Below are 111,690 nucleotides of genomic sequence, written 5' to 3'. Positions count from 1 at the left end.
CGCGCCGAGCGCGCACACCCGTGGTTGAGCCCCAAGCGCTCGTCGGGTAGATGTCGGCAAAGCTCAGCGTCGTTCTGGCCAGGCTGTGATCAGCCGCCGGAGTGCATGTCTTCGGCCTCGGGGACGCAATCGTCGTCCGGGTCGTCGAGCCAGCCGTGCGGGAGCGTCACCTTGCCCGGCGAGCCCTGCCGCCCGCGCGGTCCGGTCGCGGCGCTCGGGAACGGGGCGTCGTGGTCCAGCTGCGCGATCAGGTCGTCGAGCTGGTTCAGGCTCGTCACCATCGCGAAGCCGCGGCGGAGTTCGGAGCCGACCGGGAAGCCCATCAGGTACCAGGCCATGTGCTTGCGGATGTCGCGCATGGCCTTGTCCGGACCGTCGTGCTCGATCAGCAGCTCCGTGTGCCGCCGCAGGACGCGCGCGACTTCGCCGAGGTTCGGTCCCTCCGGAATCTCGCGACCTTGGAAGGCGGCTTCCAGCTCGCCGAACAGCCACGGCCGGCCGAGGCAGCCGCGTCCGACGACCACCCCGTCGCAGCCGGTCTCGGCGACCATGCGGAGTGCGTCGTCCGCGCTGAAGATGTCGCCGTTGCCCAGCACCGGGATGCTGGTGACCGCCTCTTTCAGCGCCGCGATCTTCGACCAGTCGGCCTGACCGGAGTAGCGCTGCGCGGCCGTGCGCGCGTGCAAGCTGACAGCAGCCGCACCCTCGGCTTCGGCGATGCGCCCGGCGTCGAGGAAGGTCTGGTGGTCATCGTCGATGCCGACGCGGAACTTCACGGTGAACGGAACACCGCCCTCAGCCGCCGCCTTCGCAGACTCGCGCACGATGTCCGCGAACAGCCGCCGCTTGAACGGCAACGCCGCGCCGCCGCCCTTCCGCGTCACCTTCGCGACGGGACAGCCGAAGTTCGAATCCACGTGGTCCGCGAGCCCCTCGCCGACGATGATCCGAACCGCTTCGGCCATCGTCTTCGGGTCGACCCCGTACAGCTGCATGGACCTCGGTTTTTCGTTCTCGCCGAAGGTCATCATGTGCATCGTGCCGGGATGCCGCTCGACGACCGCGCGGGCGGTGATCATCTCGCACACGTAGATGCCAGCGCCGTACTCCTGGCAGAGCTGCCGGAACGCCACGTTGGTGATGCCCGCCATCGGAGCGAGCACGACGGGAGGATCGACCTGGTAGGGGCCGATCTTCAACGTAGGCGCGCTCAACGTGGCAGTCACTCTTCCATTGTCGCCCGTGACGTACGGCACACGCATCCGGGCAGGTCGGTGGCCGCGAGACCATCTCGTGTCCAGCCTTTGAGTAGTGCTACGGATCCGATCATCGTGCCGTTTCGCCCAGGCTGTCCGGTATGACCACGGAAGCTGCAACGCTCCACCGCCTGGCCGGCGAACTGGACGACCTCGGCCGCCGCCTGACCCACGTAGGCGCGGAACTCCGGGCGGTGCGCCCCCAGCCCGAGCCGGCCACCGACCAGCCCGACGAGGCGCCCGCTCTGGACGCGCCCGCGGACTCCCAGCCGACGACGGGCCAACCGGGCGGCCACGCCGAGTCGGCAGCGCGGACCGGGGAGGCGTCAACGGCGGACTACCCGCCTGGCGGTACTCAGCCCGTCAGCTTCGACTCTCCGGCCATGCCAGCCGTCGGCTCCGACCACGCGGCCGCAGCAGCCGTCGGCTCTGACCAGGCGGCCGCGCCGGGCCATGCCGACAAGGCAGTCTCTTCCGCCGCACCGGACCAGACCGCCACTGCGCCGGATCAGGCTGCCGCCGCGCCGGACCAGACTGCCGCGCCGGACCAGGCCGCCACACCGGGCGTGCCGTCCGCGTCAGGTCGCCCTGCCGAGTCGAGCCCGTTTGCCGAACCTGGCAATGCTGCCGTGTCGGGACACCCCGCCGGACCTGGCCAACCTCCTGCGCCTGGCCACAGCTATCCCGCTGCCCCTGGCCACTCGCCCGCCCCGGGCTACCAAGCTGCGCAGGGCCCGTACGCGTACCCGGCCTACTCGGCCGCACACGGGGTGCCGTACTACCCGCGCCCGGGCTACTACCCGTACAACCCTTACGCAGCCCCGTATTCCGCCCAGCCGATGTCCGGCGCGACCCACCCGTCGCCGCCGCGCCCCGGGACCGGGCAACCCGCCGCTGGCGATGCCGGAGCCGAACAGTTCGCCGCCCAACCGGGCCACGGACAGCCCACCGCCGACCAGTCCGCCCAAGGACACCCGCAGGCAACCGCCCAACAGCCGCCGTATGGCCAGCTGCCATACGGACAGCCGCCCTACATCCCGCCTCCGACGCTTCGTGAGCGACTCGGCCGCGAAGGCGCGGGTTCGCGCCTTCTGGCGTGGGTTGGCGGTGCCGTGACGTTGCTCGGGGTCGTTCTGCTGCTGATCTTGGCCATCCAGCGCGGCTGGCTCGCTCCGTTGCCGCGAGTGGCGGTCGGCGCTGCGTTCGGTGGGATCCTGGTCGGCGCGGGTGCTTGGCTGCACCGCAAGCCGGCGGCGCGCACGGGAGCATTCGCCCTTGTCGCCACTGGGATCGCGACGCTCTACCTCGACACTGTCGCTGCCACCTCCTTGTACGATTTCCTGCCGGTTCCCGCCGGACTCGCGGTCGGCTTGGCGATCGCGGTGGGCGGACTTGTGCTTGCGGTCAAATGGGATTCCTCTCTCCTGGCGATTGCCGTGGTGGGAGGATGCGGAGTGTGTGCGCCCCTGATCACCCGGGGCTTCACCGATGAACTCGTGACGTTCCTTCTTATGATCCAGATCGCGACCGTCCCTGTCCAGCTTCGACGGTCATGGTGGCCCCTTTCGTTTACTGCGGCCATTCCTCCCTTGACAACGGCGTTGATCGGTACCGGACTGCGCACGTTGCCGGTGTGGGCAGTTATCGCCGCTGGCGTGGTCAGCGCGGCGGCAGCACTGGTTTCGTTGCGGCGCAATGACAATGAGCCTTACTCGCTGTCCGTCCTGGCTGTTTCCCCGCTGCCGATCCTGGTCGCCGCGCTGATGCTGCACCGGCCGGAATCTGTGCTTCTCGCGGGCGGAACGGCGGTCGTGCTCATCGCGACCTGGATCATCGTTCGAGGGAATTCCGGTACTGTCGCAGGGATCGCTGGTCTTGTCGCCGCGATGCAGGCGACCGTCACGCAGTTCGATGGCGGAGCTGTCCTGCTTGGCGAGGCAGTTGCGCTCGCGTTCGCGGCGAAGTTCACTCGAAACCGTTTCGCGCTAGGCGGTTCTCTCGTCTTCGCGGTGATCGGCGGACTGTTCACGCTCGGGTCGGACGTGACACCGGCGCTGCTGATCCTCCCGAATTGGCATCCGCGAGATCTTCTCCTGACCGCGCTGGTCTCGGCTGTCCTTCTGCTCGCTGCCGCGATTGCGTTGCCGTGGGCGGCAATTCAGCTCAACGTGGTGAAGTCGGCCAGTCTCGCGCCTTGGCTGCCTGCCGGATTGTGCGCGCTCTACGGCGCTGCTGGGCTGGTGCTCACCGCGTCCATGCTCGTAGCCCCTGGTCGTGGTGGATTCCTGGTTGGCCACACGCTCGTCACGGTTTCCTGGACGGTGGTGGCGTTCGTCCTTCTCCTGCGCGGGATCAAGGTGGTCGCGTTGCGGATCACCGGACTGGTGCTGGTGGCCGCTGCCGTCGCGAAGCTCGTGTTGTTCGACCTTGCCACTCTGGACGGGTTGGCTCGCGTGGGCGCGTTCCTCGGTGCCGGTGTGATCCTGCTTGTGGCGGGTGCCCGGTACGCGCGGGTTGTCGCGTCGCGCTGAACTTGCGAGAAGTCCCCCGATCCGGGGAAACGAGATTGACTTCGGATCGGGGTTTTCCTTGTGCGGCAACAAAACTGAGCCGTGTCGGGAAGCGGCTTGAGACGGCTCGCGAAGGTCGGCGGGGCAGAACTGTCGGTGGCTCGTGGTTACCTGGGAAACCTACCGAGGAGGTATCCGACCATGACCTACACCCACGACCCGAAACTCATTGAACGCGCGGGCGAATCCGTCGCCTGGCTCACCACGGTGACTCCCAGCGGACGCCCCGCGCCGCGGCCGGTTTGGTTCGTGCTCGACGGCGAGGACATCGTGGTCTTCAGTCGGCCGGGCACGGCCAAACTCCGGCATCTCGCCGCCAATCCGGAGGTGAGTTTTCACCTGAACAGCGACGAACACGGCGGGAGCATCATCGTCGTCAACGGACGTGCGCAGGTCGACGAGGCCAAGGCCTCCGAAGCACCTGGCTACCTGGCGAAGTACCAGCGGCATTACGCCGGCATCGGGTTCGCCGATCCAGCTGCCTTCGACGCCGACTACTCCGTGCGGATCCGGATCGTTCCGGAGAAGTCCTGGGGGTTCTGAGGGCAGCTCCTGTTTTAGAAGCCGACGTCGAGGCAGGCCAGCCGTCCACCCGCGGTGCCGGCGTGCCCGGGGTTGGTGTGGGTGTGGGTTTCGTGGATCACCACGGACTTCGCCCGTCGTCCGTCGAATGTCCAGTCCACAACGGAGGTTGCATGACCGATGCCTGAGCGGTTGGTGGTGAAGTCGAGCCAGATCTCGTTGCGCGGGTTGGCGTAGGCCGGATCCACCGAAGGCTTCACCGGGTCCGGCACGTGCTGGAAGTGTCCGCCCGCGGCGTCACCGGTGGCGCCGCAGGAGTTGACGTGCGCGTGTGCACCGTATTCGTGCTGCGGCAGGAGGCCGCTGATCACCAGCACGGTGGTGGTGCCGACGCGGCCGGCGGACAGGGCGGAGACGTGCGCCTTGGCACCGACGGGCACGAGATCCGGACGGTAGGTGACGGCATGGCTGCCCGGTACGTACGCCGCGAATGTGCCGTGGGCAGCAGTGAAGTGCAGAGGAGAGTCCGTCGCTGGAGTGGCTGCGGCGGAGGTGGCCGAGAGGCTCGTGACGGAGAGACCAGCGGCGAAGGCCGCGGAAAGGAGTTTAGGGAGGAAACGCATGAAACTTCTCTAACCAGTCGGCGCGTGCCGTGCCATGTTCTCCACTCGAACATGTGGAGGTTGCCCGGATCTCGGGACGGCTTTCCTCGGGCGTGAGGTGCGTGGGGTTGCCGGGTGGGACAGCGTCGGGATCAGCCGGATTCAGACTCTGTCCGGACCGGGTGAGTGCAGGTCAGGCGTGGGCCAGGCCGGGTGCGGAGTGCTGTCTGGATGCACCGCGGTGAGGTCAAGCCTGGTGCTGATGCTCGTCGCGGTGAGGCTCTGAGGCGCGCTGGTGCGGTTCGAGGCACGCTCCGCGTACGAGAGCGGCTAGCGAGCCGGTGGAGTTGGGAGGTCGTTGCGGTGGACGTGAAGGTCGTCCGGCTGGCGTGGTGAGTTTTCGGGCCTTGATGCGGTGGGTACTTGGCAGCGTGGCAGCGTCGGACTTGCCCGGCGGTGCTTTGGCGAGCACCGGTGGAGCCTGACATGCCTGACGACCCGAACAGCGCCATGGGGTTTGACGGCCGTCGTGCGGACGACCACGAGTCGGCGGGTGCCAGCGGACCGGCCGAGGTCAGTGAGCCGTCGGAGAGCGGTCGACCGGCGGACGCCAGCGGGCAGGCTGGCAGCGGCGGGTCAACTGGCGGCGGATCAGGCGACGGCGGACCGACCGGCGGCGGATCGGACGGCGGCGGACCCACCGGCGGCGGGCTGGCGGGCAGCGGCGGACCGGTGCAATCCAGCGGGCGCGCTCAGGCTGGTGAATCGGCGCAGGTCGCCGGATCGCCGCAGCCCAGTGAGTCGGCGCAGGCCACCGGTCAGGCGGAGGCTCCCCGGCTGGGACAACCCGGCGGGTCGCCGCGACCCAGCGGACCGGCCGAGGTTTCCGGACTGCCGCAATCCGGCGGGGCACCGCGACCCAGTCGACCGGCCGAGGCTTCCGGACTGCCGCAACCCGGTGAGTCGGCGCAACCCGGCGGACTGGCGAAGGCGACCGGTCCGGCGCAGGCCACCGGGCCAGCGGACGTCGACGGATCGGCGGACGTCGGCGACGACGTCGAGCACACCGGCGAGACGCGGAACCAGATGTTGCAGCGCAACGTCGGCGAGCTGCTGCAGGAGCTGCGGGTCGCGCAGGCGGGCGTGCAGATCCTGTTCGGGTTCCTGCTGTCGGTGGTCTTCACGGGCCGGTTTCACGACGCCAGCGGGTTCGAGAAGACGCTGCACCTGCTCGCGGTGTTGCTGACCGTCGCAGCGACGGCGTTGCTGATCGCGCCTGCGGCGTGGCACCGGATGCTGTTCCGGACTGGGCGGCGGGAGCAGATCCTGCGGGTCGGCAACCGGGTCGTGCTTGTTGGGTTCGGGTGTCTTGCCGCGGCGATCACGGTGACTGTCGCGCTGATCGCGAAGGTCTCTTTCGGACCGGTTGCGATGGGGCTCGTCGGCGGGATGGCGATCTTGCTGTTCGGGCTGCTCTGGTTTGCGGTGCCGGGCATGCTGGTCGGCGACCAAAGGCGACGCGACGGTCACTGAGCGGAACCAGCGCAGCCTTCCGTTTGTCCTGCGCAGGACAGAAACGCCGGGGACATGGAGCTGTTCATCGAGCCGTCGGCAATTGTTGCCGTAGCGGTCGGGACCGGCCCGTAGCTTCCTGCTCGTGACTGACTCTTCACGGCGGAACTTCCTGCGCGGTGCCGGAATTCTCGGCGCTGGTGCGGCGGTGTCCGCGCTTCCTGGCCTGAACGGGATCGCCGCGGCTGATCCCAGTGTCGCTCGGCGGCCGGACGGTGACAGCCCGCGGTTCACGATCGCGGTCATGCCGGACACCCAGTACCTGTTTGACGAGGACCGGGGCGACTCGACGCCGGTGGACGCCTCGTTGTCGTACCTGCTGCGCCACGGGCACGACGACAACGTTGTCTTCCTCGCGCACCTCGGCGATCTCACGCAGAACGGGCAGGCCCGGGAGTTCGCTGGCATCAGCCGGTCGTTCCAGGTGCTCGACCGGTTCCGGTTTCCGTACAGCACTCTCGCGGGCAACCACGACATCGACGGCTCCACCGACGACCAGCGCGGGCGGACGCCCTACCTCGACGCGTTCGGGCCGCAGCGGCAGCGGAATTCGCCGACGTTCCGCGGCTCCTCAAAGGACGGCTACAACACCTACCACGTGTTCCGGGCCGCCGGCCGGGAATGGCTGGTGCTTGCTATGGACTGGCGTCCGTCATCGGGCGGGTTCGCGTGGGCTAAGCAGGTTCTCGCGCAGCACCCGAAGATGCCCGCGATCCTGACGATCCACGAGCTGGTCAACTCCGACGAGCAGGGCAAGGCGTTCCTGTCGGACTTCGGCAAGCAGGTCTGGGACGAGTTCGTCAACGAAAGCGACCAGATCTTCCTGACCCTCAACGGTCACTACTGGCCGCCGAGCCGGCTGGTGAAGCGCAACGCCGCCGGCCACGACGTGCATCTGCACCTCACGAACTACCAGGACCGCTACTACGGCGGCAGCGGCATGATCCGGCTGTATCAGTTCGACGTCGCCCGCGGCGTGATCGACGTCCGCACCTTCTCGCCGTGGCTCGACGGACGGCGCGACCTCACCGAACTCGAGCGTATCGAGGCCGAACGCAGCACCGACGTCGACTACTTCAGCATCGATATCGACTTCGACAAGCGGTTCGCCGGTTTCGCGCCCGTTCCGGTGCCGCCGGCCCGTCCGGTGAAACCGCAGCTCGTGCCGGGGACCGTCGCGTACTGGCGGTTCGAGGGCGGCCGCGCGGGGGCTCCGGTTCCGGACAACGCGCTGATCAAGGACCTCACCGGCCGCGGCAACGATCTGCGCAGGGCTACCGTGCCGGGCAGCGGGCCTGACGCGTTGACTTACTCGGCGGATTTCTCGCCCCGCCAGCCGTCGCGGGCGAGCCTTCGCTTCGACGGCGCGCGCAACCCTGGCCGCGGCGCGTACCTCCAGACCGTCGACAGCGCGCCGATGAACAGCCTGACCTTTCAGCGCGGCTACACCGTCGAAGCGTTCATCCGGCTGCCCGAAGATTTCCGCGACGGCACCCACGGCTGGTGCGGCATCTTCGCGCGCCTCGGCAACGGCGGCGCGGCCGGGAAGTCCGGCGACGACCCCAACGAATCGGCCGCGACGTTCAGCGTCTCGGACGGTGCAGAACTGCAGTGGGCGGTGTTCCCGTTGAACCAGAACGGGATTTCGACCAACTGGGGCCACGAGCTGCCGTTGGCGAAGTGGTGGCACGTCGCGGTCGTCAACGACGGACGGCGCAGCACACTCTACGTCGACGGCTGCCCGCTGCTGCGCAACCCCAAGACTCCGGCGATCGGCCTCGCGAACCCGGGCGGCAGCTGGCTGGTCGGCGCGTCGTCGTACCGGGGCAAGGTGGAGCGCAGCTTCTACGGCGAGATCGGCGAGGCCCGCGTGGTCGACCGGGCGCTGGCGCCGCGGGAATTTCTGCTGGGCTGATAAGCGGTGCCGATTGGCTGCTCGGCAATTGCGGAGGGTGCTGGCCGGGGACTGGATCCGCGACCGGCTTGCCGGCGGTGTGACGATCGGGAATCTCTGACGCGTTATTCCGATTGCGCGGTGGGCACATTCTGCCAGTGCGGCCGTTCGGGGGTATTGGCGAAACTGACGGCTTCCGCCAGTCGGTCTAATCGGGGGACGGGGTAATAGTCATTTTGAAGTAGTATCGGAACGGTCGGAATTCGTTCAGGGTGGGTGCTGGATCCGGGAATTTCGCCGAGGGCGGTGCTGTGCCGGTGAGCGGGACGAGGCATGCCGCGGGCGAGCGTTCCCTTGCCGGGGACTGGGGCAGGGAACGGCGGTGTGCGGGGCAGCGGCAGCGCTGGACCGTTGCCTGGGCTGGGGCTCCTGGACCAGCGGCGATGCTGGGTCGGAGTTCCGTTGCCTGGTTGGCCCGGATGCCGGTGACTTGTGCCGGGTTCGGCGTGGATGCTGATCGGTGGCTCGGAACTCGTTGCCAGGTGCTGGTGGCGTGGTTGGAGTTCGTTGCCGGGATCAGCACGGGTGCTGGAACCGGTGGTCGAGCCGGACCGTTGTCGGGACCGGCTGCGTTGCCGGAACTGGTCAGGCCCGCTTCGCCCGTTGGGCAGCGTCGTTGCTGGAACGGGGAAGCCCGTGCTGGCCAGCGCCGTTGCTGGGCCAGCAGTGGAACCGTGCCGGACTGGCGTTTCGGCCGTAGCCGGGTGCCAGGGCGGATGGTTCGGGTGGAGCTCGTTGCCGGGACTGACGTTCGTGCCGGGATTCCGAAACCGGGGCCAGCGCTGATGCTGGCACCGGGACTCCGGTGTCCAACGCCTGGATGTTCCGCCTTGGTCAGTTTCGGAATCGGCCAAGCGAGGCCGGGACACGCGCCGCGAACGGGGAGCGTGCCGCGGAACCGAGGTGGCCCAGTCCAAGGAGCAGCCGGTCCAGTCCAGGGGCCAGCCTGAACCGGTCCGACGGGGGCGACCGCGCTGGCCCAAGGGCTCCAAGGAGCCCAAGGGCATCGCCCGAGCAACCCGATCCGGATACGCCAACCCGCGAGTCAAGGTCAAAAGCCCAGCTCAAGGGCCCAGTCGGCGTCTGGCCCAGTCGCCGCCGCGCCGGAGGCGTGAGCGGCACCTCAGACCGAGAACCCCACCGAGAACTCAGCCTGAGCACGCCAGCCCATGAACCTAGCCAGCACCCAGCCGCGAAACCCGACCGCGGACCCAGCCGCGAAACCCAGCCCAGCACCCAGCCGCGAAACCGTGGATCAGGCGGTGAGCCGTCCCCACGAATAGTCCTGTTTCGCGAGCTTCAGGTACACGAACAGCTCCGTCGAGACGACGCCCGCGATGGGCCGTACCTCGTCGCCGAGTACGGACAGGAGGTGGTCGTCGTCGCGGCAGAGCAGTTCTGCCAGCAGGTCGAAGCGGCCTGAGCAGAGGGCCACCTGGTGTACGTCGGCGACCTTGGCCAGCTGCTGGGCCACTTCGCGGGCGTCTCCGTCCACCGTGATGCCGACCATCGCCCTTCGGGTCAGGTCGACGTGTTCTGGTGAGGTCACGGCGACTATCTGCACCATTTCCTCTCGCAGCAGCCGTTGTACTCGCTGCCGCACCGCGCCCTCCGAAAGACCCACCGCCTTGGCCAGTGCGGTGAAGGACGCCCTGCCGTCTTCCTGTAACAGCGTGATGAGCGTCCGGTCGGTCCCGTCTAGCGCTCTCGGAGCACGCGGTTCCTCGATTTTCGTACGGTTTTCGTCACCCATGCCGTCCCTCCCTGTGTTTCGGCATGTGATTCGTCAGACGCGCAGCGTATCGGCAGGAGCCGGAGAGCAGGAGACCCTTTCCCGTTTTCTTCTCCAGATGGCGGACATGCGGGCCCCGTTCTGGCTCCGGCAAACAGCGGGTACGGTCGCGAACCGCCGATCTTGAGGAGGAATATTCCAATGACCGAAGCCGTCGCCGCGCCTGTGGTGCCGGCCAAGGGGCTCCGTTCGAACGCGCTGGGCATGGTGTCCTCGACGGTGATCGGGATGTCTTCGACCGCCCCGGCCTACTCGATCGCCGCGACGCTCGGGTTCATCGTGCTCGCCGGAACGGGGTTCAAAGCCGCCGCGTTCGTGCTCCTGTCGTTCGTGCCGGTGCTGTTCGTCGCTTTCGCCTTCCGGGAACTGAATGCGGCCGAACCCGACTGCGGCACCAACTTCACCTGGGCCACCCGGGCGTTCGGCAGCCGCGTGGGCTGGATGACCGGCTGGGTCGTCCTGGTGGAGCAGTTGCTGGTGATGTCCAGTCAATCCGCGCTGACCGGCCGGTACACGCTGCTGCTGTTTGGTCTAGACGACCTCGCGAACAACCGCGCGGTGACGACCGCTATCGGATGTGCGTGGCTGCTCGCGCTCTGCTGGCTCTGCTACCGCGGCATCGAGGTGTCCGCGCGGGCGCAGTGGATCCTCCTCGGCATCGAACTCGCCGTCCTGGTGATCTTTTCCGTCGTAGCGCTCGCGCGCGTCTACAGCGGCACTGCGGGCCCGCAAGCGACCACGCCGCGGTGGGACTGGCTGTGGCCGAGCGGAGTGAGCGTCGGGACGGCGGTGTCGGCGGTGCTGCTCGCGGTCTTCATCTACTGGGGCTGGGAGAGTTCGCTTTCGGTGAACGAGGAATCGGCTGATCCGCGGCACGCGCCGGGCCGGGCGGCGATCCTGTCGACCGTGCTGCTGGTGCTCAACTACCTGCTGGTGACCGTCGCTGCGCTGGCTTTCGCGGGCGTCGGCGAGCACGGGATCGGGCTGGCCAACGAGGCGAACGCCGAGGACGTGCTCGCCGGGCTGGGCGGTGCGGTGTTCGGGACGTCCGGGTTCGGCAAGGTCATGGGGGTGCTGCTGATCGTGTCGGTGCTGACCAGCGGCGCGGCCACGAGCCAGGCGACGATCATGCCCGCCGCGCGCACCACGCTGTCGATGGCCAGCCACGGCGCGCTGCCCAAGGTGTTCGGCCGCGTGCATCCGAAGTACCAGACGCCGTCGGTGACCACCTGGGCGTTCGGGCTGGTGTCGCTCGCCTTATACGTGCTGCTGGCGTTGTGGAGCCGGAACGTGCTCGCGGATTCGGTCGACGCGGTCGGGCTCACGATCGCGATCGAGTTCACTGTGACGGCGCTCGCGTGCGTGTGGGTGTTTCGCCGGACGCTGTGGTCGAGCGTGCGCAATTTCCTGCTTCGCGGCTTACTGCCCTTCGTCGGCGGCGTGTTCTTCCTGGCGGTACTGGTGCTCGCGGCGATCGCGTACGCGAAGCCTGACGCCGGAGAGACCACTGTGTTCGGCATCGGCGGCGTCGCGGTGATCGGTGTCGTGGCGATCCTCGTGGGCTTTCCGTTGATGTTCGCCGTGCAACGCGCCTGCCGTGACTTCTTCGCCGGTCGACGTCTGACGCGCGGCGCCGTTGCCCGCGGCGGTCAGACCATCGAAAGCTAGCAGCGGCGAAGCAGGTCTTCTTCGGTTTCGCGGCGTACGAGGAGCGTTGCGTGCCCGTCGCGGACGCCGACGAGCGGTGGGCGGCCGACGAGGTTGTAGTTCGATGCCAGCGAGTGGTGGTACGCGCCGGTGCACGGCACGGCCAGCAGATCGCCGACATGGATGTCGTCGGGTAGACAGACGTCCGCCAGCACGTCGCCGGACTCGCAGTGTCGTCCGACCACTGTCATCGGCGTACGCGCGGCCTTCGTGCGACGGCCGACGAGACGCGCGGTGTAGCGCGCGCCGTACAGCGCAGGGCGCGGGTTGTCGCTCATGCCGCCGTCGACAGCGACGAAGGTGCGCGCGCCGCGCTTCACGGCGCACACGCGGTAGACGGTGATTCCGGCGGGTCCGACGATCGCGCGGCCGGGCTCGATTGTCAGGCGTGGCAAGGGGAAGTCGTGTGATGAGCATTCGTAGCTCAGTGCGACGCGGAGGCGGCGTGCGTACCCGTCGAGGTCGAAGGACGCTTCGCGGTCGGCGTACGGCACCGCGTGGCCACCGCCGAGATCCAAGTCGCGCAACGTGATTCCGTACTGGTCGCGGATGCGGACGAGCACTTCGACCATCCGTCGCGCGGCTTCCTCGTAACGGTCTACACGGGACACTTGCGAGCCGATGTGGCAGTGCAGTCCGGTCAGTTGCAGGCTTCGCTGCGAAAGCACTGCTGCGACAGCGCGGTCGACGTTGTCGCGTACGTCGGGGCGTAGCGAGAAGCCGAACTTCTGTCCTTCTGTGCCGGTCGTGATCGCGGCGTGCGTGTCGCCGCTGACGCCGGGCGTGACGCGGATAAGGACGCGTTGTGCGCCATGCGCGAGCGCGCCGAGCTGTTCGACTTCGTCGAGAGAGTCGAGGATGATTCGACCGACGCCGTACTGCAGCGCGGCTTTGAAGTCTTCCGGGGTCTTCGCGTTGCCGTGCAACAGAATGCGCTCCGCGGGAAAACCGACAGCGCGCGCGACGGCGATCTCTCCAGCGGAGCACGTGTCGAGCGACAGTCCTTCTTCAGCGACCCAACGCAACACTGCTCGCGTACAGAGCGCCTTGCTCGCGAAGGCGACGTCGGCCTCCGGCAGCGCACGGCGGTATGCGCGGGCCGTTTCGCGCACCTGTTCCTCGTCGAGGAGGTAGGCGGGCGTACCGAAGCGCGCGGCCAGGTGGCTGACGGGCGCGCCGGCGAAGAGCAGTTCACCGCCTTCGCCGAGCTTCGTGCCTTGCGGCCAGAGTCCCGGTTCCAGATGGTCGGCGGCCTCGCAGCCGAGACTCGGGAGCAGCTCGCTGAGCGTCACGGTTACCTCCGGTCGATGTCGATCGCGGCGAACATCGCCAGCACACTGCGCCGAGCCCGGACCGGAACGTCCCGGAAACGGGCCCCTGACGGTCCGGACGGCCGTGCTGACGGGTTCTTAACGCACGAGTAACTTCCGCCACACCCCGGTTGAGCTGGGCTTTGCTGAGTTATCCGGGGATCCGCCGTCTTATCGGACATGGTTGAACAGATGACGGACTTCGCGAGCGAGACCGAGGCGTACCGGCACGAGCTGCGGGTGCACTGCTACCGGATGCTGGGCTCGTTCGACGAGGCGGAAGACCTGGTCCAGGAGACTCTGCTGCGCGCGTGGCGCGGCCGTTCGACGTACGCGGGCCGCGCGAGCCTGCGGGCGTGGCTGTACCGGATCGCGACCAACGCGTGTCTCGATCACCTCGAAGCGCACCCGCGCGAGCTGCCGATGCTCGATCTGCCCGTTGCGCACGACTCCGACCTCGCGCCGCGTCCCGACGTCGCGGTTCCCTGGCTGCAGCCTGCGCCCGACAGTGCGCTTCAGCCGGACACTGTCGTCGTTGCGCTTGAGACGGTGGAGTTGGCGTTCCTCGCCGCCATTCAGCATCTTTCGCCGCGACAGCGTGCTGCGTTGGTGCTTCGCGACGTACTCGGCTGGTCCGCGCGTGAGACGGCTTCAGCGCTCGGTACGACGCCTGCGTCGGTGAACAGCAATGTGTTGCGCGCGCGGGCCGAGTTGCAGGAGCACCTGCCTACGCGACGTACGGAGTGGGCGTCTGCGGCCAGGAGCGATGAGGAACGCGCTGTTGTCGCGAAGTACGTCAAAGCGCTCGTAGAGCACGACGGAGCGGCCTTCGCTGAACTGCTGCGCGAAGACGTGCGTTGCAGTCACGCTCCCGGCGCTGGCGGGCACATGGGGTCGGAACCGACTTGGTACGCGGGGCGGGACACCGTGCTCGCGGGCTGGGCACCGGCATTGCGTGGTGGCGACGCTGCCGAGTTCCGTGTTGTCGAGACCCGCGCGAACGGTCTGCCCGCGCTCGCCACGTACGCGCGCACAGTCGGCGAGTTCCGGGCCTTCGGCCTGGTGACGCTGCGGCTCGACGGCGGCCGTGTCGCGGAGGTGACCACCTTCGGCTCGGAAGTCTTCCCGGCTTTCGACCTCCCGCCTGCGCTCGCCTGAGACGTTACGAAAGTCCCCACGCGGAGAGGATTCCGAACAGCTGGTCACGTTCGCCCGAGGTCAGCAGCCTGCTCGGCGGTCGTACGTCGGGGCGGCACAGGCTGAGCTGCGAGAGGGCGTCCTTGACCACGCTGACGTTGTTGGCGTTCCCGTGCGCGGCGCGCATCTCCTCGAACGGACGGATGCGGTCCCAGATTTCCATCGCGCCGTCGAAGTCATGGTTGCGGAGACGGCGGAACAGGTCGAGCGAGATCTGCGGCGCGACGTTCACCAAGCCGGAGGTGAAGCCCGTCGCGCCGACTGCGAAGTACCCAGGGGCGGACAGTTCGGCGAGACCGGCGATCCACACGAAGCGCTCGTACCCCGCGTCGCGCGCGACAGTGCGGAAGCGCACCGGGTCCGGCACCGCGTACTTCACGCCGATTACGTTCGGCGCGACGTCGGCGAGCTGTGCCAGGTCCGCGCCCTCGATGGCTGGGTTGCGCACGTACAGGACAACCCCGAGTTCGGGCACTTCGTTCGCGATCGCGCGGTGGTAGTCGATCCAGCCCGCGCGCGATACGTACGGGTGCACGGGCTGGTGGATCATCACCATGTCCGCTCCGGAAGCGCGCGCGTGCTTCGCGGCCTTCACGGCTGTACGCACGTCATGGCCGACGCCTGCGAGGACGCTCGCCTCGCGCGCGGCCTTCGTGGTGACTTCGAGACACTGTCGCGTTTCTTGCTCTTCGAGCGCGTAGAACTCGCCGGTGTTGCCGTTCGGCGTGACGACCTCGATGCCGCTCAGCACGAGCCGTTCGACTAGCCGCTCGTACGTCTCGGCGTCCACGTCCCCGGCCGCGGTGAAGGGAGTCACCGGGATCGCCACCACGCCGGCGAGCCGCTGTCGCTGTTTCTCGAACGCCACGAGCAGATCCGATCTGATATATGATGTCTCGACAGTCGGAGGGTAACACGAGGTGGCCAGGACGATCGTCCTGATCTTTGGGATATGCGTCCTAGATCGGCGCTGAAGAGCGGTCGGGCCTGGCAAAACTAGGTACCGCTGGCCGATGACCGGATTACCGCGCGTGGGGAACCTGGAACCTGCCGCTGCGCACCCGCGAGGTGCCGGGGTCGGGTCGGTGGAGCAACGAGTCGAGGTCGCCGACGTGCGGCTGCCGCTCGCCTCATCTCGCATCACGTACACGTTCCGGCAAGCCTCGACCGACCGCGAGTTCGTCTTCCTTGCGCAAGCAGCCTGAGTCGGCACGCCCCCAGCGAAAGGGGGCGTGCCGAAACCCTCAGCGCAGGGCGTCCAATGCGAACGCCGTGTACATGGCCACCCCGGCGGCCATCGCCGGTTCGTGGAACTTCACCCGGTTCGAGTGGTTGTCCTCGGTGGTCGCCGGGTCCGCTCCCGGCTCGCGGGCGCCGATGAACGCGAACGCGCCCGGAATCCGTTGCAGGACATACGAGAAGTCTTCCGCGCCCATGATCGGCGTGGTCAGCTCCTCGACGTTGTCCTCGCCCAGCACGTCCGCACCCAGCGACAACACCTCGGCCGCCACCGCCGGGTCGTTGACCGTCGTCGGGTAGCCCGGGTCCACGCCGGCCGACACGCGGCAGCCGTGTGCCGCTCCGACCGCCTCGCACACCTTCGGCAGTTCCTCGCGGATGAAGGACCGCGTCGACTCCGACAGGGTGCGAATGGTCCCCTCGAGCACCGCCGTCTCCGGGATGATGTTCGTTGTCGTCCCGGCCTGGATGCGGGTCACCGAGACCACCGCCGGGTCGAAGACGCTGATCCGGCGCGTGACCATCGTCTGGATCGCGCTGACCATCGCCGCCGCGGCGGGGACGGGGTCGATCGCGTCGTGCGGGGCGGAACCGTGGCCGCCGCGGCCGGTGACCTCGACGCTGAACGTGTCGGCCGACGCCATCATCGGCCCGCCGCGGACCTGCAGGACGCCGCTCGGGCTGTTGGCGATCGTGTGCAGGCCGAAGGCTCGCGTGACGCGCGTGCCCGCCGCGTCCAGCACTCCCTCGTGGATCATGTGCCGCGCGCCGTGCATGCCCTCCTCGCCGGGCTGGAACATGAACACGATCGAGCCGGCCAGGTCGTCGACCCGCTCGGAGAGCAGCCGCGCCGCGGAGGCGAGCATCGCGACGTGCGTGTCGTGTCCGCAGGCGTGCATCGAACCGTCGATCTCGGACGAGAACTCCAGGCCGGTGTCCTCGGTGAGCGGCAGCGCGTCCATGTCCGCCCGCAGCAGCACGGCCGGGCCGGGACGGGCGCCGCGCAGGACGCCGGTGAGCGACGTCGTGGAGCGGCCGTCGGTGAGTTCGATCGGCAGGTCGGCCAGCGCGGCGCGGATCGCCGCCTGGGTGCGCGGCAGCTGCAAGCCCTGTTCGGGATGCCGGTGCACAGCGCGGCGAAGCTCGACAGTGCGGTCCTGGAGCTGCCGTGCGGCGTCGAGCAGCCCGGCGTGCCGGTTGCCGGGCAGGGTGGGGAGGTCGGTGGGTCCGGTCATGGCTCGATAGTGGCACCTCGCACGCTTCGGGCGCACCGTGCGTGCGTTCGCCAGCGAGGCGGAATACGGTGTGCGCATGGCGGTGCAAGAGCCGGTCACGGGCTTCGCGATAGCTGTGGTCCGTGAAGACGGTCGGTGGCGGTGCAGTGCGCTCGATTCTTCGGCGCTCACGGAACTGGATGCGGCGATCACCGAGCTGGGCAAGCTCCGGTCGACCGGGGCGGCGTTCGGCCTGCTGGCCGTCGACGACGAGTTCTTCGTGATCGTCCGGCCGAGCCCGAGGGGACCGTCGCTGCTGCTGTCGGACGCCGCCGCGGCGCTCGACTACGACATCGCGGCGGACGTCCTCGACGTCCTGCGCGTCGACCCGCCCGACGAGGACGACGACGCCGTCTGGCCCGAGGGCGACCTCGAGATCCTGGCCGACCTCGGCCTGCCCGGCGGCGAACTGGAGGTGATCGTCGGGGAGGTCGACCTCTACCCGGACGAACAGCTCCAGATGATCGCCCAGCGGTGCGGGTTCGAGGCCGAGTTCTCGAAACTGCTGGACCAGCTCTGAGACGGCCGGACGACACCGAGGCCGTGCGGGCCGCGCTGGACGCGGCTCGCGCCCCCGGTGCCGACGTGCCCATCGGCGCGGTCGTCTTCGACCCCGACGGGCGCCCCCTGGCCGCGGCCCGCAACGCACGGGTCGAGCTGGCTGACCCCACCGCGCACGCGGAGATCCTCGCGCTGCGCGCGGCGGCCCGCGAGTTCGGCGACGGCTGGCGGCTGGAGGGCTGCACGCTCGCGGTCACGCTGGAGCCCTGCACGATGTGCGCCGGCGCGCTCGTGCTCGCCCGCGTCGAGCGGTTGGTGTTCGGGGCTTGGGAGCCCAAGACGGGCGCGGTGTCGTCGCTGTGGGACGTCGTGCGCGACCGCCGCCTCAACCACCGTCCGGAAGTCCACGGCGGAGTGCTCGAAAGCGACTGCGCCGCCCTGCTCGAGGCGTACTTCGCGGACCGCCGGCTGGGGGCCGAGTAGACCCCGCCGCAAGCCGCGAAGAGGGTCCGGTATTGTTCTCGGCGGTGGCGTGTCCGAGCGGCCGAAGGAGCACGACTCGAAATCGTGTGACGGTTAATCCCGTCCGTGGGTTCAAATCCCACCGCCACCGCTCTTCACGAACGAACCCCGACCGGGCACTCCGGCCGGGGTTCGTTCGTTTGACCCTCCGGTAGCTGGTCCCCGTACCGGAGGTGGCGCTTTGTACATCTATGCCCGGCGTCGTTCGCTCACGTTCAGCGGCAAGCAGGTGACGATCAAGGCCGCGATCAAAGACGGCCTGTTCGGCGCGGACAAGAGGCACAGCTTCACCGTCAGCCGGATCAGCGGGGTCAGCAACACCGAACCCGGCGCGTTCAGCCCGGGGTGTCTCAAGTTCAAGGTGACCGGCGCGTCGACGGCGGTGATCGAGAACCCGGCTACCGGCGGCGACAAGGCCGATCTGTGCACGTTCTACTACAGCTCCTCCGACCGGAAGAAGGTGCGGGAGCTGGTCGCGGCCGTCAAAGCGGCGATGGCGAAGTAGCGTGGACACATGAGCGAGGAGCTTCCGCCGGTCGGCAAGACCGCGGTTGGGGTTGCTGGGCTTCGGGCGTTGGAGAGCGGGCGGCCGGATCGGCTGTTCGACGATCCCTACGCGGGCGCGTTCTTCCACGCCGGCCGCGCGATCTTCGAGGGCCGGGAACGTCACCACGAGCTGGGGATGGTGTTCGCGCACCAGGTCGCGATCCGCACCCGGTTCTTCGACGACTTCGTCTCCGGCGGGACCCAGACGGTGCTTCTCGCGGCCGGTCTCGACGCTCGCGCGTTCCGGCTCGACTGGCCCGACGGGGCGCGCGTGTTCGAGGTCGACCTGCCGGACGTGCTCGCGTTCAAGGAAACCGTGCTGTCCAAAAAAGGCGCGCGGCCTCGGTGCCAGCGCAAGACGGTTCCGGTGGATCTGCGCGACGACTGGGTCACTGCCTTGAAAAACAACGGATTCGACCCGGATCAGCCGACCGTCTGGCTCGCTGAGGGGCTCCTCGTCTACCTCAGCCGGGACGAGGCGGAGCGGATGCTCACGGCGGTCACCGAGCTGTCCGCGCCGGGCAGCCGGGTTTCGTTCGAACACCGGCCGGACGGTGATCAGGACGGGCTGCTGGAGCGGGCGCGTCAATTCGGCAGCGAGGTGACGGCGCTTTGGCGCGGCGGTCTCGCGGGGGACGCTCCGAAGTGGCTCGCCGAGCACGGCTGGCGGCCGGAAACCGTTACGGTCGCGGAACTTTCCGTCCAATATGGACGCGAGCCGCTGCACCATACGCGCGGCGGATTCGTGACCGCGACCCGTTAATTCTCTTCCTGCAACACCGGTGTGCCGAAAGCGTCGAGGAAAGTCGTTGCCTCTCCTATGGTTGCGACGCCGCGCGCGACCGCTTCCGCGATGGTCCCGCATGCCTCCCGCACCGCCGGCTCCGCGGATCGGTCGCCCGCCAGCAGCGCGACGGCCGCTGGGGTCACTCCTTCGGCGATCAGCATGACTCGCGCCGCCGTCTGATCTGCCAGCCGGTCAAGCAAATCCGCCAGATCCAGGCCGACTGACGCTGTCCGTGCGGCAGCCTCGGCGGCCTGCCGGTAGTGCGCGTCCAGTTCGTCCGCACTGCCCCGGAACTGCGCGGCCGGTTCGCCGCCCCATTTGCGTTCCGCGCTGTGCGCCCCGCGTTCGAACTCCAGCCGGGCCATCACCAACACGTCGCGGCCGCCCGACAGCGTGCGCGCGGATTCGCGGATCGTCTGCGGGGAACAGTCGATCTGACGCAATGCGGCGACCGGGTCCGGTGCGCTGATCGCGGCGGCCGCGGCACTCAAGGAAGCCAGCCCGGCGGCCGCGTTTTCCAGCGCCGGGTGAAGGAACGGCATCAACTCAGCAGCGCCGTCGCGATCGTCGGGCGGTGGTGGTGGCCGCGGGCGGCCATCCGCAGCTGGCCGGCGAGGTCGGACGTCGCGTCGCCGAGCATGCGCGCGTCGACGTCCCGCGCGGCGAGCGCGGCCTCCCACCGGGCGGCGATTTCCCGCGCGGGCGCGGAAATGCCCCACGGCGTCGATTCGAGACGGGCTTCGGCGAACCGGCCCGCGGCACGGTCCGCGTCGGCAGCCGCTCGATCGAGCGCGTCCGCGGCGGCGTTGAGCCGCTCGCTCGTCGAACCTGCCATCGGGACCTCCGCTTCCGGGAGAGCGCGAACCGCGGCCCGTCACCCTCTCCAGAGATCTAACCCCATCGAGGCCGCCCGGGTCACTCGGCCGGGCGTGCGACGATTCCACATCGTGGAGATCCTTGACCCACGCAACCGAACCCGGCCAGAATTGGAGTCATGCCAGAGAACCGGGTAGTGCCGCAAGCCGGCCGTGCCCCGGCGCGGTCGGACGGCGAGGGCGTGGCCGCTCTCCTGAGGCGTCGCGGTCGTCTCGGCTCTCCTCCCGCGTAGGCGATTTTCCGCTGCTGTAGCCGAATTCACCTATTCTTCCGGGAGTACCCCCATGTCTGTAGACCTGCCTGCCCGCCTGCGCTCGTCCGTCACCCCGGACGACGGGATCCTCGAAGGACCGCGCGTGTTGCGCCGCCTTCCGGACGGAGTCGAAGAACGTCCCTACGAGCTTTTCACCCTGCGTCCGCTCGGACGGGTGATCGGCGCGGAAATCTCCGGAGTGGACCTCGGTGCACCCGTGTCGCCGCGGTTGCGTGCCGAGCTGAACCGCGCGTTGCTGGAGTGGAAGGTGCTGTTCTTCCGCGACCAGCGCATCACGTCGCAGCAGCAGCGCGCGTTCGCCGCGAACTGGGGCGAACTGGAGACCAACCCGTTCATCGCGCGCGGAGATTCCGATCAGGTCGTGCGGTTCACCCGCACCGCCGGGATGCCCGGGTACGAAAACATCTGGCACACCGACGTCACCTGGCGGCCGAATCCGGCGCTCGGTTCGGTGTTGCGGCTGGTCGAGGTCCCGCCGATCGGCGGCGACACGATGTGGGCCGACATGGCCGCCGCCTACGACAACCTGCCCGCCGACGTCCGCGAGCGGATCGACGGCCTCACCGCGGTGCACGATTTCGTCCCCGGTTTCGACCGGTTCACCGACCCGGACCTGCTGGCCCAGTGGCAGGACGCGTACCCGCCGGTCGAGCACCCGGTGGTGCGGACCCATCCGGAGACCGGACGGCGGACGTTGTTCGTGAACCAGGCGTTCACCACGCACATCACCGGCCTCGACCGCGCCGAAAGCGACCGGCTGCTGCGGTATCTGTTCCTCCAGGCGCACACGCCGGAGTTCCAGGTGCGGTTCCGCTGGCAGCCGGATTCGGTGGCGTTCTGGGACAACCGCGCGACCCAGCACTACGCGGTCAACGACTACCACCCGCACGTCCGGATCGCCGAGCGCGTCGCGATCGTCGGGGACCGGCCGTACTGACCGCTCACGACACCCCGGTGAGCACGGTGTCGACAAGTCGCTCGAGATAGGCGGCGTCGGCGGATTTCGCGCGGATCAGGGTGTGGAACCAGAGGTTTCCGCCCAGCAGATCCATGATCATCTCCGAATCCGCGGCGTCGGCGAGTTCGCCTCGGTCGTGCGCCCGGTCGAAGACGGCCTGCTCGCGGCCGAGGCGGTCGGCGAAGAACCGTCCGGCGGCCTCGGCGGTGGCGGGCCGGTCCGGCAGCGCGGAGACGACGGCCGTGATGACGCGCCGGTTCGCCGGATCGGACAGCAGGCGGTGGATCTGCTTCGCCAGTTCGAGGAGATCGCCGCGCAGGGAACCGGTGTCGGGAATCGCGAAGGCGAGTTCCGGGGCCTGCACGAGTGCGTCCGCGAGGACCTCGTCCTTGGTCGCCCACGTGCGGTAGATCGTCGTTTTGTGCACCCCGGCCCGCGCGGCGACCGCTTCGATCGTCAGTGCGTCGTAACCGCGTTCGGCCAGCAGCGCGAGGGTCGCGGAGAAGATGGCGTCCGCCTTGCGCGGGCGGGTGGCGGTCCGATCCATGGCTCAATCCTAGCCAGGTTTGCAACGGTGCGTTGCATTTGGTAGACCGGTGCCATGCAACGGTCCGTTGCATTCCTGGGTGGAAGGCGGAGACATGAGCGACGTGCTCCCGGTGGTTTTCGTGCACGGCATCCGGTTGTCCGGGGCGTGCTGGCAGCAGCAGAAACGCCTGGCCCGCGGTCGAGTCGCCGCGCCGGACCTGCCTGGGCACGGCACGCGGCGCGGGGAGAGGTTCACTCTCGACGGTGCGGTCGACGCGGTCGCCGAGGCCATCGACGAGGTCGGCGGCCGCGCGGTTCTGGTGGGCCATTCGCTCGGCGGCTACGTCTCGATCGCGACCGCGGCCCGGCATCCGGAGCGGGTCGTTTCGCTGGTGGGAGCCGGATGTTCGCTCCAGCCGAGTTCGGTGCTGCGCGGCGGATTCCGGTTCGCACGCCGTGGGCTGGCGACTGCCGTAGACGACGGCGCTTCCTTCAGCGCATGGCTGCTCCGCCGGGTTCTCCCCGCGGAAGTCGCCGAGCCGGTCATCGCCGCGGGAATCGCTTCCGAAGTCATCCCGGACGTGATGGAGGCGGCCGCCGGGATGGACCCGCTCGCCGACCTCGCCCGGTACCCGGGGCGGGTACTGCTGCTGAACGGCCGCCACGACCACTTCCGCCTCGGCGAGCGGCGGTTTTTGGCTGCGTGCCAGGACGGGGCGCTGCAGATCGTGCCGGGGGCGGGCCACTACCTGCCGCTCACCCACGGCGAGAGTTGCGCGCGGGCGGTCGACGGCGTCGCGACGGCCCTCGTCAGCGGTTAATGCTCGCGAGTGGCGAGGCGGGCCGCCTTCCTCCCCCTCCCGCGCTCCCCTGCGCGGTCAAGGCGGCGCCTCGCCACTCGCGAGGCTTCCCCGGGGCAAATCCGTGGAGCCGCGGTCGCGGGCGAAGCGGAAAGTCCCGCGCCCGCGGCTGTTTTCCCGGGTGGTGACACCTGCGCACTCGACGACGGTCAACCCCCACGTGACCGTGTCGCCTCCCCCGCGAGGTGCTACCCGTGAGCGGCGGGGCGGCCCGAAAGTGGTCTGGGCCACAGTTTCCGCGCTCATCGGTAAGGTACTCCCGCCCGGTACCAGTCGACCCCGGGCTTGAGCTGCATTTAAGGCAGATGCGCCGTCCGGGTGACGGCGGGACCAGCGGTCTAGCCGCGAAGTCCTTCGACTGTTGCGAAGCCGTCACTGACTGTCACCTTGGTGCCGCGGCGAGCGGACAGCTCCACGAACCGCTGCAGTGCCGTGTCGGCGTCGTCTCCCGTCAACGGTACGCATTCGTTGTCTTCGTCGCGGCGGATCGGCACTAATTCGACCCGCATCTGCTCGCCGACGACGCAGCCGGCGAGCAGGCCGTCGCGGTGGCGGTCCCGCATGGCGGGCCAGTCGAAGACGAGGTTGCCGAGGCTGTAGAGGATCGGGCGGCCGCGATACACCTCGGCTGGCTGCACTGTGTGCGGTCCGTGCCCGACGACCAGGTCGGCGCCGGCGTCGATGATCGCGTGTGCGTAGGTCACCTGGTATTCGGCCAGCTCGTCGCCGGGGAGGCCCCAGTGCATCGACACCACGACATGGTCGGCCTCGGCGCGGGCGCGGCGGATGTCGGCGAGCAGCAGTTCCAGGTCGCGGCGGACCGGCGTGGTGTGCACGATCGGCGGGCGGCCGGGGACGTCCAGGACGCGCGGATCCGGTTGGTACGACGTGTAAGCGCCCGCCGCGGCGACACCCGGCGAGTCCTCCGTCGCTTCCTGCCCGACGGGCCAGCACAGCGACGTGTAGGCGAGGAACGCGATCCGGCCGCCGGGTCGTTCGAGGACCGCCGGCGCGTGCGCCTCGGCGAGGTTCGAGCCCGCGCCGCAATGCGCGATTCCGGCGCGGTCCAGCACGGCGAGGCTCGCCATCGCCGCGGCCGGCGGGTAGGTGACGTTGTTGGCGACGGACACGACGTCGATCTCGGCGGCGGTCAGCGCGGCGACCATCTCCGGCGGCGAGTGCCGCCAGTTCGGTTTGTGCGGGATGTCCATACCGGTCGAGCCGGACAGCGGTCCTTCGAGATTCACGAACCGCACGTCGGCGCCGGTGAGCAGCGAGGTCAACGGGTCGAACGCCGTTTCCGGCTTCGCGCGGCCCTGCAGGTTGACGTCTCCGCCGAGTACGAGCGTGATCATTGCGTCAACCCGTCCAAAGGAGGAAATCCCTCCAGCTCGTTACGAATCGTTGCCCTTTCGTCTTCCTCTGCTTCGCTTGTTCGGGGGACGATGCCTCGACCGTTGACATGCAGAGGGGACTCAGGGTGACCATATCCCGTCGTCCCGCCGGGGGCCGCAGCGCCGGTGGGGCAAGACTGACCAGAGGCGCGGTTGCCGTCTCCGCAGCTGCTCTCGCGCTGGGCGGACTGGCCGCGCCCGCTTCGGCGGCGCCAAGCGCGGACGCCCTGATCGCCGAGGTCTACGGCGGTGGCGGCAATTCCGGCGCCACGCTGACCAACGACTTCATCGAGCTGGCCAACCACGGCGGCGCGCCGGTCGCGCTCGACGGGTACAGCGTCCAGTACCTGCCCTCTTCGGCAAGCGCGTCGAGCAAGTGGCAGGTCACGCCGCTCGCCGGGTCCGTCGCGCCGAAGGGCCGCTACCTCGTCGCGGAGGGGAAGGGGAACGGCGGCACGGTCGCGCTGCCGACGCCCGACGCGACCGGGGGCATCGCGATGTCCGCGACCGCGGGGACGGTCGCGCTCGTGTCCGACAGCGCGCCGCTGACCTGCAAGACCGCCGCGGATTGCCTGGCGGACAGCCGCGTCAAGGACCTCGTCGGCTTCGGCGATGCCGTTGTCCGCGAGGGAAACCCGGCCGCCGCGGCGTCGAACACGACCTCGGTCGCGCGTGCCGCGACCCTCGCCGACACCGACGACAACAGCGCGGACTTCGCCGTCGGCGATCCGACGCCTACCAACACCAAGGGCGAGACCACCGGCACGCAGCCGGGCGAACCGGGTGTTCCGGCGAAGATCCACGACATCCAGGGCACGACGCGGATTTCGCCGTTCAAGGACAAGCAGGTCGAGGACGTCACCGGCGTCGTCACCGCGGTGCGGAGCTTCGGCTCGGCGCGCGGGTTCTGGATCACCGACCCGCATCCCGACAGCGACCCGCGCACCAGCGAGGGCCTGTTCGTGTTCACCGGATCGACGACCCCGGCGGTGGCGGTCGGCGACGCGGTCACCGCGCAGGGCAAGGTCAAGGAGTACTACCCGGACGCGCCCGCGACCTCGAACTACCAGTCGCTCACCGAGCTGACGAGTGCACAGTGGACGGTCGGCTCCTCGGGCAATCCGCTGCCCGCCCCGACCGTGCTGACGCCGGACCAGGTGCCGGATGTGCTGGCTCCCAACGCGGGCGGCAACATCGAACCGTTGCCGCTCGAACCGTCTAAGTACGCGCTGGACTTCTGGGAATCGCACGAAAGCGAGATCGTCCAGGTTTCCGACGCACGCGTGGTCGGCCCAAGCAACAAGTACGGCGAGCTTTACGTGACCACGAAGCCGCAGCAGAACCCGACTCCGCGCGGCGGCACGGTTTACCTTGGCTACGACAAGATCAACACCGGCGTGTTGAAGGTACAGTCGATCATCCCGTCCGCGCAGCAGGCGACGCCGAAGGTCAACACCGGCGACGTGCTCACCGGCGTCACCTCCGGTCCGGTGGAGTACAGCAATTTCGGCGGGTACACGCTGTTCGCGTCGAAGCTGGGTGCGGCCAAGGACAACAAGCTGCAGAAGGAAACCACACGCAAGCAGCGTCCGGGCGAGCTCGCGGTGGCGACGTACAACGTCGAGAACCTCGCACCGTCCGATTCGGACACCAAGTACACGCAGCTCGCGCACGGCATCGTCGACAACCTCGCGACGCCGGACATCGTTACCCTGGAAGAAATCCAGGACAACAGCGGTGCGACGGACGACGGAACCGTCGACGCCGACGCGACGCTGAAGAAGTTCACCGACGCGATCGTCGCCGCCGGCGGCCCGCAGTACCAGTGGCGGCAGATCGACCCGGTGAACGACGAGGACGGCGGACAACCGGGCGGCAACATCCGCGTCGGCTTCCTGTTCAACCCGTCGCGAGTGTCCTTTGTGGATCGTCCGGGCGGCAGCCCGACGTCTTCGGTCGGCGTGGTTTCCGACCACGGCAAGGCGCACCTGACGCAGTCGCCGGGCCGGGTCGACCCGGGCAACGACGCGTGGGAGGACAGCCGCAAGCCGCTGGCGGGCGAGTTCGTGTTCCGCGGACGCACGGTTTTCGTGCTGGCCAACCACTTCAACTCCAAGGGCGGCGACCAGCCGACACACGGCCGCTACCAGCCGCCGACGCGCAGCTCCGAGGTGCAGCGGCAGAAGCAGGCGACGGTGCTGCAGGGATTCGTCTCGCAACTGCTGAACGCGGACCCGCGGGCGAACGTCGTGGTGGCTGGCGACCTGAACGACTACCAGTTCTCGCCCGCGCTGGCGAAGCTGACGTCGGGTGGGTTGTTGAAGGACCTGATCTCGACGCTGCCGCCGGCTGAGCGGTACAGCTATGTGTACGAGGGTCAGTCGCAGGTGCTGGACCATATTCTGGCGTCGGCCGCGCCGCGTGGGGTGGATTATGACGTGGTGCATGTGAATGCCGAGTTCGCTGACCAGGCTAGCGATCATGACCCGCAGGTGGTGCGGTTCCGGCCTTCGGCGGGGAATCCGTTCGCGGATTTCGCGAATGATGTGCTGGACCAGCTTGACCGGTGGTTCCACCGGACGGCGTAGGTAGTTGGCTGTGAGGGGAGTCCTGGTTCCGTCAGGGTTCCCCTCACGGCTTTTTTGGCTGGGTGGATTGCGAGCTTCGGCGATCTTGGGAAGATCCTGGGGCGGCGCTTTTGCCGCGAAGGTCTTCACCGTCAGAGTGACCCGGCCTCGCGTGCGACACCTCCTGGGGCGGGTGCACGCGGCCCCAAGCCGACCTCCTGACTTCGGGGTCGACCTGGTGATCCGGACCGTGAGTGGCGCGCCTCCCACGCCGTTTGAAGCTAGCCGAGCCGTCCCGACTCTGGCCCGGAGAACGGACTGGCCGATTGGGTTTCAGTCGAAGCTGAACACCCCCCGGCCTTTCACCAGCCAAGGGCACCAACCCCTTGCGGCTTAACGCTTCGCCCGCCAGCCAAGCCCCAGCACCGCCTGTACCAGTTCCTGATAACTCGGCTTGACCTCTTCCAAATACCGGTCCAAATACTGCGGCCGAGCAGTAGTCACCGGCTGCGGGTCGTCCAGCGCCTCCACAAAACTCAGCCGCGAAACGTTGTGCAGCGCCATCTTCCACCACCGGTTGGCGCGCTCTCGGGTTTTCTCCTCCCGATCCTGCGCGGCAGCCACCGCCGCGTGTGCGTCTGCCAGTTGGCGTTCGATTTCGTCCGCTCGGGCCAGTTCCCACGCGCGCAGGCTGTCCGCCGAACCGCGGGCCAAGCCGACGATTTCCTTGTACCGCATTGCCGGGCTGGTGTTTCCCTCGGTCACGGCGTGCCTCCCGCGGTCGGCTCGGTTTCTGGGCGCTGGAACGGGATGATGACTTCCGGTGCCCCGTGCGTGGTGCGGTCGAAGAACAACGCCCGGCCCGGTCGCGGCGACCAGTGCACGACCTGACCCGCGGCGAACGGCGACAGGTCATTGCCCTGGACGTCCAACGCGGCCCAGGTTCCGATGTCGTCCGTGCCGCCGAAGCCGAGCGTGTCCTTGAGTCGCGCGATGCTGCGCCACCAGCCGATGGTGTGCACACCGTGTGAGGGACCGTTTTTGAGCAGCGTGCGCAGGTGGTCCAGGCCGCTCTTCAGTTGACCGACGGCCTTGGCTTCCAGCGAAGGCAGCGCAGCGTCCACTCCGTACAGCAGCAGGATGCGCGGCTTGGTAGTGGAAAGCGATTCGACGATCGCTTCCAGTTCGGTGGAAAGGTCTTCGGTGAGCGTCGCGATGTGCCCCTCGGCTTCCAGGCGGCTCTTCAAGTCCAGCACCGCCGGGGAACTGGCCACGATGGGGCAATGCAAGAGAAACTCGACCTGGCCGAGTTCCATTTGCCGGGAAAGCGATCGAGCTGCGGAGTCCATAATGGACAACGCCTCCGCGGTCGCGCCGCCGAGCACAGCGATGTTCCGGCCGGGCACCCGGGGAAGTTCGACACCGCACGCGGCTTCGGTGACATCGATCGACTGGCCGAGGATCGCCCGCGGCTGCGGGCTCGGCTTGAGTTCCACATAGGCCGGGAACTGTTCCAGCACCGGCGAATGCGCACCGTCGAACAGTCGTGGCCGGGTGAAGCGGCCGGCGTAGAGTTCCCACAGTTTTTGCTGCAGGTTCACGAAAACGTTGCGAGTGCTCGAATCCGGGACGTGCGCGAGCTGGTTGCCGTGCGCGACACCGGAATCGTGGTTGATCACCGCGTGCCACTTGGGTGCGGATACGGCCGCGTTGTTCGTTTCCGCGAGCACCCGGCGCGCCTTCGGCATCGCGATGCGCAGCGTGCACTGCTCGAAGACCGCGGGTTTGCCCCAGAACGCCTCGATCCCGGCGACGTCCTGGCTGGCCAGCACCAGGTGGATGCCCTGCGATCGCCCGCGCCGGGCGATGTCTTCCAGCAATTGCGTGGCCTGCGCGGTGACCTGGTCGCGGCCGGCGAAGAGGTACTGGAATTCGTCGATCACCGCGACGATCCGCGGCCAGTGCCCGCCCGGATCCTGTTCCCGCAGGTCGGCCAGGTTGGTGACCTCATGCTCCTTGGCCGCGGCGGAACGGCGGCGCAGTTCGTCGGCGAGAAAACGCAGCAGCGCCAACCCGAATTCGCGGTCGGTGTTGACGTTGACGCCGACCAGTTTCGCGTGCGGCAGCCAGCTGGAGTCCTTGCGCCCGGGCGCGAGACCGGCGAACGAGACGCCTTCCTTGAAGTCCAGCAGGTACAACGCCAGCTCGTCCGGCGTATAACGCGCGGCGAGACTGCCCAGCAACGCGTACAGGAAGTTCGTTTTCCCGGAACCGCTCGGGCCGCCGATGAGCGCGTGCGGGCTCGCGTCGCCGATCACTACCTCGACGGCTTCGCCCTCGTGGAACCCGATCGGCGCGCGCAGTTCCCGCGCGGAACTTTCCTGGCCGATCTCGGCGGGCATCAGATCGGCGAACGACCGCGGGCCGCCCTGTTTCGAGATCAGCGCTTCGGCGATCCGGTTCGCCGCGCGGATGACCTGCCCGGACGGCATCGGCGGATCCAGGTCAACGACCAGGTCGCTGCCGGTCATGCTGCTGACCGCGCGGCGTTCGTCCAGCAGGCTCAGCGTTTCGATCGACGCGCTCACCGCGGTGGGCACGTCGACCAGGATCAGGCAGATCCCCGCCGCGAGCGCGCCGCTGGCCACGCGTTTGAGGTCGCGCGCGCGTTCCGCGTCGAGGGTTTCGCCGTTGCCGTACAGCACCGCGATCCGGTACGGCTCCAACCGCTGGTTGGTGGCTTTTCGCAGTTCCCGCAACGAGGTGTGGCCCGCCTGCATGCCGGTGGCGTGGATCCGGCGGATGTGCCCGGCGAGTTCGTCGAGCAGGTCCTCCAGCCGCGTCGGGTCGTAGAGCGACAGTGCGCTGGTGCGGCTGAGCGGGTACAGGTCCGGCAGGATCGCGGTGAGCTGCCCGACGTCCCACAGGTGGATTTTCACCGCGCCGGGCTCGAACGCCGACAGCACGCGCATCAGCAGGCCCTGCACGATCCCGTCCACCACCGGCCGCGTTTTCGGCGCGGACGTGATGGCCAGGTGGGATTCGTCCAGCAGCGGCACGGCGACGTCGAACGTGCGCGAGATGTCGCGTCCGGCCGCGGTGGCCGAACCGACCCGCCACAGCCCGGGCGCGGTGACGCCAGGATTCGTGCCGACGCGGCCGAGCCATTCGCTCGGCGGCCGCCCGGCCGGGCCCGGCGCGTGCGCGGCGACGAGGTCGCGCAGTTCGCCGGGACCGGCGCTCCAGTCGGTGTAGAAGGCGGCGCGGGTGCCGCCGAGCGCGGCGAACACCTCGTGCGCCGCCGGATGCCGGGCCCACTCCGTCTGCTGCACCGGGTCGGCGTGGTCCATGCCGACCCGGACGATCTCCTGTTCCAGCGTCAGCCGCGCCACCTCGGCCTCGGCCATTTCGCGCGCGCCCGCCGCGGCCCCGAGCACGAGCCCGATCTGGTGCCGGACCCGGTCGAGGGCGGTTTGCACACGGTTGCGTTGCTCGGCTGACTTGCTGGCCATCTCATCCCTACAGGCGTGACTGGTAGCCGCCCACTAATTCGTCGGCGGCGGCTAAACGGGTGAGGAGGTGCTCGAGTGCCTCGTCGGCCTGCGCCAACTGCTGCGGCAGCCACGGATCTGCCTTGGCTTGCGCGTCGACGAGTGCGCGCCGGGCGTCGCCGAGCAGAGCTTGCGCCCGCTCGGCATGCGCCCGTCCGTCGCCGACCCCCGCTCGCGCGGCGGTGAGCAACTGGTGGATTTCGGCGAGCCCCGACATCGGCGTTAAAGCCGCGCCGAGTAGGAATCGGCCGACGAGATGCCGGCCTGGATGGTGCTCTGCATGCCGGTGATCCCTTGCAGCGCTTCGGCGAGCAGGCCGTGCGCCTGGTTCACCTCGTGCTGGCTGCTGCCCTGGGTGGCTTGGGACAGCGACAGTTGTGCTTCTTCGAGCGCCTGCGCTGCCTGCTGCAGCGCGGCGATGCTCGCGGACGCCTTCTCGTTCGCGAGCGCGATACCAGCGCGGATCTCTTCCACTCCGGCCATGGGGGCGGGCTCCTCGGTGCGTCGTGGGCTGAAACGACCACATACAAACTTAGCGTGATCAGGTGTCTTCGGTAAGTAAGTGGGAACGGGAGAATCGACAAAGCCCCGGACGCGGTCGGCAGTCCGGGGCCTGTCGGGCGTCGGCTCATCGGGTGCGCACGCGGGGCCCGAAACCCGCGTTTCAGCCTTCTGACCTGCGGGTTATCGGGATGGGTGCGCCGGCCAACGCCCAGGTCAAAACGGTATTCGTGACACCGGGAAACCTCTCCGGACGGCTGCGATGAAGTCTGCGGCGAAGCCTAGCGGGTAGGACCGTTCGGCCGATCCCAGCCCCTGCCGCGGTTGCGGACAGCGACGGCCCGCCGCCCGGTTCAGCGAGCGCCTGCCGGATTCGGGTCGTCGCCGAGGTAAGTGCCGTAGCCCTCGACGACGAGCGGACCGTCGAAGACCAGGACCTCGTTGACCAGTCCGCCCTTCTGGTTGCGGTAGTTGATGACGAGCGCGCCGAGCCCGACGTAGACGCCGACGACCTCGAAGCGGAGATCGGGAATCCGGCGGAGCCCTTCGGCCCAGTACGCGCGCAGCGCCGCTTTGCCGCGGAGCACGCCGTCGCCGCCGATCACCTGGACCGCGACCGGGGACCGGAAGGTCACGTCGTCGGCGAAGTGGGTCATCAGGGTGTCGAGATCGTGGGCGTTCCAAGCCTTTGCCCAGTGGTCGGCGAACTCTTGCGCGGCGCTGTGGTCCATGAACGAAGTCTGCCAGCGTCCGAGGGGTGGGACGGCGCGCCGTCAGCGGATTCCCTGGCGCGTCAGATCGGCCGCGATCCCGTCCAGGACACCGGAAAGCCCGGACGCGAACAGTTCGTCCAGGTCCCACGGCTCGGCCATCGACCGCATCGCGCTGCCGAGCCGCGGGTAGTCGGCGAAGCTCGGGTTGTGCGCCGGTGCGCCGCGGCGTTCGGCCTCAACGTCGCTGACGTAGGTGAGCGCCACGCCTTGCACGTACGAGGCGAACAGGAACATGTACCGGAACGCGTCGGCTGGGTCGAGATCGAGGCCGTCGAAGGAGGCGAACGCGTGCTCGCTGCCCGCGGAAAGGGCGGGGCTGTCGTGGGTTCGGGTCGTCACCAGCACTTTCGCCAGGATCCACGGGTGCCGGTGGTAGAGGTCCCAGTCGAGGAAGGCGGCGCGCTCGAGCCCGTCGCGCCAGTCGCGCGGCGGGGTTTCCGGCAGCGGGACCTCGGTGAGTGCCGCCTCGACCATCAACGCCACCAGGTCGTCTTTGGACGCGACATGTCGGTAAAGCGCCATGGTTCCGGCGCCGAGTTCGGCGGCCACCCGGCGCATCGACAAGGCTTCGAGCCCCTCGGCGTCCGCGACCGCGATCCCCGCCCGGACGATCCGGTCGACGGTCAGGTGGCCGCGGTCTTCCTCGGACTCCGCCTTGCGCGCCCGGTACGCCTTCGCCTGGCAGGCCCTTGAGCAGTACTGCCGCGGGCGGCCCCGGTCCGGAGCGGCGAGCGGCTTTCCGCAGGACCCGCACTTCACTCGAGACACCTCTTTTCGTCACACGCCAACCGGCCGTGCGGAAAGTCTAACCCGCCGGTCAGGCGCGCGGTAAAGGTGCTGGATAAAAGACTTTGAAGCGCGACGGCGAGCATGCGTACTTTGTACGCATGCTCGAAGAAACCACCCCCGCGAAAGCCGGTCCACGGGAATGGGCCGGACTGGCCGTCCTGCTGCTGCCGTGCGTGCTGGCGTCGATGGACATGTCAGTGATGTTCGTGGCCATGCCGTCGTTGACCGCCGATCTGGAGCCGAGCGGTTCGCAGCTGCTGTGGATCATGGACTCGTACGGCTTCCTGCTGGCCGGCCTGCTCATCACGATGGGCACGCTCGGCGACCGGATCGGCCGCCGCCGGTTGCTGCTCGCCGGAGCGGCCGCGTTCGGCGGCGCGTCAGTACTCGCCGCCGTCGCCACCACACCGACCACACTCATCGTCGCTCGGATGCTGCTCGGCATCGCCGGTGCGACGCTCGCGCCGTCCACACTCGCGTTGATCCGCGGCATGTTCCACGACGCCCGGCAGCGCGCGACCGCCGTCGGCCTCTGGACGGCAGGGTTCGCGGGCGGCGCCGTACTGGGCCCGATCATCGGCGGCCTGCTGCTCCAGCACTTCCACTGGGGTTCGGTGTTCCTGATCAATGTGCCGGTGATGGTTCTCCTGCTGGCACTCGGTCCGCTGCTGCTGCCGGAACACCGGATGCCCGCGGCGGGTCGGTTCGACCTGCTCGGCGCGGTGCTGTCGATCGTTTCCGTGCTCGGAATCGTCTACGGCGTCAAGCAAATCGCCGCTCACGGTTTCGACTGGCTGTCGATCGCCAGCTGCGTCGCCGGTCTCGCTGTCGGCGTGGCTTTCGTACGCCGCCAGCGCACCGCCGCGCGTCCGCTGATCGATCTCGCGCTGGTGCGGTCGCGGGCGTTCGCGGTGCCGTTGCTGATCGATCTGCTGGCGACTTTCGCGCTGGTCGGCTTCAACCTGTTCACCTGGCAGTACCTCCAGGTCGTGCGGGGGATGAGCCCGCTGGAGTCGGCGCTGTGGTCGCTGCCGACCTTCGCCGTGATGCCGGTGGGGATCGGGGTGGCCGCCACCTTGGCCGGCCGGATCGGCAAACCGCGGGTGATGACGATCGGCCTGCTCGTGGCCGCGGCGGGGTTCGTCCTGCTGACGCTGCCGCCGCCCGGGATCGGGTACTTCATCGCGGCGCTCACGGTGGTGTCGCTGGGCATCGCCGGAGTCGCGGCGGTGGTGACGGACGTGATCCTGTCCGCCGCGCCTCCGGAGCGAGCCGGGATGGCGTCGGCGATGGCGGAGACGTCAGCGGAGTTCGGCGGCGCGATGGGCATCGCCCTGCTGGGCAGCATCGGCGCGGCCGTCTACCGCGCGGCGATGCCGTCCGATTCCGGGAAAACCTTGGAGTCCGCGGCAAAGCTCCCACCGGGCGACGCACTGCGCGAGGCGGCTTTCGCGGCCTTCAGCACGGAAACCCGAGTGGCGGCGGGGGTGTGCGCGGCGCTGACCGCCGGTGCGGCTTTGGTGATCGCTCGCACTCGCTGAACGACGAAGGTCCCGGCCGCACTGCGGACGGGACCTTCGTGGTGTTGCAGCGGAGGATACAGGATTCGAACCTGCGAGGGCGTGAACCCAACACGCTTTCCAAGCGTGCGCCTTAGGCCGCTCGGCCAATCCTCCGTGGGGAAGAATACCGGATGGTCCTCCGGCGTTGCGCAGGTGGTCCGACCTGCGGCGACGGGCTCAGGCCGGGACGACGTCGGCGACCACGATGGTGATGTTGTCCGGGCCGCCGCCCTCGTTGGCCAGTGCGATGAGGCGGGGGACGATTTCCTCGGGGGTGCCGTCGGAGAGGACGTCCTGGATGGCCGGTTCGCTGGCGCCCGCGGTGAGGCCGTCGGAGCAGAGCAGGTAGCGGTCGCCTGCTTGCGGGGTGAACTCCCAGACGTCCGGTTCGGCCGAGCCGGTGCTCAGGAGCGCCTTCATCAGCATCGAGCCGCGCGGGTGGTGGTCGGCGTCGGCGGCGCTGATGGTGCCGTCTTCGACCAGGGCCTGTGCCAGGGTGTGGTCGCGCGTGATGCGCTGCAGTTCGCCGTCGCGCAGGAGGTAGCCGCGGGAGTCGCCGACGTGCGCCGCGGCGAAGTGGGTGCCGTCGAACAGCAGCGTGGTCAGCGTGGTGCCCATGCCGTGCGTCGCGGGGGTTTCCTCGGCGACCTGCGCGAGCTGCCCGGCGACCCGGCGGACGCCGTCGGAGAGCAGGTTCGACAGGTTGTGCGCGGTGAGGTCGAGCGTGCGCAGCTCCGCGTCCAGCGAGGCCAGCACGCTGACCGCGGTCGAGCTGGCCACCTCGCCGTGCGGCTGGCCGCCGATCCCGTCGGCCACCACGAGCATCCGCCCGCTGGCGTAGACGGAGTCCTCGTTGTTGGTGCGTCGTCGCCCTTGGTCCGAGCCTGCGGAGTAGCGCAGGATGAACCGGGTCTGCTCGGTGGCCATGCCCCCATAAAACCATTGGTTGACTGAGTTAACAAGCAAAACGATGGAAACCGCTGTCGTCGGCTATCGTGCTCGACATGGCAGACGACGCGGCGGTGAGTGCGGCCGACATCGCGCGCCTGGCGGGCGTGCGCCGGGCGGCGGTGAGCAACTGGCGGCGGCGCCATGACGATTTTCCCAAACCGGTGGGCGGCACGGCGTCCAGCCCGTTGTTTTCGCTTCCGGAGGTCCAGGCGTGGCTGCGCGGGCGCGGTCGTCCGTTCGAGCTGGCGCCGATCGACGAAGCTTGGCAACGGCTGCGTGCGCTCGGCGACGACCTCGACCTCGGCGCGCGGTTGGCGGCGGTCGGCGAGTACCTCGCGGACGACGCTGCGGGACCGGACGACCCGGGGCTGCTGGCGCTGATCTCCCAGCTCGCCTCGAGCGAAGGCGCGGCGGAGACGTTCGAGCAGCTCTGCGACCGTTTCTTCGAAGCACACGCCCGCCGGCTCTCCACGACGCCGACCGCGTACGCCGACCTGATGGTGCGGCTGACCGGCGCGAAGGGGGCCACGGTGCTCGACCCGGCGTGCGGGTTCGGGTCGCTGTTGCTGGCCGCCGCGGCGACCCGGGCGCGAGGGCAGGACGTCGACCCGGACACCGCGCGGATCGCGGGCATCCGGCTGCGGCTGCACGGCGCGGACACCGAGGTGCACACCTCGGACGCGTTGCGCGCGGACGCTTTCGCGGACCGGCTGGCCGACGTGGTGCTGTGCGATCCGCCGTTCAACGAGCGCGGCTGGGGGCATGAGGAACTCGTCGGCGACGCGCGCTGGGAGTACGGGCTGCCGCCGCGGGGCGAGTCGGAACTGGCATGGGTGCAGCACTGCCTCGCGCACGTCAAACCCGGTGGCGCGGTCGCGGTGCTGATGCCGGGAGCGGCGGCCGGACGGCGGAGCGGGAAACGCATCCGGGCCAATCTGCTTCGGGCGGGCGCGTTGCGCGCGGTGTGCACGCTCGCGCCGGGCACCGATCTCTGGCTGCTCACGCGACCGGAGCCGGAGCAGCGCGCGCCGGCGACGGTGCTGATCGCCGACACCACCGCGGACGACGTCGAGCAGGTGTGGCAGGACTTCCTGGCCGATCCGGACAACGGCGAACGCATCATCGACGTGCTCGACGACGACGTCGACCTGAGCCCGTCCGGCCGCCCCGGCGAGAGCGATTCCGGGGAGGCCTTCCTTGCTGCGCAACGGGTTTTCGGGCAGATCGGGATTGAGCTGCCCAAGCTGGAACCGGCGTCCGGCGAAACGGCGCACACGACCGTCGGCGAGCTGGTGAAGGCCGCCGCACTGCGGATCACGCACGCGCCGCCGCGTACCGCTGACGGCGACGAACCCGTGCTGACCACCGACGACGTCCTGATCGGCGGCCCGCCGACCGGGCACGCCGCGCCGGATCCGGCGGCGGTGCTCGCCCACGAGGGCGACGTGGTCGCGTCGGTCACCGGCGCGGTGATCGTCCACAGTGGAGCGCCGGTGCGGCTCGGGCCCGCGCTTTCCCGTTATCGCGTGGATCCGGAGCGGCTCGACGCGCAGTTCCTCGCCGGATGCCTGCGCGCCGCGGACTTCCCGGTGCACAGCGCGTCGACCCGGATCGATGCGCGGCGGCTGAAGGTGCCGCGGCATCCGCTCGAAACGCAGCGTGCGTACGGCGTCGCTTTCCGCGCGCTCGCGGACTTCGACCGGGCACTGCGGCAAACCGCGGAAATCGGCCGCGACCTGGTGCGGCTAGGCTTTGCCGCACTCGCCGAAGGACGGCTGAAGCCCGGTGGCGGGTGAGCGCTGTGAGGGGGCCCATGCTGATCGCGGACCGCTACGAGGTCGACGATCTGCCGCTCGGGCGGGGCGGCATGGGTTCAGTGCACCGCGGGCTCGACCGACGGCTCGGCAGGCAGGTCGCGATCAAGCTGCTTCGGCTTCCTGGCGGCGACGAAGAGCTGGAAGAACGCTTCGCCCGGGAAGCGCGGATCCTCGCGACGCTCGACCATCCCGGCGCGCCCACGCTCTACGACTTCGGCGCTCATGACGACCGGTTGTTCCAGGTCATGCAGTTCGTCGAAGGCGTGACGCTGGACGATCTGCTCGCCGAACACGGCCCGCTGCCGGTGTCCTGGGCGGCGGCGATCGCGGCGCAAGCGGCCGCGGTCCTGGCGGCGGCGCACGCTCGCGCGGTCTGTCACCGTGACCTCAAGCCGGCCAACCTGATGCTCTGCCCGGACGGCAGTGTGAAGGTGATGGACTTCGGGCTCGCTGTGTTGCGCGAAGCCGACACTGCTCGCTTCACGCGCGCGGGGCAGCTGCTGGGGACGCCGTCGTACATGGCTCCGGAGCAGATCCAGCGTGGGCACGCGGAGCCGCGAAGCGACCTGTACGCGCTCGGCTGCGTACTGCACGAGATGCTCACCGGCCGTCCGGTCTTCACCGGGCCGACGGCGTACGCGGTCTTCGACAAGCAGGTGAAGGAACCAGCGCCGGTCGTTCCCGGTGTGCCTCGGGAGTTGAACGCGCTTCTCGCTGCGACGCTCGCGAAGGATCCTTCGGTGCGGCCGTCTGGGGCGGAGGTGCTGTACGCGCATCTTGTGCCTTTCGCGCGGGACTTGCCGCCGTTGCCGGGGTTCCTGCACCCGGCGACGGTGTTGAGTCCTTCGCGGATGTACGCGCGCATGGTGGGCCTTAGCGGCGAGCGCTGATGCTCGTCGGCGTCTGTTCCGAGAGCGGCAGACCGCGCTTCTGAATGCGGTAGTAGGTGAAGGCGTTCTGTACGCCGATGCTGACACCAATCGTGAGCATGATCGTCGAGGACGTCACGGTGTTGCTGACGCCGAGCGCGGCTCCGATGAAGGAGAAGGCGACGCGTACGCCGATGGTCGCGAACCACAGCACCAGCGTGAGCGGAGTGCCCTTCACGAACGTCGTGCCTTCGCGCGCACTGAGGACCGAAGTGGAGCTTCGCAGGACGCCCAGCAGCCCGAGGACCACGACGTCGCCAGCCAGCAGCGCGTACTCCGTCGCGGTCGCGCTTTGCAACGCGGTGGCGGCGGAGAACACGCCGATCGCGGTCAGGATGAACGGGAGCGTCAGCAGACGCTTGCGGCTGAGGAGCGTGCCGCGCCACTGCCGGTAGACGACCCGGTACAGGACGAGCGCTGCGATCGCGGCGTAGAGAACGATGGTGAGCGGGCCGAGGTTCATGCTTCCAGTCTCGCCGGAATCGATGCGGGTTTCGTCGGCGTACGGGCTGGGGCCAGGTGGATCCGCGGCTCAACCCCGGGGTGGAGAAGCCGGATCGTGACCATTGCCGAGCAACCACGAAGGGGTGACGGTCGTCTATTCGGGTGATACGGGTCCTGCCGAATGCGACCCGACCGAACGCGGGGGTACCGGATCGTGAAGAGGGTTCTGGTGGGGATGGCGGCGCTGGCCGCGGTTTTCGGGCTCGTGGCGTGCTCCGGCAGTACGGCCGGATCGGCTGCCGGCGGCGGCGCGGTGCCCGCGGCGGCGAGCGTGCCCGTCTCGTCCTCCAGCGCGCCGACCAGCAGTTCTGCCCCGGCGACCAGCAGCAGCCCGGCGAGCACCAGCGCGAAGCCGACTCCGAAACCGACGCCGAAGCCCGCTCCCAAGCCGAAGGCCGACCCGGAGCCGAGCACCGCCGACGTCCCGTGCGCCGCGGCCGCCGCCGCTTCGGGCACCAGCGCCTGCGTGGACATTTCCGCGCACCGCGCCTGGCTGCTGCAGGACGGCAAGGTGGTCTACGGCCCCGTCTCGATGCTGCCCGGACGCAAGGGGCACGCGACCCCGACCGGCACGTTCCACGTGCTGTCCAAGGAAAAGCTGCACCTGAGCAAGCAGTTCGACAACGCGCCGATGCCGAACTCGGTCTTCTTCTACCCGGGCGACGCGTTCCACACCGGCAGCCTGAAGGTGTACTCGCACGGCTGCATCCACCTGTCGGCGACGTCGTCGCTGCGGTTCTTCAACACCCTGCACATTGGCGACGTGGTCCAGGTCGTGCCCTGACCGAACGCGTCACGGTCGAATAAATATCACCCGATAGAGGCAACTTCGTCCCCCTTCTGAGCGATTACCGGTCGCTGAGAAAGGGGTCCCGAATGGCCTGGCGCAAGCTCCGTTCCCTGGTGGTGGCCGCATTAGCGGTCGTCGCTGTCCCCACCGCGGTCACCGCCGTCGCCCCGGCGGCAGCAGCCGATACCCCGGCGCTGCCGCCGGGGTTCGTTGTGCGGGACCTGCCCACCGGGCTCGGGCAGTACGAGTTCACCGACTTCGCCTGGCTGCCTGACGACAGCGTGCTGGCGCTCGGCAAGTCCGGCGTCGTCAACTGGGTCCCGGCCGCGGGCAGCGGCGCGCCGAAGCGGATCGCGACCTTCCCGGTCGAGACGCAGGGCGACATGGGCCTCACGAGCATCGCGCTCGCGCCCGACTACAGCACCTCGCACCAGGTTTACCTGAACCGCTCGGTCTCGCTCGGCAACGGCCAGTACACGATGCGCGCCGCGAAGTTCACCGTGCAGCTCGACGGCGCGGGACATCCGTCCGGGCTGACCGGCGAGAAGGTGATTTTCGACCTGCCCGGCAGTCCGTATTACATCCACGGCCTCGACACGGTTTACCCCGCGCCGGACGGCACGCTCTGGTACTCCGTCGGAGACAACGGCGACGCGGGCAAGACCAACCCGGTCGCCTTCGTCGCGCAGGACCTCGATTCGCCGTTCGGCAAGATCCTGCACCTCACCGCGGACGGCAAGGGCGTGCCGAGCAATCCGTACTACAACGCCGCCGCGCCGGATTCCGCTCGCAGCAAGGTGTTCGCGAGCGGATTCCGCAACCCGTTCCGGTTCAGTCTCGACCCGAAGAGCGGGCTGCCCGTGGTCGGCGATGTCGGCTGGTACACGTGGGAAGAGGTGGACGTCGTGCAGCCGGGCGCGAATCTCGCCTGGCCTTGCTACGAGGGGAACCACTCGACGCCGGGCTATTCGGCTGACGCGCGTTGTGCCGTGGCGGTGAACACCCCGCCATTGTGGGACTACCAGCACGGCACCGGTCCGGCGCAGGGCAACAGTGTCACCGGCGGGATTGTGTATGGCGGCACGACTTATCCGGCCGCTTACCAGGGTGCGTACTTCTTCGGGGACTACGCGGGGCAGAAGATCTGGACGCTGCGGTACGACGCGCAGGGCAAGCTCACGCAGGCGCCCACGAGTCCCGCGCCGTTCCAGAACGTCGGCGGGGTTACCCGAATTTCCGCTGCGCCCAACGGGGACATCGTCTTCACTGACCTCAACTCCGGCGTACTGCGGCGGTTGAGCTACTCGACGAACAACGCTCCGCCAGTGGCGAAGGCTACTTCCTCGACGGATCCGGATACCCGCACAGTTTCTTTTGCTGCCAACGATTCGACTGACGCTGACGGCGACCCGCTCACCTATTCCTGGGACTTCGGCGACGGCAGCACCGGCACCGGGGTTCAGACCAGCCATCAGTACGGGGACGGCGCTTCATTCACCGCGACGTTGACGGTTTCGGATCCGCTCGGCGGGGTCGGGACCGCGAAGATCGCTGTCGCCCCGGGCAATCATTCGCCAGTGCTGGATTTGTCCGCGCCGGACAAGACTTTTGCGGTGGGTGAGCAGGTTTCGTTGTCCGCCAAGGCGACCGATGCGGAGGATGGCGAGCTCCCCGTCACGTGGACGTCGTTGATTCGGCACTGTCCGGATCTCGGCGCCTGCCACGTGCATCCCAGTGACGGTGCGACGGGGCCGACGTTGACGGTTCCGTTTACCGATCACACGGACTCGCGGATGGAATTCACCGCGACGGTCACGGACAGCGCCGGGGTGCAGGCGAGCAAGACGTATGTCGCATACCCGCGCCAGCATCGGTTGACGTTGGTGGGCACGCAGCCGGCCGCGTTGAGCATCCCGAGCGAGGGCGGCGTCAGCAGTGCGATGGTCACTGAGGGTGCGACGTTTGACGTGACTGCTGCGTTGATTGGCACCGACGGGGTTTCCAAGTTCACCGGTTGGCAGGGAGGTCCGGCTACCTCTTCGTGGTCGATCACCGTCGGCGCTGGTGATATGACGCTGACCGCCAACTACCTGACGGCGATCGATCAGCGGTATGCGGCGGAGCCGGAGTTGCGGAGTTCGATCGGCGCGCCAACGGGTCCTGAGGTCGTTGACGGGCCGGTGCGGTATCGGCCGTATGCGAACGGGCGGTTGTACTGGTCCGCGGCTACCGGGGTGCACGAGATCGGCGGGGAGATCCTGGCCCGCTATCTCGCGATCGGCGGGCATCAGGTGTACGGACCGCCGACGACCGACGAGACCCGGACCGCGGACGGGGTGGGCCGGTACAACCATTTGATCGGCACGCCGGGAAGCCAGGCCGCGGCTATTTTCTGGACGCCGTCCACCGGAGCGCATTCGGTCCAGGGGCAGATTCTGGTCAAGTGGGCCGCTCTCGGCTGGGAACGCGGGGTGGGGTATCCGACCACCGACGAATCCGGGACTCCCGACGGGGTCGGGCGGTACAACCACTTCACCAGTGGCTCGATTTATTGGACGCCTACCGGTGGCGCGCATCAGATCGGCGGGGCGATTCGGGACAAGTGGGCTTCGTTGGGTTGGGAGCGGGGTCTTGGTTACCCGACTACGGACGAGTCCGCGACGCCGGACGGAGTGGGGCGGTACAACCACTTCACGGTGGGCGGGTCGATCTACTGGACGCCGTCTACCGGGGCTCATCAGATTGGTGGGGCTATCCGGGACAAGTGGGCTTCGTTGGGCTGGGAGCGAGGGCTTGGCTACCCGACCACGGATGAGTCCGCGACGCCGGACCGGGTTGGCCGGTACAACCACTTCACGGTGGGCGGGTCGATCTACTGGACGCCGTCCACTGGGGCGCACCAGATCGGCGGCGCTATCCGGGACAAGTGGGCTGCTCTCGGCTGGGAGCGAGGGCTCGGTTACCCGACTACCGATGAAACCGGTACGCCTAACGGGATCGCCCGCTACAACCACTTCAACGGCGGTGGGTCGATCTACTGGAGCCCGCGTACCGGGGCGCACATGGTGCAAGGGGAGATTCGCAAGCGGTGGGCCGCTCTGGGCTGGGAGTGGGGTTATTTGGGGTTGCCTACCTCGGATGAGTATCCGATCAGCGGCGGTGCCCGAAGCGATTTCCAGGGCGGTTATGTGATTTACCGGTATGGAGTGACCACGAATTACCGGTGGTGAGTCGGCTCGGAGCTGCCGTCGGTGTCCTCGCCGGCGGTAGCTCCGCACCGGAGTTTCTTGTTACTGTGTCCGCAGGTCGTGACTGGCGTGTGAAGATGGATCACCATCGGGGAGCGACCTCGTCCACGTGACGTCGTGCCGTACGCCTGGGCTCTTGTGGGATCGAGATCCGGGAGACACGGCGATGGTTCAAGCTCTGGCTTTTTCGGAAGCGTCCTGGCACCGGCCGCGGCTGGTGGGAATCGTGAACGTCACCGCGGACTCGTTCTCCGACGGCGGCAGATTCCTGACCCCGGCGAACGCACTCGCGCATGCCCGCCGATTGCTGGCGGCGGGCGCGGACGTCGTCGAACTCGGCCCGGCGGCCAGTCATCCGGGCGCCGAGCCGGTGACCGCCGACGAGGAGATCCGGCGGCTGGACCTGGTCCTCGACCACCTGGTCGCCGACGGCGTCCCGGTGTCGGTCGACTCGTTCCAGCCCCGGACCCATCTGTTCGCCGCTTCTCGCGGTGCCGCGTTTCTCAACGACATCCAGGGATTTCCGGACCCTGAACGGTATGCGGAGCTGGCCGGTACCGGATGCCGCCTCGTCGTCATGCACTCGGTGCAGCGGCGGGGGCCCGCGACCAAAGTACGCACCGATCCGCAGGCAGTGCTGACGGCGCTGGAGCAGTTCTTCGACGAGCGGCTGGCCGCGCTCGAAGCGGCGGGCATCGAGCGCGAACGGCTGATCATCGATCCCGGGCTCGGCTATTTTCTCGGTGCCACGCCGGAACCGTCGCTGGCTGTCCTGGCGGCACTCCGCGCGATCCGGACCCGGTTCGACGTCCCGATCATGGTCTCGCCGTCCCGGAAGTCATTTCTGCGCGCGATCACCGGACGCGAGCTGTCGGAGATCGGCCCGGCCAGCCTCGCCGCGGAGCTTTATGCCGCCAGCCACAGCGTCGATTTCATCCGGACGCACGACGTCGCAGCGCTTCGGGACGCGCTCACCGTCTTCACCGCTTTGGACCAGTACGCAGGAGCCAGCCGATGACGCGCCTCGACACTGCTCGGATCCGGGCTGCTCGCCAGCGGATCGATCCCGCTTTCCTCGACTCTCCGCTGTTCCGTTGCGAAGCGCTGGAACGCGACCTCGGCTGTGCGGTGAGCATCAAGCTCGAAACAGCGAACCCGGTCCGCAGTTTCAAGGCGCGCGGCACCGAAGTCGTCGCCAGCGCGCTCGCCGACAACCATGCCTCCGCTGTCGTGTGCGCGAGCGCGGGAAATCTCGGCCAAGCCCTCGCCTGGTCCGGCCGCGGCCGGGGACTCGACGTGACCGTGGTGGCCTCCCGCTTCGCACCCGCCGCCAAGCTCGAGCGGATCCGTGCGCTGGACGCCCGGCTGGAACTGGTGGACGGCGACATCGAGACGGCACGCGACCGAGCAGCGGCCATCGCACGGCACGACGGCATCCGGCTGGTCGAAGACAGCCTGGACCTCGAGACCTGCGAAGGCGCGGCAACCATCGGCCTGGAACTGGTGGACACCCTGCCCGCGTTCGATGCCGTACTGATCGCTTTGGGCGGCGGGGCACTGGCAACCGGCGTGGGACACGTGCTCAAGGAGCGCGCGCCCGAGGTCGAGGTGATCTGCGTCCAGCCACTGGGCGCACCGGCGATGACGCGCTCCTGGCATCAGCAGAGCGTCGTCTCAACCGACTCGACCGACACCATCGCCGACGGCGTCGCTGGCCGCTTTCCTATCCCCGCAGTGCTGAATGACCTCCTTCTTGTCGCCGACGACGCCGTGCTGGTTCAGGAGGCGTCGATCATTGCTGGCATGCGGATGTTGTTCGAGCGCGCTGGACTCGTCGTCGAACCCTCAGCCGCGCTCGGCGTGGCCGCGATCCTCGAAAACCGAGACCGCTTCGCTGGACGGCACGTAGTCACGATTGTCTGCGGAAGCAACGTCGATGAAGCCGCTTACCGCCGCTGGATCGGGGCGGCTCCCGAGCACGGGTCTTGACGGTTTTCCGGAGACGGTTTCCGTGGCCGCGAAGGGATTCTGTGACGGCATAGTGGTGCGTGAAACACCCGTTGCGGCAGATTTCGTTGCCGCACAACCTAATCCGCAGCAGCTCGGCAATCTAAGCCGAGGCCGCCGCGACGCAGAACTCGCTCCCCTCCGGATCCGTCATCACCACATGCGCCCCTCGAATTCCGCCAGAATCTCCCGCCCGCCGACCCCAGGCGTCCAGCCTCGGCTTTGATCCAGGATCGCTAGCCGGGGCCCGGCCCACTTGCGGCGGAGGAGGTTCGTCGACATAACCGAGTGCCGTTTTCCAGAAACCCGCGAGGAGTTGTGCGTTGGTGCAGTCCAGGGTGAGATCGATGGTGGCAGTCATGCCGAAAAGCTACTGCGCACCACCGACAAAAACTCAGGCCAGATCAGCCGGACGGGTGCCGGTGGAGGCGAGCGGCAGGCCCAGCGCCACCCGTTCGGTCAGCCAGCTGCCCGGGCGGTAGCGGGGATCCCCGGTGCCGCGCAGAAGGCCGTTCAGGATGCGCAGGACCTTTTCCGGGCCGACCAGATCGCCCCACTCCAGGGGGCCGCGGGGGTAGCCCAGGCCAAGGCGCACCGCGGTGTCGATGTCGGCGGGGGCCGCCAGACCCTGGTCGGCGATGTAGCAAGCCGTGTTGATGATCGAGGCCAGGAGGCGTTGCGCGATGGGGGCGGCACCGTCGCGGACGACCGTCACCGGGGTTCCGGTGGCGGCCAGGGCGCCCCAGGCGGCGCGGCCGTAGTGCGGGTCCAGTCCAGGGTGGACGGACATGGTGAAGCGCGATTCGTAGCCGAGGGCGTCGATTCCGACGACGCGCGCGGCGGGCAGTTCCAGTTGCCGCGCAGCGTCCACAGTGGACTCTCCGCGCAGGGTCACCAGGAGAACCGTGTCGGGGTAGGCGTCCGGGACGACGTCGACGCCCGCTGCGGACAGGAGGCGGCCGAGGCGTTCGTCGGCGGCGTAGACCGGCATGGTCGGGGCGGGCGGAGCGGTGGGCTCCGGCGGGACCTCTTGTTTTCCGTCGACATAGCGGTAGAAGCCTTCGCCGGTTTTGCGGCCGAAGAGTCCGGCGGCGACGCGCGGGCGGGTGAGCCACGACGGGCGCAGGCGCGGTTCGGAGTGGAAGCCGCTCCAGATGCTTTCCAGCACCGCGTGCGAGACGTCCAAACCGGTGAGGTCCAGCAGTTCGAACGGGCCGAGTTTGAGGCCGAGGACGTCGCGCGCGATGCGGTCGATCTCGGCGGGAGCGGCGAGGGATTCGGAAAGGACCTGCAGCGCCTCGGTGTTCAGGCCGCGGCCCGCGTGGTTGACGAGGAAGCCGGGGGCGTCCTTCGCCAGCACCGGCTCGTGGCCCCAGCCGCGGACGAGTTCGAGGGCTTCGCCGGGCAGCCAGCCGGCGGTGCGCGCGCCGGGGATGACCTCGACCAGGCGCATGAGCGGGACCGGGTTGAAGAAGTGCAGGCCGATCATCCGCGTGGGGTCAGCGAGCCCGGCGGCGATTTCGGTGACCGACAGCGAGCTGGTGTTGGTCGCGAAGATCGTTTCGGGGCCGCAGATCTTCTCGAGACCGGCGAAGAGCGTCTGCTTCGTGTCGAGGTCTTCGCGGACGGCTTCGATCACCAGGTCCACCCCGTCGGCGGGGGCGAGCGGGCCGTCGACCGGGACGAGGCGTTCCTTCGCCGCGCGGCCGTTCTCCTCGCTCAGCTTCTCCTTGGCGACCAGCCGGTCGACCATCGCGCCGACGTGGTCGATCGCCGCGGCGACCGCTTCCGGCTGCACGTCCGCGAGTTCCACGGTGACCCCGCCGGTCGCGGCGAGCTGGACGATGCCGCGTCCCATCACCCCGGTGCCGATCACGCGGATCCTGCCGACCCGTCCGGCCCATCCCGTCACGTCGAACCTGCCTTTCGCTTTGGCGCCACGGCGAACTTACCCCGGACTACAGACCGACGAAGTCCGCCATCTGCCCGACGAGGTGCTCGAAGTACGCGTCCGCCGGGTCGACGCTGCCGACGTACTGGCCGAACAGCTCGAAATTGAGCGCGCCGAACAGCTGGGTCCAGGCTGCGATGGCGCGCATGACGACCTCGGCCGGCGCGTCGAGGTCGAGGATCCGGCTGAGCTGGTCGGCCTGCGCGCGCAGCTCCTCCGACATCGGCGCGGTGACCGCCGGCTCGTGCGGATGGGCGTCGCGCAGCACCGCGACCAGCGCGAAGGCCACTCGCCCGGCGGGGCCGACGGTGTCCTGCGGAGCTTGGTACCCGGGGATCGGCGACCCGTAGATGAGCGCGTATTCGTGCGGGTTCGCGCGGGCCCAGTCGCGGGTCGCGCGCCAGATGGCCCGCCAGCGTTCGCGCGGGTCGCCGGTGTGCGGGTCGGCCTGTTCGGCGGCCTCGCCGACGGCGTTGTACGCGTCGACGATCAGCGCGGTGAGCAGGTGATCGCGGCTCGGGAAGTACCGGTACAGCGCCGACGAGACCATCCCCAGCTCACGGGAGACCGCACGCAGGGAAAGCCCGTGCGCGCCGACGTCGGCCAGCTGACGGCGGGCCTCGTCCTTGATCTCGCGGGTCAGCTCGGCACGGACCCGCTCGCGGGCGGTCCGGGGTGCGGCAGTCATGCGATCAGTGTGCCTCGAAAGAGAGCGCTGCGCAAAATCGAGAGCACTGCTCTTGACGCGAGACGATCCATGGGTGTTCACTGTTCACAACAGAGAGCACCGCTCTCGCAACCTGAGGAGGACCCCATGACCAGCACCCGCTACCTGGAACCGGGCAAGGCGACCGCAGCGTTCAACGGCTGCGTCCGCTGGCTCACCAAGCGCGGCTTCAGCGTGTGGGGCAGCCGGGTGCTGGGCGTCCGCGGCCGCAAGTCGGGCGAACTGCGCGAGGTGCCGGTGAACCTGCTGCCGTTCGAGGGCAAGCAGTACCTGGTGGCCGCACGCGGCGAAACCCAGTGGGTGCGGAACCTGCGCGCCGCGGGCGAGGGCCAGCTGACCGTCGGACGCCGCACTGAGACGTTCACCTACCGCGAACTGCCCGACGAGGAAAAGCCCGCCATTCTGCGCCCGTACCTCAAGCGCTGGGCATTCGAGGTCGGCACGTTCTTCGAGGGCGTGGACGCGAAGGCGCCGGAGGAGAAGCTGCTCGAGATCGCGCCCGGCTACCCGGTGTTCGAGATCTTCACCCGGTGATCAGCGCACGCGTTTCCGGAACGTGGTGGCCGCGACGAGAACCACGCCGACGAGAAACGCGACCAGCCCGATCAGGAACCAGAGCTTCTGGCCGGTCATGAAACTGCCGGTCAGCACCCCGACGCCCTGCAGCACCCACACCGCGCCGACGAGCACCAGCACCACACCGCACGCCAGCGTGATCCACCGCTTCACGACCATCTCCTAGCTAGACGGAATCCCTTGAGGAGTGTCTCAAGGTTCCCCCTCGCGACCCGCCCAGCCCAGCCGGGATGCGCCAAATGAGGACCGGTCGACGATCCGCGCTCCGGCGGGGAAGGTACGTGAGGGGAACCCTGAGGGAATCAGATTCCCTCAGGGTTCCCCTCACGTACGTCGGCGAAAGCGCAGACCCGGCCTACCCCCGCCGACGAGGCTGCCCATTCCCAAACTGCTGCGCCTCCCCCAGCGAAGTAGCAGTAGCCGTAGCCCCCTGCACCTTCGCCACCACAGTCACGTTGTCCCCAGACTTAGGCGACCCGCTCTTCTCCGTAGAAGAATCCAACGTATAGCTCTGCTTATAACCATCCTTGCTAGTCAAAGTCACCGAAGTAGCACTGAGCTCGGTAATCGTCCCAGTCTGCAGCCGCTCAGTCACATACCCGCCAGCCGAATCCGCCACCACGAAATCGCCGTGCAGCGCATCCCGCAGCGCGGCCATCCCGCCCATGCCCCCGCGACCGGCGAACCCGCCGGGTCCGCCCGGTCCGCCCGGTCCGCCGAACCCGCCCGGCCCTTGCTGCGCGGTCGCGTTATTGCCGCTGGTCCCCGCCCAGATCGCCAGTCCACCACCGACCGCGATCACCACCGCGACGCCCGCCGCGATCGCGGTTTTCCGGCCGGACCACGCCTTGCCCTGGCCGCTGCCGCCGGATACGGGGGCAGGCTGCTCTCCCCAGGTCGCGCCCTCTGCTGGATCGGTCGTCATGGTCTCCTCCGGAACGTTCGCGCTTGTCTTTCCGAGCGTCGGGGCGGCCGCTGTGCGGAAGCTGTGCCGGACGTGGGGGACACCTGTGCACCCAGGCGGGGGAACGGCGCACAGGAAACACACAGCCGGCGCACAGGCCGACCTGAAGACGGGGCCCGAAGATGGCACCATGAGCAGTGTGAACGCCGCGTCTGCCGGCCGGGGCAAGGCCGAACTGCGCCGCGCGGACGGCAGCCCGGTCCGCGTGCTGGTCGTCGACGACGAGTCGACGCTGGCCGAACTCGTGTCCATGGCCCTGCGGATGGAGGGCTGGGAGGTGCGCAGCGCGGGCACCGGCGCCGAGGCGGTGCGCGTCGGCCGCGATTTCCGGCCGGACGCCGTGGTGCTCGACGTGATGCTGCCCGATTTCGACGGCCTCGAGGTGCTGCGCCGGATGCGCGCCGAAACGCCGTATCTGCCGGTTCTTTTCCTTACCGCCAAGGACGCGGTGGAGGACCGGATCGCCGGGCTCACCGCCGGCGGCGACGATTACGTGACCAAACCGTTCAGCCTGGAAGAAGTGGCGCTGCGGCTGCGCGCGCTGCTGCGCCGGGCGGGCGGGGTTTCCGGATCGACCGGCTCGCAGCTGGTGGTCGGCGATCTGACCCTGGACGAGGACAGTCGCGAGGTGCACCGGGGCGGCGATCTGGTGCCGCTCACCGCGACCGAGTTCGAATTGCTCCGCTACCTGATGCGCAATCCGCGCCGGGTGCTGTCGAAGGCACAGATCCTCGACCGCGTGTGGAGCTACGATTTCGGCGGCCAGGCGAATATCGTCGAGCTGTACATTTCCTACCTCCGCAAGAAAATCGACGCCGATCGGGAACCGATGATCCACACCATGCGCGGCGCCGGGTATGTCCTCAAACCCGCCGCGGGCTGAGCGCCGCCGTCCGTGGTCGTTGCGCCGCAGGCTGATCGTTCAGCTGGCGGCGCTGCTCGCGCTGGTCTGCCTGGTCGTCGGCGTAGTCACCGAGTTCGCGTTGAACAGCTTTCTCGTCGGACAGCTCGACGGGCAGCTGTCGGCGGCGAGCGACCGCGGGTTCCGGCACGGCGTTCCGCGACCGCCGATCAACGGTTCCGGCAAGCTGCCGCCGGATCCGCTGCGCGTGCTCGGCCAGCCCGAGGGGACGCTCAGCCTGGTCGTCCACGACGGCAAGGTCAACGGGCAGGTGATCGGCCCGTTCGGCCTCGTCCCGCTGACCCCGGAGCAGGACCGGGTCCTGCTCGTGCTCGCGCCGAACGGCCAGAGCCGCACGGTCGAACTTCCCGGGAGTCTCAAGAAATACCGCGTGGTCGCGACGTATTCGCCGCGCGGCGAGTTCACCGTGATCGGGCTGCCGATGAGCCGGGTCTCGGAAACGTTGTGGCGGCTGGGATTCATCTTCGGCGGCGTCGCGCTCGGCGGGATTCTCGTCGCCGGGTTCGCCGGTGCGGTCACGATCCGGCGCACCATGGCTCCGCTGGACCGGCTCGCCGCCACCGCTTCCCGGGTGTCCGAACTGCCGCTGGACCGCGGCGAGGTCGCGTTGTCCGAGCGAGTGCCCGAAGTGGACACTGACCCGCGCACCGAGGTCGGCAAGGTCGGTTCGGCGATCAACCGGATGCTCGGCCACATCGCCGAAGCGCTCGCCGCCCGCCATGCCAGCGAAAGCCGGGTGCGGCAGTTCGTCGCGGACGCGAGCCACGAATTGCGCACACCGCTCGCCGCGATTCGCGGATATGCCGAACTGACCCGGCGCGGCAGCGAACAGGTGCCGCCGGACATCGCGTTCGCGATGAGCCGGGTGGAATCCGAATCGGCGCGGATGACGACGCTGGTGGAGGATTTGCTGCTGCTCGCCCGGCTCGATTCCGGGCGTCCGGTCGTGCACGAGCCGGTCGATTTGTCCCGGCTGGTCGCGGACGCGGTCGCCGATTCGCACGTAGCCGGTCCGGAACACAAGTGGCTGCTGGAACTTCCCGGCGAACCGATCGCGGTGCTCGGCGATGCCGGGCAACTGCACCAGGTCGTGCTGAACCTCCTCGGCAACGCCCGCACGCACACGCCCGCGGGCACCACGGTGACCACCGCACTGTCCACTAGGGACGGATGGGTCACTTTGTCCGTTGTGGACGATGGGCCGGGAATTCCGCCGGAAATCCTGCCCGAGGTGTTCGAGCGGTTCGCGCGCGGCGACAATTCGCGTTCGCGCGCCGCCGGAAGCACTGGGCTGGGGCTGGCAATTGTCGCCGCGGTCGTGGCCGCGCATTCCGGACGGGTGATGGTGAACAGCGGTCCGGGGCGGACCGAATTCGTGGCCTCGTTCCCGCAATTGCGTGACGGTGCCAACACTCCTTAGCGAGCGATTCACAGCCCGCGCACAGCCCGGGCCGTGAGAATGACGGGCATGACGACTGCCGTCGCGCCGCGCTGGGTGCGCCCCGCCGTCGCGGTGCTGCTGCTGGGCACCGCCGCGTTGTATCTCACGAATGTCGCGATTTCCGGCTGGGGCAATGACTTCTACGCGATGGCCGTGCAAGCGGGCACGTGGGACTGGAAAGCATGGTTCTTCGGTTCGCTCGACCCGGGCAATGTGGTCACCGTCGACAAACCGCCGCTTTCCCTGTGGGTGATGGGATTGTCCGGGCGGATCTTCGGCTTCTCCAGCTGGAGCATGCTGGTGCCGGACGCGCTCGCCGGCGTCGGCTCGGTCGGCCTGCTGTACCTGGCGGTGCGGCGGCTTTCCGGTCCGGTCGCCGGATTGCTGGCCGGGGCGTTGCTCGCGCTCACCCCGGTCGCCGCGCTGATGTTCCGGTTCAACAACCCGGACGCGTTCCTGGTGCTGCTGCTCGTCGCGGGCGGGTATTTCCTGGTGCGGGCGCTGGAAACGGCGAGCACGAAATGGCTGCTGTTGTCGGGTGTCGCGATCGGTTTCGGATTCCTCGACAAGATGTTGCAGGCATTCCTGGTGTTGCCTGCCTTCGTGCTCGCCTACACGGTTGCCGCGCCGACTTCCTTGGGACGGCGGATGTGGCAATTGCTCGCCGCCGCCGGTGCGGTGGCGGTTTCCGCGGGTTGGTGGGTGCTCGCGGTGGCGTTGTGGCCGGTCGCGGATCGACCGTACATCAGCGGGTCGACGAACAACAGCGTGCTGGAATTGGCCTTCGGGTACAACGGGCTCGGCCGGATTTTCGGTCAGTCGCACGGCGGGGTCACCCGGCCGAAGATGCCGGAGTTTTCCGGTGCCGGACACGGTTTCGGCGGTCAGACGGGCCTGAATCGCTTGTTCACCGAGCAATTCGGCGGCGAAGCGTCCTGGCTGCTGCCAGCCGCCTTGATCGGACTCGTGGCCGGGTTGTGGTTCACCCGGCGTGCGCCGCGTACTGACCGGACTCGGGCCGCGCTGCTGCTGTGGGGTGCCTGGACAGTGCTCAGCGTCCTCGTCTTCAGTTATATGAGCGGGATCATCCACCCGTACTACACGGTCGCGCTCGCTCCGGGAATCGCTGCCACCGTGGCGATTTCCGCTACCGAACTGTGGCGTGGCCGTGCTTATCTCGCGCCGCGGGCGGTGCTCGCGGTGATGCTGGCGGCGACGGTCGCGTGGAGTTTTGTTCTCCTGCATCGGACTCCGAGCTGGCAGCCATGGGTGCGGTACTCCGTGCTGGTGCTGGGCGTCTTGGGCGTTTTCGCGTTGCTGATCGGGACTGCGCGTCGGACAGTCGCGCTGCTGGCACTCGTGGCTGCCCTGCTGGGGATGGCCTCATTCACGGTAGCTACCGCGTCGACGGCGCATACCGGCGGAAGTCCGGCATCCGGGCCGCAGCACAAGGGCCGCATCGGTTTCGGCGGACCGCAACAGTCCAATGTGGAACTGAATCGGCTGCTGGAGTCCACGACGACGAAGTGGGCCGCCGCGGAAACCGGTGCGATGCAGGCTGCTGGGCTCGCGTTGGGCAGCGGCAAACCGGTGCTCGCCGTCGGCGGGTTCAGCGGTGGCGACCCCGCGCCGACCCTCGCACAATTCCAGCAGTACGTGGCGAGCGGCGAGATCCACTACTTCGTCGTCGGAGCGCGCAACGGCCGCGGCGGCCCAGGTGGCAGCCGCGGCACGTCCGGGAGGATCACCGCCTGGGTCGAGCAGCACTTCCACCCCACCACGGTCGGCGGCGCGAAGGTTTACGACCTCACGCAAAAGTGACCGAGGTATTGGCTCCGCACAACACAAAACACGGCAACTCGGCCGGGACGCGACCGGCCAGCCAGGCGGCCAGCGGGGCCGCGGCGGCCGGTTCGACGACGAGCCGGAAGTCACGCCACAGCAGGTCGCGTGCGGCGAGGAGCTCGGCGTCGGACACCAGCACGGACGTGACGCCTGGCGAGTTGAGGATGCCGAACGCCAGCTCGCCGACGCGGGTCGCGCCGAGCGCGGAGGCGGCGACCGAGTCGATGGTGACGTCCACCGGCTCGCCCGCGGCGAGGGCGGCGTGCAGTGCCTGGCAGTGCTCCGGCTCCACCGCGAACACCTGACGGCCGTCCGCGGCCAGCGTCGCACCGGACGCCAGTCCACCGCCGCCCACTGCGACGGCAATGGCATCGACGTCCGGTGCGTCGGCCACGATCTCCGCGGTCGCGGTTCCTTGTCCGGCGATGACGTCGGCGTCGTCGTACGCGTGCAGGTAGCGGGTGCCGGGTTCTTCTGCGACGGCCAGCGCGGCTGCGGCGGCCTCGCTGTACGCCGCGCCGTTCCGGATGAGCTTCGCGCCGGCCGCTTCGATGCCGGCGGCCTTCGCTTCGGGCACGGACTCCGGCACGTAGACGACAGCGGGAATGCCCAGCGCCTGCGCGGCGGTGGCGACGCCAAGGCCGTGATTGCCGCCCGACGCCGTGACCACGCGCTTCGGCTTGGGCCCGTTGAGCAGGGCGTTCACCGCGCCGCGGAGTTTGAACGAACCAGACCGCTGGAGCTGCTCCAGCTTGAGCACGAGGGGACGGCCGTCGATTTCGGTGCGTAACAGCGATGTCCACCGGACGTGTGGTCGAAGGCGGAGATGGGCAGCGGCGACGTCGGCGGCGACAGGTGCGGTGCGCATATCGGCCATTCTGCTCCCGGTCCTGCTCGCTCGCGTGCCGCTCGCCGGGAAAACCCCAGCGTGTCAGGGCGCGACACGGTGCAAGAGGGCATTGTCCATCCCTTGCCGATCTCGCTAAGCTCTGCGCAGACGTGGGGTGTCCGACCATGTGCGTACCGCGACGAGTACTACTGAGAGTAGTAGCGTCCTGCGGGTGTCCCCGTTCGGTGCACTCCACGCCTCGGTCTCGTCGGGACTCCTCGGGAACGGAAGGTGACGTGGATGCGCGACGGCTCGCCCCGGTCGCGGGAATCCGCTGCGCGGCTGCTTGACCGCCTCGGGATCCGCACCGTGCAGGCGCGAGTGACCGTGCTGGTCGTGGCTCCGCTGGTCCTGGTCTTGGCAGCGGCGGTTCCGCTCGTGGTTGCCCAGGTCACCGCCGCGTCGGCAGCCGCGACCGCTTCGGACACCGCCGCGCGAGGGCAGCGGGTGGGCGGCCTGGTCGGGCAGTTGCAGCGGGAAAGCCTGCTCACGGCCGCTTTTGTCGCTGACCCTTCGGCCACCAACTCGGCGCTCGTCCGGCAGCAGCAGACGGTCGACAGCGCTGCGCACGGCGTCGCGGACAGCCTGGTCAGCCCCGGTGGTGAACTGGCGAAACTGCGACAGAAGGCGCTCAATCGTCAGATTTCCGTAGCTGATGTCGCTTCTGGCTACGATTCCATGTCCGTCGGGCTGATCGACGCGCTGGGACTGGCCACTTCGGACAGCTCCGGGGCAAGGACGCTCGACGCCCTGCTGCGCGCGGACGAACAGCGAGCGGCCCGGGCAAGCGCGCTGATCGCGTCCGCCGGAGCTGACCGCGCAGGTCAGCGCGCTGCCGTCTACGGAGAACAGTTCGCCCGGCTGGCGGGGAAGCCGGACGCGGCACAGGTCGACGCGGTCGAGGCCGGAGCGACGGCCCAGCAGCTTGACCGGCTGGCCGCGGCACCGCGGCAGGACCGGCAGTTTGTGTCCGATGTGGTCACTGCCGGTACTCAGCTCGCCGATCAGCGCGACGCGATGGAGACCCGGATCGCCGACGCGATTGCCGCCGCGGCCTCCGCGAAAGCGTCCAGCGCGACCCGGACGGCCTTCATCGTCGGCGGTGCCGCGATTGTCCTTTTCGGACTGGTTGCCGCGTTGTCCGTGCTGGCCGCGCGCTCCATTGCCCGGCCGCTGCGGCGGCTGAGCGGCCAAGCCCGTTCGACCGCCGACCTGGCCGCGCCTGAATTGGTTCAGGCTGCCGAACCGGGATCGGGTCCGCCGCAACCGTTGCTGCCCGCGCTCGAGGCGGACACCGGCGGCGAACTGGCCGAGCTGGCCGAGGCGTTCAACCGGCTCCGCGGCACCGCGGTGGAAGCGGTGACCGAGCAGGCGAACTCGCGCCGCGCCGGGGTGCAGCTGCTGGTCGGGGCCGCCAAGCGCACGCAGAATCTGGTCGCGGGCCAGCGCACGGCGATCGAGGAATTGACGCGCGGCGCCGACGATCCGGTGCTGCTCGCCGGGCTGCACCGCGTGGGGCACGCGGCCCTCCGGCTGCGGCGCACTGCGGACGATCTGCTTGTGGTGACGGGAAATCGCGACGAGACCCGGGTCGGCGGTCCGATCGAACTGGCCACCGCGTTGCGTTCGGCCGCCGCGGAAATCGACGACGAATCCCGGATCCGGCTCGGCGAACCGGCGGAGGCGCTGCTCGCGCCGTCGCTGGGGATCGACCTGGTGCTGCTGTTCGCCGAACTGCTGGAAAACGCCGCCGCGTTCTCCCCGCCGGAGTCGCTGGTGGAGATTTCGACGGAGTTCCAGTCGTCGGGCGACCTGCTGGTGCGCATCGCCGATCACGGCGTCGGGCTGTCCGCGGACCGGTTGGCGCAGGAGAACCGCCGCCTCGCCGAACCGGTCGACGAGGCGTCCGGCCAGCAGCTCGGACTGGCCGTGGTCGGACGGCTCGCGCAGCGGCATTCGCTGCGGGTCGAACTGGAGTCCACTCCGGACGGTGGCGTGACGGCGAAGGTCTCGGTGCCGCAGGCACTGTTCACCCGCGACGTCGATTTCCGGCGCGGGCCTGGGCTTTTCGAGCCGGGGCAGGTACCCGACCCGCGTCCGGTCCTGCTGCCCGCGCCCGCGATCGCCGCGTTGTCCACGCCGACTCCGGCCGGATTCCGGTGGTTCACCGACCCGCCGGAGCCGGAAGCCGACGAGCCGGCGCAGGACGAGGCTCCGAAGTGGCCGGAAGCGGAGCCGGAATTCGCTTCCCGCGCCGGAACGCTGGAACTTCCCGACGAGCCCGAAGAGTCCACAGAGGACGTTCCGGACACCGCGGACCCGTCTCCGACGCACCAGTTCACCGTGGTGCAGCCGGAATCCCGCGACGGCGTCTTCCGCCGCGTCCCCGGCGCGCAGCTGGCTCCCGGGCTCAAGCTGCCGCAGATCGTCCGCACCCCGTTGCCGCGCCGCGAATTGCGCGATCCGGCCGCCGAGCGGGCCACCTTCGACTCGTTTTCCGACGGCGTCGCCAAAGCACAGCAAGTCACCGCCCAGCAGGCCGATCAAGGAGGATCATGACCGTTCCCGCCGCCGCGCAGAACTTCAACTGGCTGGTCAACCGCTTCGCGCTGCACACCGCGGGCGCGATCGCCGCGCTCGCGGTGTCCGCGGACGGGCTGCTGATCGCCGCGTCGCAGGACCTCGACCGCGCGGACGCCGACCGGCTCGCGGCGACCTGCTCGGCGATGCTCGCGCTGGCACAGAGCGTGTCCGAAAGCCATCCGCTCGGTGATCCGGACAAGGTCGTGGTCGAGCTGGAACGCGGCTACCTCGTGGTCTGCACCATCAGCATCGGCTGCTCGCTCGGCGTGCTGGCCAACAAGCAGGCCAGCCTCGGCACGATCGCCTACGAGATGGCGATGTTCGCCAACCGCGCGTCCGAAGTCCTTACCCCCGCGCTGGTCGAGGAGTTGAAGAACACCGCGTTCGCCTGACCCGTGAAGATCCTCGTGCTTGGCCCGGCCGGAGCCGGGAAAACGACGGCGGTGCACGCCGTTTCGGAGATCGCGCCGGTGCGCACCGACGCCGGCGACACCACCGCGGCGCTCGACTTCGGCAGGCTCGGCGAGGGCGAGCGGCGCCGCTACCTGTTCGGCGCGCCGGGTCAGGCCCGGTTCTGGTTCCGCTGGCCCGATCTCGTACGGGGCGCGGACGCGGCGCTCGTGGTGGTCGACCCGCGGCGGATCGCGGACGCCTACCCGGTGCTCGACGCGGTCGAAGGGCTGCGGCTGCCGTTCGTGGTCGGGGTGAACTGCTTCGACGGCCTGCTCACGCGTCCGCTGCACGACGTGCGCTGGGCGTTGACCGTGCGCGACGGCATTCCGGTGCATCCGTTCGACGCCCGCGACCCGGCGTCCGTGCGAGAGGTGCTCGACCTCGTCGAGGCCGCCGTGGTGCGGGGGTCGGAGGCGCGGCAACCGAGTCCGCTATAGTCGTCTGCGGGGACCCCCCGTGGCGTCCACCCTGTGAACTTCCCCAGGGCCGGAAGGCAGCAAGGATAAGCGGGCTCTGGCGGGTACGGGGGGAACCCGCTTTTTTTATGCCTTAAAACAGGCCCAGTACGTCGTCCGGCGGCGTTGGCGAGGGCAGCGCTTCCGCGTCGAAGACCGGTGCGGCCTTCCCCCGCAGCTGCCGCAGCTCATCGCCGTGCACCACCCGCGCCGGATACGGCGAGGACGCTGCGCGCCGGGTCAGCTCCGCGGTCGGCAGGTCGAGCCGCGAGGCGGCCAGCACGAGATTCCCGAACCGGCGGCCGCGCAGCACGCTGGGCTCGGCCAGCAGGACGACGTGCGGAAACACCTCCGCCAGCGTCGCGAGGAACCGGCGGGCGAACGGCAGGCCGGGGCCGTCGGAGATGTTCGCCAGCATCGTGGCTCCCGGCCGGAGCACGCGGGCCACCTCGGTGACGAACTCGACCGTCGCCAAGCCGCTTGCCAGCGTCGCGCGCTCGAAGGCGTCGAGCACGATCAGGTCCGCCGTCGCGTCGTGCCTGCTGCGCACGCCCGTGCGGCCGTCCTCGATCCGTACCCGCAGCTTCGGGACGCTGCGCAGGTCGAGCTGTTCGCGGACCAGGTCGATCAGCGGCTCGTCGGCGTCGAAGACCAGCTGCCGCGAACCCGGTCGCGTCGCGGCGACGTAGCGCGGCAGGGAGCAGCCCGCGCCGCCGACGTGCAGCGCGTCGAGCGGGCCGGGCGGGAGGAAGTCGACCAGGTCGCCGAGCCGGCGCACGTAGTCGAACTCGAGATTCGTCGGGTCGTCCAGGTCGACGTAGGACTGTGCCACCCCGCCCACCGAAAGCATCCACGCGTTGGGCCGATCGGCGTCGCGCAGCAGCTCGGCGGTCCCGAACCGCACCGGATAAGTGCCCGGCCGCGGGCCGCTCGGCGCACGGCCGCGACCGGAACGGGAGGGGCTCACCGTGCTCACTGTAGTCTCGGGCTCGTGGCTCTCGCGCTGTACCGGAAGTACCGTCCGGCGACCTTCGCCGAGGTCGTCGGCCAGGAGCATGTGACCGAACCGCTGCGCACGGCGCTGGCCGCCGGGCGCATCAACCACGCGTACCTGTTCTCCGGGCCGCGCGGCTGCGGCAAGACGTCGAGTGCGCGGATCATGGCGCGCTCGCTCAACTGCGCCAAAGGCCCGACCCCGGATCCGTGCGGCGAGTGCAACTCGTGCCGCGCGCTCGCGCCGGAAGGCCCTGGCAGCGTCGACGTCACCGAACTCGACGCGGCCAGCCACGGCGGTGTGGACGACGCCCGCGAACTGCGGGACAAGGCGTTCTACGCGCCCGCCGAATCGCGCTATCGCGTGTTCATCATCGACGAGGCGCACATGGTCACCACGCAGGGCTTCAACGCCCTGCTGAAGATCGTCGAAGAACCGCCTGAGCACCTGATCTTCATCTTCGCCACCACCGAGCCGGACAAGGTGCTCACCACTATCCGCTCGCGCACGCACCACTACCCGTTCCGGCTGATCCCGCCGAGCTCGATGCGGGAGCTGCTGGAACGCAACGTCGCCGCCGAGGGCGCTACGGTCGAACCGGCGGTGTACCCGCTGGTGATCCGGGCCGGCGGCGGTTCGGCGCGTGATACGCAGTCGGTGCTCGACCAGCTGCTCGCCGGGGCCGGTCCGGAAGGCGTCACGTATCCGCGGGCGGTGGCGCTGTTGGGCGTTACGGACACCGCGCTGATCGACGCGGTGATCGACGGGCTCGCGAACGACAACCCGGCCGAAGTGTTCGGCACCGTCGAGAAACTCGCCGACGCCGGACACGACCCGCGCCGCTTCGCCACCGACCTGCTCGACCGCCTGCGGGACCTGCTGCTGATGCGCGCCGTCCCGGAAGCGGGCGAACGCGGCCTGGTCAACGCGCCGGACGACGAGCTGAAGCGGATGACCGAGCAGGCGGAGAAGCTCGGCCCGGCCACGCTGTCCCGCTACGCCGACATCGTCCACAGTGGACTTCTCGAGATGCGCGGCGCGACGTCGCCGCGGCTCGTGCTCGAACTGCTCTGCGCGCGGATGCTGCTGCCGTCGGTCACCGAGGCGGAGAAAGCCTTGCTGGCGCGGATCGAACGGCTCGAGCGGCGGCCCGCTGGTGCGCCTGCTCCCGCCGCGGCCCCTGCTGCTCCCGCGCCCGCTCCGGCGGCCGCCGCTGCTCCGGCGGAGGCGCCGGCTCGGTTCCAACGGCCTTCGCAGCGTCCGGCGCAGGAAGCTCCCGCCGCACGTCCGGCGGCGGAGGCTCGTCCGGCGGCCGAAGAACCGGCGCGTCCGGCGCGTCCGGAGGTCAGCCGTCCGGCTCCCGTCGAACCGCCGGCCGCGGCTGCTCCCGCACCGGAGGCCCCGCCCGCTCCGCCTGCTGAGGAGGCCCCGTCCGCGGGCGGAATCGACGCGGCCAAGGTGCGCGAGAAGTGGCCGCAACTGCTGGCGTCGCTGCGTAAATTCACCGGCGGTCGCGCGCTCGAAGCCATGCTCACGCAGGCGACGGTCGCCGAGGTCGACGGTTCGGCGGTCACGCTGACGCACAAGTCCGAACCGCTCGCCCGGCGGCTGAGCGACCAGGGCAACGCGAGCAAGATCGCGGCCGGGCTGAGCGAGGTGCTCGGCGGTGAATGGCAGGTCCGCTGCGTGCACGGCGCGGCCCCGGCGGCCGCTCCGGCGCGGCAGGCTCCCCGGCAGCAACCGGCGGCACCGGCTCCGGAGCGGTCGTTCACGCGTCCGTCCGCGGCCGCGCAAGCCCCTTCGGCAGCGCCGCCTGCCCCGCCGAAGCCCGCGGCGGAAGCGCCGAGCCGTCCGCGCGTCACCACGAGCGAACCGGACATCCCGCTCCCGCCCGAGCCCACGGACGAGGACGACGACATCTACTCCGAGGACTCCAGCCCGGTCCCGCCGCCTCCGCCGCCGCCCGCGGAGGAGGACCCGGAGCAGATCGCACGGAAGCTGCTCTCGGATCACCTCGGCGCGCGTCCGCTGGACTGACGCCCTTGTGAGTGGCGATGCCGGTTAGAACCGGCATCGCCACTCACAAGGCCTGTCTCACGAGACCAGCCGCACACTCACCGGATGCTGGGTCGGCGGCGTCTGCACGGTCACGGTCCGGGTCGCGGCGTCCCAGGTCCAGCCTCCGCTGCGCCGACCGTCCACGTACACCGCGGCTGGCTTGGCGGCATTGGTGAACCGGACCGTCCAAGCGCGTTGCGAGGCACCGATCGCGAGCATTGCCGAGTGGGCATTTTCGGTGTAGCGCAAGGCAGTCGAGGACCGCTCTTCCTGGAGAGTGAACGCGCCGTTGTGGCCGCCAGCCACCGTGACGGTCGCGGCGGTCAGCGGATCGTGCGCGTCACCGGCGACATTTCCGCTGCGGGTGACCATGATCCCGCCCGAGCGCATGAACACCGGCATCGTGTCCCAGCCCGTCGTGATCTGCGCGCTGGTGCCGCCGCGGTAGGTCTTGCCGGTGAAGTAGTCCGTCCAGTCGCTGCCCGGCGGGAACCAGACGCTCGTGGTCGCGGTGGTACCCGGGCTGGTCGCCGGAGCCACGAGGACGTCCGGGCCGTACAGGTATTCCCCGCCTGCCTGCGCGTACGCCTCCTGCTGATCCGGATATTGCAGGTACAGCGGTCGCACGATCGGCATTCCGGTCGCGGTCGCCTGCTGCGCGAGCGAGTAGGTGTACGGCACGAGATTTTCGCGCAGGTTCAGGAATTTCGTCGCTGACGCGTCCGCGGCGGCTCCGTACTGCCAGGGCAGCCGGTCGCTGTGGTTCGAGTGCAGCCGGTCGATCGGCTGGAACGTGCCGAGTTGCACCCAGCGCGCGTACAGATCATCCGGCAGTTTGGTGCTGCCCGGTTCCGTGCCCGGCTGCTGCAACCCGCCGGTGTGGCCGCCGATGTCGTGGCTCACCGAAGCGAGCCCGGTCGCCGCGGATTCACCGGGGGTGTAGCCGACCTCGAAGGCCAGCGTTGCCCAGTCGGAAATGGTGTCGCCGGTGAAGTGCAGCGTGGTGCGCTTGTCCGCCCATGGACCGGTCGGCACGGCGGTCGGCGAGCTGTATCCGCCGGCTTGCAGCGAGCCGTACGCGCGGGAGAACGCGAAGCCGCCGTGCTGTGCGTACTGCTGGTTGATCCACGCGTCCGGGGTGACGCCGGCGAGGCTGGATTTCGAGGCGTCGCAACACCAATCGAGCCACCAGACGTCGTTGCCCTGCTGTTCCATCGGCCGGTGCAGGTCGAAGTAGGCCCGCAGCTGGTCGGGGTCGCCGAAATCGAAGACGTAGCAGTCTTTTCCGCAGCTGGGCTGAAGTTTGCCCTTCGCGGTCGCCTGCGCGGCCGGGAACCGCGGGTCGTCGCCGCGGATGCTCGGGTGGATGTTCAGCGACGTGTGCAGGCCCTGGTCGTGCGCCCACTGGAAGAACGCCTTCGGATCGGGGAAGCGGGTCGGGTCGATTTCCCAGCCGTTCCACCGGTCCGGCGATTTGAAGTCGGTGTCGACGACGAGCATGTCGAGCGGCACCTGCTGCTCGCGGAACTTCGGCACGATCGTCTGCTGGAAGTCAGCGGCGGTGCGGTCGTAGTACTCGGAATACCAGACGCCGTAAGCCCAGTGGGGCAGCAGCAGCGACGGTCCGGTCAGCTGGGCCAGTTCCTGGAGCGCTTGGCCGTAGTCCTGGCCGTACGCGAAGACGTAACCGTCCTGGTAGTTCTCGCTGTTAGGGCGCTGGGTGACGACTTTGGTGCGCGGGTCGTACAGCGCCGATGCGGTGTCGTCCAGGAGCGACCAGCCGTCCTGGTAAAGGATTCCGGGTGCGGTGACCGCGGTTCCGTCGACGCCGTCGAGTCCGCGTCGGTATCCGCCGAGCGGCGCGTGCGGGGCGAGCAACACCGAATGCGCGGCGGTGACGGCGACGGTGTCGAGGTTGACGTGGCAGTTCGAGTCCGGACAGGACAGTGTGACGATGTTGGTGCCAGCCTTGAGCTGTACCGGGATTGCCTTGGTGCGCCACGAATTCCAGCTGCTGGTCGACGCCAAGCTCAGGTTAGTGGCGGTGCCACCGGCTTGAAGCGTCAACGAGGTTGGCTGGGTTTGGCCGGAAACGGCGGTTGCGTCGGCGTAGCGCAGCTGCAGGTCGTAGGCACCGTCGGCGGGGACGCCGGTGATCGTCAGCGCGTCCGAAGCGCCGGATCGCTCCATGCCAGCGAGGAAGGCCTTGCCGGAGTGTCCGTCGTGGTCGCTGGCCGGGTGTGCGCCGCCGGACAGCGCGCCCTGCTCGGCCTCGCAGAGGACGCCGAACGTACACGGTGTCGGCGCGGGCGGCACGGGTTGCGGGTATTCGGCACCGGTGTTGACCAGGGCGAGGCTGTCGATGTTGACGTTGCCCGAGTCGCCGGTGCCGCGCTTGACGGTCACCTGATGCTGTCCTGCCGGCAGCGTGATCGGCACGGTCGCGACGGCCCAGGTGTCCCAGTCCGCGGTCGCCGGAAGGGTGATGACCCGCGCGTTCGCACCGTCCACGAGGACGCTGAGCGTGCGGGCGGTGTGCTGTCCGTCGCCGCCGGTTCCGTTGGCGTAGCGCAGATCCAGCTGGTGATCACCGGGAGCGGTGGCGCGGAAGGCCAGGCTGTCGCCGGGATTGATGAAGCCCGCCGCGAAACCGTCACCGGTGTAGCCGCGGTGGTCGGTAGCCGTGCCTGGCCCGTTGAGCTGCAGATGTTCGGCCTCGCAGAGGGCGCCGAAAGCGCAGACCGGCGTCAGCTTGCCCGCCCACGGCCGTGCGGTGACGTCCTGGCTGCCGGTTCGCAACTGGACGGTGAGGTTGTCGTCGGAGAACGCGCCCGAGTCGAGCTTGTAGCGCAGTTGGACGGCGCTGGTCCGGATGGTCAGCCAGCCGTCGCGTTTCGTTGCGGTGTAAGGGGTTTTGGAGAAACTGCCGCGGCCGATCGCGTTGAACGTGCCCGCGTCGACGAACTTGGCGTCACCCGCGTATTCGGTGCGGATGAGTGTCGGCGACAGGACTTCGAACCGCGCTGGCCCGGCGGTCACTGACTGTGGAGCGGCCTCGGCGACTCCCGTCGACACGAGAGTGCCCGCCATGGCTGCCACGGCGAACAGCCGTACCAGTCGTCCTCGGAGTGAAGTTGCCACCGGCGCCTCCTCGAAAGGTCCCCAGCGACGGTAAGTCGGGACCGATCAAGAAAGAAGACGGTGTCCGGTGTTCTGTCCGCTCAGTAGCCCTTTCGGCTCTCTGCGTCAGGCACCGGCCAGGTACGCCTCGATCGCCTTCGCGATGGCCTGCGCGTAGTGCGCCCGGCCCGCCGCGGACGACATCTGACCGGCCTCGTCGGCGTTGCGCATGTTGCCGCATTCGACAAGCACGGCCGGCCGGGTCGACAGGTTCAGCCCGCCCAGATCATTCCGTGGCGAGAGGCCCGCAGAGCCGATGTAAGTGGAGGTGGCGAAGCCGTCGTCGCGGATCCCGTCGCGCATGGTGCGCGCCAGCTTCAGCGACGGTTCGCCCTGCGCCGCGTTCAACGGCGGTGCCGAGTACGCGACGTGGAAGCCGTGCGCGGTCGGCGAAGTGGCGCCGTCGGCGTGGATCGAGACCACCGCGTCGGCGTTCGCGTCGTTGCCGATCCGCGCGCGCTCGTCGACGCACGGGCCGACCCCGGAGTCGTTCTGTCGCGTGTAGACGACCTTGATTCCCTTGGCCGCCAACGCATTCCCGACCTGCTGCGCGACCGCGAAGGTGAAGGCGTGCTCCGGGTACCCGGCGTTGGTCGAGGTGCCGGTGGTGTTGCACGGCTTCGTCTGCCCGCGCCCGGCGGGCACCTTCCGGTTGATCTCCCCGGGATGCGAGGCGTTGCCGCCGTTGTGTCCGGGATCGAGGACCACGACCTTGCCCGAGCCGACCGGCGGCACGGCGGACGTCGAAGGCGGGCTGAAAGAGGAGGACGGTGCCGGTGGCGGGCTGGAAGACGACGGGCTCGGCGTCGCGGATCCCGGCGACGACGTCGGCGCGGCGGCCGGTGCCGGAGGCGTCCCGCCGCCGCCGGAACACGCCGTGAGCAGCAGCAGGCCGGTCAGCAGCGGGAGTGTCTTCGCTCGCACGCGACCACGGTGCCACAGCACACGCGTGCCGCGGGGACGGACGCGCCGGACTCGCGGCTAGGCTGGGGAGGAACACCCAAACGCGGAAGGACCGAGTGCGATCATGGTGCAACCCGGCGGCGGCGGCTTCGACCTGTCGCAGATCATGCAGCAGGCCCAGCAGATGCAGCAGAAGCTGGTGGAGGCCCAGGAGGAACTCGCCAACACCGAGGTCACCGGCACCGCGGGCGGCGGTCTGGTCACCGCGACGGTGTCCGGCGACAGCCAGTTGAAGGGCCTCGTCATCGACCCGAAGGTGGTCGACCCGGACGACGTCGAAACCCTGGCCGACCTGGTGGTCGCCGCGGTGCGCGACGCGTCGGCGAGCGCGCAGAAGCTCACCGAGCAGAAGCTGGGCCCGCTGGCGGGCGGCCTCGGCGGCGGCATGCCGGACCTCGGCAGCCTCGGCTTCGGCGGCTGACACTTGTACGAAGGTGTCGTCCAGGACCTGATCGACGAACTGGGGCGGTTGCCCGGCGTCGGTCCGAAGAGTGCCCAGCGCATCGCGTTCCACCTGCTGGCCGCCGACCCCGCGGACATCGCGCGGCTGCAGGACGTGCTGGGCAAGGTCAAGGAAGGCGTGCAGTTCTGCGAGATCTGCGGCAACGTCTCGGAACAGGAAACGTGCCGGATCTGCCGCGACGAACGCCGCGACCTCACGGTGATCTGCGTGGTCGAGGAGCCGAAGGACGTGCTGGCGGTCGAGCGGACCCGCGAGTTCAAGGGCCGCTACCACGTCCTCGGCGGCGCACTGGACCCGCTGTCGGGCATCGGCCCGGAGCAGTTGCGGATGCGAGAACTGCTGAAGCGCATCGGCGAGGCGGACGTCCGGGAGATCATCATCGCGACCGACCCGAACACCGAGGGCGAGGCGACCGCGACGTACCTGGTGCGGATGCTGCGCGATTTCCCGGGCCTCTCGGTGACGCGGCTGGCGTCGGGGCTGCCGATGGGCGGGGACCTCGAGTTCGCGGACGAACTGACTTTGGGCCGCGCGTTGTCCGGGCGGCGCGCGCTCTGAGCTGTTGGCAGGGAAGGACGCGGCCTTGGCGCCGCGTCCTTTTTTGCACTGGGGGAGGCACGATGACCTGGGTGGACCCCGTCCGTACCCGGCTCTGGTCGACGACGGAGTTCGTGGACCTCATGGATTGCACCGAGCGGCCGCACACGCGGTACGGCGAGGATCTGACCGGCGCGATCCTGCTCACCGTGTCCGGGGTGGTGATTCTCGACGAGAATCTGGCTTCGGAGATCGAAGGACTGTGGTCTGCGGTCGCGCACCTCGTCGCGGAGTACCGGAAAATTGGCACCGCGCGGTCACTCTTCCCGGACCAGTCGCTGGAGCTAGCACTGGACCGGGTGTCGCGAGGGCTGGTTCGGATCACCGTCAGCGGCAGCGATTTCCGCCGGACGTCGGTGGGCGGTGAAGCGGACCTGTTGTCGGCGCTGGTCGCCGGCGGGCTTCAGTTCTTCGAGAAGATGGCTGAGCTGACACAGAGTTTCTACGCCCGGGAGATCCAGCTGCTCGAGGATCAGCAATAACCCAGCTGTGCCAACGAGTTCACCACGATGTCCGACGGATGGTACTTGTCCGTCCAGGACTGCCCGCGGCGATTTCGGTACGTGGACAGGAATTCCCGCAGCCGGTCTCCGCGCATCTCGGTCAGGACGACGTTCTCGCCGATGCCCACGTACCGTTCGGTGCGGGCCCGGTGGACCGCGCACGGGACGCCGAGGTAGCCGCATTCCTCCTGCAAGCCGCCGGAGTCTGTGACGACATACTCGGCTCGCGCGACCAGCGGCAGGAACTTCAGGTACCGCATCTTCGGCTGCGCGATGAACTTGTCGTCGAACAGCTCGTCCAAGCCGAGCGCGCGGATCTTCTCCCGCTCCGGCGCGCCGGCCAGGTACAGGACCGGCGTCTCGCGGCTCTGCGCGCGCAGGATTTCCAGTGCCTCGCGGTACTTGTCCGCACGCGACACCAGTTCGAACCGGTGCAGCGTCGCCAGGCCGAACTTCTCCGGCAGGCCCGGCACGTCCAGCGGCTGGTCGACGACCTGGCGCATCGAGTCGATCGCCGTGTTCGCCTCGGTGTTCACGACGACGCCGCGGGCTCCCCGCAGGTTGTGCACCTCGCGCTCGCTCGGCGAGAAGTGGATGTCCACGAACTTCCCGGCGATCTTGCGGTTCAGTTCCTCCGGCAGCGGCGACAGGATGCTGCCCGACCGCGTGCCTGCCTCGATGTGCCCGACGCGGGCTTTCAGGATCTTCTTGCCGATCAACGCCCCGTACGGCGTGGTGAACGTGTCGCCGTGCACCAGCACCAACGGCGGGCGGCCGTCCTCGGTCAACTGGGCGCGGAGTTCGGAGCGGCGGCTCCACGCGGTGCGCATGACCTGCGCGGCCCAGCCCGGCACCTGCGCCGGGGATTCGAGGTCGCGTGCCCGCGCGCGAGGCACGAACCACAGATCCGGTTCGGGCAGCCGCAGATCGGACAGGACGTCGGCGACCTCGTCCACGTGCTGTGCGGTGAACCAGAGCTTCGGGGTCGTTCCGCGCTCGGCGACGCGGTGGAAGACCGGCGCGATCTTGATCAGTTCCGCGGTGGTGCCTGCGACGAAGGAGATCACCGTGGATGCCCAATCAACAGAGGGTTAGCGACGGCGGCAAGGATACTGCGCATTCCCGCCGGTCAAGTGCAGGGTAGCCTCGCCGCGTGAGTGCTCACCCGCTCCTTCCGTCGCTCAGCGTCGTGATCCCGGTCCACAACGAACAGGACTGGATCGACCGCAGCGTGGGCGCGCTGATCGCCTCCGCCGAGGCGGCCCGGTGGCCGGTCGAGGTGCTCGTCGTGGACGACGGGAGCACCGACGGCACGCCCGGGAAGCTGGCCCGGCTGCGCGAGGAACACGGCATCACGGTGCTGACCCAGGCCAACGGCGGCCGGTTCGAGGCCCGCCGCGCCGGCATGACGAAGGCCTCCGGCGACTGGCTGCTGCTGCTGGACAGCCGGGTCATCGTCGACGCGGGCAGCCTCGCCTTCCTGCGCGAGCAGCTGGTCGAACACCCCGAGCGCGCGGTCTGGAACGGCCACATCCACGTCGCCTCCGAGCGCAATCCCTACGCCGGGTTCATGGCCGGCCTCGTCGCCGTCGGCTGGCGGCGGTACTTCGCGGACCCGAAGTTGACGTCGTTCGGCATCGAGGAGTTCGACCGCTACCCCAAGGGCACCACGTTCTTCTGCGCCCGCCGCGACCTGCTGGAGGGCGCGGCGGCCGCGTTCGAGTCGCTGTTCGACGACGTCCGGCTCGCCAGCGACGACACCCGGATGCTGCGCTGGATCGCCGAACGCGCGCGGATTTTTCTGGCCCCGCAGTTCTCCGCGATCTACCACGGGCGTGATTCCTTCAGAAAGTTCTACGCTCAGTCATTCTTTCGGGGGACAACCTATGTGGATTCCTACCTAAATTCACCCGGTCCAGCGAGAAACGCGTTATTTTGCTCGCTCGCTGTAGGCGTGATGGGTGCCGGACTTGCGGTGAAAATGCCGAAGACAACGGCCGCGCTCGGGGTGACCGGAAGCGTCGCGGCGGCCGCCGTGGTGAAGAAGTGCGGGGCCACCAACGCCGAGGCGCGCGCGGTCGCCACCCTGCTGCCGGTCTTCGCGGCCGGCTTCGGCTCGGGAGTGTTCCGGGGGCTCTACCTGGCATTACGCGCACGGCTGCGGCGTCGATGAGCGTGACCGAAGAGACGACAGGCGGAGTCGTCCGCGACACCCATCGCACCGCGGGGAAACTCGGCGGTTCGCTGCTCGCGTCGATCGTCCTCGGCTACGTCCTCACCGTCGCTTGCGCGCGGCTTCTGCCGCCGGACCAGTACGCCACGTTCGTCACCTTCTGGGGCCTGCTGATGGGCCTCGGAAGCGCGCTTTCCCCGCTTGAGCAGGAACTTTCCCGACAGTCCGCGGTGGCCGCGCTCACCGGCGGGCTCGCCGGCCGGGGTGCGCTGCGGGCCGTCGCCACCGCCGCCGCGGTGGCCGCCGCGTTCGGGCTCGCGCTCCTCGTCCCGCCGGTCCGCGACCGGCTTTTCCCCGGCTACGGGGAACTCGCCCTCGTCGTGCTGGCCGGCGGCGTCGCGTTCGCCTGCCAGTTCGGCGTTCGCGGGCTGCTGATCGGGCAGCACCAGGTGAAGCATTTCGCCTGGCTGGTGGTCGCCGAACCGGCGGTTCGCGCGCTGGTCCTGGGCCTGCTGGTCCTCGCGACGGCCTACCGGCTGGTCCCGTTGGCGCTGGCAGTCGCGGCGGGTTCGTTCGCCTGGCTGCTGTTCGTCCGCCAAGGCTGGCGGCTGCTCGACGTCCGCGCCGAGGGCGACGGCTGGCCGGTCACCGTCCGCCGGATGCTGATGCTGCTGCTCGGCGCCGCGCTCACTGCGAGCGTCATCACCGGATATCCCGCGCTCGTCGGCCTGCTCGCGCCGGGCGGCGACCGCGGCCGACTCGGTGCGGTCTTCGCCGCGCTGGTCATCGCGCGGTTGCCATTGACGCTGGTAGGGCCGGTGCAATCGCTTGCGGTGCCGTTCGTCGTACGGCTTTCCACGAGCGAGGCCGGCCGGCGCCGGTTGCGTCGCGTGCTGCTGCTCGGCACGTTCGCCTCGCTAGCGCTGGCCGCGCTCGGCGCGCTGGTCGGCCTGCTGATCGGCCCGTGGGCGGTGGGGTTCGTCTACGGCGCCGGCTACCAGGTGGACGGCTGGGCGGTTGCCGGGCTCGCCTGGTCCTCGGTGCTGCTGGTGCCCATGCAGTTGCTCACCGCCGTGCTCGTCGCGCGCGCCCAGGCCAGGCGCGTGTTGATCACGTGGACGGTGGTCGCGGCCACGGCTTCGGTGCTGCTGCTGGCGGTGCCCGGGGACACCGTTTTCCGTGCCGTGATCGCACTCGCCGCCGCGCCAATGACCGGCCTCGCGGTTGTGCTCGCATTCGTTCTCGTCAATTCGTCGATCATGGCAACGAACCACTCCGATGAAACGGCGGAATAGCGCCGCAGTAGTGTGACTTCGCAGCCTCCGGCATCGGTGTGCGGCGAAGGCAAAATGGTGCTCACGGTTGGACCGCGAAATCGATGAACGTTCTTCTGGTGCTGCTCGCGTTCTGGGTGCCCGGGCTCGTCTTCGGGGCTGCCGTCCGGCTGCGCGGATGGACGCTCGCCGCCACCGCGCCGCTGCTCACTTTCGGAGTCGTCGCGCTCGGCGTCCCGGTGCTCGGCGGGCTCGGCATCCGCTGGACGATGCTCGCGGTCGCGCTCTGGACGCTCGTGCTCGCGATCGTCGGCTTCGGGCTGGCGTTCGCCGCGCGACGGCTGCGCGCGCGCCGTCATCCGGACTGGACGGTCGAAGAACTTCCGAAGCTCCCGCTGCGCGACCACGTCGTGATGGCGGCCGGCGTCGCCGCGGGCCTCGTCGTCGGCGCGGTCGCGTTTCTGCGCGGCACCAACGGGATCAACACGGTCCAGCAGGGCTGGGACGCGCCGTTCCACGGCAACCTGATCCGCTGGATCGCCGAACACGGCGACGCCCGGCCGTCCACCGTGGGCACGATCGCGAACCTGCCCCACCAGACGAACTACTTCTACCCGGACACCTACCACGCACTGCTCTCGCTGGTCTTCGGCAAGGGCGGGCTGACCATGATGCCCACGCTGAACCTGGCCGCGCTGGCAGTGGTTTTCACCGTGCCGGTCGGTGTCGCGGCGCTGTGCCGCGTGTGGGGCATGCCCGCGCTTGGCACCGCCGCGGCCGCCGCGGTCACCACGTGGTTCAGCGCGTTCCCGTACGACTCGCTGTGGCGCGGTCCGCTGTGGCCGTACGTCGCGGGCGTCGCGTTGATCCCGGCGATGCTCGTGCTCGCGCGGTACCTGCTGAAGCCGGACGGCGCCACGGGCCCGGTCGCGCTCGGGGTCGGCCTCGCCGGACTGTGCGGCCTGCACACCAGCCTCGTGTTCGTGCTCGGCGCGTACTTCCTGCTCATCCTGCTCGCGGTGCTGCTGCGCTACGAGAAGATCGATTGGCGGCGCAGCGCTCCCACGCTGATCGCGACAGTCGGGCTGGCGATCGCGCTCGGCGTGCCGCTCGTGCTGCCGTCGCTGTACAACGCGAGCGGCGTGACGAGCGCGCACTGGCCGACCGAGGCGACCCTCGCCGGCGGCCTCGGCGAAACGCTGACGTTCTCCCCGATGTCGGAGTTCCCGCAGTGGTGGGTCGGCGTGCCCGCGTTCATCGGGATCGTGCTGATGGTGCGGCACCGGCGGATGCTGTGGCTGGTCGGCGCGTACGTCGTGTTCGGCGGCCTGTTCATGGTTTCCGTGTCGCTCGAATCGAACCTCGTGCGGTCGGTCACGAGCGTCTTCTACAACGACCACTGGCGGATCGCCGCGCTCGTTCCGCTCGCCGGCGCGGTGGCGTTCGGCGAGTTCGCGCACACCTTCGTCGCCTGGCTGGTCCGCAAAATGCAGCCACGGGTGAAGCTCAAGCCGGTCGTGCTCACCGGCGTTGGCGTGCTGCTGCTGGTTGTGGTGCTCGGCGGGCTGAGCGGGGGCGGTTACGTCGGCCGCAACGCGGTGCGGCTGGCGGCCAGGTACCAGGACGGGCCCACGGTCTCCAAAGCGGAGGAAGCCGCGTACGCCTGGCTCGCGCAGCACACGGTGGCCGGCGAACGCGTGATGAACAACAAGGCCGACGGTTCCGCGTGGATGTACGCGCTGTCCGGCGTGACGCCGGTCGAGTGGAACTTCTACGGAGCCGGTCCGGGCACGACGGCCGCGTACCTCAGCGACCAGGTCGACCAGGTCGGCACGTCGCCGCGGGTTCGCAGAGACCTCACGGACCTGCGCGTGCGCTATGTCATCCAGGGCAAGGGGCTGGCCACCGCTACCGCGATCCAGTCGGCGGGCGTCGCCCGGATCGCCGAGGGCCCGATGTTCCACGTCGTCTTCCGCAATTCCGACGCGACGATTTACGAGATCGCGGGACAGTCCGGCGTCGCGGTGGCACCCGCGCTGAGCACTTCGCACGGGGAGTGAGCGCTCATGGCTGACTCGTTCGGCACGCTCGTGCACACCCGCCGCGTGCTCATCGTGATCCCGGCCTTCAACGAGCAGGACAGCGTCTCGTCGGTGCTCGCCCAGATCAAACGGTCGCTGCCCGGCACGGACGTGCTGGTCGTTGACGACGGTTCGCTCGACCGCACCGCCGAACTCGCCCGCGAGGCGGGAGCGCGGGTGGTCCGGCTGTCGGTGAACCTCGGCGTCGGCGGCGCGATGCGCACCGGATTCCGTTACGCCGTCTCGCGCGGCTACGACACCGTGGTCCAGGTCGACGCCGACGGACAGCACGATCCGGCCGAGGTCGGCGCGCTGCTGCGGCTGCTCGACGAGGGAGCCGACCTCGCGATCGGCTCCCGGTTCGCGGGCAAGGGCTCGTACCGGGCCGTCGGCCCGCGCAAGTACGCGATGGCCGTGCTGTCGCTGGTGTTCAGCAAGCTGGCCGGGACCAGGCTCAGCGACGTCACGTCCGGGTTCAAGGCGATGGGACCGCGCGCGATCCGGCTGTTCGCGGCTGGCTACCCGGCCGAATACCTCGGCGACACGGTCGAGGCGCTCATGCTGGCGATCCGGGCGAAGCTCGCGATCGCGGAAACCCCGGTCCTGATGCGGGAGCGGGCGGGCGGCACGCCGAGCCATTCGCCGGTGAAATCCGCCGTGTACCTGGGCCGCGCGGGGCTGGCTCTGCTGCTCGCCCTTGTCCGCCGCCGTCCCTCCGTCGATTCTTCCGACGCCGTGTAAGGAGGCCCTCCATGGCAGGCTGGCGGGTGCTGAGCATCGTCATCGCGTGTCTCGTGCTGTTCGTCGTCATCGAGATGATGCGGCGGCGCAAACTGCGCGAGAAGTACGCTGGCATCTGGCTCGTGGTGGCCATCGGGGTCGTGATCCTCGCCGTGGTGCCCGCGGTGGCGAACTTCGTGGCGCACCTGACGGGCGTGGAGACCCCGTCGAACTTCGTCTTCTTCCTGTCCGGAGTGGTCCTCGCGATGGTTTCGCTGCAGCTTTCGACCGAGGTCGGGCACCTGGAGGAAGAGGTGCGGACCTCGGTCGAGGAGACCGCTTTGCTGCGCTGCGAACTGGAAGACACCCAGCGCGAGCTCGAAGCACGCATCGCCGAACTGGAGAAACGCACGACCGCGCCGGACACCGTGGACGGCCTGCCCGAAGCGAGGCCGGCACGCGTTCCCTGATCTCCGCACTGCTCGCCGCCCCGCCCCGGCTCGGCCGCGTTCGGATGCTCGCCGTCGACGGTCCGTCCGGAGCCGGGAAATCCACTCTCGCCGCCGAGACGGTCGAAGCTCTCGGTTCGCGTGCCGCTTTGGTCAGCACGGACGCCTTCGCCACCTGGGACGATCCTGTCGCGTGGTGGCCGCAGCTGGAAGACGGCGTGCTGACGCCGCTGGCACAGGGCCTGCCCGGCGAGTACCGGCGGATGGACTGGACCTCCGGCACTCCGCGGCCCGGTGAACTGGTGCGAGTCGAGGTTCCCGAGGTGCTGGTGCTGGAAGGCGTGTCGAGCGGACGCCGCGCGGTGCGGTCCCGGTTGTCGTGGCTCTGCTGGGTCGAGGGCGGCACCGAGGCCGAACGGTTGTCCAGGGCAGTCGCCCGGGACGGCGAGCCCGCGCGGGCTGAACTGCGCCGCTGGCAGTTGTTCGAGCGCGGCTGGTTCGCCGTCGACGGCACCCGGGAGGCCGCCGACCAGCTGGTCTGAACAACCGGAATCCCGGCTCGACATCGGTTTGCGGCAGGCGAATTGGCTATTGCGCGGAATGCGCGAGCACGGCGGACACGAGTGCATTCGGGCCGATTCGGCGGCCTTCGCGGGCAACTCTCCGGGCCCGCCGGAGAGATTCCGGAACATCCACGGCACCCGGAACGGACAACCCGGGCCACTAGGCCAACCGGGTGAGCAAACCGCCACTCAACGTACCAAACCGGCAGTTTTCGCTACGCTGTGCACACAATTGCCGACACGTTGCGCTCAATTTGGGCCTTACGTAGCGCGATCGTAACCTCACGTGCTTAAGCGGGGGCCGAGTTCCCGCTAGTGTCACCGAACACACCGATCGCATTGGTCTTCCCGAACTGACCGCCGACGGTGCTTTCGAGACACCGAACATTCCCAAGGGGTGCCAGATGCAGCAATTGCGGCTGACCCGAACACGCCGGGCAGCTCTGATCGGGCTCGCGGGCGCGCTCGCGGTCTCGCTGTCCGCGTGCGCGGAATCGAAGCGCGACGAGTCCGGAGGCGGTGGGTCCGGGGGCACCATGGTCTTCGGCAACACCGGCAACCCGAAGATGTTCGACCCGATCTTCAACGACGAGGGCGAGACGTTCCGGATCACCCGGCAGATGCTGGACACGCTGATCCAGAACAAGCCGGGCACCGCGGACCTGGCCCCGTCGCTCGCCACGAAGTGGACGCCGAGCAACGACGGCAAGACCTGGACCTTCGACCTCAAGCAGGGCGTGAAGTTCAGCGACGGCACCGCGTTCGACGCGAAGGCCGTCTGTTTCAACTTCGATCGCTGGTACAACATGAAGGGCGCCACCGCCCAGAGCCAGATGATCTACTACGGCGACGTCTTCGAGGGCTTCGCGAACAACGAGGGCACCACCAAGGGACAGCCGGTCTACAAGAGCTGCGAGGCGAAGGACGACCACACCGCGGTCCTGAACCTGACCCGCGCGAAGGGCGCCTTCCCGGCGGCGTTCACCCTGCCGTCGTTCGCGATCCAGAGCCCCACCGCGCTGCAGAAGTACAACGCGGACAAGGTCACCGGCTCCGGCACGTCGATCACGTATCCGGAGTACGGCTACAAGCACCCGACCGGCACCGGCCCGTTCAAGTTCGAGAGCTGGGACCAGGGCAACGGCCAGATCACCTTGGTGCGCAACGAGACCAGCACGATGCCGCAGCCTGCCAAGCTGGACAAGCTCGTGTTCAAGGTGATCCCGGACGAGAACGCCCGCAAGCAGGCGCTCAAGGCCGGCGACATCAACGGCTACGACTTCCCGGCCCCCGCCGACTACGGCCTGCTGCGCAATGACGGCGAACAGGTGCTGATCCGCCCGTCGTTCAACGTGCTCTACCTCGGCATCAACCAGGCCGGCCCCAACGGCGCGAAGCTGCAGAACCCCAAGGTCCGCCAGGCGCTGGCCTACGGCATCAACCGCGAGCAGTTCGTCCGCTCCAAGCTGGCCGAGGGCTCCGAGGTCGCGACCGAGTTCGTGCCGAAGGCGATCTCCGGCTACACCGACGACGTGACCAAGTACCCGTACGACAAGGAAAAGGCCAAGGCGCTGCTGAAAGAAGCAGGCGCCGAGGGCATGACGCTGAAGTTCTACTACCCGACCGAGGTCACCCGGCCCTACATGCCGAACCCGGCCGACACCTACACCGCGATCTCCGAGGACCTGAAGGCCATCGGCATCAACGTGCAGCCGGTCGCCGAGTCGTGGAACGGCGGGTACAAGGACGACGTGCAGCAGAACGGCAAGCAGGACATCCACCTGCTGGGCTGGACCGGTGACTACAACGACGCGGGCAACTTCGTCGGCACCTTCTTCGGCCGCCCGAAGCCGGAGTTCGGCCTCACCGACCAGAACAACCAGGGCATCTTCAAGGCGCTCGCCGACGCGGACGCGGCGCCTCCGGGCGACGCGCACACCAAGGCGTACCAGGAAGCCAACAAGAAGATCATGGAATACCTGCCCGCCATCCCGATCGCCTACCCGACGCCGGCGATCGTGGTCGGCCCGAAGATCAAGGGCGTGGTGGCCAGCCCGCTCACCGACGAACGCTTTGACAACGTCACTGTCGGCTGACGTGCTCCACTGAGCAGCCAGGCCAAGGGCAGGTGCTACCGCGCCTGCCCTTGGCCTCGTTCCCGGGCTGTACACAAAGGACTACTCGTGCTCCGTTTTCTCGTGCGTCGGCTGCTACAAGCGATCCCGACGCTCCTCATCCTGTCCATCCTGGTGTTCGCCTGGTTGCGCTCACTTCCCGGCGGGCCCGCGTCGGCTCTCCTCGGGGACAAGGCGACACCGGAAAAACTGGCGAACCTCAACCACGTGCTCGGCCTCGACCAGCCGATTTTCGTGCAGTACTTCAAATTCCTCGGTCGCGCGGTCACCGGTGATTTCGGCACTTCGCTCGTGTCGTCCCGGCCGGTGATGTCGGAGATCGGCACGTTCCTCCCGGCCACCATCGAGCTGGGCATCACGGCGATGCTGATCGCGGTGCTGTTCGGCATTTCGTTCGGCTATCTCGCCGCCCGGTTCCGCGGCCAGATCGTCGACAACGTCATCATCGTGCTGACCCTGGTCGGCGTGGCGGTGCCGATCTTCTTCCTCGGCTACATGATGCAGGACCTGCTTTCCACGCCGCTCGGCTTGCCGTCGCAGGGCAGGCAGGCGCCGGGCATCGACGCCACCGTCGTCACGCATTTCGCCATTCTCGACGGAATGATGACCGGCGAATGGGACGCGGTGTGGGACGCGATCAAGCACCTCATTCTTCCCGCGCTCGCGCTCGCCACGATTCCGCTCGCGGTGATCACCCGGATCACCCGCGCTTCGGTGCTCGACGTGTTCAACGAGGACTTCATCCGCACCGCGAACTCCAAGGGCCTCACCCAGCCCGTGGTCCGCCAGCGGCACGTGCTGCGCAACGCCTTGCTGCCGGTGATCACCACGATCGGCCTGCAGACCGGCGCGCTGCTCGGCGGCGCCGTGCTGACCGAGCGAGTGTTCAACTTCCGCGGCCTCGGATTCCTTCTCGCCGAAGGGATCGACAAGCGGGACTACCCGCGGCTGCAGGCGCTGCTGCTTCTCGGGGCACTGGTCTACGTGCTCGTGAACATGCTCGTGGATATTTCCTACGGGCTCATCGACCCGAGGGTGCGTGTGCGGTGAACACTCTGCTGAACAAGAAGAAAGAGCCGATCGACAAGCTCGCCGCGGCTTCGGCGGGCGGGCGCAGCCTCGGCGCCGAGGCACTGCGCCGGATGCTGCGCAGCCCGGTGGCGATCGTCGGCGGCGTGATCACCCTGCTGTTCCTGCTGCTGGCGATTTTCGCGCCGCTGCTCGCGCCGAAGGACCCGCAGGTCCGGTACCTGCAGGACAAGGTCATCCTCGGGCGCGGCATCATTCCCGGCGCCCAGCCGGGTTTCCCGCTCGGCGTCGACGACTTCGGCCGCGACTTCCTGTCCCGGCTGCTGATCGGCGCGCAGCAGACGCTGCTGGTCGGCGTGCTCGCCACGGTGATCGGCGTGCTGCTCGGCGCGCTCATCGGCGGGCTCGCGGGCGCGTTCGGCGGCTGGGTCGACACCGTCCTCATGCGCGTTGTCGACGTGCTGCTGGCGTTTCCCTCGCTGCTGCTGGCGATTTCGATCGCGGCGCTGTTCGCGAAGCCGAGCCAGTGGACGGTGATCATCGCGGTGTCGATCATCGGCGTGCCGATTTTCGCCCGGCTGCTGCGCGGTTCCATGCTTGCCCAGCGCGAGGCGGACCACGTGCTGGCGGCGACGTCGCTCGGCGTGAAGCGGACGACGGTCGTGTTCCGGCACATGCTGCCGAACTCGCTCGGCCCGGTGATCGTGCAGGCGACGCTGACGCTGGCGACCGCGATCCTGGAGGCCGCGGCGCTGTCGTTCCTCGGTCTCGGCGACCCGGACCCGACCCGCGCGGAGTGGGGATTGATGTTGGGCAACGCTTCCCAGCACTTCCTCGACATCCGGCCCGAGCTGGCCTACTACCCGGCGATCGCGATCATCATCGTGGCGCTCGGGTTCACGCTGCTCGGCGAGTCCCTCCGCGAAGCCCTCGACCCGAAGAACCGGCGGTGACCCCGTGGCACTTCTCGAAGTCCGCGACCTGAAGGTCGTGTTCCAGCGCCGCGGCGAGCGTCCGTTCACCGCGGTCGACGGCGTGAGTTTCGACGTCGAACCCGGCCAGACGGTCGGGCTGGTCGGCGAGTCCGGCTGCGGCAAGTCGGTGACGTCGCTCGCGATCATGCGGCTGCTCGCCAAGCGCGGCAACACCGTCAGCGGTTCGGTGCGCTTCGAGGGCACCGATCTGCTGACCCTGTCCGACCGCGAAATGCGCGACCGGCGCGGCCGCGATCTCGGCATGGTGTTCCAGGACCCGCTGTCCTCGCTGAACCCGGTCATCCCGATCGGGCTGCAGATCACCGAGGTGCTGGAGCGCCACCGCGACATGCCGCGCAAGAAGGCGCGGATCGAAGCGGCGGAACTGCTCGACAAGGTCGGCATTCCCGACCCGACGCGCCGGCTTTCCGAGTACCCGCACCAGCTTTCCGGCGGGATGCGCCAGCGCGCGCTGATCGCGATCGCGCTGGCGTGCCGTCCCCGGCTGCTCATCGCGGACGAGCCGACCACCGCGCTCGACGTGACGATCCAGGCGCAGATCCTCGCGCTGCTGCGGGAACTGGTGCAGGACACCGGGACCGCGCTGGTGATGATCACGCACGACCTCGGCGTCGTCGCCGGGCTCTGCGACGAGGTCAACGTGCTCTACGGCGGCCGGATCGTGGAGCGCCAGGAGCGGCATTCGCTGTTCGCGCAGCCGCGGCATCCGTACACGCACGGTCTGCTGGCCTCGATCCCGCGGCTCGACGAGGGCCGCGGCGAGAAGCTGGTGCCGATCCGCGGTTCGGTGGCCGACAACATCCCGTGGGACGGCGGCTGTGCCTTCGCGCCGCGCTGCCCGAACGCGATCCAGGCCTGCCTGGAGAATTCGCCGGAGCTGGTTCCCGACCGGAACGGCTTGCTGCGCTGCCACAACCCGGTGCAACCCGCCGTGGCGGCAGGAGGAGGAACCCGATGACGGTGGCGAACACCGACGAGGTGCTGCTCGAGGTCACCGGCCTCAAGGTGCACTTCCCGATCAAACGCGGCATCGTCGTGGACCGCACGGTGGGCCACGTGTTCGCGGTCGACGGGGTCGACCTGTCGATCCGCCGCGGCGAAACCTACGGCCTGGTCGGCGAATCCGGCTGCGGCAAGTCGACGCTCGGCCGCGCGATCCTGCGGCTCAACGAACCGACCGACGGCAAGGTCGTGTTCGACGGCACCGACGTCGCCCAGCTCAAGGGCGAGCAGTTGCGCAAGGCGCGGCGGCGGATGCAGATGGTGTTCCAGGACCCGATGTCGAGCCTGGACCCGCGCCAGTCGGTCGAATCGATCCTCGTCGAGGGCATGCGCGCGCACGGTCTCGACAAGGACAAGGAGTCGACCGCGAAGCGGCTGCGCGAACTGCTGAGCGCGGTCGGCCTTCCGGAGTCCTCGCTGCGGAAGTACCCGCACGAGTTCTCCGGCGGCCAGCGCCAGCGCATCGGCATCGCGCGGGCGCTGTCGGTGGAGCCGGACCTGATCGTCGCCGACGAACCGGTGTCCGCGCTGGACGTTTCGGTGCAGGCGCAGGTGGTGAACCTGCTGGAGGACCTCCAGGACGAGCTCGGTCTCACCTACGTGGTGATCGCGCACGACCTCGCGGTGGTCCGGCACATCTCCGACCGGATCGGCGTGATGTACCTCGGCGCGCTGGTCGAGGAAACGACGTCGGAGGAGCTGTACCAAAACCCGCTGCACCCGTACACGCGGGCGCTGCTCTCGGCGATCCCGGTGCCGGACCCGGTGGTGGAGGACAGCCGCGAACAGATCCTGCTCGCCGGCGACCTCCCGTCGCCCGCCAACCCGCCGTCGGGCTGCCGCTTCCACACGCGGTGCCCGTGGAAGCAGGAAAGCCTGTGCGACACCGATCGCCCGCAATTGCGCGAGATCGGCGCCGGACACCGGGTGGCCTGCCACTACGCGGAGGACATCCGCGACGGGCGGATCCAGCCGCACAAGGTCGAGGTGGAACTGGTCGACGCCGGGGCACTGAACCCGGACCTCGGCCCGCCGGACGTCGGTTCGGCCGCCGAGATCCTCTGACCCGTCCACGAAAGCCCACCTTTACGGGGTGGGGGCCGGGCGAACGTACGTGAGGGGAACCCTCAGGGAATCAGATTCCCTGAGGGTTCCCCTCACGTACTTCATCGGGCCGCGCGCTCGCGCCACAGCGACCTGGTCCCCTCCTTCACCGCGTTTTTCAGGGCTGGAGGTCGACGGCCGCGCGGAACGAACCGTCCATGTGGAACGGCGTCGAGTTGTGCTCGTGCGCGATCAGCCAGCCGTTTCCGTTGCGTCGCAAGGCGAACGTGGTGCGGAACCAGAGCGTGAACGATTCGTTGTGGCCCTGCGGCGTCGCGGTCAGCTTCGTCAGCGCCGCCACCATCGCCAGATCGCCGGACTCGGTGATCTCCTCGTCGTGGTACGTGTAGGAAATCGGCCCGTCGAAGGTGCTCATCCACTGCGCGACGTGCTCCGCGGAAGCGCCGGTCGTGCGCAGCGGCGGGGCGAGGTCGAATTTCACCGCCTTCTCGGTGTAGGTCCCGACGACCCGCTTCGGGTCCTTCGCGTGCATCGCGGCGGTGCGCTCGGCCAGCAGGTCGCGGATCTCGTTTTCGGACATTCTGTGGTCTCCTTTTCCCGGACTCGGTGTTCGTCCGGGACGTCGAAGCCGCCGGTCCGGCTTCGACATCTGGGGTGGAAAAACTTTTCGAGGAGGCTCCCGATGAAGTATCTGGTCCTGATCTACGGCAACCCGGCGTCGCGCGCGGCCTGGGCGGGGATGAGCGACGAGCAGAAGGCCGAGGGCTTGCGGGCCTACGAGCGGTTCCATGAGGAGCTCGAAGGCGAGCGGATCGTGTCCGAGCGGCTGGCCGCGCCGGAGCTGACGAAGCAGGTCCGCGTGAGCACCGACGGCGTGAGCACCACCGACGGCCCGTTCGCCGAGATCAAGGAACAGCTCGCCGGGTTCTACCTGCTCGAATGCGATTCGGAGGCCCGTGCGCTGGAGATCGCCGCGCGGATCCCGGAGGCGCCGTTCGCGACGATCGAGGTGCGGCCCGTGATGGGGCTGACCGGCGACGTGGACTTCGAGCTGTGATCGACGGCCTCCTGCGCGAGACCATCCCGCAGGTCCTGACCGCGCTCGTGCGCCGCTACGGCGATTTCGGCAAATGCGAGGACGCCGTGCAGGAGGCCCTGCTCGCCGCCGCCGTGCAGTGGCCGAAGGACGGGGTCCCGGACAATCCGAAGGCCTGGCTCATCACGACCGCTTCGCGGCGGCGGATCGAGATGTGGCGCAACGAAGCCGCGCGGATCCGTCGCGAGGAGACGGTGGCCGCGCTGGAACCGCCGTCCTTCGAACTCGTGCCGCAGCAAGACGACACCCTCACTCTGCTGTTGCTCTGCTGCCATCCCGCGTTGACCCGCCCGTCGCAGGTGGCGCTCACGTTGCGTGCCGTCGGCGGCCTGACCACGGCCGAGATCGCGCGGGCGTACCTGGTTCCGGAGCCGACGATCGGTCAGCGGATCAGCCGCGCGAAACAGAAGCTGCGCGGCGCGGATTTCGCCTTGCCGCCCCGGGACGAACTGCCGGAACGCGTCGCCGCGGTCCTGCAGGTGCTGTATCTGGTGTTCACCGAGGGCCACACCGCCAGCTCCGGCAGCGAGGTGAACCGCGTCGAACTGACCGCCGAGGCCATCCGGCTCGCCCGGCAACTGCACGCGCTGCTGCCTGCTGACGGCGAGGTCGCCGGTCTGCTCGCCCTCATGCTGCTCACCGACGCCCGCCGTCCCGCCCGCACCGGCCCGGACGGGGTGCCCGTGCCGCTGGCCGAACAAGACCGTTCGCTCTGGGACGCGTCCGCGATCGCCGAAGGCAGCGCACTCATCGAACACGCGCTGGCGAACACCCCCGTCGGCCCGTACCAGCTGCAAGCCGCGGTCGCCGCCGTGCACGACGAAGCCCCGACCGCCGACGACACCGACTGGCCGCAGATCCTGATGTTGTACGACCTCCTGCGGCAGCTCGCTCCTGGACCGATGGTCACCCTCAACCGCCTGGTCGCGCTCGCCCGCGTCGAAGGCCCGGCGGTCGCGCTGGCCGAACTGGACGCGTCCGAGCACCTGGACCACTACCGCGCCGACGTGGTCCGCGCCGATCTCCTCGAACGGTCCGGCGACGCGCAAGGCGCCCGCGACTGCTACCTCCGGGCCGCCCAGCGCACCTTGAGCCTGCCGGAACGCGAGTACTTCGAATCGCGCGCTTTGCGTGTTATGTCGGAAAAACCCTGAAAAACCCCTGCCTGAAGACGGACCCCACCCCCGACTCCAGGCGGACGCGAGAACGCTCGTCAGCTGGGTACTCTGCGGAGACCAGGCACGAATCACAAGGGGGTTGGCAGTGAACATCGACCACGTGCTGGAGGCGATCCCTCCGCTGTCGGTCTACCTGTTGGTGGGCTTGGTGGTGATGGTCGAAAGCCTGGGCATCCCGCTGCCGGGGGAGATCGTGCTGGTGAGCGCGGCGCTGCTGGCGTCGTCGCACAGCGGGCTGAACCCGCTGTGGATCGGCGTGCTGGCGTCGGCGGGCGCGATCATCGGCGACAGCATCGGGTACCTGATCGGCAAGAAGGGCGGCAAACGGCTCTTCGCCTGGGCCGGCCGGAAGTTCCCGAAACATTTCGGCCCCGACCACATCGCGAGCGCCGAAAAGATGTTCCACAAACGCGGCATGTGGGCCGTGTTCTTCGGCCGGTTCGTCGCGGTGCTGCGCATCCTGGCCGGCCCGCTCGCCGGGTCGCTGAACATGCACTACCCGCGCTTCCTGATCGCGAACGCACTGGGCGGCATCGTCTGGGCGGGCGGGACGACGGCGCTCATCTACTACCTCGGCGTGGTCGCCGACAAGTGGCTGAAGGGCTTCCAGTGGGCAGGCCTCGGCGCGGCGCTGGTGATCGGCGTCGTGGTGACGCTGGTGCTGAAGAAGCGCATGGCCCGCCACGCGGCGGGATCGGCCTCGTCCGCGTCGTCGGAGGAGAAGAACGACGCGGTCGCCTGAACCGGCTGACGGGATTCCCCCGGCAGGTCTTCGGACGTGCCGGGGTTTTCTGTTCCCTGGCCCGGAAATAAGCGATGCCCCGAGCGGCATGCGAAAGCAGAGGCGACCCGGGGCGTACTGCGCCATACTAGCACATCCCCTCCGCCCGAGAGGGGCAAGAAACGGGGAGGGGCAGCTGATGCCGGGGGAGCCGGGGTGGATCAGGGAAGGTTTGTCGACCCCGAGGTTCGCGCCGTATCTCGCGAAGGCGGAAGGCGATCTCGCTCGGGCTTGTGCGTTGTACTGGTGGAACGTCGAGGTTTCCGCGGCGTTCTACCCGTCGCTGCATTGCCTGGAGCTCGCGCTGCGGAACGGCCTGCACCGCACGCTGGCGACGGCGTTCGACCGGGAAGACTGGTGGCGGGTAGCCCCGCTGCGCCCCGACGGCGTCGGCAAGCTGGCAGAGGCCCGGCGCAAGCTGACCGTGCGCGGACGGCCGCAGACGCCCGATGACCTCGTGGCCAACCTGTCGCTCGGGTTCTGGGTGTCCACGCTCAGCAGTGCCTACGACCGGACGCTGTGGGTCCCGCACCTGCACCGCACGTTCGCCTTCTACCGCGGCAAACGGCGTGATCTGCACACGGATTTGCGCACCGTTCTGCTGTTCCGCAACCGGATCATGCATCACGAGCCGATTCATCACCGGCATCTGTGGAAGGACCACGAGACGATCCTGCGGGTGCTCGGCTATCTGGTCCCGGAGCTGGCCGGCGAGCTGAAGGCGTACGACCGGGTGCCCGAACTGCTGCGGCAGCGTCCCAGCCGGTGACCCTCACACCGGCAGCAGTTCCTCCGGCGTAACCGCAGGCTTCTTCCGCAGCGAGCCCAGCAGAACCCCGCCGATCACCACCGCCGCGGCGATCAGAGTCAGTACTGTCGGCACCTCGCCGAGGATGAAGAACGACGCCGTCAACCCGACCACCGGCACGAGCAGCGAGAACGGCGCGACCACGCCCGCCGGGTTGCGGCGCATCAGCGTGGTCCAGATGCCGGAGCCCACGACCGTCCCGAAGATCACCACGTACGCCAGGCCCGCGATGCCGATCAGGCCGGTCTTGCTGCCGAGCGTCGCCAGTGAGTGCCACGCCGCGCCGGGGCCCTCGAAGATGCTCGACAGCGCCAGCATCGGCAGCGGCGGCACCACCGACATCCACAGCGTCAGGTGCAGCGGGTTGTCCGGCTCCGCGCGGCGCATGCTCAGGTTGCCGATCGCCCAGCTCAGCGCGGCCAGCAAGGTCAACAGCACCGGCACCAGCGCGGCGTGGGCGGACTGCTGCCAGGAGATCGCGGTCATGCCCGCCACCGCGAGCAGGATCCCGGCCAGCTGCCGCCCGGAGACGCGTTCCCGCAGCAGCACCGCGCCCAGCAGCACGGTGAACGGCGCGGACGCCTGCAGCACCAGCGACGCGAGCCCTGTCGGCATGCCCAGGTGCATCGCGACGAACAGGAACGCGAACTGTCCGGTGCCGAACCCGAGCCCGTAACCAAGGAGATAGCGCAGCTTCACGCGCGGCCGCGGCACCAGGAAAATCGTCGGAATCGCGATCAGCAGAAACCGCAGCGCGCCCGCGAACATCGGCGGGAATTGGTCGAGTGTGGCGTGGATCGCAATGAAATTCAGACCCCACAAGACGGCGACGAATACAGCGAGCAGACGGTCCCGGATGGCCATGCCGCCACTCTGCCTAGGCAAACCTTGAAGCACCAGCGAGAAAAACTGCACCGACTGTGTAGCGGTGCTTCACATACACTGCGCGGATGGACTTGGGCAGGCTCCGGACGCTGCGCGAATTCGCTGATCGGGGCAGTGTCACCGCCGCCGCTCGGGCGTTGCACTGCACGCCGTCGGCGATATCGCAGCAGTTGCGCGCGTTGCAGGCGGAGGTCGGCATCGCGCTCACCGAACCGGCCGGCCGCGGGCTGCGGCTCACCGACGCGGGCCGCGCGCTGGTCGCCCGCGCCGACGACGTGCTGGCCGCGCTGGACCGGGCCGAAGCGGAACTGGCCACCTACCGCAGCGCCCCGCGCGGTCGGGTGCGGATCGCGATCTTTCAGTCCGCTGGCCTGATGCTCCTGCCCGGCCTGCTGCGCCGCATCGACCAGTACGAAAACCTCGACGTCGACGTCCGCGACGTCGACATGGTCCCGCCGCAGGTCCCGGGCCTGGTCGCCGACTACGACGTCGTCGTCGCCCACCGCGACGAGCACGCGCCCGAATTCGACACCGAACGCCTCGACGTCGTCCCGCTGCTGCGCGAACCGCTGGACGTCGCACTGCCCGCCGATCACCGGCTCGCCCGCCGCCGTCGGGTCGAACTCGCCGATCTCGCCGACGAACGCTGGATCTCGGTGGACCACGGCTTCCCGGTCGACGACGTCCTGCGCTCGCTGACCGTGCGCACCGGCGTGCGGCCGCAGATCGTCCAGCGCATCAACGATTTCCGCATCACCGAACGGCTTGTCGCGTCCGGGCACGGGATCGCGTTGATGCCGCGGTACACAATGGACACTCGGCGGGGCAGTGGATTGGTGGGCCGTCCCCTGGCGGGAATCCGGGCGGCGCGGTTGGTGGAAGTGGTGTGCCGTACTGGTGCGGTGAATCGTCCGGCGGTCGCGACCGTGATCGACGAGTTGCGTGCCGAGGTGGCCGCGTTGACGACCTAACCGGGCTCCCGGGCGGGAAGCCCGCGCAGCAAAGTGTCGAGAAACAGCTCAAACCGCGGTGCGTCCGGCCCGAGATCGAGTGGGTTTTCCCGCACCGCGAGCCAGCTGACCGTGCACGTGATGAAGATGTACCAGCTCTGCTCGGCCAGTTCCGGCGACACCCCGGCGTTGGTGAACGCGGCGACCACCTGCGAGCGCAGCCTGCCGAACGAATCCGCGTTGTGCCGGTGCGGCCGGGACAACCGGGTCGCGTACCCGGGCACCGCGAGGAACTGGTCGTGCATCGCCCACGCGACCTGGGCGAGCCACGGCCGCCAAGACCGGCGTGGCGGGCCTTCCTCCGGAAGCACCCGCTCCAGCACCACCTCGCTGATCAGATCGAACAGCGCGTCCCGGTTGGCGACCCAGCGGTAGAGCGCGCCATGCGTCACGCCCAGCCGCGTCGCCAGCTCGCGCATGGTCAAGGTGTCGAGGTTTCCCGCGGACAACGCCGCGTCGACGATCCGCTCACGATCGAGCTGCGCGGGGCGGCCGGGCCGCGGTCGGGTCATAGCTGTGGACTCTACCGAGACAGAGTTAGTGACCAATGGTTACAAACAGGAGTACGGTCGTGGCATGGAAAACATCGAGGGCACCGTGCGGCCCGGTTTCGAACAGGTGCGGGACACGTTCGCGGCGGTCGCCGACGGAGCTGCCCAGCTGGTGGCGTACCACCGCGGCGAGCGAGTAGTCGACTTGTGGACCGGCGTCGACGGCGACTGCCTGCTCGGCGCCTACTCCGCGACGAAAGGCGCGGCGCATCTGGTTGTCGCGCTGCTGGTCCAGGACGGGGTGCTGGACCTTGACCAGCGGGTGCGCCACTACTGGCCGGAGTTCTCGGCCGACGTCACGCTCAGGGACCTCCTGGCGCACCGAGCCGGACTGGTCGGCGCCGACGAAGGATTCTCCCGCGCGGAACTCGCCGACGACCGGATCGTCGCGGAACGTCTGGCTCGCCAGCGGCCGTTCTGGCGACCGGGAACCGCGTTCGGCTACCACGCGCTGGTCATCGGCGCGCTCAGCGGCGAGGTCGTGCTGCGGGCGACCGGCCGCACCATTCAGGAACACTTCGCCGAACGGGTCCGCGATCCGTACGCAGTGGACTTCTACCTCGGCCTCCCCGCCGAACTGGAGCCGCGATTCGCCAGTGCGGAGCCGATGATCCTGACCCCCGAGCGGCAGATCGCCCCGCCCGCCGCGAACAGCCTGAACGGGATCGCGTTCAACCGGCATCATCCGGACGGCCCGGAGGTCTGGGAACTGCCGAATCTCCCGGAGGTCCGGCGACTCGGCCCGGCCTCGTTCGGCGGCGTCGCCTCGGCCCGCGGGTTGGCCCGGATGTACGCCGCCGCGATCAGTCCGCTGGGCGGAGAACCGCCGCTGCTGAAGCCGGAAACCGCTGCCGAGTTCGCGCAGATCCAGTCCACCGGCGACGACGTGGTGTTGCATCAGCGCAAGGCGTTCGGCATCGGATTCCACGCCACCAGCGAGTACTACCCCGAGCTGGGCCAGGGCAGCTTCGGACACAGCGGCGCGGGCGGCCAGCAGGCGTTCGCCGACCCGCGCAACGGCGTCGCGTACGGCTACACCCGCCGCCGGATCCCGTTCCCCGCCGCGGCCGCGCCGGAGAACGAACCGCTGATCAAGGCGCTGTACTCGGCGCTGCGTGCCGTCGAATCCCGATAGTGATCGCCGAGCCCAGCAGCACCGCGATGGTCAGCGACAGCGCGAGGCTCAACCCTGGCTCGGCGACCAGTTGCCCGCCGGCGTAGCCGAGGAACGCGACGTACGACGTCCACAGCAGCACGCCGACCGCGGACGCGGTCAGGAACTCGGTGAACCGCCATCGCAACGAGCCGGCCAGCAGTGCGCCGATCGTGCCGCCGGAAGGCAGCCATCGCGCGACCACCAGGACCGGCCGCGGATGCCGTTGCAAGCGTCCGTCGAGCCAGGTCAGCCCGGCGGCCAGTTTGCGCTGACGGCCCAGCCGGGCCAGCACGCGAGCCCCGCCGAAGCGCCCGAGTGCGTACAACGCCTGGTCGGACAGCAGGCAGCCGAAGCTGGCGACCGCGATCACGACGGCCAGCGAGGTCCCGTGCTGCGCGGCGGCCACGCCCATGCCGAGCAGCGTCACCTCGGTGGGCAACACCGGCACCAGCGAGACGACGAACAGCACCACCAGCCCAGCCGTCGTAGCGTCCATATCTCCATTAACCGCGTCGAGAGCCCAGATGAGTCCCAATCACCGGCTCTTCACAGCAAGGCACAGCCAGGACACAGATTTCCGGAACCCGGACAGAGGATGTCAGGGTTCACGCGCACGCTGGTGGTTCACCGAGAGAGAAGAGGACGAACGAAATGAGCGGGGAACTGGCGGGCAAGGTCGCGCTCGTGGCGGGCGGCACGCGCGGGGCGAGCCGGGCGATCGCGGTCGAGCTGGGCCGGGCCGGGGCGCACGTGTACGTCACCGGTCGTACGACGCGGGCCGGGCGGTCCGAAGTGGACCGTCCGGAGACCATTGAGGACACTCTGGAGCGGATCGAAGCCGCGGGCGGCAAGGGAACCGCGCTGCGGGTCGACCACCTGGTGAGCGACGAGGTCGCCGCGCTCGCCAAGCGGATCGACGCCGAGCACGGCGGCCTCGACATCCTGGTCGACGGGATCTGGGGCGGCGACCGTTACCTGGAGTGGGGCAAACCGGTCTGGGAGCACTCGCTGGACGCGAGCCTGCGGATGATGCGGCTGTCCCTCGATGCCCACCTGATCACCAGCCACCATCTGTTTCCGCTGGTCATCCGGCGTCCGGGCGGGCTGGTGATCGAACTGACCGACGGCACCGCCGAGTACAACCAGAAGTACCGCGAGGGCACGTCGCTGCCGTACTACCTGGCCAAGGCGGCGATCAACGTCCTGGCGGTCGGCGAGGCGGCCGAACTCAAAAAGCACGAGTGCACCGCGATCGCGTTCACGCCGGGTTGGCTGCGTTCGGAGGCGATGCTGGAGATTTTCGAGGTCACCGAGGAAAACTGGCGCGACGCGACCGTCCGGGAGCCGCACTTCGTGATCTCGGAATCGCCGACCTTCTCCGGCCGCACGGTCGTCGCGCTCGCCGCCGACGCGGACCGGCACCGGTGGACCGGCCAGACCGTTTCCAGCGGTCAACTGGCGAAGGTCTACGAGATCGACGACGTGGACGGCAGCCGTCCGGACGCGTGGCGGTACATCGAGGAGGTCCAGGAACCCGGAAAGCCCGCCGACGCCAGCGGCTACCGCTGATGCCGACTGTCCGTGAAGGACTCCTTGGGGGAATCAAATTCAATGCCAGGAACTTAAGGCGAGGTTGCGGGTGCGGTTGAGCCGTGGCCGCCCGGGCCGCGTGACCCCGGTGAAGGTACGTGAGGGGAACCCTGAGGGAATCTGATTCCCTCAGGGTGGCCCTCACGTACGTTCGCCTTGCCCGGCGCGTCCGGTGCGCCGGGCAGCGGGGCGACGCGGCTCAAGTTCCTGGCATGGGGAATCAGATTCCTCAAGGGGCCCTTCACGGACGGTTGCGGTCGGCGAGCGCTTGACCGAATTCCGCGACCGCGGCGCGGATCTCCGGCGGAGTGAGCACCTCGACGCCGGGGCCGAGGGAAACCAGCTGTCCGACGGCGACTTCCTTGCCCTCCATGGCGAACTCGGCCTCGGCCCACCCGTCGGCGTCCTTCGGGCCGAGCGACACCAGCACCTCGTTCACGTGCTCGGGCCCGAAAACCCGCCGCAACGCCCCCGCCGCGGACCGGTCGAGCCGAGCCGTCACCTTCAACGGCAGCGGCATCTTCTCGAACTCCGCCGACGACGCGCGCCACCAGTCAGCGAGCGAGAATTCCTCCGGCCGGGCAAAGGTTTCCCCGGTTTCGGCGACCGCCGTCAACCGGGAGACGCGATACGTCCGCAGATTGGCGTCGACGCGCGCCACCAGGTACCAAACCCCGGCTTTGAGCACGAGCCCCAGCGGATCGAGCGTCCGCCGGGTGACCTTGTCGCGCCGCTGGTACCGCACGTCGAGCCGCTGCTGCGTCCACACCGCCTTCGCGACCGCGGGCAGCGCGCCCGTGTCGTCCGGCGAGGTGAACCAGGCCGAGGCGTCGAGATGAAACCGCCCGGCGACCGTCCGGGCCTGCTCCTGCAGCTGCTTCGGCATGCTCGCGGACACTTTCGCGTGCGCCGCGGACACCGCGGTGCCGAGACCGAGCCCGGCCAGCGCGTCCGGCACGTCGAGGGCCAGCAGCGCGACGGCCTCCCGCGAGGTGAGGCCGTCGAGCCGCGAACGCCAGCCGTCGACGAGCCGGATGCCGCCACGGCGCCCTGGTTCGCTCCAGAGCGGCACGCCGGCTTCGCGCAACGCGGCGAGATCCCGCCGCAGCGTCCGCTCGGTCACGCCCAGCTCTCCGGCCAGCTCCCCGACGGTGCCCGCGCGTTTGCGGTGCAGCGTGAAGAGAAGCGCGACCAGGCGCTCGGCTCGCATCCTCGTCTCCCTCGCCCAGAACCGCCCCAATGCGGCATTGGGTGCATGTGACGCACCGAATGCCACATTGGGTGCATGTGACGCACCCAATGTGGCATTGGGGCGATCAGGCTCGGGTCAGCGGTTGGCCCGGTTGACCGCGCTGACCACGGCCCGCAGCGACGCGGTGACGATCGACGGGTCGACGCCGATGCCCCAGAACACGCGGTCGGAGATCGCGCATTCGATGTAGGACGCGGCGCGCGAGTCGTCGCCAGGGCTCAGCGTGTGCTCGCTGTAGTCCAGGAGCCGCAGGTCGTAGCCCACAGTGGACAGTGCGTCGAAGAACGCGGCGATCGGCCCGTTGCCGCGGCCGGTGATCTCGTGCTCGTCGCCCTCGACCTTCACCGTGGCCTCGAGGTCGTACTCGCCGCCGCCGTTGTCGGTGACCCGCTGCTTGATCAGTTCCAGCGGGGTCTTCGACTCCAGGTACTCGGCCGAGAACGCGCGCCACATGGTGGCCGGGTCGACCTCGCCGCCCTCGGTGTCGGTGTAGGCCTGGATGACCTTCGAGAACTCCATCTGCAGCCGGCGCGGCAGGTCCAGCTGGTGCTCGGCCTTCATGATGTAGGCGACGCCGCCCTTGCCGGACTGCGAGTTCACCCGGATCACGGCCTCGTAGGTGCGGCCGACGTCCTTCGGGTCGATCGGCAGGTACGGGACCTCCCACGGGTGCTCGTCGACCGGGACGCCCAACTTGTCGGCGGCGTCCTTCATCGCGTCGAGGCCCTTGTTGATCGCGTCCTGGTGGCTGCCGGAGAAGGCGGTGAACACCAGGTCGCCGCCCCACGGGGAGCGTTCCGGGACCGGCAGCTGGTTGCAGTACTCGACGGTCCGCTTGATCTCGTCCATGTCGGAGAAGTCGATCTGCGGGTCGATGCCCTGGCTGTAGAGGTTCATGCCCAGCGCGACCAGGTCGACGTTGCCGGTGCGCTCGCCGTTGCCGAACAGGCAGCCCTCGATTCGGTCCGCGCCTGCTTGGTAGCCCAGTTCGGCGGCGGCGATGCCGGTGCCGCGGTCGTTGTGCGGGTGCAGGGACAGGATCACCGAATCGCGGCGTTCCAGGTTGCGGCTCATCCACTCGATCGAGTCGGCGTAGACGTTCGGCGTCGCCATCTCGACGGTCGCCGGCAGGTTCAGGATCACCGGCTTCTCCGGCGTCGGCTGCCAGATCTCGGTGACCGCGTTGCACACCTCGAGCGCGTAGGACAGCTCGGTGCCGGTGTAGGACTCGGGCGAGTACTGGAAGCGGAAATCGGTGTCCGGCTGCTTCGCGGCCAGCTCGACGACCATTTCGGCGGCCTGCGTCGCGATCTTCTTGATGCCCTCGCGCTCCTCGCGGAACACCACGCGGCGCTGCAGGATCGACGTCGAATTGTAAATGTGGACGATCGCCCGCGGCGCGCCCTCGAGCGCCTGAAAGGTGCGCTCGATCAGCTCGGGGCGGCACTGGGTCAGCACCTGGATGTGCACGTCGTCCGGGATCGCGCCCTCTTCGATGATCTCGCGGACGAAGTCGAAGTCGGTCTGCGACGCGGCCGGGAAGCCGACCTCGATCTCCTTGTAGCCCATGCGGACCAGCAGGTCGAAGAACTTGCGCTTGCGCGCGGGCGACATCGGGTCGATCAGCGCCTGGTTGCCGTCGCGCAGGTCGACGGCACACCACAGCGGCGCGCGGTCGATGCGCTTGTCCGGCCAGGTGCGGTCGGGTACGTCGATGTTCTCGACGACGTCGTACCAGGGGCGGTAACGGTGGACCGGCATGGACGTGCCGCGCTGCGGGTTCCACGAAGGCTGTCCGGCGGGCGCGGGACGAGAGGGCGTGCGCAGACGGGAGTTAGTGGTGCGGGGGTCGGTGCTCATCGCGGGAAATTCTCCTGAAGGGATCGGTGCGGACGACCGGCACCACAAAGCCCCGCGACGAGGAGCCGGTCAGATCAGGCCCCGTCGCGGCAGCGAAGCAGGAGTTCACGCGCCACGGGGTCACTGTAACCACCCGACGCCGCGAAAGGAAAGCCGCCCGTCGCGATCGAACTGTTACGTCGGGTGGCTGATACCTGTTACTAGCGGGTAGCGGGCCGCGAAACGACGTGCCAGACTGCCCGGCATGGGCGAGCACGCGGAAGAAGCGCAGGAAACCGAGGCGAAGGCGCGACCCCAGCGCACCCCGGTGGACTGGCGGCGCACTCGTGAGCGCGGGGTGTCCTTCCTCGCGTCGCTGGTGCGCTGGGTCGGACTGCTGTTCGCCGCGGTCTTGGTGCTGCACGTGATTTTCGTCATCGGCGAGGCAAACCAGGGCAACGGCATCGTCTCGTTCGTCCGCGGCTGGGCCGACGGACTGTCACTCGGCTTCAAGGACCTGTTCACGCCGAGCGACGCGAAACTGCGCGTTCTGGTGAACTACGGCATCGCGGCGGTGTTCTGGCTGATCGTGTCGGGAATCCTGGCGAAGATCATCCGGCGCGTCGGGGGCGCGGGCGCCTGACTGGCTGCTGCCCGCGACATTTCACGGTTCTTGAACTGCGGGGCGAGCGAATTCAAGGAAGCAGCTGCTTCCTTGAATTCGCCCGTTGACCAGCTGCCTGGCGGTCGAGTCGCCCCGCCTCTGGTTCAGGACTGCCAGGTCACGGCGTCCTTGCCGTAGTCAGTGTTCGGCGCCAGGTCCCGGTACGTGCTCGCGCTGTAGCTAGCCCCCTTGACCTCCGCGCCAGCGGGGGCCAGTGCCAGTACGCAGCTGTCGTACGAAGCGCCCTTCGTGGTGAACGCCTTGCCGGAGTTGCCGCGGTCGCACTTCTCGAACTTGCCGATCACCGTCACGTGCGGGCCGTCGGTGCCGTCCGCGAGCAGGCCGTTCATCAGGCCCAGCGAGCTGTACGAGAAGTCCGAGCCGGTCTCGTTCGTGACCTTGACCTGGATGTAGTACGGCGTCATCCCCTTGGCTCGGTCGCCGAGCTTCAGCGGGGCCAGGTCGGCCTCCACGCCCTTGTCGATGCCGGTCACCGTCACGCCGATCGCGCCGGTGATCTTCTGCGACTTGAACGGCACCACGGCCTTCTCGCCGATCTTCAGCTTCGTGCCCTGCTTGGTGTAGTCGGCGGAGGCGGAGTCACCGGCGGGAGCGGCGGCCGAGGAGGACGGTGCGGCCGCGGAGGACGAAGCGGGCGGAGTGGCGATCGGCGGGGCGGGGGTGTCCTCGGAGGAGCACCCGGACAGCGCGAACGCCATCGCCGTCGCGGAAACCGCCAGTGCAACCGGCATCGCTGTACGCATTTCGTCACTCCTTGAGAAGAATCTCACCGAATCAGCGGCCTGACCGGTTTGGTGTCCATCTGACCTCAACGGCGGGACTCCGGTTCCCCGGATTGCTCACGAAACGGTCACAGTGCCGGATACCCCCATCGATCACCGAAGGCGAACTCCGCGAGCGGCAGCCGTCGCCGAGGGGCGAGTTCGCGTTCGACGCGGCGCGGCTCGTCGAGTACGGACGGGTCGGCGGGGGATCCGACGGCGATCGCGACCCGGGCCACCGCCGCGTCCGGGAGGCCGAACTCCGCGCGGACCGCGTCCGCCGAGAAGCCCGCCATCTGGTGGGCGATCAAGCCGAGTTCGACCGCCTGGAGGACGAGGTTCTCGGTCGCCAAACCCAGTCCGTAGTCGGCGTAGGGCACTTCGCCCTTCTCATTCGTGGTGACCGTCACGCCGATCAGCAACGCGCTCGCCCGGAACGCCCACGCCTGGTTCCCGGAATTGAGCGTCGCGAGGATGCGGGGGAACACCGGATCGCCCCGGCGGCCGACGAGGTAGCGCGCCGGCTGGGTGTTGCCGAAAGACGGCGCCCACCTGGCGGCTTCGAGCAATGCGGTCAGCTGGGAGCCGGTGATTTCGGCGGTCTCGTCGTAGGCCCGCGGGCTCCACCGCTCGGCGATGGCCGGCGCGACGGGGACGCTCGTCTCGGCTGGTTTGCGCATGCGGCGAAGGTAGTACGGCCGGGGAGTGCTCTCCGTCACTCCGGAGGAAGGGCTTCGAGCTTTCCCCTGGCGTTAAGGAAAATTTACTTCCAAACCCTCCTGACGGGCCGTGGCGGACCACTCGATGGGGTGGCGAGCGCCGTTCGCGCCGGTAGGCTCTTCTCCAAATGAAGGGCCGTGGGCGCTCCTCGGTGCCCTCCAAGGAGTACGCCCCGGCCCGTCAAGGAGGTTCGGGCGTGGCCCTCGTGGTCCAGAAGTACGGCGGATCGTCGCTGGAAAGTGCCGACCGGATCAAGCGCGTGGCAGAACGGATCGTCGCGACCAAGAAGGCGGGCAACGACGTGGTCGTCGTGTGCTCGGCGATGGGCGACACCACTGATGAGCTGCTCGATCTGGCGCAGCAAGTGAACCCGGCTCCGCCGGAGCGGGAAATGGACATGCTGCTCACCGCCGGTGAGCGCATCTCGAATTCGCTGGTCGCGATGGCCATTTCCGCGCAGGGCGCGCAAGCCTGGTCGTTCACCGGTTCCCAAGCGGGCGTGGTCACCACCTCGGTGCACGGCAACGCGCGCATCATCGACGTCACTCCGAGCCGCGTCACCGAGGCGCTCGAGCAGGGTTACGTCGCGCTGGTGGCCGGTTTCCAAGGCGTGGCACAGGACACCAAGGACATCACGACGCTCGGCCGCGGCGGTTCCGACACCACCGCGGTGGCGCTCGCCGCCGCGCTGAACGCGGACGTCTGCGAGATCTATTCCGATGTGGACGGTGTGTATTCGGCTGACCCTCGGATCGTGCCGGACGCCAAAAAGCTCGACACCATCCCGTACGAGGAGATGCTGGAGCTCGCGGCGAGCGGATCGAAGATCCTGCACCTGCGTTCGGTCGAGTACGCGCGCCGTTACGGCGTGCCGATCCGAGTCCGTTCTTCTTACAGCGACAAGCCGGGCACCACGGTGGCCGGATCGATCGAGGAGATCCCCGTGGAACAAGCGCTGATCACCGGTGTGGCACACGACCGCTCGGAAGCGAAGATCACCGTGACCGGCGTGCCGGACCACGCCGGCGCCGCGGGCAAGATCTTCCGGGTGGTCGCCGACGCCGAGATCGACATCGACATGGTGCTGCAGAACGTGTCCAGCACGTCCTCCGGCCGCACCGACATCACCTTCACGCTGTCGAAGGCCAACGGGGCCAAGGCGGTCAAGGAACTCGAGAAGATCAAGGCGGAGATCGGATTCGAGTCCGTGCTGTACGACGACCACGTCGGCAAGGTGTCGCTCGTCGGCGCCGGGATGCGTTCGCACCCGGGCGTCACCGCGACGTTCTGCGAGGCGCTGGCCAACGCGGGCGTGAACATCGAAATCATCAACACCTCGGAGATCCGCATTTCGGTGCTGATCCGCGACGCGCAGCTGGACGAGGCCGTGCGCGCGATCCACGAGGCGTTCGAACTGGGCGGCGACGAGGAAGCCGTCGTCTACGCGGGGAGTGGTCGCTGATGGCGCAGGGTCTTCGCGTCGGGGTGGTCGGGGCTACCGGCCAGGTCGGCGCTGTGATGCGCAAGCTGCTCGACGAGCGGAATTTCCCGGTCGAGCAAATCCGGTACTTCGCCTCGGCCCGCTCGGCGGGACGCACGCTGCCGTGGCGCGACGAGGAAATCACCGTCGAGGACACGGCGACCGCTGATCTGTCCGGTTTGGACATCGCGTTGTTCTCCGCGGGCGGCGCGACGTCGCGCGAGCAGGCGCCGCGGTTCGCCGAGGCGGGCGCGATCGTGGTCGACAACTCGTCGGCGTTCCGGCGCGACCCGGACGTGCCGCTGATCGTCAGCGAGGTCAACCCGGAGGCGATCAAGGACGTGCGGAAGGGGATCATCGCGAACCCCAACTGCACCACCATGGCCGCGATGCCGGTCCTCAAGCCGCTGCACGACGAAGCTGGTCTGGTGCGGATCATCGCGAGCACCTACCAGGCGGTGTCCGGCAGCGGTCTGGCCGGCGTCGACGAACTGGCCGCTCAGGTGAACGCTGTCGCCTCGCGCGCGGTCTCGCTCACGCACGACGGTTCGGCGGTCGAATTCCCGGCCCCGGCCAAGTACGTCGCGCCGATCGCGTTCAACGTCCTGCCGATGGCCGGGTCCATTGTGGACGACGGCACGTTCGAGACGGACGAGGAACAGAAGCTGCGCAACGAAAGCCGGAAGATCCTGGGCATCCCGGAGCTGCTGGTGTCCGGCACGTGCGTCCGGGTGCCGGTGTTCACCGGGCACTCGCTGTCGATCAACGTCGAATTCGAACGGCCGCTGTCGGTCGAGCGGGCGACCGAACTGCTGTCGAACGCGCCGGGCGTGCAGTTGGCGGACGTGCCGACGCCGCTGCAGGCCGCGGGAATCGACCCGAGCCTGGTCGGGCGCATCCGGACCGACCCGGGCGTCCCGGACGGCCGCGGCCTCGCGCTGTTCGTCTCCGCCGACAACCTCCGCAAGGGGGCGGCGCTGAACACCGTGCAGATCGCCGAACTGGTGGCGCAGAACCGCTGAGCTTCGCGCTGAAACTGCCCGGCCCCTTGTCCAGGGGCCGGGCAGTTTTCACTTCTTCTTCTGCCGCGGCTTGATCGGTTTCAGTCCGAACGCGACCCGGATCTCCGGCTTCTGCAACGGGCGCAGCACCGCCTGCATCAGGAAACCCCACAGGATCAGCCCGACCGGCGCGCCGCCCCCGGCTCCCGAACTCATGGCCAGCGACAGGATCGCGCCGAGCAGCAGCATCGCCATGAACCCGCACTCGAGCCAGATGAGCGCGAGCATCACCCCGCGCTGCCGCCTGCTCAGCAAGACAGCGCATACCACCAACGCACTGGTCAGCGCCGAGTTGATCACCAGGATCGTCACCGGCAGGGCCACGGCGCCCGACGTGCCGCCAAGCCCGAGCAGGTAACCGACGAACGCCGCGAGCGCCAGGTAGAGCACGGCCTGGCCGCCGATCGCCCACCGCATCGACCGGATTCCTCGCCGCACCTCCTGCTCCGCGTTTTCGCCGGACGCGGGCATCGGCTGGGATGGACTGGACGGGATCACCTCGGACACCACCTCTTGCTCGGGAACCGGGCCAGGAGACCACTGGTCGTCCGGGACCGGTCCCCGCTGCTTCGCGAGCCGGCAGGCTTGGTTGCGGTGCGTCCGGAATTCGTGAATGGCTCCGTAACCGCTGTACGACCACACCCGTCCGGACGCGCTCCGGCCGAGGTGGCGGAATTGTTCCACCGCTTCGGGACCACGCCGGAGTTCGACGAGCGCGGCTTCGACGCGCTTGTCCCCTCCTCGGCGAAGGTCCACATCAGATCGTGGGTGCCGAACCACTTGTCACACCAATACTGCAGGGCGCGCGCTGGAATCCCGTGAATTGCTCCGCGCTGACGTACTTCGCCCCCGCGCGCTGCGGATCTGCCACGCCACGTTCGTGAGCACGTCGGCGTGCACCGCGGAACGGTGTAGAGCTTGATCAGTCCCAGCAAAGGGTTTTCCTCTCAGGAACGAACCGGGGCGAGCAACGCGCGGAGCGGAGCGGTGTTCCCGTCGATCGCCGCGCCGACGGCGGGATCCAGTTCGGTGGCGTACGGTTCGGCCAGCACCAGCTTCGCTGGTCCAGACCAGGACAGTTCCCAGTGCGCCGCACCGGCTTTGGCGAGCATTGCGTGCAGCACAATGGACAGTCTCAAGTGGACTTGCGCTCGGTAAAGTTCGCGCTTCGCCCGGGCCTCCGGCGGAGCCGTGGGCTCGGCGAGTTCCTCGAGGCGTCCGGCGTCGAGCAGGTCCAGCAGATCGTCGAGACGGCGGCTGCGGAGGATCCGCAGCGCCTCGGCCTGATTCGAATCGCGCACGCCGATGTCGACCAGGCTGGCCCAGTCGAGCTTCTTCTTCGAGGACACTCCCTCCGTGAAGCCGGTGACCAGTACCGCATCGAGCAGCTCCGGCCCGTTGCGGAGAAGATCCATCGCCGGTCGCTCGCCGCCGGGCGGAACCGGGATGGCCGGAGCGGCTTCCAGCAGCGCGATCCGTTCTGACATCGGCGGGTGGCTGTCGTACTTCGACGCAGGCCGCGACGGCGGATTTTCCCGCAGGGAAGCCATTTCCTCCGCGCGCTGCTCGTCGGAGAGCAGCAGCTGGTAGCCCTCGGTCATCCGCGCCGGCAGATAGCCGGAGGACCAGGCGACCGTCGCGTAGTCGTTCAGGAACACCCACCAGGCCGCGTCGAGGACTTCGACTTCGCGCAGCGCGCTGGCCGCGGCCGCGCTGCCGGCGACGCGTGCGGAATCGGTGTCGGCGGCGAGTTCCTGTTGCTGACTCACGCGCGCCGAGACCTGGAAATACACGGCGGCGTACGCGGTGAAGATCGGCCGCACCAGCCGGCCGGACCCAGCCGAGCTGAGTCCGTTCACGACTCGCCCGATCGTCTGCCGTCCGCGATAGGTCGCGCCGGCGAAGCGGGTGTGGCGATTGCTGTAGTGGCCGAGCTCGTGCCCGAGAATGGCCCGGAGCTGGCTGACCCGCATCCCGGCGAAAAGCTGCGCGCCGATGAACATCCGGCGCCGCCGCACGCGCAGCCCCGCCCAGTGCGTCTCCTCGTTCACCGCCGCGTTGACCTGCGGAACGAGGTAAATCTCGTCCGGCGGCCGGGTGCCGACCTCCTGAGCGAGCTCGCGGACGGCCGCCCACAGTTCGGGCTGCTCGCCGGGCGTGACGAGCACACCGTCGACGTCGTCGTGCGACCGCTCGAACGTCAGCAGGGCGGTGACCAGCACGTACAGCACGGGAACGGCGAGGAAGCCGAGCCGTATCGCGGTGACCGGATGACCGTGGAACGCCTCGACCTCGAGCCAGATCAGCGCCCCGGCGACGGCGAGCATCAGCACCGGAAACCCGGCCAGCAACAAGACCGCGAGCGTCGCCCGCAATGAGTACCTCATGGAAAAACGGAATCCTCCCCAAGACCGGCACCCTCGGCGAACCGGTCGTCCGAGCCGTTATCGACGGAAGCGCCGATTTCGTTTCACCGATGCACCGGTGTTCGAAAACCCGTTGTCGCCAGCGCCCGAGTGCCGGATGCTGAGCGGGCAAACTTCGTTCTGGGAAAGGAAAGTCATGTACACGGCAGTGGACGGCGCGCGGGTTCCGATCCGGATGTGGGCAGATCCCGCGTCGGTCGAAGACCAAGCGATGCGGCAGCTGCGCAACGTCGCGAACCTGCCGTGGGTGCACGGCGTCGCGGTGATGCCGGACGTCCACTACGGCAAGGGCGCCACGGTCGGCAGCGTCATCGCGATGCGCGACGCGGTCTCCCCGGCCGCGGTCGGCGTCGACATCGGCTGCGGGATGAGCGCGGTGCGGACCTCGCTGACGGCGAGCGACCTGCCCGACGACCTCGGCAAGCTGCGCAAGCGGATCGAATCGGCGGTGCCGGTCGGGTTCGGCCTGCACAAGACGCCGGTCAACACCGCGAAGGTGCACGGCGTCGGCGGCTGGGACACGTTCTGGAAGTCGTTCGGCGACCTGCACGAGGGAGTCCAGGACCTGCGCAAGCGCGCGCATCTGCAGGTAGGCAGCCTCGGCGGCGGCAACCACTTCATCGAGGTCTGCCTCGAACAGGGCGGCTCCGACGAGGGCCGGGTCTGGCTGATGCTGCATTCGGGTTCGCGCAACATCGGCAAGGAACTCGCTGAGCGGCACATGGCGATCGCGCGGAAACTGCCGCACAACCGCGATCTGCCGGACCCCGACCTGTCGGTGTTCGTCGCGGACACGCCGGAAATGCAGGCGTACCGGCGCGACCTTTTCTGGGCACAGGACTACGCGGCACGGAACCGGGCGACAATGGTCGCGCTGGTGAAGCTCGCGGTCGCGGAAGTGATCCCGGGGACGACGTTCGACGACGCAGTTTCGTGTCACCACAACTATGTCGCCGAGGAAACCTACGACGGCGTCGACCTGCTCGTCACCCGCAAGGGCGCGATCCGGGCCGGCTCCGGCGATCTCGGGATCATCCCGGGCAGCATGGGGACGGGCTCGTACATCGTGCGCGGACTCGGCAACACCGCGTCGTTCGAATCCGCGTCCCACAGAGCCGGACGGCGGATGTCGCGGACGAAGGCCCGCAAGACCTTCACCGCCGCCGACCTCGCCGCGCAGACCGCGGGCGTGGAATGCCGGAAGGACACCGGGGTCGTCGACGAGATCCCGGCCGCGTACAAGGACATCGAGACGGTGATCCAGGCGCAGACCGACCTGGTCGAGGTGGTCGCTCACCTCAAGCAGGTCGTGTGCGTGAAGGGATGAGGGGTTCCCGCGGGCGAATCGCGCCGGTGCGCCCGCGGGAGCCGCTACCCTGAAGGCATGAAGAGCTGGGGGGTGGCGGTCGCCTTGGTCGCGGCCGGAACGTTGCTGGCCGGGTGCGACCAGGTTGATTCGGCGGTCAATCAGACGAATTCAGCGGTGGACAAGGTCTCCACGTGCACCGAAGCGCTGGGCCTCGCGGACCTGAACCCGTTGGTGGACGGCGACAAGCTCAAGGCCCGCGCACAGGACAAGGAACGGCGGCTGCGCGAACTGGCGGCCGACGTCAAGGAAGAGGACGTCAAGAACGCCCTGCTCGGCATGGCCGATTCGTACGTCCAGGTGCAGAAGGAACACCTCGAGGACGCCGGGGTGATCGCCCGGTGGACCAAACGGAACCTGGAAAAGCTCGACGGGCTGCGCAAAGCCTGCACCTGACCCTTCGCAGAGATCCGTGAAGGGCCCCTTCACGGACGGCCGCCTCGCGGACCGCACCCGGCAACAGCTCAGCGGCGAGCCCGCACAGCCGCCGCCAGCGAAGGGGTCCGCACCGAGCTCCGGCGTAGCGACCACACCAGCCCCAGCGCCGCCAGCGCCAGTCCGCCGAATCCGGCCGCCGCGAAACCCCACGCCGGGCTCGAATGGTCGATCGCGAAGCCGACGACCGGGCTCCCCGCGGCCAGCCCGAGCCGCGTCGACGCGTCCTGCAGGCCCATCGCCTCGCCGCGGACGGCGGGCGGCGCGAGTTCGCTGACCGCCTCCGTGGTGGCGGCGAGCGTCGGGGCGCAGACCAGGTTCGTCGGGATCAGCACGAGCATCAGCAGCCACCACGGCTGCGTCACCAGCCCGACCGGGATCACCAGCAGCGCGAGCAGCAGCATCAGCAGCCCCTGCGGCAGCGACTTCCGCACCGCGCCGTGCACGATGCCGCCGATCATCGACGCCGCGCACATCACCGCGATGACCAGGCCGGTCCAGCCGACGTCGCCGTGCGAGCGCAGCGCGGCCAGCGTCGCGACCTCCGTGCCGACCAGGCAGAACAGCGTCCCGGCGGCGATCAGCAGGGTCGCCAGCAGCCGTCCGGTGAGCCAGGACCGCAGCGGCGGCCGCACGATGCCGGCCGGGGCGAGTTCGTCCTCGTTCCGGATCGGCGGGTTGAGCAGGAAGATCAGCAGCGCGGTGACGCCGAAGATGGTGCCGATGCCGCTCAAGGTCAGCGTCGCCGACAGTTGCGAGATCGCCGCGATCCCGGCCGCCGGGCCGATCATGAACGACGCCTCGACCAGGATCGTGTCCAGCGAGTACGCCGCGCGCCGCTGGTCGGCGGGCACGAGCGCGGCGAGGATCTGCCGCGCCAGCGAGCCCGCGGGCACCGACAGCACCCCGGCCGGCAGCGCGCACACCACCAGCGCCTCGTACGAAAGGTGCGGAGCCGCGAACCAGAACGCGGTGGACGACAACCCGCACACCGCGACCACCGGGCGCAGGCCGTACCGGTCGATGGTGCGCCCGATCACCGGCGCGCCGAGCGCCATGCCCAAGGTGACCGCCGCGCCGACGACGCCCGCCGCGCCGTAGCCCCGGCCGAGGCCACTGACGACGTACAGCGTCAGCGTCACGCCGGTCATCGTCATGGGCACGCGTGCGAAGAACATCAGCGCCATCGACGGGCGGAGGCCGGGGACGCTCAGGACGCGGCGATAAGGCTGAAAAGGCACGTACCCCATGAGAGCAAGAGTTGGTACGAGCGTGCAACTTCTTTTCGTCACACTCGCTGAGCGGCACCCGCCACCCGTCCGGGTGTCGTGCAGGCGTTCGGCGGACCCGGAAAATGCGAGCGCGACCTGGGTGATAACTTCATCGGCAGCACGGAAAAGCATTCTCGCCGCCCATTCGCGAACAGTTTTTCACATTTCCGCGCCGACCTTGGAGTTTTCCGGTCGAGGCGGCGGAGTTCCCCAGGAAAAAGGGGAGCGGACCCGAATGCGGGCGGCGGTGCGTGCGTGGGGGACCCCCACGGTCGGACGAGCGAGATCGCGCGTCCCGACAGGGTGATGAAGGTAATCGATCACGAACTACGCCTGTGTGAGTGAGCGATGCCGCCGTTCGGGCAATCCGGCTACTATGAGTCAGATTCAGGTCCGCGGTCCGTGATCGTCGGGGGACGCGCAAGCCGTCCACGTTAATCAATTGCGGGCCGGTTCCCGATTCTTGGATTCGGCACGTAAGGGTTAGAAAAACTCCCTATCCGGTGATCGGCTGGTGTTGGGCCGACACGGCGGGTATCGATTTACCCGGCAGGTCCCAGAGGCCAGGGAGGTAAAGAATGAAAGGCAAGATCGGGCGGATCATCGCTGTGGTCGCCGCGGGCAGTCTGCTGGCCGTCGGCACCTCGGGGATGGCCTCCGCGAGCCCGGCGGGCGGCAAGGGGTCCTCGGCCACTCAAGCCGTCGCCGCGCAGGTACTGCAGATGCGGGACGACCTGACCAAGGTCGCGTACGCCGGCGATGTCGCCAAGACGAGGGCGGACCTCACCCGGCTCAGCCCGGTGCTCGCCGACATCGCGGCGGGCAAGCGCTACCAGGTCCAATCCGAAACCCAGCAACTCTCGTCGGCGGCGAAGGTCCGCGCGGACGAGTCCAACCGGCTCCTCGGCGACCCGACTGCGACGCCGCGGCAGATCCCGCCGCTGCCGATCCCGCCGTTGCCGGACCTGCCCGGACCGCTCAAGGCGGTGAGCGACCTGGTCAAGGGCCTGCTCGCCGCGGTCACCAGCCTGCTCGCCGGGCTGCTCGGCGGAGTGCCGGTACCGCCGCTTCCGGTGCCGACGCCACCGCTGCCGGCCCCGCCGGTGCCCGCCCCGGTGCCCGTGCCTGGGACCTGAACGGCCTGACGGGGAGGGGGAAAGGCCCGGAGCCTGGTGCGGTTCGCCGCGCCAGGCTCCGTTCCATGTCCGGGCTCGGATGTTGACCGGGAACGCCGTTCGCGGGCGGTTGGCGAGCCGTGCTCCGCGGCGCCTCCGTGTCCGGCCCGGGCTGGTGTTGACCGGCGACGCCATTCACGGATGGTTGGCGAGCCCGGCTTGCAGCGCGTTCGGGTGCCGGTGTTGACCGGGAACGCCGTTCGCGGATGGTTGGCATGGCCCGCTCGCAGAGCGTTCGGGCACCGGTGTGACCGGCGACGTCCCTTGCGGGTGCTTGGCGTGCCTTGTTCGCAATGCGTCCGAGTTCGGTCCGGGTGCCGGTGCTGACCGGCGACCCCGCTCGCGAGCGCTTTGGCGTGCCCGCTCGCAGCGTCTCCGGGCCCAGGCCCCGGTGCTAACTGGCAACCCCGCTCACGAGCGCTTGGCGAGCCCCACCCGCAGCGCGCCCGCCATCTCCGCGATCGCCTCGCGGAACCGGGTCCCCACTCCGGCGAAGTTGAGGAACCCGTGGATCAGGTCGGCCTGCCTGCTGACCGCCACCGGAACCCCCGCCGCACGCAGTTTTTCCGCGTACGCCTCGCCTTCGTCGCGCAGCGGGTCGAAGCCCGCGGTGACGATGTAAGCGGACGGGAGTCCACTGTGGTCAGACGCGAGCAGCGGCGACATCCGCGGGTCGGCCTTGTCGATGCCCTCCGGCGCGTAATGGCCCTCGAACCACACCATCGCCTCGTCGGTGAGGAAGAGGTCTTCGCCGAACAGTTCGCGAGACCGGCGTCGCGTGGTGAAGTCGACCGCCGGGTAGATCAACAGCTGGAACGCGGGCGCCGGCCCGCCGCGCCGGGTCGCCTCCAGTGCGACGACGGCGGACAGGTTGCCGCCCGCGCTGTCGCCGCCCACCGCGATCCGGTCCGGGTCCGCGCCGAGGTCGGCCGCCTTGGCGTGCGCGTAGTCGAACGCGGCCAGCGCGTCCTCGACCGGTCCGGGGAACGGGCATTCCGGCGCGAGCCGGTACTCCACCGACAGCACCCGGACCCCGGCGTGTTTCGCGAGGTAGCGCGCGGCGTTGTCGTGCGTGGCGCGGCTGCCGATGACCCATCCGCCGCCGTGGAAGAACACCAGCAGCGGCGACGGTTCCGGCAGGCCGGCCGGGGTGTAGAGGGTGGCTTCGAGGGACGAGTCGCCGGACGGGATGGCGACGTCGCGGGTCGCGACCGGGTCGATCCGTTTGCCGTTGACCAGGTGCTGGCTCGCTTCCAGCAGCGCACGGGACCGCTCGACCGACCCGTTGACCAGCGAAGCACCGGAGAGCTTCTGCAACCGCAGCAGCAACTGGGCGTCGAGGGCGAGCTCCTGGCCGTCCAGCCGCAGCGGTGCTCCGGCGATCAGCCTGCGCACCGGCCTGGGCAGCCAAAACAGCAACTGCGCGGCGGCAGCCTGGGCGCGGATCTGCAGCGGAATGGCCATCGTTCCTCCTCGAACGCCGGATGAGCCGAGGTTACTTGCCAGTAGGTACGTTGGTCCAGTCGGTGTGTGACCCAGGCGTCCGTCTCAGATCCTGGTCCTCCAGTTAGGTGGAGGGGTTAGCCTCAAAACAGGCCAGCGTGGCGCAGCCACTCCGTTGAGGGTGGTGGTGGGGAGGAAGGTCGGAAGTGACTTCGGCAAAAAAGGTCAAGGTGCTGGGCATTGGCGGCTCGCTGCGCGAGGGCTCGCAATCCGAGCGCGCGTTGCGCATCGCGCTCGCCGCCGCCGAGGAACGCGGCGTCGTGACCGAGCTGATCCCAGGCCCGGAGCTGGTCCTGCCGTTTTACGACACCGCGACCCCGGAGCGGGACGAACGCGCGCGGAAGCTCATCGAGGGCGTGCGCCAGGCGGACGGGCTCATCGTCGTCTCGCCCGGTTACCACGGCGGGCTGTCCGGGCTGGTCAAGAACGCCCTGGACTACATCGAAGACCTTCGCGAGGACACCCGCCCGTACCTCGACGGCCGCGCGGTGGGTCTCGCCGCCGTCGCGTACGGCTGGCAGGCCGCGGTCACTACGCTCGAACAGCTCCGCACGATCACGCACGCGCTGCGCGGCTGGTCCACCCCGCTGGGTGGTTCGATCAACTCCGCCGAGACGAAATTCGACGAGGGCGGCGGCGCGTCCGACGAGAAGAGCGTCCGCACGTTGCGGCTCATCGGGGAGCAGGTCGCGGAGCACGCGTTGCTTCGCTCACGCTGAGGTTTCCCCTCCTCGGATCCCGGTTATTCCCGGGGTGATGACTGCCATGCCGGGGCACGGTTCCGCGGATGCGGGGCGTTGAACTCATTGCGACGCTGACTCCGGAGGCGTCCCGATGAGGAGGTAACACGCATGGCCGAGCCGATTTACACCGCCGTCGCGACCGCGCGAGGAGAAGGCCGCAACGGCGACGTGACGTCCTCGGACGGCGTGCTGGACGAGTCGCTGGCGATCCCCAAGGAAATGGGCGGTCCCGGCGGCGACAAGACCAACCCGGAGCAGCTGTTCGCCGCGGGGTACTCCGCGTGCTTCCTGAGCGCGCTGCAGGCCGTGGCCCGGCAGGCGAAGGTCGCGCTGCCCGCCGCGACAGTGACCGGTTCGGTGAGCGTGTTCAAGAAGGACGTCGGGTTCCAGCTCGGCGTGCGGCTCGACGTTTCGCTGCCCGGCTTGGCGAAGGCCGACGCCGACCAGCTGGTCGAGCAGGCGCACCAGGTCTGCCCGTACTCCAACGCGACCCGCGGCAACATCGAGGTGGAGCTGACCACCACCGTCTGACCCAAGACAGAGGAGGGACACCCGAGATGACCACTTCCCCGATCAAGAGCCCGCTTTCCGAATCCGACAAGGAGATCACCGGCAACGCGCTGCAAGCGACGCTCGCCGACCTGATCGACCTCTCGCTGATCGCGAAGCAGGCGCACTGGAACGTAGTGGGCCAGAACTTCCGCAGCGCGCACCTGCAGCTCGACGAGCTGGTGTCGACCGCGCGGCAGTACGTCGACGAGGTGGCCGAGCGCGCCGCCGCGATCGGGGTTTCGCCCAACGGCAAGGCGAAAACCGTCGTGGCGACCTCCGGTGCGCCGGAGTACCCGGACAACTGGCAGTCCGTCGAATCGACCATCGCGGCGATCGTCGACACTCTCGCGGCGCTGATCGAACGGCTCCGCAAGCGCATCGACGAGACCGACAAGAGCGACCTCGTGACGCAGGATCTGCTCATCGAGATCACCCGCGCGCTGGAAGAGGCGCACTGGATGTGGCAGGCGCAGCAGGCCTGATCCGCGCCGCCTGACGAAAAGCCGTCCGCCGTTGTCGCGGACGGCTTTTCGTTCATCCGGTGGTCGTCGCGGGCGCCCGGCAGTAGGTTCGCTGACATGGTGCTGCATCAGGGGAAACAAGATCGGGCAGACCGGAAGACCGGCACGAATCCGTTGTACGCGGGGAGCAATCCGGCGCTCGCCGCGGACTTCACGATGCCGCGCGACCGGCTGCGGGACGATTCGCTGCCGCCGGACACGGCGCTGCAGCTGGTGCGCGACGAGCTGATGCTCGACGGCAACGCGCGGCTCAACCTCGCCACGTTCGTCACGACGTGGATGGAGCCGCAGGCGCGCGAGCTGATGGCCGAGTGCGTCGACAAGAACATGATCGACAAGGACGAGTACCCGCAGACCGCGGAACTCGAGCGGCGTTGCGTCAACATCCTCGCCGACCTGTGGCACGCGCCGGATCCCGCCGACATCATGGGCTGCTCGACCACCGGGTCGTCCGAGGCCTGCATGCTCGCCGGAATGGCGTTGAAGCGCCGCTGGTCGAAACTGGGCCGCACCGGGAAGCCGAACCTGGTGATGGGCATCAACGTCCAGGTGTGCTGGGAAAAGTTCTGCGAGTACTGGGAAGTCGAGCCGCGCCTGGTGCCGATGCAGGGCGACCGGTACCACCTGTCCGCGGAAGAAGCGGTGAAGCTCTGCGACGAGAACACCATCGGCGTCGTCGCGATCCTCGGCTCGACCTTCGACGGCAGTTACGAGCCGGTCGCCGAGGTCGCGGCCGCCCTCGACGCGCTGCAGGAGCGAACCGGCTGGGACATCCCGGTGCACGTCGACGGCGCGTCCGGCGCGATGATCGCCCCGTTCCTCGACGAGGACTTGGAGTGGGACTTCCGGCTGCCGCGCGTCGCGTCGATCAACACCTCCGGGCACAAATACGGCCTCGTGTACCCCGGCGTCGGCTGGGTGGTGTGGCGCGACAAGGCGGCGCTGCCCGAGGAACTGGTGTTCAACGTCAATTACCTCGGCGGCGACATGCCGACTTTCGCGCTCAACTTCTCCCGCCCCGGTTCGGAAGTCGCCGCGCAGTACTACACGTTCGTCCGGCTGGGCCGCGAAGGTTTCCGTGTGGTGCAACAAGCTTCCCGCGACGTTGCGACCTACCTGGCCGAGGAGATCTCCAAACTGGGGCCGTTCGAACTGCTCACGCGCGGCGACCAGCTGCCGGTGTTCGCCTTCACCACCCGTTCGGACGTCACCTCGTTCGACGTCTTCGACGTGTCCCGCCGCCTCCGCGAACGCGGCTGGCTCGTCCCTGCGTACACGTTCCCGGACAACCGCACCGACCTGGCGGTCCTGCGCGTCGTCGTCCGCAACGGCTTCACGCACGACCTGGCTGACCTGCTGCTCGGCGACCTGAAGCGGATCCTTCCGGAACTGAACCGGCAGCCGTCCCCACAGCACGACCCGGCCACGTCGACCGGTTTCCACCACTAACTGGCGAGTAACCTAGCTGACATGGGCCTTGCCAAAGACGAACGCCAAGCGCTGAGCGACCTCTTCGAGCAGCTCGGCCCGGATGCCCCGACTCTGTGCGAGGGCTGGCAGACGCGGGACCTGGCCGCGCATCTGGTCGTGCGGGAGCACCGGCCGGACGCGATGCCGGGAATCGTCGTGCCCGCGCTGGCCGGGCACACGCAGAAGGTGCAGGACGGCGTCGCGGCGCGTCCGTGGGACGACCTGGTCGCCCAGGTCCGCCGCGGCCCGTCCCGGTTCTGGCCGACGTCCATCGGCCCGGTGGACGAGGCGACGAACAGCGCCGAGTTCCTGGTGCACCACGAGGATGTCCGCCGGGCACAACCGGATTGGACCCCGCGCCCGGCCGATCCGTCGCGGGACGGGGCGGCGTGGCGGCTCGCGACGCGGACGGCGAAGCTGAACCTGCGCAAGTCCCCGGTCGGGGTGGTGCTGCGGACCCCGGACGGCCAGTCGGCTTCGGTGAAGTCGGGCGCTCCGGTGGTCACGGTGGTGGGCGAGCCGGTGGAACTGCTGCTTTTCGTCTTCGGGCGGGACGCGGTGCAGGTGACTTACGAGGGTGACGATGCCGCGGTGGCGCAGTTGAAGGGCGCCAAGCGCGGGCTGTGATCCGGGCCGCCCAGGCATGCCCCTGGGCGGCCCGAACCGTCAGCGCATTCCCAGCGCCCGCAAGGCGAAGTACACCTCGATGGACGTCTGCTTGATCGTCTCGGCGATCACCAGCGAGCCGTGTCCGGCGTCGTAGCGGTAGAACTCGTGGGGTGCGTCGCGCTTGGCGAGGCGGTCCAGGTAGTTCTCGATCTGCCGGATCGGGCAACGCGGGTCGTTGTCGCCGGCCAGGATCAGGACCGGGGCGGCGACCGCGTCCACGTACGTCAGCGGCGAGCATTCGCGGTACACCGCGGGCACGTCCGCCGGGGAGCCGCCGAACAGGGCGCGGTCGAACGAGCGCAGCTGCTCCATCTCGTCCTCATACGCGGCCACGTAGTCGGCCACCGGCACGCCCGCGACGCCGGCGGCCCACCGGGTCGGCTGGGTGCCCAGCGCCAGCAGGGTCAGGTATCCGCCCCACGAAGCGCCGTTCACGACGCACTTGTCCTTATCGGACAGTCCACTTTCGACTGCCCAGTCGTGCACCGCCGCGACGTCTTCCAGTTCGGTCAGGCCAGGGCGGCCTTCGATGGCGTCGCGCCACGCCGAGCCGTAGCCGGTGGAGCCGCGGTAGTTCACCTCGACCACGGCGAATCCGGCGTCCAGCCAGGTCGCGCGGTAGGCGGAGAACCGGTCCTCGTCGGCCGCGTGCGGGCCGCCGTGCAGCGAGAACACCGTCGGCAACGGGCCTTCGGGAGCCTTCGCCGGGCGGGAAACCAGCGCGTGGATCCGGCCGCCGACGCCCTCGACGAACGCGTCGGTGACCGGCGACGAACGCGGCGCGCGCTCGCCCGGCGGCGTCAGCAGGACCGAGTCGGTGCCGTCGGCCGCGCGGGCACGGACCGCTGCGGGCTCCGCGGCGCTGGACCACGAGTACTCGATGGTCCCGTCCGGCCGCACGCCCGCGCCGCCGATCCGTCCGGCCGGAGTGTCCACAGCGGACAGTTCGCCGGTGTCGAGGTCGTAGCGGTACAACGAACTACGCGCCTCGTGGAAGTGCACGACGAGCAACGCGCGCGCGTCCGGATACCAGTCCGCGACGACCTCGCCGGGCAGATCGATCAGCAGTTCGGTTTCGGTGTCCGCCTGCACGTCCCACACCAGCAGTTCTTCGCGGCCGCGGCGTTCGTGCAGGACCAGCACGCGCTGGTCGCCCGGCAGCGGCGAGAACTCCAGTGCCTGCAAGCCTTTTCCTTCGCCGTCCCACTTCTCCGCGACGGTGGCGAACCCGTCGGTGGACAGCACGCGCAACGCCGGGTGCCGGGAATCCCCGTGCTCGGAATGGGAAATGGCGAGCAGGCTTTCGTCGCGCGACATCGATGCGATCCCCGCGTCGTCCGCGTGCTGATAAAACCGCTCGGTCACGCCATCGATTTTCGCGAAGAGTTCGCTGCCGTCGTCGGTCGAAACGCCGGCCGCGATCACTCGCTGGCCGATTTCCAGACCGGCCGGGTATCCGTCGTGAATATCGGGCAGTGCTTTGACCGCCGCGGAACTGTCGCCGTCGAACGGCTGGGTGCGCCAGGACCCGAACTCGTCGCCGTCGGTGTCGTCGAACCACCAGATGGCTGTTCCGTCGGGCGAGGGCGTCGCGTGCAGGGTGCCGTTGGGCCGGTTGGTGACGCGCCGGTGACTGTCGGTGGCCCGGTCCCACGCGTAAACCTCCCATACGCCACTGGCGTTGGAGACGTACACGTTGGCCTCAGGCGCGTCGCGGGCCCACTCGGGCACCGAGATGCGCGGCGCGTGGAACCGCGCCAGCCAGCGCTTTTCGGCTTCGGGGTCGTCAAACAGGCGGTCCGGGACCACCGCGGGCGGATTTTGGTTGCCTGACTGCGTGCTCACCCCTCGATCCTGCCACCTTCCACCCGTACTCTGTGCGGGGTGCTGGAGGGTTACGCGCCGGGCTATGCCCAAGACGCGCTGTCGACGATGAACACGCGCACAGCGAGTGACCGCGCCGCGTTCGCCCGATCACTCTTCACCCCAGGCGCACGAGTCCTGGACCTGGGCTGCGGCCAAGGCTCGCTTCTCAGTGCCCTGACCCCGGCCGTGCGGGTGGTCTGCGTCGACGTCTGTCCCCCGGAACCGGCTTTGCCGTCCACAGCGGACTATGTGGCCGGTGCGGTCTACGCACTTCCCTTTGCGGCTTCATCGATCGACGTGGTGTTCGCTCATTCGCTCTTCGAGCATCTGTCCGACCCGCACGCGGCTCTGACCGAAATTCGCCGCATCCTGCGCCCTGGAGGCAGGCTGGCGTTGGCCGCACCGGACTGGAGCCGCGCGAAAATCCGGCCCAGAACAGCAAACGTGGACGCCGCACTGCGCGGCTACTACCTCGTGCGCCGCCGCGCGGGCGGCGACCCTTTCGCGGGACGCGCTATCGCCGCCCACGTCGCCGACGCCGGATTCACCGACATCGTCGAACGCGCCCGTTTCCGGGAAGACCTGTCCTACCGATCCTTGGCCGCCTGCATGGAATCCCGGCTGGCCGTCGCCCTGTCGGAATCCGGCGCGAACGAGCGCGACCAACTGACCTCCGCGGCTCGTTCCGCCTGGTCCTGGGCAAGAACGGCCGCCGTGGGGGACTTTCAGCAGTGCTGGCAAGAGTTGACCGCTACGTGCTGAACACACCCGCTGCCGCGAGAACGACGGGTACCGCGCCGAGCGCAACGCAAAACAGCCCGGCAGGCCAGAGCGTCCGGCTGTACATCCGCCGAGACAGCAAGACCGCGAATCCTCCGGCCAGCATGGTCCAGACCGCGCCTGTCGCGAACATGGCGAACGCCGCGCCCGCGTTGACCCAGCCTTGACCGCCGCGGCTCAACGCGAGAACGAAGAGAAGCCCGCACACCGCGGCGATTCCCCATGTGATCAGCGCCAGCCCGAGAACCAGGATTACCGTTCTCGCGGTCCGGAAGTTCCGGCTGTCGTCTGGCATTTCGGCACGATACCGTGGCCGATAAATTGAGCCGCGCATTTTCGCACTGCCTCAGAAAGGCAATTGCTTTCCGAGTACGCCCGGATCGTGACTTCGCGATCGGCACGGGGAGCGGGCGATCATGGACGAACACCGGACCTGGGGTACGCGCCAGGAGCTCGGGACGGGCAAGGCCACTGCCGGTCATCGGGCGAACCAGGGAAGGCGGCGAAACTATGAAGGCCGGGTAGTCGCGATCTCGTGACTACCCGGCCTTCATGCGTCGGGGTGGCGGGATTTGAACCCACGACCTCCTCGACCCGAACGAGGCACGCTACCAAGCTGCGCCACACCCCGAGGTACTGCTTAGCGGGTCGAGAGTAAGTCTAGCGGACGGGTTTCGCGGCTTTACGCGGGGCTGGTTTGCGGGGGTCGGAGGCCCCGGATCCGCGCGGGACCAGCGTCAACAGGCTCGCTTCGGGCGGGCAGGCGAAGCGGGCGGGGGC

Annotated in this window: 104 protein-coding genes, 3 tRNA genes, 1 other RNA gene and 1 riboswitch (1 of these 109 only partly in view); of the genes, 64 read left to right on the top strand and 44 right to left on the bottom strand. The window is 68.9% G+C overall.

Translation table 11 applies throughout. The features are described from left to right. Nucleotides 1-89: 89 nt before the first annotated feature. Nucleotides 90-1,262 (bottom strand): tRNA dihydrouridine synthase DusB, encoded by a 1,173-nt coding sequence (gene dusB / locus EIZ45_RS05705; RefSeq protein ID WP_134662107.1) that lies wholly within the window; start codon nucleotides 1,260-1,262, stop codon nucleotides 90-92. 95 nt (nucleotides 1,263-1,357) lie between these two features. Here dusB and EIZ45_RS05700 point away from each other — a divergent pair, with 95 nt between their 5' ends. Together EIZ45_RS05700 and EIZ45_RS05695 are read left to right on the top strand one after the other, a co-directional pair. Then, nucleotides 1,358-3,787, top strand: coding sequence for a DUF2339 domain-containing protein (locus tag EIZ45_RS05700; RefSeq protein WP_240690560.1), 2,430 nt, complete (start codon nucleotides 1,358-1,360; stop codon nucleotides 3,785-3,787). Between the two features lie 180 nt (nucleotides 3,788-3,967). After that, complete coding sequence (locus EIZ45_RS05695; protein WP_037808590.1) at nucleotides 3,968-4,369, top strand: TIGR03667 family PPOX class F420-dependent oxidoreductase; 402 nt, start codon at nucleotides 3,968-3,970, stop codon at nucleotides 4,367-4,369. 14 nt (nucleotides 4,370-4,383) lie between these two features. Here the strand turns inward: EIZ45_RS05695 and EIZ45_RS05690 are convergent, their stop codons facing one another. Next, on the bottom strand, nucleotides 4,384-4,971 hold the full coding sequence (locus EIZ45_RS05690) for a superoxide dismutase (RefSeq protein ID WP_037808587.1): 588 nt from the start codon (nucleotides 4,969-4,971) through the stop codon (nucleotides 4,384-4,386). A gap of 960 nt (nucleotides 4,972-5,931) precedes the next feature. Here EIZ45_RS05690 and EIZ45_RS05685 point away from each other — a divergent pair. Both EIZ45_RS05685 and EIZ45_RS05680 read left to right on the top strand, forming a co-directional pair. Beyond that, nucleotides 5,932-6,483 carry a DUF6328 family protein gene (locus EIZ45_RS05685; RefSeq protein ID WP_304571887.1) on the top strand — a complete coding sequence of 184 codons (552 nt, stop codon included), beginning with the start codon at nucleotides 5,932-5,934 and terminating at the stop codon, nucleotides 6,481-6,483. Nucleotides 6,484-6,607: 124 nt separating this feature from the next. Further along, entirely contained in the window at nucleotides 6,608-8,437 is a 1,830-nt protein-coding gene (locus EIZ45_RS05680) for a LamG-like jellyroll fold domain-containing protein (protein ID WP_134662106.1), read from the top strand. Nucleotides 8,438-9,731: 1,294 nt separating this feature from the next. On the opposite strand, the gene EIZ45_RS05675 is transcribed toward EIZ45_RS05680, so the two are convergent. Further along, on the bottom strand, nucleotides 9,732-10,229 hold the full coding sequence (locus tag EIZ45_RS05675) for an Lrp/AsnC family transcriptional regulator (RefSeq protein ID WP_009084674.1): 498 nt from the start codon (nucleotides 10,227-10,229) through the stop codon (nucleotides 9,732-9,734). 180 nt (nucleotides 10,230-10,409) lie between these two features. Between EIZ45_RS05675 and EIZ45_RS05670 the strand changes: the two genes are divergently transcribed. Beyond that, nucleotides 10,410-11,936: an APC family permease gene (locus EIZ45_RS05670; RefSeq protein WP_134662105.1), complete on the top strand. Its 1,527-nt coding sequence runs from the start codon at nucleotides 10,410-10,412 to the stop codon at nucleotides 11,934-11,936. Here EIZ45_RS05670 and lysA read toward each other — a convergent pair. Beyond that, nucleotides 11,933-13,267, bottom strand: coding sequence for a diaminopimelate decarboxylase (gene lysA / locus EIZ45_RS05665; protein ID WP_134662104.1), 1,335 nt, complete (start codon nucleotides 13,265-13,267; stop codon nucleotides 11,933-11,935). The two genes, EIZ45_RS05670 and lysA, sit on opposite strands and share 4 nt — an antisense overlap. Nucleotides 13,268-13,477: 210 nt before the next feature. Here lysA and EIZ45_RS05660 point away from each other — a divergent pair, with 210 nt between their 5' ends. Next, nucleotides 13,478-14,443 carry an RNA polymerase subunit sigma-70 gene (locus tag EIZ45_RS05660; RefSeq protein WP_240690559.1) on the top strand — a complete coding sequence of 322 codons (966 nt, stop codon included), beginning with the start codon at nucleotides 13,478-13,480 and terminating at the stop codon, nucleotides 14,441-14,443. A 4-nt stretch (nucleotides 14,444-14,447) separates the two neighbouring features. On the opposite strand, the gene EIZ45_RS05655 is transcribed toward EIZ45_RS05660, so the two are convergent. Beyond that, a complete protein-coding gene (locus EIZ45_RS05655; protein WP_134662102.1) occupies nucleotides 14,448-15,350 on the bottom strand; it encodes a dihydrodipicolinate synthase family protein in 903 nt (300 codons plus the stop codon). 145 nt (nucleotides 15,351-15,495) lie between these two features. On the opposite strand from EIZ45_RS05655, the gene EIZ45_RS05650 reads away from it, so the two are divergent. Then, on the top strand, nucleotides 15,496-15,687 hold the full coding sequence (locus tag EIZ45_RS05650) for a hypothetical protein (RefSeq protein WP_134662101.1): 192 nt from the start codon (nucleotides 15,496-15,498) through the stop codon (nucleotides 15,685-15,687). 39 nt (nucleotides 15,688-15,726) lie between these two features. Here the strand turns inward: EIZ45_RS05650 and EIZ45_RS05645 are convergent, their stop codons facing one another. Beyond that, the gene (locus tag EIZ45_RS05645; protein WP_134662100.1) at nucleotides 15,727-16,956 is read right to left on the bottom strand and encodes a M20 family metallopeptidase; all 1,230 of its coding nucleotides are present in this window, start codon (nucleotides 16,954-16,956) and stop codon (nucleotides 15,727-15,729) included. Between the two features lie 76 nt (nucleotides 16,957-17,032). On the opposite strand from EIZ45_RS05645, the gene EIZ45_RS05640 reads away from it, so the two are divergent. The 5 genes from EIZ45_RS05640 to EIZ45_RS05620 all read left to right on the top strand — a co-directional run bounded on the left by EIZ45_RS05640 (nucleotide 17,033) and on the right by EIZ45_RS05620 (nucleotide 19,327). Beyond that, complete coding sequence (locus EIZ45_RS05640; protein ID WP_037354362.1) at nucleotides 17,033-17,515, top strand: tRNA adenosine deaminase-associated protein; 483 nt, start codon at nucleotides 17,033-17,035, stop codon at nucleotides 17,513-17,515. Nucleotides 17,516-17,538: 23 nt separating this feature from the next. Beyond that, complete coding sequence (locus tag EIZ45_RS05635; RefSeq protein WP_037808568.1) at nucleotides 17,539-17,979, top strand: nucleoside deaminase; 441 nt, start codon at nucleotides 17,539-17,541, stop codon at nucleotides 17,977-17,979. Between the two features lie 43 nt (nucleotides 17,980-18,022). Next, nucleotides 18,023-18,109, top strand: a tRNA-Ser gene (locus tag EIZ45_RS05630). Between the two features lie 90 nt (nucleotides 18,110-18,199). After that, complete coding sequence (locus EIZ45_RS05625) at nucleotides 18,200-18,523, top strand: hypothetical protein (RefSeq protein ID WP_134662099.1); 324 nt, start codon at nucleotides 18,200-18,202, stop codon at nucleotides 18,521-18,523. Nucleotides 18,524-18,532: 9 nt separating this feature from the next. Next, complete coding sequence (locus EIZ45_RS05620) at nucleotides 18,533-19,327, top strand: SAM-dependent methyltransferase (protein WP_134662098.1); 795 nt, start codon at nucleotides 18,533-18,535, stop codon at nucleotides 19,325-19,327. Here EIZ45_RS05620 and EIZ45_RS05615 read toward each other — a convergent pair. Further along, nucleotides 19,324-19,893: a hypothetical protein gene (locus EIZ45_RS05615; RefSeq protein WP_134662097.1), complete on the bottom strand. Its 570-nt coding sequence runs from the start codon at nucleotides 19,891-19,893 to the stop codon at nucleotides 19,324-19,326. The two genes, EIZ45_RS05620 and EIZ45_RS05615, sit on opposite strands and share 4 nt — an antisense overlap. Further along, nucleotides 19,893-20,186, bottom strand: coding sequence for a hypothetical protein (locus tag EIZ45_RS05610; RefSeq protein WP_037808560.1), 294 nt, complete (start codon nucleotides 20,184-20,186; stop codon nucleotides 19,893-19,895). The genes EIZ45_RS05615 and EIZ45_RS05610 overlap by 1 nt, the downstream gene beginning before the upstream one ends. A 325-nt stretch (nucleotides 20,187-20,511) precedes the next feature. Here EIZ45_RS05610 and EIZ45_RS05605 point away from each other — a divergent pair, with 325 nt between their 5' ends. After that, nucleotides 20,512-21,438: a TauD/TfdA family dioxygenase gene (locus EIZ45_RS05605; RefSeq protein ID WP_134662096.1), complete on the top strand. Its 927-nt coding sequence runs from the start codon at nucleotides 20,512-20,514 to the stop codon at nucleotides 21,436-21,438. 4 nt (nucleotides 21,439-21,442) lie between these two features. Here EIZ45_RS05605 and EIZ45_RS05600 read toward each other — a convergent pair whose 3' ends face one another. Then, a complete protein-coding gene (locus EIZ45_RS05600; RefSeq protein ID WP_134662095.1) occupies nucleotides 21,443-22,006 on the bottom strand; it encodes a TetR/AcrR family transcriptional regulator in 564 nt (187 codons plus the stop codon). A gap of 94 nt (nucleotides 22,007-22,100) precedes the next feature. Between EIZ45_RS05600 and EIZ45_RS05595 the strand changes: the two genes are divergently transcribed. After that, nucleotides 22,101-22,808, top strand: a complete 708-nt coding sequence (locus EIZ45_RS05595; RefSeq protein WP_134662094.1) for an alpha/beta fold hydrolase — start codon at nucleotides 22,101-22,103, stop codon at nucleotides 22,806-22,808. Nucleotides 22,809-23,185: 377 nt separating this feature from the next. Here the strand turns inward: EIZ45_RS05595 and EIZ45_RS05590 are convergent, their stop codons facing one another. Next, nucleotides 23,186-24,202 (bottom strand): CapA family protein, encoded by a 1,017-nt coding sequence (locus EIZ45_RS05590; RefSeq protein ID WP_134662093.1) that lies wholly within the window; start codon nucleotides 24,200-24,202, stop codon nucleotides 23,186-23,188. A gap of 125 nt (nucleotides 24,203-24,327) precedes the next feature. Here EIZ45_RS05590 and EIZ45_RS05585 point away from each other — a divergent pair, with 125 nt between their 5' ends. Beyond that, nucleotides 24,328-26,829, top strand: a complete 2,502-nt coding sequence (locus EIZ45_RS05585; RefSeq protein ID WP_304571886.1) for an endonuclease/exonuclease/phosphatase family protein — start codon at nucleotides 24,328-24,330, stop codon at nucleotides 26,827-26,829. Nucleotides 26,830-27,201: 372 nt separating this feature from the next. Here EIZ45_RS05585 and EIZ45_RS05580 read toward each other — a convergent pair whose 3' ends face one another. The 6 genes from EIZ45_RS05580 to EIZ45_RS05555 form a co-directional block, all read right to left on the bottom strand. Beyond that, the gene (locus EIZ45_RS05580; RefSeq protein WP_043834591.1) at nucleotides 27,202-27,573 is read right to left on the bottom strand and encodes a hypothetical protein; all 372 of its coding nucleotides are present in this window, start codon (nucleotides 27,571-27,573) and stop codon (nucleotides 27,202-27,204) included. Beyond that, nucleotides 27,570-30,320 carry an FtsK/SpoIIIE domain-containing protein gene (locus EIZ45_RS05575; protein WP_043834589.1) on the bottom strand — a complete coding sequence of 917 codons (2,751 nt, stop codon included), beginning with the start codon at nucleotides 30,318-30,320 and terminating at the stop codon, nucleotides 27,570-27,572. The genes EIZ45_RS05580 and EIZ45_RS05575 overlap by 4 nt, the downstream gene beginning before the upstream one ends. 7 nt (nucleotides 30,321-30,327) lie before the next feature. After that, nucleotides 30,328-30,576, bottom strand: a complete 249-nt coding sequence (locus EIZ45_RS05570; protein ID WP_043834588.1) for a hypothetical protein — start codon at nucleotides 30,574-30,576, stop codon at nucleotides 30,328-30,330. 5 nt (nucleotides 30,577-30,581) lie between these two features. Continuing rightward, nucleotides 30,582-30,842 (bottom strand): hypothetical protein, encoded by a 261-nt coding sequence (locus EIZ45_RS05565; RefSeq protein ID WP_009084635.1) that lies wholly within the window; start codon nucleotides 30,840-30,842, stop codon nucleotides 30,582-30,584. 371 nt (nucleotides 30,843-31,213) lie between these two features. After that, entirely contained in the window at nucleotides 31,214-31,591 is a 378-nt protein-coding gene (locus EIZ45_RS05560; RefSeq protein ID WP_134662092.1) for a nuclear transport factor 2 family protein, read from the bottom strand. Nucleotides 31,592-31,633: 42 nt separating this feature from the next. After that, nucleotides 31,634-32,392, bottom strand: coding sequence for a TetR/AcrR family transcriptional regulator (locus EIZ45_RS05555; RefSeq protein WP_205669819.1), 759 nt, complete (start codon nucleotides 32,390-32,392; stop codon nucleotides 31,634-31,636). 128 nt (nucleotides 32,393-32,520) lie between these two features. Here EIZ45_RS05555 and EIZ45_RS05550 point away from each other — a divergent pair, with 128 nt between their 5' ends. Then, the gene (locus EIZ45_RS05550; RefSeq protein ID WP_134662090.1) at nucleotides 32,521-33,963 is read left to right on the top strand and encodes an MFS transporter; all 1,443 of its coding nucleotides are present in this window, start codon (nucleotides 32,521-32,523) and stop codon (nucleotides 33,961-33,963) included. A gap of 50 nt (nucleotides 33,964-34,013) precedes the next feature. On the opposite strand, the gene EIZ45_RS05545 is transcribed toward EIZ45_RS05550, so the two are convergent. Both EIZ45_RS05545 and EIZ45_RS05540 read right to left on the bottom strand, forming a co-directional pair. After that, nucleotides 34,014-34,098: transfer RNA gene (locus tag EIZ45_RS05545), tRNA-Ser, on the bottom strand. Between the two features lie 63 nt (nucleotides 34,099-34,161). Then, nucleotides 34,162-34,911: a PP2C family serine/threonine-protein phosphatase gene (locus EIZ45_RS05540; RefSeq protein WP_037808538.1), complete on the bottom strand. Its 750-nt coding sequence runs from the start codon at nucleotides 34,909-34,911 to the stop codon at nucleotides 34,162-34,164. A 77-nt stretch (nucleotides 34,912-34,988) separates the two neighbouring features. Between EIZ45_RS05540 and EIZ45_RS05535 the strand changes: the two genes are divergently transcribed. After that, entirely contained in the window at nucleotides 34,989-36,731 is a 1,743-nt protein-coding gene (locus tag EIZ45_RS05535; RefSeq protein WP_134662089.1) for a class I SAM-dependent DNA methyltransferase, read from the top strand. A gap of 17 nt (nucleotides 36,732-36,748) precedes the next feature. Next, nucleotides 36,749-37,642, top strand: a complete 894-nt coding sequence (locus EIZ45_RS05530; protein WP_134662088.1) for a serine/threonine-protein kinase — start codon at nucleotides 36,749-36,751, stop codon at nucleotides 37,640-37,642. Here EIZ45_RS05530 and EIZ45_RS05525 read toward each other — a convergent pair. Further along, nucleotides 37,626-38,144 carry a hypothetical protein gene (locus tag EIZ45_RS05525; protein WP_043834577.1) on the bottom strand — a complete coding sequence of 173 codons (519 nt, stop codon included), beginning with the start codon at nucleotides 38,142-38,144 and terminating at the stop codon, nucleotides 37,626-37,628. The two genes, EIZ45_RS05530 and EIZ45_RS05525, sit on opposite strands and share 17 nt — an antisense overlap. A gap of 195 nt (nucleotides 38,145-38,339) precedes the next feature. Here EIZ45_RS05525 and EIZ45_RS05520 point away from each other — a divergent pair, with 195 nt between their 5' ends. The 4 genes from EIZ45_RS05520 to EIZ45_RS05505 all read left to right on the top strand — a co-directional run bounded on the left by EIZ45_RS05520 (nucleotide 38,340) and on the right by EIZ45_RS05505 (nucleotide 44,212). Continuing rightward, nucleotides 38,340-38,969, top strand: a complete 630-nt coding sequence (locus tag EIZ45_RS05520; RefSeq protein WP_134662087.1) for a L,D-transpeptidase — start codon at nucleotides 38,340-38,342, stop codon at nucleotides 38,967-38,969. Nucleotides 38,970-39,061: 92 nt separating this feature from the next. Beyond that, a complete protein-coding gene (locus EIZ45_RS05515) occupies nucleotides 39,062-42,205 on the top strand; it encodes a PQQ-dependent sugar dehydrogenase (RefSeq protein WP_134662086.1) in 3,144 nt (1,047 codons plus the stop codon). Nucleotides 42,206-42,273: 68 nt separating this feature from the next. Further along, a riboswitch (ZMP/ZTP riboswitch) is annotated at nucleotides 42,274-42,364 on the top strand. A 25-nt stretch (nucleotides 42,365-42,389) separates the two neighbouring features. Further along, on the top strand, nucleotides 42,390-43,241 hold the full coding sequence (gene folP / locus EIZ45_RS05510) for a dihydropteroate synthase (RefSeq protein ID WP_134662085.1): 852 nt from the start codon (nucleotides 42,390-42,392) through the stop codon (nucleotides 43,239-43,241). Then, nucleotides 43,238-44,212 (top strand): threonine/serine dehydratase, encoded by a 975-nt coding sequence (locus EIZ45_RS05505; RefSeq protein ID WP_134662084.1) that lies wholly within the window; start codon nucleotides 43,238-43,240, stop codon nucleotides 44,210-44,212. The genes folP and EIZ45_RS05505 overlap by 4 nt, the downstream gene beginning before the upstream one ends. A 412-nt stretch (nucleotides 44,213-44,624) precedes the next feature. Here the strand turns inward: EIZ45_RS05505 and EIZ45_RS05495 are convergent, their stop codons facing one another. After that, nucleotides 44,625-46,142: a 3-hydroxyacyl-CoA dehydrogenase gene (locus EIZ45_RS05495; protein ID WP_134662082.1), complete on the bottom strand. Its 1,518-nt coding sequence runs from the start codon at nucleotides 46,140-46,142 to the stop codon at nucleotides 44,625-44,627. Between the two features lie 46 nt (nucleotides 46,143-46,188). Further along, nucleotides 46,189-46,869, bottom strand: coding sequence for a TetR/AcrR family transcriptional regulator (locus EIZ45_RS05490; RefSeq protein WP_134662081.1), 681 nt, complete (start codon nucleotides 46,867-46,869; stop codon nucleotides 46,189-46,191). Nucleotides 46,870-46,995: 126 nt separating this feature from the next. On the opposite strand from EIZ45_RS05490, the gene EIZ45_RS05485 reads away from it, so the two are divergent. Then, complete coding sequence (locus tag EIZ45_RS05485) at nucleotides 46,996-47,442, top strand: nitroreductase family deazaflavin-dependent oxidoreductase (RefSeq protein WP_043834565.1); 447 nt, start codon at nucleotides 46,996-46,998, stop codon at nucleotides 47,440-47,442. On the opposite strand, the gene EIZ45_RS05480 is transcribed toward EIZ45_RS05485, so the two are convergent. Continuing rightward, nucleotides 47,443-47,637: a hypothetical protein gene (locus tag EIZ45_RS05480; RefSeq protein WP_037809354.1), complete on the bottom strand. Its 195-nt coding sequence runs from the start codon at nucleotides 47,635-47,637 to the stop codon at nucleotides 47,443-47,445. 202 nt (nucleotides 47,638-47,839) lie between these two features. Beyond that, nucleotides 47,840-48,409 (bottom strand): hypothetical protein, encoded by a 570-nt coding sequence (locus tag EIZ45_RS05475; RefSeq protein ID WP_134662080.1) that lies wholly within the window; start codon nucleotides 48,407-48,409, stop codon nucleotides 47,840-47,842. A 169-nt stretch (nucleotides 48,410-48,578) separates the two neighbouring features. Here EIZ45_RS05475 and EIZ45_RS05470 point away from each other — a divergent pair, with 169 nt between their 5' ends. The 3 genes from EIZ45_RS05470 to EIZ45_RS05460 are packed head-to-tail and all read left to right on the top strand — an operon-like array spanning nucleotide 48,579 to nucleotide 52,632. Beyond that, the gene (locus EIZ45_RS05470) at nucleotides 48,579-49,331 is read left to right on the top strand and encodes a response regulator transcription factor (RefSeq protein WP_043834561.1); all 753 of its coding nucleotides are present in this window, start codon (nucleotides 48,579-48,581) and stop codon (nucleotides 49,329-49,331) included. Then, nucleotides 49,306-50,790 carry a cell wall metabolism sensor histidine kinase WalK gene (locus EIZ45_RS05465; RefSeq protein WP_037808514.1) on the top strand — a complete coding sequence of 495 codons (1,485 nt, stop codon included), beginning with the start codon at nucleotides 49,306-49,308 and terminating at the stop codon, nucleotides 50,788-50,790. The genes EIZ45_RS05470 and EIZ45_RS05465 overlap by 26 nt, the downstream gene beginning before the upstream one ends. 48 nt (nucleotides 50,791-50,838) lie before the next feature. Next, on the top strand, nucleotides 50,839-52,632 hold the full coding sequence (locus tag EIZ45_RS05460) for a glycosyltransferase family 39 protein (RefSeq protein ID WP_134662079.1): 1,794 nt from the start codon (nucleotides 50,839-50,841) through the stop codon (nucleotides 52,630-52,632). Here the strand turns inward: EIZ45_RS05460 and EIZ45_RS05455 are convergent. Continuing rightward, entirely contained in the window at nucleotides 52,619-53,524 is a 906-nt protein-coding gene (locus EIZ45_RS05455; RefSeq protein WP_134736029.1) for a serine/threonine dehydratase, read from the bottom strand. The genes EIZ45_RS05460 and EIZ45_RS05455 overlap by 14 nt on opposite strands. 261 nt (nucleotides 53,525-53,785) lie before the next feature. On the opposite strand from EIZ45_RS05455, the gene EIZ45_RS05450 reads away from it, so the two are divergent. The 4 genes from EIZ45_RS05450 to ffs all read left to right on the top strand — a co-directional run bounded on the left by EIZ45_RS05450 (nucleotide 53,786) and on the right by ffs (nucleotide 57,123). After that, entirely contained in the window at nucleotides 53,786-56,104 is a 2,319-nt protein-coding gene (locus tag EIZ45_RS05450) for a sensor histidine kinase (protein ID WP_134662077.1), read from the top strand. Continuing rightward, entirely contained in the window at nucleotides 56,101-56,520 is a 420-nt protein-coding gene (locus EIZ45_RS05445; RefSeq protein WP_009084595.1) for a roadblock/LC7 domain-containing protein, read from the top strand. Before EIZ45_RS05450 ends, EIZ45_RS05445 begins: the two co-directional genes overlap by 4 nt. Nucleotides 56,521-56,523: 3 nt before the next feature. Further along, on the top strand, nucleotides 56,524-57,018 hold the full coding sequence (locus EIZ45_RS05440; RefSeq protein WP_037808510.1) for an ATP/GTP-binding protein: 495 nt from the start codon (nucleotides 56,524-56,526) through the stop codon (nucleotides 57,016-57,018). A gap of 5 nt (nucleotides 57,019-57,023) precedes the next feature. Then, an RNA gene (gene ffs / locus EIZ45_RS05435) (signal recognition particle sRNA small type) lies at nucleotides 57,024-57,123 on the top strand. 7 nt (nucleotides 57,124-57,130) lie between these two features. Here ffs and EIZ45_RS05430 read toward each other — a convergent pair. Further along, on the bottom strand, nucleotides 57,131-57,940 hold the full coding sequence (locus EIZ45_RS05430) for a spermidine synthase (RefSeq protein ID WP_205669831.1): 810 nt from the start codon (nucleotides 57,938-57,940) through the stop codon (nucleotides 57,131-57,133). Nucleotides 57,941-58,027: 87 nt separating this feature from the next. On the opposite strand from EIZ45_RS05430, the gene EIZ45_RS05425 reads away from it, so the two are divergent. Further along, entirely contained in the window at nucleotides 58,028-60,067 is a 2,040-nt protein-coding gene (locus tag EIZ45_RS05425) for a DNA polymerase III subunit gamma and tau (RefSeq protein WP_134662075.1), read from the top strand. Nucleotides 60,068-60,124: 57 nt separating this feature from the next. On the opposite strand, the gene EIZ45_RS05420 is transcribed toward EIZ45_RS05425, so the two are convergent. Both EIZ45_RS05420 and EIZ45_RS05415 read right to left on the bottom strand, forming a co-directional pair. Continuing rightward, entirely contained in the window at nucleotides 60,125-63,229 is a 3,105-nt protein-coding gene (locus tag EIZ45_RS05420; RefSeq protein ID WP_134662074.1) for a TIM-barrel domain-containing protein, read from the bottom strand. A gap of 105 nt (nucleotides 63,230-63,334) precedes the next feature. Then, the gene (locus EIZ45_RS05415; RefSeq protein ID WP_370318121.1) at nucleotides 63,335-64,192 is read right to left on the bottom strand and encodes an N-acetylmuramoyl-L-alanine amidase; all 858 of its coding nucleotides are present in this window, start codon (nucleotides 64,190-64,192) and stop codon (nucleotides 63,335-63,337) included. Between the two features lie 103 nt (nucleotides 64,193-64,295). Between EIZ45_RS05415 and EIZ45_RS05410 the strand changes: the two genes are divergently transcribed. From EIZ45_RS05410 to EIZ45_RS05400, 3 genes are all read left to right on the top strand, one after another. Then, a complete protein-coding gene (locus tag EIZ45_RS05410) occupies nucleotides 64,296-64,652 on the top strand; it encodes a YbaB/EbfC family nucleoid-associated protein (protein ID WP_037808500.1) in 357 nt (118 codons plus the stop codon). Between the two features lie 3 nt (nucleotides 64,653-64,655). After that, nucleotides 64,656-65,252: a recombination mediator RecR gene (gene recR, locus EIZ45_RS05405; RefSeq protein WP_037808499.1), complete on the top strand. Its 597-nt coding sequence runs from the start codon at nucleotides 64,656-64,658 to the stop codon at nucleotides 65,250-65,252. A 62-nt stretch (nucleotides 65,253-65,314) separates the two neighbouring features. After that, complete coding sequence (locus tag EIZ45_RS05400; protein WP_043834544.1) at nucleotides 65,315-65,773, top strand: hypothetical protein; 459 nt, start codon at nucleotides 65,315-65,317, stop codon at nucleotides 65,771-65,773. Here the strand turns inward: EIZ45_RS05400 and EIZ45_RS05395 are convergent. Then, nucleotides 65,764-66,861, bottom strand: coding sequence for a UDP-N-acetylglucosamine 2-epimerase (locus EIZ45_RS05395; protein WP_134662073.1), 1,098 nt, complete (start codon nucleotides 66,859-66,861; stop codon nucleotides 65,764-65,766). The two genes, EIZ45_RS05400 and EIZ45_RS05395, sit on opposite strands and share 10 nt — an antisense overlap. An 86-nt stretch (nucleotides 66,862-66,947) precedes the next feature. Here EIZ45_RS05395 and EIZ45_RS05390 point away from each other — a divergent pair, with 86 nt between their 5' ends. The 11 genes from EIZ45_RS05390 to EIZ45_RS05335 all read left to right on the top strand — a co-directional run bounded on the left by EIZ45_RS05390 (nucleotide 66,948) and on the right by EIZ45_RS05335 (nucleotide 79,280). Beyond that, entirely contained in the window at nucleotides 66,948-67,967 is a 1,020-nt protein-coding gene (locus EIZ45_RS05390; protein WP_134662072.1) for a glycosyltransferase family 2 protein, read from the top strand. Further along, on the top strand, nucleotides 67,964-69,262 hold the full coding sequence (locus EIZ45_RS05385) for a hypothetical protein (protein WP_134662071.1): 1,299 nt from the start codon (nucleotides 67,964-67,966) through the stop codon (nucleotides 69,260-69,262). Before EIZ45_RS05390 ends, EIZ45_RS05385 begins: the two co-directional genes overlap by 4 nt. An 83-nt stretch (nucleotides 69,263-69,345) precedes the next feature. Next, nucleotides 69,346-71,301 carry a DUF6541 family protein gene (locus tag EIZ45_RS05380; protein ID WP_134662070.1) on the top strand — a complete coding sequence of 652 codons (1,956 nt, stop codon included), beginning with the start codon at nucleotides 69,346-69,348 and terminating at the stop codon, nucleotides 71,299-71,301. Between the two features lie 6 nt (nucleotides 71,302-71,307). Continuing rightward, nucleotides 71,308-72,063, top strand: a complete 756-nt coding sequence (locus tag EIZ45_RS05375; RefSeq protein ID WP_134662069.1) for a glycosyltransferase family 2 protein — start codon at nucleotides 71,308-71,310, stop codon at nucleotides 72,061-72,063. Between the two features lie 11 nt (nucleotides 72,064-72,074). Continuing rightward, nucleotides 72,075-72,512, top strand: coding sequence for a DUF2304 domain-containing protein (locus EIZ45_RS05370; RefSeq protein WP_037808489.1), 438 nt, complete (start codon nucleotides 72,075-72,077; stop codon nucleotides 72,510-72,512). A gap of 44 nt (nucleotides 72,513-72,556) precedes the next feature. Next, complete coding sequence (locus EIZ45_RS05365; protein WP_205669818.1) at nucleotides 72,557-73,033, top strand: uridine kinase; 477 nt, start codon at nucleotides 72,557-72,559, stop codon at nucleotides 73,031-73,033. Between the two features lie 425 nt (nucleotides 73,034-73,458). Then, entirely contained in the window at nucleotides 73,459-75,150 is a 1,692-nt protein-coding gene (locus EIZ45_RS05355; protein ID WP_051172535.1) for an ABC transporter substrate-binding protein, read from the top strand. An 87-nt stretch (nucleotides 75,151-75,237) separates the two neighbouring features. Continuing rightward, entirely contained in the window at nucleotides 75,238-76,239 is a 1,002-nt protein-coding gene (locus EIZ45_RS05350; protein WP_134662068.1) for an ABC transporter permease, read from the top strand. After that, the gene (locus EIZ45_RS05345; protein ID WP_043834536.1) at nucleotides 76,236-77,171 is read left to right on the top strand and encodes an ABC transporter permease; all 936 of its coding nucleotides are present in this window, start codon (nucleotides 76,236-76,238) and stop codon (nucleotides 77,169-77,171) included. The genes EIZ45_RS05350 and EIZ45_RS05345 overlap by 4 nt, the downstream gene beginning before the upstream one ends. Before the next feature lie 4 nt (nucleotides 77,172-77,175). Continuing rightward, nucleotides 77,176-78,171 (top strand): ABC transporter ATP-binding protein, encoded by a 996-nt coding sequence (locus EIZ45_RS05340; protein ID WP_037808482.1) that lies wholly within the window; start codon nucleotides 77,176-77,178, stop codon nucleotides 78,169-78,171. Beyond that, on the top strand, nucleotides 78,168-79,280 hold the full coding sequence (locus EIZ45_RS05335) for an ABC transporter ATP-binding protein (protein WP_043834533.1): 1,113 nt from the start codon (nucleotides 78,168-78,170) through the stop codon (nucleotides 79,278-79,280). The genes EIZ45_RS05340 and EIZ45_RS05335 overlap by 4 nt, the downstream gene beginning before the upstream one ends. 157 nt (nucleotides 79,281-79,437) lie before the next feature. Here EIZ45_RS05335 and EIZ45_RS05330 read toward each other — a convergent pair whose 3' ends face one another. Then, nucleotides 79,438-79,860, bottom strand: a complete 423-nt coding sequence (locus EIZ45_RS05330; protein WP_043834529.1) for a nuclear transport factor 2 family protein — start codon at nucleotides 79,858-79,860, stop codon at nucleotides 79,438-79,440. 102 nt (nucleotides 79,861-79,962) lie between these two features. Between EIZ45_RS05330 and EIZ45_RS05325 the strand changes: the two genes are divergently transcribed. The 4 genes from EIZ45_RS05325 (at nucleotide 79,963) to EIZ45_RS05310 (ending at nucleotide 83,104) form a co-directional block, all read left to right on the top strand. Further along, nucleotides 79,963-80,337 (top strand): YciI family protein, encoded by a 375-nt coding sequence (locus tag EIZ45_RS05325; protein ID WP_043834527.1) that lies wholly within the window; start codon nucleotides 79,963-79,965, stop codon nucleotides 80,335-80,337. Next, nucleotides 80,334-81,530 (top strand): RNA polymerase sigma factor, encoded by a 1,197-nt coding sequence (locus tag EIZ45_RS05320; RefSeq protein WP_134662067.1) that lies wholly within the window; start codon nucleotides 80,334-80,336, stop codon nucleotides 81,528-81,530. The genes EIZ45_RS05325 and EIZ45_RS05320 overlap by 4 nt, the downstream gene beginning before the upstream one ends. Before the next feature lie 109 nt (nucleotides 81,531-81,639). Beyond that, the gene (locus EIZ45_RS05315; protein ID WP_037808466.1) at nucleotides 81,640-82,296 is read left to right on the top strand and encodes a DedA family protein; all 657 of its coding nucleotides are present in this window, start codon (nucleotides 81,640-81,642) and stop codon (nucleotides 82,294-82,296) included. A 211-nt stretch (nucleotides 82,297-82,507) separates the two neighbouring features. Beyond that, a complete protein-coding gene (locus EIZ45_RS05310) occupies nucleotides 82,508-83,104 on the top strand; it encodes a hypothetical protein (protein WP_240690557.1) in 597 nt (198 codons plus the stop codon). 3 nt (nucleotides 83,105-83,107) lie between these two features. On the opposite strand, the gene EIZ45_RS05305 is transcribed toward EIZ45_RS05310, so the two are convergent. Beyond that, complete coding sequence (locus EIZ45_RS05305; protein ID WP_134662065.1) at nucleotides 83,108-84,007, bottom strand: EamA family transporter; 900 nt, start codon at nucleotides 84,005-84,007, stop codon at nucleotides 83,108-83,110. Between the two features lie 86 nt (nucleotides 84,008-84,093). Between EIZ45_RS05305 and EIZ45_RS05300 the strand changes: the two genes are divergently transcribed. Next, entirely contained in the window at nucleotides 84,094-84,999 is a 906-nt protein-coding gene (locus EIZ45_RS05300) for a LysR family transcriptional regulator (RefSeq protein ID WP_134662064.1), read from the top strand. Here the strand turns inward: EIZ45_RS05300 and EIZ45_RS05295 are convergent. Then, nucleotides 84,996-85,550, bottom strand: coding sequence for a TetR/AcrR family transcriptional regulator (locus EIZ45_RS05295; RefSeq protein WP_134662063.1), 555 nt, complete (start codon nucleotides 85,548-85,550; stop codon nucleotides 84,996-84,998). The genes EIZ45_RS05300 and EIZ45_RS05295 overlap by 4 nt on opposite strands. Before the next feature lie 64 nt (nucleotides 85,551-85,614). Between EIZ45_RS05295 and EIZ45_RS05290 the strand changes: the two genes are divergently transcribed. After that, complete coding sequence (locus EIZ45_RS05290; protein WP_134662062.1) at nucleotides 85,615-86,724, top strand: serine hydrolase; 1,110 nt, start codon at nucleotides 85,615-85,617, stop codon at nucleotides 86,722-86,724. On the opposite strand, the gene EIZ45_RS05285 is transcribed toward EIZ45_RS05290, so the two are convergent. After that, nucleotides 86,681-87,241, bottom strand: a complete 561-nt coding sequence (locus EIZ45_RS05285; protein WP_134662061.1) for a DedA family protein — start codon at nucleotides 87,239-87,241, stop codon at nucleotides 86,681-86,683. The two genes, EIZ45_RS05290 and EIZ45_RS05285, sit on opposite strands and share 44 nt — an antisense overlap. Nucleotides 87,242-87,396: 155 nt before the next feature. Between EIZ45_RS05285 and EIZ45_RS05280 the strand changes: the two genes are divergently transcribed. Then, a complete protein-coding gene (locus tag EIZ45_RS05280) occupies nucleotides 87,397-88,314 on the top strand; it encodes an SDR family oxidoreductase (RefSeq protein ID WP_037808454.1) in 918 nt (305 codons plus the stop codon). Between the two features lie 262 nt (nucleotides 88,315-88,576). On the opposite strand, the gene EIZ45_RS05275 is transcribed toward EIZ45_RS05280, so the two are convergent. Further along, entirely contained in the window at nucleotides 88,577-89,545 is a 969-nt protein-coding gene (locus EIZ45_RS05275; RefSeq protein WP_134662060.1) for a YafY family protein, read from the bottom strand. Between the two features lie 117 nt (nucleotides 89,546-89,662). Then, nucleotides 89,663-91,447, bottom strand: coding sequence for a 2-isopropylmalate synthase (gene leuA / locus EIZ45_RS05265; protein ID WP_167756346.1), 1,785 nt, complete (start codon nucleotides 91,445-91,447; stop codon nucleotides 89,663-89,665). Nucleotides 91,448-91,691: 244 nt separating this feature from the next. On the opposite strand from leuA, the gene EIZ45_RS05260 reads away from it, so the two are divergent. Next, complete coding sequence (locus tag EIZ45_RS05260) at nucleotides 91,692-92,069, top strand: hypothetical protein (RefSeq protein WP_037808446.1); 378 nt, start codon at nucleotides 91,692-91,694, stop codon at nucleotides 92,067-92,069. Between the two features lie 125 nt (nucleotides 92,070-92,194). Here EIZ45_RS05260 and EIZ45_RS05255 read toward each other — a convergent pair whose 3' ends face one another. Then, entirely contained in the window at nucleotides 92,195-92,854 is a 660-nt protein-coding gene (locus tag EIZ45_RS05255; protein ID WP_134662059.1) for a hypothetical protein, read from the bottom strand. Nucleotides 92,855-92,961: 107 nt separating this feature from the next. After that, nucleotides 92,962-93,552 (bottom strand): nitroreductase family protein, encoded by a 591-nt coding sequence (locus tag EIZ45_RS05250; protein ID WP_134662058.1) that lies wholly within the window; start codon nucleotides 93,550-93,552, stop codon nucleotides 92,962-92,964. A 236-nt stretch (nucleotides 93,553-93,788) separates the two neighbouring features. Between EIZ45_RS05250 and EIZ45_RS05245 the strand changes: the two genes are divergently transcribed. Next, the gene (locus EIZ45_RS05245; RefSeq protein WP_037808437.1) at nucleotides 93,789-95,054 is read left to right on the top strand and encodes an aspartate kinase; all 1,266 of its coding nucleotides are present in this window, start codon (nucleotides 93,789-93,791) and stop codon (nucleotides 95,052-95,054) included. Further along, complete coding sequence (locus EIZ45_RS05240) at nucleotides 95,054-96,094, top strand: aspartate-semialdehyde dehydrogenase (protein ID WP_134662057.1); 1,041 nt, start codon at nucleotides 95,054-95,056, stop codon at nucleotides 96,092-96,094. Before EIZ45_RS05245 ends, EIZ45_RS05240 begins: the two co-directional genes overlap by 1 nt. Before the next feature lie 48 nt (nucleotides 96,095-96,142). On the opposite strand, the gene EIZ45_RS05235 is transcribed toward EIZ45_RS05240, so the two are convergent. Together EIZ45_RS05235 and EIZ45_RS05230 are read right to left on the bottom strand one after the other, a co-directional pair. Further along, nucleotides 96,143-96,889 (bottom strand): hypothetical protein, encoded by a 747-nt coding sequence (locus EIZ45_RS05235; RefSeq protein ID WP_134662056.1) that lies wholly within the window; start codon nucleotides 96,887-96,889, stop codon nucleotides 96,143-96,145. A 191-nt stretch (nucleotides 96,890-97,080) separates the two neighbouring features. Continuing rightward, nucleotides 97,081-98,520, bottom strand: coding sequence for a M48 family metalloprotease (locus EIZ45_RS05230; RefSeq protein WP_134662055.1), 1,440 nt, complete (start codon nucleotides 98,518-98,520; stop codon nucleotides 97,081-97,083). Between the two features lie 175 nt (nucleotides 98,521-98,695). Between EIZ45_RS05230 and EIZ45_RS05225 the strand changes: the two genes are divergently transcribed. Both EIZ45_RS05225 and EIZ45_RS05220 read left to right on the top strand, forming a co-directional pair. Then, on the top strand, nucleotides 98,696-99,886 hold the full coding sequence (locus tag EIZ45_RS05225; RefSeq protein WP_134736027.1) for an RtcB family protein: 1,191 nt from the start codon (nucleotides 98,696-98,698) through the stop codon (nucleotides 99,884-99,886). Between the two features lie 57 nt (nucleotides 99,887-99,943). Continuing rightward, complete coding sequence (locus EIZ45_RS05220; protein WP_037808429.1) at nucleotides 99,944-100,321, top strand: hypothetical protein; 378 nt, start codon at nucleotides 99,944-99,946, stop codon at nucleotides 100,319-100,321. Nucleotides 100,322-100,389: 68 nt separating this feature from the next. On the opposite strand, the gene EIZ45_RS05215 is transcribed toward EIZ45_RS05220, so the two are convergent. Next, nucleotides 100,390-101,538 (bottom strand): MFS transporter, encoded by a 1,149-nt coding sequence (locus EIZ45_RS05215; protein ID WP_037809344.1) that lies wholly within the window; start codon nucleotides 101,536-101,538, stop codon nucleotides 100,390-100,392. A gap of 671 nt (nucleotides 101,539-102,209) precedes the next feature. On the opposite strand from EIZ45_RS05215, the gene EIZ45_RS05210 reads away from it, so the two are divergent. Further along, nucleotides 102,210-102,767 carry a hypothetical protein gene (locus tag EIZ45_RS05210; protein WP_037808428.1) on the top strand — a complete coding sequence of 186 codons (558 nt, stop codon included), beginning with the start codon at nucleotides 102,210-102,212 and terminating at the stop codon, nucleotides 102,765-102,767. Nucleotides 102,768-103,217: 450 nt separating this feature from the next. Here the strand turns inward: EIZ45_RS05210 and EIZ45_RS05205 are convergent, their stop codons facing one another. Further along, on the bottom strand, nucleotides 103,218-104,270 hold the full coding sequence (locus EIZ45_RS05205) for an alpha/beta hydrolase (RefSeq protein ID WP_134662053.1): 1,053 nt from the start codon (nucleotides 104,268-104,270) through the stop codon (nucleotides 103,218-103,220). A 185-nt stretch (nucleotides 104,271-104,455) separates the two neighbouring features. On the opposite strand from EIZ45_RS05205, the gene EIZ45_RS05200 reads away from it, so the two are divergent. From EIZ45_RS05200 to EIZ45_RS05180, 5 genes are all read left to right on the top strand, one after another. Next, the gene (locus tag EIZ45_RS05200; protein ID WP_205669816.1) at nucleotides 104,456-105,028 is read left to right on the top strand and encodes an NADPH-dependent FMN reductase; all 573 of its coding nucleotides are present in this window, start codon (nucleotides 104,456-104,458) and stop codon (nucleotides 105,026-105,028) included. Between the two features lie 132 nt (nucleotides 105,029-105,160). Further along, nucleotides 105,161-105,583 carry an organic hydroperoxide resistance protein gene (locus EIZ45_RS05195; protein ID WP_009084505.1) on the top strand — a complete coding sequence of 141 codons (423 nt, stop codon included), beginning with the start codon at nucleotides 105,161-105,163 and terminating at the stop codon, nucleotides 105,581-105,583. Between the two features lie 26 nt (nucleotides 105,584-105,609). Beyond that, entirely contained in the window at nucleotides 105,610-106,086 is a 477-nt protein-coding gene (gene dps / locus EIZ45_RS05190) for a DNA starvation/stationary phase protection protein Dps (protein WP_037808424.1), read from the top strand. 96 nt (nucleotides 106,087-106,182) lie between these two features. Then, nucleotides 106,183-107,574, top strand: a complete 1,392-nt coding sequence (locus EIZ45_RS05185) for a glutamate decarboxylase (protein WP_043827076.1) — start codon at nucleotides 106,183-106,185, stop codon at nucleotides 107,572-107,574. A 21-nt stretch (nucleotides 107,575-107,595) separates the two neighbouring features. Then, complete coding sequence (locus tag EIZ45_RS05180; protein WP_037808421.1) at nucleotides 107,596-108,222, top strand: TIGR03085 family metal-binding protein; 627 nt, start codon at nucleotides 107,596-107,598, stop codon at nucleotides 108,220-108,222. 39 nt (nucleotides 108,223-108,261) lie between these two features. Here EIZ45_RS05180 and EIZ45_RS05175 read toward each other — a convergent pair whose 3' ends face one another. Then, a complete protein-coding gene (locus tag EIZ45_RS05175; protein ID WP_134662052.1) occupies nucleotides 108,262-110,109 on the bottom strand; it encodes a prolyl oligopeptidase family serine peptidase in 1,848 nt (615 codons plus the stop codon). A 39-nt stretch (nucleotides 110,110-110,148) separates the two neighbouring features. On the opposite strand from EIZ45_RS05175, the gene EIZ45_RS05170 reads away from it, so the two are divergent. Then, nucleotides 110,149-110,892, top strand: coding sequence for a methyltransferase domain-containing protein (locus EIZ45_RS05170; RefSeq protein WP_134662051.1), 744 nt, complete (start codon nucleotides 110,149-110,151; stop codon nucleotides 110,890-110,892). Here the strand turns inward: EIZ45_RS05170 and EIZ45_RS05165 are convergent. The 3 genes from EIZ45_RS05165 to EIZ45_RS05155 all read right to left on the bottom strand — a co-directional run. Next, nucleotides 110,882-111,205, bottom strand: a complete 324-nt coding sequence (locus tag EIZ45_RS05165) for a hypothetical protein (protein WP_037808413.1) — start codon at nucleotides 111,203-111,205, stop codon at nucleotides 110,882-110,884. The genes EIZ45_RS05170 and EIZ45_RS05165 overlap by 11 nt on opposite strands. A 262-nt stretch (nucleotides 111,206-111,467) precedes the next feature. After that, a tRNA-Pro gene (locus tag EIZ45_RS05160) sits at nucleotides 111,468-111,541 on the bottom strand. A gap of 29 nt (nucleotides 111,542-111,570) precedes the next feature. Then, nucleotides 111,571-111,690, bottom strand: partial view of a metallophosphoesterase gene (locus EIZ45_RS05155; RefSeq protein WP_051728629.1) — the end only. Its footprint extends 861 nt past the window's final position; the window shows 120 of its 981 coding nt (coding positions 862-981); its start codon lies off the right edge, out of view; the stop codon is at nucleotides 111,571-111,573.

This window comes from Amycolatopsis sp. CFH S0740 (assembly GCF_004522315.1).
GTDB lineage: Bacteria > Actinomycetota > Actinomycetes > Mycobacteriales > Pseudonocardiaceae > Amycolatopsis > Amycolatopsis nivea.
Note: the sequence above shows the minus strand (reverse complement) of the source record. Positions and strands in the feature narration are given on the sequence as shown.

Excerpts from the sequence above, each read along its gene's own strand:
- dusB (WP_134662107.1), bottom strand. The coding sequence starts at position 1,262 with ATGCGTGTGCCGTACGTCACGGGCGACAATGGAAGAGTGACTGCCACG.
- EIZ45_RS05650 (WP_134662101.1), top strand. The coding sequence starts at position 15,496 with ATGACCGGATTACCGCGCGTGGGGAACCTGGAACCTGCCGCTGCGCAC.
- EIZ45_RS05505 (WP_134662084.1), top strand. The coding sequence starts at position 43,238 with ATGACGCGCCTCGACACTGCTCGGATCCGGGCTGCTCGCCAGCGGATC.
- EIZ45_RS05570 (WP_043834588.1), bottom strand. The coding sequence starts at position 30,576 with ATGTCGGGGCTCGCCGAAATCCACCAGTTGCTCACCGCCGCGCGAGCG.
- EIZ45_RS05365 (WP_205669818.1), top strand. The coding sequence starts at position 72,557 with ATGCTCGCCGTCGACGGTCCGTCCGGAGCCGGGAAATCCACTCTCGCC.
- EIZ45_RS05380 (WP_134662070.1), top strand. The coding sequence starts at position 69,346 with ATGAACGTTCTTCTGGTGCTGCTCGCGTTCTGGGTGCCCGGGCTCGTC.
- EIZ45_RS05560 (WP_134662092.1), bottom strand. The coding sequence starts at position 31,591 with ATGGACCACAGCGCCGCGCAAGAGTTCGCCGACCACTGGGCAAAGGCT.
- EIZ45_RS05215 (WP_037809344.1), bottom strand. The coding sequence starts at position 101,538 with ATGTTCTTCGCACGCGTGCCCATGACGATGACCGGCGTGACGCTGACG.
- EIZ45_RS05290 (WP_134662062.1), top strand. The coding sequence starts at position 85,615 with ATGGAAAACATCGAGGGCACCGTGCGGCCCGGTTTCGAACAGGTGCGG.
- EIZ45_RS05280 (WP_037808454.1), top strand. The coding sequence starts at position 87,397 with ATGAGCGGGGAACTGGCGGGCAAGGTCGCGCTCGTGGCGGGCGGCACG.
- dps (WP_037808424.1), top strand. The coding sequence starts at position 105,610 with ATGACCACTTCCCCGATCAAGAGCCCGCTTTCCGAATCCGACAAGGAG.
- EIZ45_RS05620 (WP_134662098.1), top strand. The coding sequence starts at position 18,533 with ATGAGCGAGGAGCTTCCGCCGGTCGGCAAGACCGCGGTTGGGGTTGCT.
- EIZ45_RS05285 (WP_134662061.1), bottom strand. The coding sequence starts at position 87,241 with ATGGACGCTACGACGGCTGGGCTGGTGGTGCTGTTCGTCGTCTCGCTG.
- EIZ45_RS05260 (WP_037808446.1), top strand. The coding sequence starts at position 91,692 with ATGGGCGAGCACGCGGAAGAAGCGCAGGAAACCGAGGCGAAGGCGCGA.
- EIZ45_RS05645 (WP_134662100.1), bottom strand. The coding sequence starts at position 16,956 with ATGACCGGACCCACCGACCTCCCCACCCTGCCCGGCAACCGGCACGCC.
- EIZ45_RS05180 (WP_037808421.1), top strand. The coding sequence starts at position 107,596 with ATGGGCCTTGCCAAAGACGAACGCCAAGCGCTGAGCGACCTCTTCGAG.
- EIZ45_RS05690 (WP_037808587.1), bottom strand. The coding sequence starts at position 4,971 with ATGCGTTTCCTCCCTAAACTCCTTTCCGCGGCCTTCGCCGCTGGTCTC.
- EIZ45_RS05400 (WP_043834544.1), top strand. The coding sequence starts at position 65,315 with ATGACCTGGGTGGACCCCGTCCGTACCCGGCTCTGGTCGACGACGGAG.
- EIZ45_RS05305 (WP_134662065.1), bottom strand. The coding sequence starts at position 84,007 with ATGGCCATCCGGGACCGTCTGCTCGCTGTATTCGTCGCCGTCTTGTGG.
- EIZ45_RS05615 (WP_134662097.1), bottom strand. The coding sequence starts at position 19,893 with ATGCCGTTCCTTCACCCGGCGCTGGAAAACGCGGCCGCCGGGCTGGCT.
- EIZ45_RS05465 (WP_037808514.1), top strand. The coding sequence starts at position 49,306 with ATGTCCTCAAACCCGCCGCGGGCTGAGCGCCGCCGTCCGTGGTCGTTG.
- EIZ45_RS05600 (WP_134662095.1), bottom strand. The coding sequence starts at position 22,006 with ATGGATCGGACCGCCACCCGCCCGCGCAAGGCGGACGCCATCTTCTCC.
- EIZ45_RS05185 (WP_043827076.1), top strand. The coding sequence starts at position 106,183 with ATGGTGCTGCATCAGGGGAAACAAGATCGGGCAGACCGGAAGACCGGC.
- EIZ45_RS05530 (WP_134662088.1), top strand. The coding sequence starts at position 36,749 with ATGCTGATCGCGGACCGCTACGAGGTCGACGATCTGCCGCTCGGGCGG.
- EIZ45_RS05445 (WP_009084595.1), top strand. The coding sequence starts at position 56,101 with ATGACCGTTCCCGCCGCCGCGCAGAACTTCAACTGGCTGGTCAACCGC.
- EIZ45_RS05355 (WP_051172535.1), top strand. The coding sequence starts at position 73,459 with ATGCAGCAATTGCGGCTGACCCGAACACGCCGGGCAGCTCTGATCGGG.
- EIZ45_RS05525 (WP_043834577.1), bottom strand. The coding sequence starts at position 38,144 with ATGAACCTCGGCCCGCTCACCATCGTTCTCTACGCCGCGATCGCAGCG.
- EIZ45_RS05370 (WP_037808489.1), top strand. The coding sequence starts at position 72,075 with ATGGCAGGCTGGCGGGTGCTGAGCATCGTCATCGCGTGTCTCGTGCTG.
- EIZ45_RS05210 (WP_037808428.1), top strand. The coding sequence starts at position 102,210 with ATGAAAGGCAAGATCGGGCGGATCATCGCTGTGGTCGCCGCGGGCAGT.
- EIZ45_RS05610 (WP_037808560.1), bottom strand. The coding sequence starts at position 20,186 with ATGGCAGGTTCGACGAGCGAGCGGCTCAACGCCGCCGCGGACGCGCTC.
- EIZ45_RS05255 (WP_134662059.1), bottom strand. The coding sequence starts at position 92,854 with ATGCGTACAGCGATGCCGGTTGCACTGGCGGTTTCCGCGACGGCGATG.
- EIZ45_RS05550 (WP_134662090.1), top strand. The coding sequence starts at position 32,521 with ATGCTCGAAGAAACCACCCCCGCGAAAGCCGGTCCACGGGAATGGGCC.
- EIZ45_RS05455 (WP_134736029.1), bottom strand. The coding sequence starts at position 53,524 with ATGCGCACCGCACCTGTCGCCGCCGACGTCGCCGCTGCCCATCTCCGC.
- EIZ45_RS05700 (WP_240690560.1), top strand. The coding sequence starts at position 1,358 with ATGACCACGGAAGCTGCAACGCTCCACCGCCTGGCCGGCGAACTGGAC.
- EIZ45_RS05490 (WP_134662081.1), bottom strand. The coding sequence starts at position 46,869 with ATGACTGCCGCACCCCGGACCGCCCGCGAGCGGGTCCGTGCCGAGCTG.
- EIZ45_RS05375 (WP_134662069.1), top strand. The coding sequence starts at position 71,308 with ATGGCTGACTCGTTCGGCACGCTCGTGCACACCCGCCGCGTGCTCATC.
- EIZ45_RS05335 (WP_043834533.1), top strand. The coding sequence starts at position 78,168 with ATGACGGTGGCGAACACCGACGAGGTGCTGCTCGAGGTCACCGGCCTC.
- EIZ45_RS05470 (WP_043834561.1), top strand. The coding sequence starts at position 48,579 with ATGAGCAGTGTGAACGCCGCGTCTGCCGGCCGGGGCAAGGCCGAACTG.
- EIZ45_RS05330 (WP_043834529.1), bottom strand. The coding sequence starts at position 79,860 with ATGTCCGAAAACGAGATCCGCGACCTGCTGGCCGAGCGCACCGCCGCG.
- EIZ45_RS05230 (WP_134662055.1), bottom strand. The coding sequence starts at position 98,520 with ATGAGGTACTCATTGCGGGCGACGCTCGCGGTCTTGTTGCTGGCCGGG.
- EIZ45_RS05695 (WP_037808590.1), top strand. The coding sequence starts at position 3,968 with ATGACCTACACCCACGACCCGAAACTCATTGAACGCGCGGGCGAATCC.
- EIZ45_RS05205 (WP_134662053.1), bottom strand. The coding sequence starts at position 104,270 with ATGGCCATTCCGCTGCAGATCCGCGCCCAGGCTGCCGCCGCGCAGTTG.
- EIZ45_RS05410 (WP_037808500.1), top strand. The coding sequence starts at position 64,296 with ATGGTGCAACCCGGCGGCGGCGGCTTCGACCTGTCGCAGATCATGCAG.
- EIZ45_RS05460 (WP_134662079.1), top strand. The coding sequence starts at position 50,839 with ATGACGACTGCCGTCGCGCCGCGCTGGGTGCGCCCCGCCGTCGCGGTG.
- EIZ45_RS05275 (WP_134662060.1), bottom strand. The coding sequence starts at position 89,545 with ATGCGAGCCGAGCGCCTGGTCGCGCTTCTCTTCACGCTGCACCGCAAA.
- EIZ45_RS05450 (WP_134662077.1), top strand. The coding sequence starts at position 53,786 with ATGCGCGACGGCTCGCCCCGGTCGCGGGAATCCGCTGCGCGGCTGCTT.
- EIZ45_RS05565 (WP_009084635.1), bottom strand. The coding sequence starts at position 30,842 with ATGGCCGGAGTGGAAGAGATCCGCGCTGGTATCGCGCTCGCGAACGAG.
- EIZ45_RS05660 (WP_240690559.1), top strand. The coding sequence starts at position 13,478 with ATGACGGACTTCGCGAGCGAGACCGAGGCGTACCGGCACGAGCTGCGG.
- EIZ45_RS05590 (WP_134662093.1), bottom strand. The coding sequence starts at position 24,202 with ATGATCACGCTCGTACTCGGCGGAGACGTCAACCTGCAGGGCCGCGCG.
- EIZ45_RS05220 (WP_037808429.1), top strand. The coding sequence starts at position 99,944 with ATGAAGAGCTGGGGGGTGGCGGTCGCCTTGGTCGCGGCCGGAACGTTG.
- EIZ45_RS05250 (WP_134662058.1), bottom strand. The coding sequence starts at position 93,552 with ATGCGCAAACCAGCCGAGACGAGCGTCCCCGTCGCGCCGGCCATCGCC.
- EIZ45_RS05515 (WP_134662086.1), top strand. The coding sequence starts at position 39,062 with ATGGCCTGGCGCAAGCTCCGTTCCCTGGTGGTGGCCGCATTAGCGGTC.
- leuA (WP_167756346.1), bottom strand. The coding sequence starts at position 91,447 with ATGAGCACCGACCCCCGCACCACTAACTCCCGTCTGCGCACGCCCTCT.
- EIZ45_RS05195 (WP_009084505.1), top strand. The coding sequence starts at position 105,161 with ATGGCCGAGCCGATTTACACCGCCGTCGCGACCGCGCGAGGAGAAGGC.
- EIZ45_RS05535 (WP_134662089.1), top strand. The coding sequence starts at position 34,989 with ATGGCAGACGACGCGGCGGTGAGTGCGGCCGACATCGCGCGCCTGGCG.
- EIZ45_RS05385 (WP_134662071.1), top strand. The coding sequence starts at position 67,964 with ATGAGCGTGACCGAAGAGACGACAGGCGGAGTCGTCCGCGACACCCAT.
- EIZ45_RS05295 (WP_134662063.1), bottom strand. The coding sequence starts at position 85,550 with ATGACCCGACCGCGGCCCGGCCGCCCCGCGCAGCTCGATCGTGAGCGG.
- EIZ45_RS05225 (WP_134736027.1), top strand. The coding sequence starts at position 98,696 with ATGTACACGGCAGTGGACGGCGCGCGGGTTCCGATCCGGATGTGGGCA.
- EIZ45_RS05540 (WP_037808538.1), bottom strand. The coding sequence starts at position 34,911 with ATGGCCACCGAGCAGACCCGGTTCATCCTGCGCTACTCCGCAGGCTCG.
- EIZ45_RS05300 (WP_134662064.1), top strand. The coding sequence starts at position 84,094 with ATGGACTTGGGCAGGCTCCGGACGCTGCGCGAATTCGCTGATCGGGGC.
- folP (WP_134662085.1), top strand. The coding sequence starts at position 42,390 with ATGGTTCAAGCTCTGGCTTTTTCGGAAGCGTCCTGGCACCGGCCGCGG.
- EIZ45_RS05605 (WP_134662096.1), top strand. The coding sequence starts at position 20,512 with ATGTCTGTAGACCTGCCTGCCCGCCTGCGCTCGTCCGTCACCCCGGAC.
- EIZ45_RS05670 (WP_134662105.1), top strand. The coding sequence starts at position 10,410 with ATGACCGAAGCCGTCGCCGCGCCTGTGGTGCCGGCCAAGGGGCTCCGT.
- EIZ45_RS05675 (WP_009084674.1), bottom strand. The coding sequence starts at position 10,229 with ATGGGTGACGAAAACCGTACGAAAATCGAGGAACCGCGTGCTCCGAGA.
- EIZ45_RS05325 (WP_043834527.1), top strand. The coding sequence starts at position 79,963 with ATGAAGTATCTGGTCCTGATCTACGGCAACCCGGCGTCGCGCGCGGCC.
- EIZ45_RS05240 (WP_134662057.1), top strand. The coding sequence starts at position 95,054 with ATGGCGCAGGGTCTTCGCGTCGGGGTGGTCGGGGCTACCGGCCAGGTC.
- EIZ45_RS05165 (WP_037808413.1), bottom strand. The coding sequence starts at position 111,205 with ATGCCAGACGACAGCCGGAACTTCCGGACCGCGAGAACGGTAATCCTG.
- EIZ45_RS05640 (WP_037354362.1), top strand. The coding sequence starts at position 17,033 with ATGGCGGTGCAAGAGCCGGTCACGGGCTTCGCGATAGCTGTGGTCCGT.
- EIZ45_RS05595 (WP_134662094.1), top strand. The coding sequence starts at position 22,101 with ATGAGCGACGTGCTCCCGGTGGTTTTCGTGCACGGCATCCGGTTGTCC.
- EIZ45_RS05575 (WP_043834589.1), bottom strand. The coding sequence starts at position 30,320 with ATGGCCAGCAAGTCAGCCGAGCAACGCAACCGTGTGCAAACCGCCCTC.
- EIZ45_RS05485 (WP_043834565.1), top strand. The coding sequence starts at position 46,996 with ATGACCAGCACCCGCTACCTGGAACCGGGCAAGGCGACCGCAGCGTTC.
- EIZ45_RS05475 (WP_134662080.1), bottom strand. The coding sequence starts at position 48,409 with ATGACGACCGATCCAGCAGAGGGCGCGACCTGGGGAGAGCAGCCTGCC.